The sequence below is a fragment of the Variovorax sp. P5_A3 genome, from assembly GCF_056400665.1.
In genome coordinates, this window is sequence record NZ_JBFUKW010000002.1 from 278,184 (window position 1) to 390,659 (window position 112,476).

Annotated in this window: 109 protein-coding genes and 1 pseudogene (2 of these 110 running past the window's edge); 79 read left to right on the top strand and 31 right to left on the bottom strand. The window is 65.8% G+C overall.

Going from position 1 to position 112,476, the window contains the following annotated elements; genetic code table 11:
- The 4 genes from AC1D3B_RS03455 to fae all read left to right on the top strand — a co-directional run.
- Positions 1-395, top strand: the 3' portion of a protein-coding gene (locus tag AC1D3B_RS03455) for a methenyltetrahydromethanopterin cyclohydrolase (RefSeq protein WP_478189256.1). Its footprint begins 352 nt before the window's first position; the window shows 395 of its 747 coding nt (coding positions 353-747); its start codon lies off the left edge, out of view; its stop codon occupies positions 393-395.
- A complete protein-coding gene (locus AC1D3B_RS03460; RefSeq protein ID WP_478189257.1) occupies positions 395-1,351 on the top strand; it encodes an ATP-grasp domain-containing protein in 957 nt (318 codons plus the stop codon). Before AC1D3B_RS03455 ends, AC1D3B_RS03460 begins: the two co-directional genes overlap by 1 nt.
- The gene (locus tag AC1D3B_RS03465) at positions 1,348-2,301 is read left to right on the top strand and encodes a triphosphoribosyl-dephospho-CoA synthase (protein WP_478189258.1); all 954 of its coding nucleotides are present in this window, start codon (positions 1,348-1,350) and stop codon (positions 2,299-2,301) included. The genes AC1D3B_RS03460 and AC1D3B_RS03465 overlap by 4 nt, the downstream gene beginning before the upstream one ends.
- A 66-nt stretch (positions 2,302-2,367) precedes the next feature.
- On the top strand, positions 2,368-2,880 hold the full coding sequence (fae, locus tag AC1D3B_RS03470) for a formaldehyde-activating enzyme (RefSeq protein ID WP_478189259.1): 513 nt from the start codon (positions 2,368-2,370) through the stop codon (positions 2,878-2,880).
- A gap of 130 nt (positions 2,881-3,010) precedes the next feature.
- Here fae and AC1D3B_RS03475 read toward each other — a convergent pair whose 3' ends face one another.
- Positions 3,011-3,505 (bottom strand): dihydroneopterin aldolase, encoded by a 495-nt coding sequence (locus AC1D3B_RS03475; protein WP_478189260.1) that lies wholly within the window; start codon positions 3,503-3,505, stop codon positions 3,011-3,013.
- Positions 3,506-3,649: 144 nt separating this feature from the next.
- On the opposite strand from AC1D3B_RS03475, the gene AC1D3B_RS03480 reads away from it, so the two are divergent.
- The 5 genes from AC1D3B_RS03480 to AC1D3B_RS03500 are packed head-to-tail and all read left to right on the top strand — an operon-like array spanning position 3,650 to position 9,077.
- The gene (locus AC1D3B_RS03480; protein ID WP_478189261.1) at positions 3,650-5,755 is read left to right on the top strand and encodes a sigma-54-dependent Fis family transcriptional regulator; all 2,106 of its coding nucleotides are present in this window, start codon (positions 3,650-3,652) and stop codon (positions 5,753-5,755) included.
- Entirely contained in the window at positions 5,679-6,380 is a 702-nt protein-coding gene (locus AC1D3B_RS03485; RefSeq protein ID WP_478189262.1) for a flavoprotein, read from the top strand. The genes AC1D3B_RS03480 and AC1D3B_RS03485 overlap by 77 nt, the downstream gene beginning before the upstream one ends.
- A complete protein-coding gene (locus AC1D3B_RS03490) occupies positions 6,359-7,765 on the top strand; it encodes a DUF6513 domain-containing protein (RefSeq protein ID WP_478189263.1) in 1,407 nt (468 codons plus the stop codon). Before AC1D3B_RS03485 ends, AC1D3B_RS03490 begins: the two co-directional genes overlap by 22 nt.
- Entirely contained in the window at positions 7,762-8,355 is a 594-nt protein-coding gene (locus tag AC1D3B_RS03495) for a DUF447 domain-containing protein (protein WP_478189264.1), read from the top strand. The genes AC1D3B_RS03490 and AC1D3B_RS03495 overlap by 4 nt, the downstream gene beginning before the upstream one ends.
- Positions 8,352-9,077: a (5-formylfuran-3-yl)methyl phosphate synthase gene (locus tag AC1D3B_RS03500; RefSeq protein WP_478189265.1), complete on the top strand. Its 726-nt coding sequence runs from the start codon at positions 8,352-8,354 to the stop codon at positions 9,075-9,077. Before AC1D3B_RS03495 ends, AC1D3B_RS03500 begins: the two co-directional genes overlap by 4 nt.
- Here AC1D3B_RS03500 and AC1D3B_RS03505 read toward each other — a convergent pair.
- The 3 genes from AC1D3B_RS03505 to AC1D3B_RS03515 are packed head-to-tail and all read right to left on the bottom strand — an operon-like array spanning position 9,053 to position 11,731.
- On the bottom strand, positions 9,053-9,652 hold the full coding sequence (locus tag AC1D3B_RS03505) for an amino acid kinase family protein (RefSeq protein ID WP_478189266.1): 600 nt from the start codon (positions 9,650-9,652) through the stop codon (positions 9,053-9,055). The two genes, AC1D3B_RS03500 and AC1D3B_RS03505, sit on opposite strands and share 25 nt — an antisense overlap.
- Positions 9,640-10,785, bottom strand: a complete 1,146-nt coding sequence (locus tag AC1D3B_RS03510; protein WP_478189267.1) for a hydantoinase/oxoprolinase family protein — start codon at positions 10,783-10,785, stop codon at positions 9,640-9,642. The genes AC1D3B_RS03505 and AC1D3B_RS03510 overlap by 13 nt, the downstream gene beginning before the upstream one ends.
- Positions 10,772-11,731, bottom strand: coding sequence for an ATP-grasp domain-containing protein (locus AC1D3B_RS03515; protein WP_478189268.1), 960 nt, complete (start codon positions 11,729-11,731; stop codon positions 10,772-10,774). Before AC1D3B_RS03515 ends, AC1D3B_RS03510 begins: the two co-directional genes overlap by 14 nt.
- Positions 11,732-11,734: 3 nt before the next feature.
- On the opposite strand from AC1D3B_RS03515, the gene AC1D3B_RS03520 reads away from it, so the two are divergent.
- From AC1D3B_RS03520 to AC1D3B_RS03550, 7 genes are all read left to right on the top strand, one after another.
- The gene (locus tag AC1D3B_RS03520; protein ID WP_478189269.1) at positions 11,735-12,436 is read left to right on the top strand and encodes a HisA/HisF-related TIM barrel protein; all 702 of its coding nucleotides are present in this window, start codon (positions 11,735-11,737) and stop codon (positions 12,434-12,436) included.
- A gap of 212 nt (positions 12,437-12,648) precedes the next feature.
- Entirely contained in the window at positions 12,649-13,950 is a 1,302-nt protein-coding gene (locus AC1D3B_RS03525) for a molybdopterin-binding domain-containing protein (RefSeq protein ID WP_478189270.1), read from the top strand.
- Positions 13,947-15,638 (top strand): formylmethanofuran dehydrogenase subunit A, encoded by a 1,692-nt coding sequence (locus tag AC1D3B_RS03530; RefSeq protein ID WP_478189271.1) that lies wholly within the window; start codon positions 13,947-13,949, stop codon positions 15,636-15,638. The genes AC1D3B_RS03525 and AC1D3B_RS03530 overlap by 4 nt, the downstream gene beginning before the upstream one ends.
- Complete coding sequence (fhcD, locus tag AC1D3B_RS03535) at positions 15,635-16,558, top strand: formylmethanofuran--tetrahydromethanopterin N-formyltransferase (RefSeq protein WP_478189272.1); 924 nt, start codon at positions 15,635-15,637, stop codon at positions 16,556-16,558. The genes AC1D3B_RS03530 and fhcD overlap by 4 nt, the downstream gene beginning before the upstream one ends.
- On the top strand, positions 16,555-17,373 hold the full coding sequence (locus AC1D3B_RS03540; RefSeq protein ID WP_478189273.1) for a formylmethanofuran dehydrogenase subunit C: 819 nt from the start codon (positions 16,555-16,557) through the stop codon (positions 17,371-17,373). Before fhcD ends, AC1D3B_RS03540 begins: the two co-directional genes overlap by 4 nt.
- Before the next feature lie 16 nt (positions 17,374-17,389).
- Positions 17,390-19,288, top strand: a complete 1,899-nt coding sequence (gene pabB / locus AC1D3B_RS03545; RefSeq protein WP_478189274.1) for an aminodeoxychorismate synthase component I — start codon at positions 17,390-17,392, stop codon at positions 19,286-19,288.
- Between the two features lies 1 nt (position 19,289).
- Positions 19,290-19,979, top strand: a complete 690-nt coding sequence (locus AC1D3B_RS03550; RefSeq protein WP_478189275.1) for an HAD family hydrolase — start codon at positions 19,290-19,292, stop codon at positions 19,977-19,979.
- A 131-nt stretch (positions 19,980-20,110) separates the two neighbouring features.
- Here AC1D3B_RS03550 and AC1D3B_RS03555 read toward each other — a convergent pair whose 3' ends face one another.
- Positions 20,111-20,740: a response regulator gene (locus AC1D3B_RS03555; protein ID WP_478189276.1), complete on the bottom strand. Its 630-nt coding sequence runs from the start codon at positions 20,738-20,740 to the stop codon at positions 20,111-20,113.
- Entirely contained in the window at positions 20,737-22,098 is a 1,362-nt protein-coding gene (locus AC1D3B_RS03560) for an ATP-binding protein (protein ID WP_478189277.1), read from the bottom strand. Before AC1D3B_RS03560 ends, AC1D3B_RS03555 begins: the two co-directional genes overlap by 4 nt.
- Positions 22,099-22,304: 206 nt before the next feature.
- Here AC1D3B_RS03560 and pqqA point away from each other — a divergent pair, with 206 nt between their 5' ends.
- The 5 genes from pqqA (at position 22,305) to pqqE (ending at position 25,522) form a co-directional block, all read left to right on the top strand.
- Positions 22,305-22,379, top strand: a complete 75-nt coding sequence (gene pqqA / locus AC1D3B_RS03565) for a pyrroloquinoline quinone precursor peptide PqqA (protein ID WP_478189629.1) — start codon at positions 22,305-22,307, stop codon at positions 22,377-22,379.
- Between the two features lie 86 nt (positions 22,380-22,465).
- Positions 22,466-23,386, top strand: a complete 921-nt coding sequence (gene pqqB, locus AC1D3B_RS03570) for a pyrroloquinoline quinone biosynthesis protein PqqB (protein WP_478189278.1) — start codon at positions 22,466-22,468, stop codon at positions 23,384-23,386.
- Positions 23,383-24,096, top strand: a complete 714-nt coding sequence (pqqC, locus tag AC1D3B_RS03575) for a pyrroloquinoline-quinone synthase PqqC (RefSeq protein ID WP_478189279.1) — start codon at positions 23,383-23,385, stop codon at positions 24,094-24,096. The genes pqqB and pqqC overlap by 4 nt, the downstream gene beginning before the upstream one ends.
- Positions 24,093-24,368: a pyrroloquinoline quinone biosynthesis peptide chaperone PqqD gene (pqqD, locus tag AC1D3B_RS03580; protein ID WP_478189280.1), complete on the top strand. Its 276-nt coding sequence runs from the start codon at positions 24,093-24,095 to the stop codon at positions 24,366-24,368. The genes pqqC and pqqD overlap by 4 nt, the downstream gene beginning before the upstream one ends.
- A complete protein-coding gene (pqqE, locus tag AC1D3B_RS03585; protein ID WP_478189281.1) occupies positions 24,359-25,522 on the top strand; it encodes a pyrroloquinoline quinone biosynthesis protein PqqE in 1,164 nt (387 codons plus the stop codon). The genes pqqD and pqqE overlap by 10 nt, the downstream gene beginning before the upstream one ends.
- Positions 25,523-25,603: 81 nt before the next feature.
- Here pqqE and AC1D3B_RS03590 read toward each other — a convergent pair whose 3' ends face one another.
- The 5 genes from AC1D3B_RS03590 to AC1D3B_RS03610 form a co-directional block, all read right to left on the bottom strand.
- Positions 25,604-25,972, bottom strand: a complete 369-nt coding sequence (locus AC1D3B_RS03590) for a hypothetical protein (protein WP_478189282.1) — start codon at positions 25,970-25,972, stop codon at positions 25,604-25,606.
- Positions 25,973-25,982: 10 nt separating this feature from the next.
- Complete coding sequence (locus tag AC1D3B_RS03595) at positions 25,983-26,660, bottom strand: hypothetical protein (protein WP_478189283.1); 678 nt, start codon at positions 26,658-26,660, stop codon at positions 25,983-25,985.
- 16 nt (positions 26,661-26,676) lie between these two features.
- Positions 26,677-27,546 (bottom strand): substrate-binding domain-containing protein, encoded by an 870-nt coding sequence (locus tag AC1D3B_RS03600; RefSeq protein ID WP_478189284.1) that lies wholly within the window; start codon positions 27,544-27,546, stop codon positions 26,677-26,679.
- Positions 27,543-27,941 (bottom strand): c-type cytochrome, encoded by a 399-nt coding sequence (locus AC1D3B_RS03605; protein WP_478189285.1) that lies wholly within the window; start codon positions 27,939-27,941, stop codon positions 27,543-27,545. Before AC1D3B_RS03605 ends, AC1D3B_RS03600 begins: the two co-directional genes overlap by 4 nt.
- Before the next feature lie 96 nt (positions 27,942-28,037).
- Positions 28,038-29,861 carry a methanol/ethanol family PQQ-dependent dehydrogenase gene (locus AC1D3B_RS03610; RefSeq protein WP_478189286.1) on the bottom strand — a complete coding sequence of 608 codons (1,824 nt, stop codon included), beginning with the start codon at positions 29,859-29,861 and terminating at the stop codon, positions 28,038-28,040.
- A gap of 481 nt (positions 29,862-30,342) precedes the next feature.
- Here AC1D3B_RS03610 and AC1D3B_RS03615 point away from each other — a divergent pair, with 481 nt between their 5' ends.
- From AC1D3B_RS03615 to AC1D3B_RS03665, 11 genes are read left to right on the top strand one after another with little or no spacing between them, the layout of a single operon-like run.
- Positions 30,343-31,056, top strand: coding sequence for an ATP-binding cassette domain-containing protein (locus AC1D3B_RS03615; RefSeq protein WP_478189630.1), 714 nt, complete (start codon positions 30,343-30,345; stop codon positions 31,054-31,056).
- 43 nt (positions 31,057-31,099) lie between these two features.
- Entirely contained in the window at positions 31,100-32,098 is a 999-nt protein-coding gene (locus tag AC1D3B_RS03620) for a PQQ-dependent catabolism-associated beta-propeller protein (RefSeq protein WP_478189287.1), read from the top strand.
- Positions 32,095-33,282, top strand: coding sequence for a type 1 periplasmic-binding domain-containing protein (locus tag AC1D3B_RS03625; protein WP_478189288.1), 1,188 nt, complete (start codon positions 32,095-32,097; stop codon positions 33,280-33,282). Before AC1D3B_RS03620 ends, AC1D3B_RS03625 begins: the two co-directional genes overlap by 4 nt.
- Positions 33,264-34,145 (top strand): ABC transporter permease, encoded by an 882-nt coding sequence (locus AC1D3B_RS03630; protein WP_478189289.1) that lies wholly within the window; start codon positions 33,264-33,266, stop codon positions 34,143-34,145. The genes AC1D3B_RS03625 and AC1D3B_RS03630 overlap by 19 nt, the downstream gene beginning before the upstream one ends.
- Positions 34,142-35,125, top strand: a complete 984-nt coding sequence (locus AC1D3B_RS03635; protein WP_478189290.1) for a Bug family tripartite tricarboxylate transporter substrate binding protein — start codon at positions 34,142-34,144, stop codon at positions 35,123-35,125. Before AC1D3B_RS03630 ends, AC1D3B_RS03635 begins: the two co-directional genes overlap by 4 nt.
- 15 nt (positions 35,126-35,140) lie before the next feature.
- Complete coding sequence (locus AC1D3B_RS03640) at positions 35,141-36,163, top strand: AAA family ATPase (protein ID WP_478189291.1); 1,023 nt, start codon at positions 35,141-35,143, stop codon at positions 36,161-36,163.
- An 18-nt stretch (positions 36,164-36,181) separates the two neighbouring features.
- Complete coding sequence (locus tag AC1D3B_RS03645; RefSeq protein ID WP_478189292.1) at positions 36,182-37,036, top strand: DUF58 domain-containing protein; 855 nt, start codon at positions 36,182-36,184, stop codon at positions 37,034-37,036.
- Positions 37,037-37,061: 25 nt separating this feature from the next.
- Positions 37,062-38,012: a hypothetical protein gene (locus AC1D3B_RS03650; protein ID WP_478189293.1), complete on the top strand. Its 951-nt coding sequence runs from the start codon at positions 37,062-37,064 to the stop codon at positions 38,010-38,012.
- Positions 38,009-39,043 carry a vWA domain-containing protein gene (locus AC1D3B_RS03655; RefSeq protein WP_478189294.1) on the top strand — a complete coding sequence of 345 codons (1,035 nt, stop codon included), beginning with the start codon at positions 38,009-38,011 and terminating at the stop codon, positions 39,041-39,043. The genes AC1D3B_RS03650 and AC1D3B_RS03655 overlap by 4 nt, the downstream gene beginning before the upstream one ends.
- A complete protein-coding gene (locus tag AC1D3B_RS03660) occupies positions 39,040-39,579 on the top strand; it encodes an MxaK protein (protein WP_478189295.1) in 540 nt (179 codons plus the stop codon). The genes AC1D3B_RS03655 and AC1D3B_RS03660 overlap by 4 nt, the downstream gene beginning before the upstream one ends.
- Entirely contained in the window at positions 39,576-40,571 is a 996-nt protein-coding gene (locus tag AC1D3B_RS03665) for a vWA domain-containing protein (RefSeq protein ID WP_478189296.1), read from the top strand. Before AC1D3B_RS03660 ends, AC1D3B_RS03665 begins: the two co-directional genes overlap by 4 nt.
- On the opposite strand, the gene AC1D3B_RS03670 is transcribed toward AC1D3B_RS03665, so the two are convergent.
- Both AC1D3B_RS03670 and AC1D3B_RS03675 read right to left on the bottom strand, forming a co-directional pair.
- Positions 40,526-42,499 carry a dipeptidyl-peptidase 5 gene (locus AC1D3B_RS03670; protein ID WP_478189297.1) on the bottom strand — a complete coding sequence of 658 codons (1,974 nt, stop codon included), beginning with the start codon at positions 42,497-42,499 and terminating at the stop codon, positions 40,526-40,528. The two genes, AC1D3B_RS03665 and AC1D3B_RS03670, sit on opposite strands and share 46 nt — an antisense overlap.
- Positions 42,496-43,398, bottom strand: coding sequence for a LysR family transcriptional regulator (locus AC1D3B_RS03675; protein ID WP_478189298.1), 903 nt, complete (start codon positions 43,396-43,398; stop codon positions 42,496-42,498). The genes AC1D3B_RS03670 and AC1D3B_RS03675 overlap by 4 nt, the downstream gene beginning before the upstream one ends.
- A gap of 101 nt (positions 43,399-43,499) precedes the next feature.
- Here AC1D3B_RS03675 and metE point away from each other — a divergent pair, with 101 nt between their 5' ends.
- From metE to AC1D3B_RS03720, 9 genes are all read left to right on the top strand, one after another.
- A complete protein-coding gene (gene metE / locus AC1D3B_RS03680; protein WP_478189299.1) occupies positions 43,500-45,791 on the top strand; it encodes a 5-methyltetrahydropteroyltriglutamate--homocysteine S-methyltransferase in 2,292 nt (763 codons plus the stop codon).
- Complete coding sequence (locus AC1D3B_RS03685; protein ID WP_478189300.1) at positions 45,791-45,943, top strand: hypothetical protein; 153 nt, start codon at positions 45,791-45,793, stop codon at positions 45,941-45,943. The genes metE and AC1D3B_RS03685 overlap by 1 nt, the downstream gene beginning before the upstream one ends.
- Positions 45,944-45,998: 55 nt before the next feature.
- Positions 45,999-46,550 carry a pseudouridine synthase gene (locus AC1D3B_RS03690; RefSeq protein WP_478189301.1) on the top strand — a complete coding sequence of 184 codons (552 nt, stop codon included), beginning with the start codon at positions 45,999-46,001 and terminating at the stop codon, positions 46,548-46,550.
- 384 nt (positions 46,551-46,934) lie between these two features.
- A complete protein-coding gene (locus tag AC1D3B_RS03695; protein ID WP_478189302.1) occupies positions 46,935-47,309 on the top strand; it encodes a response regulator transcription factor in 375 nt (124 codons plus the stop codon).
- 194 nt (positions 47,310-47,503) lie between these two features.
- Positions 47,504-49,768, top strand: coding sequence for a sensor histidine kinase (locus AC1D3B_RS03700; RefSeq protein WP_478189303.1), 2,265 nt, complete (start codon positions 47,504-47,506; stop codon positions 49,766-49,768).
- Positions 49,765-50,436, top strand: coding sequence for a response regulator transcription factor (locus tag AC1D3B_RS03705; protein WP_478189304.1), 672 nt, complete (start codon positions 49,765-49,767; stop codon positions 50,434-50,436). The genes AC1D3B_RS03700 and AC1D3B_RS03705 overlap by 4 nt, the downstream gene beginning before the upstream one ends.
- Positions 50,437-50,507: 71 nt before the next feature.
- The gene (locus AC1D3B_RS03710; protein ID WP_478189305.1) at positions 50,508-50,888 is read left to right on the top strand and encodes a response regulator transcription factor; all 381 of its coding nucleotides are present in this window, start codon (positions 50,508-50,510) and stop codon (positions 50,886-50,888) included.
- Positions 50,889-51,183: 295 nt separating this feature from the next.
- Entirely contained in the window at positions 51,184-52,857 is a 1,674-nt protein-coding gene (locus AC1D3B_RS03715; RefSeq protein WP_478189306.1) for an arylsulfatase, read from the top strand.
- A gap of 23 nt (positions 52,858-52,880) precedes the next feature.
- Positions 52,881-53,429, top strand: coding sequence for an OmpA/MotB family protein (locus AC1D3B_RS03720; RefSeq protein ID WP_478189307.1), 549 nt, complete (start codon positions 52,881-52,883; stop codon positions 53,427-53,429).
- A 38-nt stretch (positions 53,430-53,467) separates the two neighbouring features.
- Here AC1D3B_RS03720 and AC1D3B_RS03725 read toward each other — a convergent pair whose 3' ends face one another.
- Together AC1D3B_RS03725 and AC1D3B_RS03730 are read right to left on the bottom strand one after the other, a co-directional pair.
- The gene (locus AC1D3B_RS03725; RefSeq protein WP_478189308.1) at positions 53,468-53,695 is read right to left on the bottom strand and encodes a hypothetical protein; all 228 of its coding nucleotides are present in this window, start codon (positions 53,693-53,695) and stop codon (positions 53,468-53,470) included.
- A 38-nt stretch (positions 53,696-53,733) separates the two neighbouring features.
- Positions 53,734-54,072: a hypothetical protein gene (locus tag AC1D3B_RS03730; protein ID WP_478189309.1), complete on the bottom strand. Its 339-nt coding sequence runs from the start codon at positions 54,070-54,072 to the stop codon at positions 53,734-53,736.
- 377 nt (positions 54,073-54,449) lie between these two features.
- On the opposite strand from AC1D3B_RS03730, the gene AC1D3B_RS03735 reads away from it, so the two are divergent.
- The 5 genes and pseudogenes from AC1D3B_RS03735 to AC1D3B_RS03755 all read left to right on the top strand — a co-directional run bounded on the left by AC1D3B_RS03735 (position 54,450) and on the right by AC1D3B_RS03755 (position 57,965).
- Complete coding sequence (locus tag AC1D3B_RS03735) at positions 54,450-54,899, top strand: MarR family winged helix-turn-helix transcriptional regulator (protein ID WP_478189310.1); 450 nt, start codon at positions 54,450-54,452, stop codon at positions 54,897-54,899.
- A gap of 62 nt (positions 54,900-54,961) precedes the next feature.
- A pseudogene (locus AC1D3B_RS03740) lies at positions 54,962-55,129 on the top strand (isochorismatase family protein); the annotation flags it as partial.
- Entirely contained in the window at positions 55,126-56,394 is a 1,269-nt protein-coding gene (locus tag AC1D3B_RS03745) for an MFS transporter (protein ID WP_478189311.1), read from the top strand. The pseudogene AC1D3B_RS03740 and the gene AC1D3B_RS03745, both read left to right, overlap by 4 nt.
- A 268-nt stretch (positions 56,395-56,662) precedes the next feature.
- Positions 56,663-57,379, top strand: coding sequence for a Crp/Fnr family transcriptional regulator (locus tag AC1D3B_RS03750; RefSeq protein ID WP_478189631.1), 717 nt, complete (start codon positions 56,663-56,665; stop codon positions 57,377-57,379).
- 28 nt (positions 57,380-57,407) lie between these two features.
- On the top strand, positions 57,408-57,965 hold the full coding sequence (locus AC1D3B_RS03755) for a DUF1003 domain-containing protein (protein ID WP_478189312.1): 558 nt from the start codon (positions 57,408-57,410) through the stop codon (positions 57,963-57,965).
- A 46-nt stretch (positions 57,966-58,011) separates the two neighbouring features.
- On the opposite strand, the gene AC1D3B_RS03760 is transcribed toward AC1D3B_RS03755, so the two are convergent.
- Positions 58,012-59,049: a zinc-dependent alcohol dehydrogenase family protein gene (locus AC1D3B_RS03760; RefSeq protein WP_478189313.1), complete on the bottom strand. Its 1,038-nt coding sequence runs from the start codon at positions 59,047-59,049 to the stop codon at positions 58,012-58,014.
- A gap of 104 nt (positions 59,050-59,153) precedes the next feature.
- Between AC1D3B_RS03760 and AC1D3B_RS03765 the strand changes: the two genes are divergently transcribed.
- The 6 genes from AC1D3B_RS03765 to AC1D3B_RS03790 all read left to right on the top strand — a co-directional run bounded on the left by AC1D3B_RS03765 (position 59,154) and on the right by AC1D3B_RS03790 (position 63,123).
- The gene (locus AC1D3B_RS03765) at positions 59,154-59,843 is read left to right on the top strand and encodes a Crp/Fnr family transcriptional regulator (RefSeq protein ID WP_478189314.1); all 690 of its coding nucleotides are present in this window, start codon (positions 59,154-59,156) and stop codon (positions 59,841-59,843) included.
- 118 nt (positions 59,844-59,961) lie between these two features.
- Complete coding sequence (locus AC1D3B_RS03770) at positions 59,962-60,225, top strand: hypothetical protein (RefSeq protein ID WP_478189315.1); 264 nt, start codon at positions 59,962-59,964, stop codon at positions 60,223-60,225.
- On the top strand, positions 60,203-60,472 hold the full coding sequence (locus AC1D3B_RS03775) for a DUF1488 family protein (protein ID WP_478189316.1): 270 nt from the start codon (positions 60,203-60,205) through the stop codon (positions 60,470-60,472). The genes AC1D3B_RS03770 and AC1D3B_RS03775 overlap by 23 nt, the downstream gene beginning before the upstream one ends.
- A gap of 195 nt (positions 60,473-60,667) precedes the next feature.
- The gene (locus tag AC1D3B_RS03780; RefSeq protein ID WP_478189317.1) at positions 60,668-61,285 is read left to right on the top strand and encodes a lipid-binding SYLF domain-containing protein; all 618 of its coding nucleotides are present in this window, start codon (positions 60,668-60,670) and stop codon (positions 61,283-61,285) included.
- A gap of 42 nt (positions 61,286-61,327) precedes the next feature.
- On the top strand, positions 61,328-62,281 hold the full coding sequence (locus AC1D3B_RS03785) for an MlaD family protein (protein ID WP_478189318.1): 954 nt from the start codon (positions 61,328-61,330) through the stop codon (positions 62,279-62,281).
- Complete coding sequence (locus tag AC1D3B_RS03790) at positions 62,278-63,123, top strand: tetratricopeptide repeat protein (RefSeq protein WP_478189319.1); 846 nt, start codon at positions 62,278-62,280, stop codon at positions 63,121-63,123. The genes AC1D3B_RS03785 and AC1D3B_RS03790 overlap by 4 nt, the downstream gene beginning before the upstream one ends.
- Positions 63,124-63,609: 486 nt before the next feature.
- On the opposite strand, the gene AC1D3B_RS03795 is transcribed toward AC1D3B_RS03790, so the two are convergent.
- Complete coding sequence (locus AC1D3B_RS03795) at positions 63,610-64,056, bottom strand: SRPBCC family protein (RefSeq protein WP_478189320.1); 447 nt, start codon at positions 64,054-64,056, stop codon at positions 63,610-63,612.
- 149 nt (positions 64,057-64,205) lie between these two features.
- Here AC1D3B_RS03795 and AC1D3B_RS03800 point away from each other — a divergent pair, with 149 nt between their 5' ends.
- The 13 genes from AC1D3B_RS03800 to AC1D3B_RS03860 all read left to right on the top strand — a co-directional run bounded on the left by AC1D3B_RS03800 (position 64,206) and on the right by AC1D3B_RS03860 (position 80,654).
- On the top strand, positions 64,206-65,117 hold the full coding sequence (locus AC1D3B_RS03800; protein ID WP_478189321.1) for an ATP-binding protein: 912 nt from the start codon (positions 64,206-64,208) through the stop codon (positions 65,115-65,117).
- Positions 65,114-65,749: a response regulator gene (locus AC1D3B_RS03805; RefSeq protein WP_478189322.1), complete on the top strand. Its 636-nt coding sequence runs from the start codon at positions 65,114-65,116 to the stop codon at positions 65,747-65,749. The genes AC1D3B_RS03800 and AC1D3B_RS03805 overlap by 4 nt, the downstream gene beginning before the upstream one ends.
- 114 nt (positions 65,750-65,863) lie before the next feature.
- Positions 65,864-68,425 (top strand): TonB-dependent receptor, encoded by a 2,562-nt coding sequence (locus AC1D3B_RS03810; protein ID WP_478189323.1) that lies wholly within the window; start codon positions 65,864-65,866, stop codon positions 68,423-68,425.
- Positions 68,426-68,598: 173 nt separating this feature from the next.
- Positions 68,599-68,847 carry a hypothetical protein gene (locus tag AC1D3B_RS03815; protein ID WP_478189324.1) on the top strand — a complete coding sequence of 83 codons (249 nt, stop codon included), beginning with the start codon at positions 68,599-68,601 and terminating at the stop codon, positions 68,845-68,847.
- A gap of 195 nt (positions 68,848-69,042) precedes the next feature.
- Entirely contained in the window at positions 69,043-70,464 is a 1,422-nt protein-coding gene (locus tag AC1D3B_RS03820) for an undecaprenyl-phosphate glucose phosphotransferase (RefSeq protein WP_478189325.1), read from the top strand.
- 33 nt (positions 70,465-70,497) lie between these two features.
- A complete protein-coding gene (locus AC1D3B_RS03825; RefSeq protein ID WP_478189326.1) occupies positions 70,498-71,598 on the top strand; it encodes a glycosyltransferase in 1,101 nt (366 codons plus the stop codon).
- A 12-nt stretch (positions 71,599-71,610) separates the two neighbouring features.
- Complete coding sequence (locus AC1D3B_RS03830) at positions 71,611-73,092, top strand: hypothetical protein (protein ID WP_478189327.1); 1,482 nt, start codon at positions 71,611-71,613, stop codon at positions 73,090-73,092.
- Positions 73,079-74,641 carry an oligosaccharide flippase family protein gene (locus tag AC1D3B_RS03835; protein WP_478189328.1) on the top strand — a complete coding sequence of 521 codons (1,563 nt, stop codon included), beginning with the start codon at positions 73,079-73,081 and terminating at the stop codon, positions 74,639-74,641. Before AC1D3B_RS03830 ends, AC1D3B_RS03835 begins: the two co-directional genes overlap by 14 nt.
- The gene (locus tag AC1D3B_RS03840; RefSeq protein ID WP_478189329.1) at positions 74,622-76,790 is read left to right on the top strand and encodes a glycosyltransferase; all 2,169 of its coding nucleotides are present in this window, start codon (positions 74,622-74,624) and stop codon (positions 76,788-76,790) included. Before AC1D3B_RS03835 ends, AC1D3B_RS03840 begins: the two co-directional genes overlap by 20 nt.
- A gap of 19 nt (positions 76,791-76,809) precedes the next feature.
- Positions 76,810-77,997, top strand: a complete 1,188-nt coding sequence (locus AC1D3B_RS03845) for a glycosyltransferase family 4 protein (RefSeq protein ID WP_478189330.1) — start codon at positions 76,810-76,812, stop codon at positions 77,995-77,997.
- 2 nt (positions 77,998-77,999) lie between these two features.
- Positions 78,000-78,884, top strand: a complete 885-nt coding sequence (locus tag AC1D3B_RS03850) for a glycosyltransferase family 2 protein (protein ID WP_478189331.1) — start codon at positions 78,000-78,002, stop codon at positions 78,882-78,884.
- A gap of 13 nt (positions 78,885-78,897) precedes the next feature.
- A complete protein-coding gene (locus AC1D3B_RS03855) occupies positions 78,898-79,794 on the top strand; it encodes a glycosyltransferase family 2 protein (protein ID WP_478189332.1) in 897 nt (298 codons plus the stop codon).
- Positions 79,791-80,654, top strand: coding sequence for an FkbM family methyltransferase (locus AC1D3B_RS03860; RefSeq protein ID WP_478189333.1), 864 nt, complete (start codon positions 79,791-79,793; stop codon positions 80,652-80,654). Before AC1D3B_RS03855 ends, AC1D3B_RS03860 begins: the two co-directional genes overlap by 4 nt.
- On the opposite strand, the gene AC1D3B_RS03865 is transcribed toward AC1D3B_RS03860, so the two are convergent.
- Entirely contained in the window at positions 80,655-82,850 is a 2,196-nt protein-coding gene (locus tag AC1D3B_RS03865; RefSeq protein WP_478189334.1) for a polysaccharide biosynthesis tyrosine autokinase, read from the bottom strand.
- A 188-nt stretch (positions 82,851-83,038) separates the two neighbouring features.
- Between AC1D3B_RS03865 and AC1D3B_RS03870 the strand changes: the two genes are divergently transcribed.
- Positions 83,039-84,754 (top strand): hypothetical protein, encoded by a 1,716-nt coding sequence (locus AC1D3B_RS03870; protein ID WP_478189335.1) that lies wholly within the window; start codon positions 83,039-83,041, stop codon positions 84,752-84,754.
- Between the two features lie 41 nt (positions 84,755-84,795).
- Here the strand turns inward: AC1D3B_RS03870 and AC1D3B_RS03875 are convergent, their stop codons facing one another.
- The gene (locus tag AC1D3B_RS03875) at positions 84,796-84,987 is read right to left on the bottom strand and encodes a hypothetical protein (RefSeq protein ID WP_028253671.1); all 192 of its coding nucleotides are present in this window, start codon (positions 84,985-84,987) and stop codon (positions 84,796-84,798) included.
- Positions 84,988-85,038: 51 nt separating this feature from the next.
- A complete protein-coding gene (locus tag AC1D3B_RS03880; protein ID WP_478189336.1) occupies positions 85,039-86,604 on the bottom strand; it encodes an acyl-CoA synthetase in 1,566 nt (521 codons plus the stop codon).
- Positions 86,605-86,791: 187 nt separating this feature from the next.
- Here AC1D3B_RS03880 and AC1D3B_RS03885 point away from each other — a divergent pair, with 187 nt between their 5' ends.
- Positions 86,792-87,355, top strand: coding sequence for a GAF domain-containing protein (locus AC1D3B_RS03885; protein WP_478189337.1), 564 nt, complete (start codon positions 86,792-86,794; stop codon positions 87,353-87,355).
- On the opposite strand, the gene AC1D3B_RS03890 is transcribed toward AC1D3B_RS03885, so the two are convergent.
- Genes AC1D3B_RS03890 through AC1D3B_RS03915 form a run of 6 tightly spaced genes read right to left on the bottom strand, consistent with a single transcriptional unit; the run spans position 87,335 to position 94,240 of the window.
- A complete protein-coding gene (locus AC1D3B_RS03890) occupies positions 87,335-88,423 on the bottom strand; it encodes an ABC transporter ATP-binding protein (protein WP_478189338.1) in 1,089 nt (362 codons plus the stop codon). The genes AC1D3B_RS03885 and AC1D3B_RS03890 overlap by 21 nt on opposite strands.
- 24 nt (positions 88,424-88,447) lie before the next feature.
- On the bottom strand, positions 88,448-89,290 hold the full coding sequence (locus AC1D3B_RS03895; protein ID WP_478189339.1) for a carbohydrate ABC transporter permease: 843 nt from the start codon (positions 89,288-89,290) through the stop codon (positions 88,448-88,450).
- Positions 89,280-90,215, bottom strand: a complete 936-nt coding sequence (locus AC1D3B_RS03900) for a carbohydrate ABC transporter permease (protein WP_478189340.1) — start codon at positions 90,213-90,215, stop codon at positions 89,280-89,282. The genes AC1D3B_RS03895 and AC1D3B_RS03900 overlap by 11 nt, the downstream gene beginning before the upstream one ends.
- Positions 90,216-90,255: 40 nt before the next feature.
- Positions 90,256-91,524, bottom strand: coding sequence for an ABC transporter substrate-binding protein (locus tag AC1D3B_RS03905; RefSeq protein WP_478189341.1), 1,269 nt, complete (start codon positions 91,522-91,524; stop codon positions 90,256-90,258).
- 49 nt (positions 91,525-91,573) lie between these two features.
- On the bottom strand, positions 91,574-93,184 hold the full coding sequence (locus AC1D3B_RS03910) for an FAD-dependent oxidoreductase (RefSeq protein WP_478189342.1): 1,611 nt from the start codon (positions 93,182-93,184) through the stop codon (positions 91,574-91,576).
- A gap of 24 nt (positions 93,185-93,208) precedes the next feature.
- Entirely contained in the window at positions 93,209-94,240 is a 1,032-nt protein-coding gene (locus AC1D3B_RS03915) for a LacI family DNA-binding transcriptional regulator (RefSeq protein WP_478189343.1), read from the bottom strand.
- 222 nt (positions 94,241-94,462) lie between these two features.
- On the opposite strand from AC1D3B_RS03915, the gene AC1D3B_RS03920 reads away from it, so the two are divergent.
- Positions 94,463-95,500 (top strand): VWA domain-containing protein, encoded by a 1,038-nt coding sequence (locus tag AC1D3B_RS03920; protein ID WP_478189344.1) that lies wholly within the window; start codon positions 94,463-94,465, stop codon positions 95,498-95,500.
- A gap of 6 nt (positions 95,501-95,506) precedes the next feature.
- On the opposite strand, the gene AC1D3B_RS03925 is transcribed toward AC1D3B_RS03920, so the two are convergent.
- The 3 genes from AC1D3B_RS03925 to AC1D3B_RS03935 form a co-directional block, all read right to left on the bottom strand.
- Complete coding sequence (locus AC1D3B_RS03925) at positions 95,507-96,628, bottom strand: 3-deoxy-7-phosphoheptulonate synthase (protein WP_478189345.1); 1,122 nt, start codon at positions 96,626-96,628, stop codon at positions 95,507-95,509.
- 99 nt (positions 96,629-96,727) lie between these two features.
- Complete coding sequence (locus tag AC1D3B_RS03930) at positions 96,728-97,087, bottom strand: PRC-barrel domain-containing protein (RefSeq protein ID WP_478189346.1); 360 nt, start codon at positions 97,085-97,087, stop codon at positions 96,728-96,730.
- Positions 97,088-97,220: 133 nt separating this feature from the next.
- Positions 97,221-97,370 carry a hypothetical protein gene (locus tag AC1D3B_RS03935; protein ID WP_478189347.1) on the bottom strand — a complete coding sequence of 50 codons (150 nt, stop codon included), beginning with the start codon at positions 97,368-97,370 and terminating at the stop codon, positions 97,221-97,223.
- Between the two features lie 279 nt (positions 97,371-97,649).
- Here AC1D3B_RS03935 and AC1D3B_RS03940 point away from each other — a divergent pair, with 279 nt between their 5' ends.
- From AC1D3B_RS03940 to AC1D3B_RS03975, 8 genes are all read left to right on the top strand, one after another.
- Positions 97,650-98,069: a tripartite tricarboxylate transporter TctB family protein gene (locus AC1D3B_RS03940; RefSeq protein WP_478189348.1), complete on the top strand. Its 420-nt coding sequence runs from the start codon at positions 97,650-97,652 to the stop codon at positions 98,067-98,069.
- 1 nt (position 98,070) lies between these two features.
- Entirely contained in the window at positions 98,071-99,606 is a 1,536-nt protein-coding gene (locus AC1D3B_RS03945; RefSeq protein ID WP_478189349.1) for a tripartite tricarboxylate transporter permease, read from the top strand.
- A gap of 6 nt (positions 99,607-99,612) precedes the next feature.
- Positions 99,613-99,891, top strand: coding sequence for a hypothetical protein (locus tag AC1D3B_RS03950; protein WP_478189350.1), 279 nt, complete (start codon positions 99,613-99,615; stop codon positions 99,889-99,891).
- 283 nt (positions 99,892-100,174) lie between these two features.
- Entirely contained in the window at positions 100,175-103,057 is a 2,883-nt protein-coding gene (locus tag AC1D3B_RS03955; protein WP_478189351.1) for a 2-oxoglutarate dehydrogenase E1 component, read from the top strand.
- Between the two features lie 55 nt (positions 103,058-103,112).
- Complete coding sequence (gene odhB / locus AC1D3B_RS03960) at positions 103,113-104,387, top strand: 2-oxoglutarate dehydrogenase complex dihydrolipoyllysine-residue succinyltransferase (RefSeq protein ID WP_478189352.1); 1,275 nt, start codon at positions 103,113-103,115, stop codon at positions 104,385-104,387.
- A 148-nt stretch (positions 104,388-104,535) separates the two neighbouring features.
- Positions 104,536-105,963: a dihydrolipoyl dehydrogenase gene (lpdA, locus tag AC1D3B_RS03965; RefSeq protein WP_478189353.1), complete on the top strand. Its 1,428-nt coding sequence runs from the start codon at positions 104,536-104,538 to the stop codon at positions 105,961-105,963.
- Position 105,964: 1 nt separating this feature from the next.
- Positions 105,965-107,065 carry a cell division protein ZapE gene (gene zapE / locus AC1D3B_RS03970; protein ID WP_478189354.1) on the top strand — a complete coding sequence of 367 codons (1,101 nt, stop codon included), beginning with the start codon at positions 105,965-105,967 and terminating at the stop codon, positions 107,063-107,065.
- A complete protein-coding gene (locus AC1D3B_RS03975; protein ID WP_478189355.1) occupies positions 107,062-107,751 on the top strand; it encodes a hypothetical protein in 690 nt (229 codons plus the stop codon). Before zapE ends, AC1D3B_RS03975 begins: the two co-directional genes overlap by 4 nt.
- A 19-nt stretch (positions 107,752-107,770) precedes the next feature.
- Here AC1D3B_RS03975 and AC1D3B_RS03980 read toward each other — a convergent pair whose 3' ends face one another.
- Complete coding sequence (locus AC1D3B_RS03980; protein ID WP_478189356.1) at positions 107,771-108,538, bottom strand: PP2C family protein-serine/threonine phosphatase; 768 nt, start codon at positions 108,536-108,538, stop codon at positions 107,771-107,773.
- A gap of 124 nt (positions 108,539-108,662) precedes the next feature.
- On the opposite strand from AC1D3B_RS03980, the gene AC1D3B_RS03985 reads away from it, so the two are divergent.
- On the top strand, positions 108,663-108,866 hold the full coding sequence (locus tag AC1D3B_RS03985) for a DUF465 domain-containing protein (protein WP_478189632.1): 204 nt from the start codon (positions 108,663-108,665) through the stop codon (positions 108,864-108,866).
- Positions 108,866-110,887 carry an ATP-dependent DNA helicase gene (locus AC1D3B_RS03990; protein WP_478189357.1) on the top strand — a complete coding sequence of 674 codons (2,022 nt, stop codon included), beginning with the start codon at positions 108,866-108,868 and terminating at the stop codon, positions 110,885-110,887. Before AC1D3B_RS03985 ends, AC1D3B_RS03990 begins: the two co-directional genes overlap by 1 nt.
- A 40-nt stretch (positions 110,888-110,927) precedes the next feature.
- On the opposite strand, the gene AC1D3B_RS03995 is transcribed toward AC1D3B_RS03990, so the two are convergent.
- Complete coding sequence (locus AC1D3B_RS03995; RefSeq protein ID WP_478189358.1) at positions 110,928-111,737, bottom strand: outer membrane protein assembly factor BamD; 810 nt, start codon at positions 111,735-111,737, stop codon at positions 110,928-110,930.
- Positions 111,738-111,751: 14 nt separating this feature from the next.
- Between AC1D3B_RS03995 and AC1D3B_RS04000 the strand changes: the two genes are divergently transcribed.
- On the top strand, positions 111,752-112,476 hold the 5' portion of the coding sequence (locus AC1D3B_RS04000) for an RluA family pseudouridine synthase (protein WP_478189359.1). Its footprint extends 301 nt past the window's final position; the window shows 725 of its 1,026 coding nt (coding positions 1-725); its start codon is at positions 111,752-111,754; its stop codon lies beyond the right edge, outside the window.

Genomic DNA, 112,476 nt, shown 5'->3' on the forward strand with positions numbered 1-112,476 from the left:
TGGAGGTGGATCGGCCGCCGCCGCAGGTGATCATCGACAAGCTGCTGCGCGACTGCCACCTGAGCGCAGAGCGACTGACGCTCATCCTCACGCCGACGAGCAGCCTCGCCGGCACGACGCAGGTGGTGACGCGCGTTCTGGAGGTCGCGCTGCACAAGGCGCACCAGTTGGGCTTCGACCTCGGCAACATCGTCGGCGGCGCGGGCGCGGCGCCGTTGCCGGCCCCCAGCCCCGACGGCGTGGAGGCCATGGGGCGAACCAATGACGCGATCCTCTACGGCGGCCGCGCGCACCTCACGGTGCGCGGCGTCAGCAATCTGGACAGTGGCCACACCTGGCACGCCGGCGGCCTCGACATGGCCTTGCTGCTCGGCCTGTGGCGGCAGGAGGCGTGATGACCCGCCTCGCCGGCATCACAGTGGCCATCATGACGGACGAGACCGGCTGGCACACGCGCCGGCTCCAGGCAGCGCTGCGTGCGCGAGGCTGCGTCGGTCGCTGCGTCGATCTGGCGGATTGCAGGATCGACACGACCGCCGCCTGGCATGGCCTGGTCATCCCCGGCTTCGGCCGCGAGCTGCCTGACGCGGCGCTGGTGCGCGGCATCGCGAGCGGGACCTTCGAGCAAGTCACCAAGCGGCTCGGCGTCCTGCACGCATTGCGCGAACTCGGCGTGCCCGTCTACAACGACGCGCGGGCGATCGAACGCAGTGTCGACAAGTCGATGACCAGCCTGCTGCTCCACGCCGCACGCATCCCCGCGCCGCCGACCTGGGCCACCGAGTCGCTGGCGCATGCGCAGCGCATCGCGATCCGCGAAGGCGCGGGCGGCCATGCGCTGGTGCTCAAGCCACTGTTCGGCTCGCAGGGCAAGGGCCTGCAACTGGTAGGCCATGTGGACGGGGTCCATCATTCGCTGCCGGACATCGCCGCGGCCTATGGGTCGCTCGCGTACCTGCAGCGCTTCATTCCGGCGCTGACGACGCCCGGCTTCGACTGGCGGGTGCTGGTGGTCGGGGGCAGGGCGGTCACCGCGATGCGGCGGGTCAGCGGCCACTGGATCCACAACGTCGCGCAGGGCGCGCACTGCGAACCGGCGCAATTGACGTCCGAGCTCGCCGAACTGGCCGAAGGCGCGGCCCTGGCGCTGGGCATGGACTACGCCGGCGTGGACCTGATGCCGTCCAGGCGCGGCATCCAGGTGATCGAGGTCAACGGTGTCGCCGCCTGGCAGGGCCTGCAGCGCGTCACCGGCTTCGACATCGCCCATTGCATCGTCGACGACCTGCTCGATCGCAAGCTCGCTGGCGCCCCGGCCAGCGCACGGTCGGCGGTGCCGCGCCAGGCATGAACGCGACTGTCACGGAAGCGCGCCGGCGCGTGACGGACCGCGCGAGGGCATGCTTCCTGCGCGCCTGCGAACTCGATGTGGCGGTGCGCAAGCCCGGCAACGTGAGCCGCGCATCGGCCGGGCACGGCATGACGGCCGAGAGTTTCATCGCCAGCGCGCAGGCAGCGGCCGGGCCGCTGTTCGAGCCTGGAGCCTCGGTGGGCGCGCGCATCGAGGCTGCGGTGGACGCGACGTGGGCAGTCGCCGGCTGCAACACCAACCTGGGCATCCTGCTGCTGTGCGCGCCCATCGCGCGGGCGGTCGACCTGTGCCCCGAAGCCACGGCGCCGTCCCTTTTCCGAAAGGCCATCGAGAGCGTGCTGGGCGCGCTCGATCTGCCCGACGCACAGGCGGCCTTTCGTGCCATCGCCCGGGCCAGCCCGGGCGGCCTGGGCACGGCGCCCGAAGAGGACGTCAGGCGCGCGCCCAGTGTCGGCCTGCGAGAGGCCATGGCGCTCGCGGCCCACCGCGACAGCATCGCGCGCCAGTACCGCGACGGCTACGCCACCCTTTTCGATCTGGGCCTGCCGACGCTCGGCAGCGGGTTCTCGTTGATGGGGGCGTCGACGAGCGACGCGCCGGATGCCGCCACTGTCGCCGCGGTCCAGCGGCTCTATCTCGCGCTGCTCAGCGGCGTTGCAGATTCACACATTGTTCGAATTCATGGCGAGGCCGTGGCACACATTGTCATGACTGCGGCGCAGGGATGGCGGGTGCGTGCGCGCCGCGAAGGCGGGGTCGATGCCGATCCGGAATTCGCGGCCTGGGACGCCTCGCTCAAGGCGGACGGGATCAACCCGGGAACCACAGCGGATCTGACCGTGGCCGCGTTGCTGATCGCGGGCCTGACAAGCCCATCCCGACCCGACGCCATGGCGCGCGGAACGGGTGGCACGGAACGTGATATCTGATGGATTGCGCCGGCCGGCAGGCAGGCGTCCCTTTGGCCCGGAACGCAATCCAGGAGACTAACAACCATGGCAAAAATTGATCGCATGATGGTCGGCGAGTCACTCGTCGGTGAGGGCAATGAGGTTGCTCACATCGACCTGATCATCGGGCCGCGCGGCAGCCCGGCCGAGACAGCATTCGCGAGCGCCCTGACCAACCAGAAGGACGGCTTCACCTGTCTGCTGGCCGTCGTCGCGCCCAACCTGCTGACCAAGCCCGCAACCGTGCTCTTCAACAAGGTCACCATCAAGGGTGCCAAGCAGGCTGTGCAGATGTTCGGTCCCGCGCAGCGGGCCGTGGCGATGGCGGTCGCCGACTGCGTCGAGGACGGCACCATCCCGGCCGCCGAAGCCGACAACCTGTTCGTCTGCGTCGGCGTCTTCATCCACTGGCTCGCCGAGAACGACACGAAGATCCAGGACTACAACTACCAGGCCACCAAGGAAGCGATCCAGCGCGCAGTAGCCGGCTCGCCCACAGCCGCGGAAGTGGTCTCGAAGAAGGGCAGCGCCGCCCACCCCTTCGCAGCGCATACCTGACCCACCCCCAGGCTCGCGCACTGCGTGTCGCTCTCCACCCCCTTGCAGGGGGCAACACCTGCGGCCCGGCGAAGCCGGTTCCGCGGTGTTTCTGGAAAGTGGCTGGTACGGGCTCGTGCCTGTCCGCGATCTAGCCGGGGACCATGCCGGAGCCGATCAAGCGCAATACTGCGCCTCCGCGGGAGGGCTGGTCTTCCGTGGGCGGTGCCCTGCGTTCGATCTGGACGCCGACGGCAGCGACGTCGCTGAACTTCCTCGGCTTGACGACCTTGACGCGGACCCAGTTCGCGCCGAACTCGCCGATCACGATGTCGGCGATGGTTTCGGCGAGGGCTTCGAGCAATTGGAGCCGGTGCTCGGCCAGCAAGCGGCGCAGTCGTTCGCAGACAGCCGCGTAGTCGATGGTGTCGGCGATGCGATCCGTATCGCAGGCGCGTGAGCGGGCAAGCCCTGCATGCACGTCGATGACCAAGGGCTGCGGTCGATGCAATTCGGTCTCGTGGATGCCGATGACCGTCTCGCCCGTGAATCCTTCGATGAAGATCACGTCCATGGTGGCCAGATCAGCCATCGGCAAGGGCCAGTCCATGGGCCTCGAACTCATCGGCTGTTGCTCGGAGGTCAAGTCTGCTCCTTCGCGTGTGGGCTCACGATGTCGCAAAAAGTATCTTTGCGCACTGTGAACGCAAGCTGCAAAATGCGGGCCATACATGCAGTGCGTTCAAGGTACCGCGCACCCGGCGGGCAGATCGCACATGGAGACACATCGATGGCGTTGACGCTTCGCAAGGGCGCGCGACCGGCCGATCCGCATGCGGATCGTGTGCTGGGTATCGTGCGCGGTGGATTCCAGGACCAGACCACCGACGTGGTGATGCGCTCGTGGACCCGCTGTCTCGACGAATACCACCTGCGACCCGACAAGCCGCACGACCCGAACGTGATCGGGCGCACGCCGCTCGAGGAGCGCCGTGCGCGGCACGCCGGCGTGATCGAGTGCGCGCGCTACGAGATGACCACGCTCTACCAGCAGTTGGCCGACAGCGAGATCGCGGTGCTGTTGACCGACACCGACGGTGTGATCCTGCACCTGGTCGCGTCGCCCGAGTTCGCTGCCGAGGTCGGGCCGCTGGGCTTGCGTGCCGGTGGCGTCTGGAGCGAAACCGAGGCGGGCACCAACGGCATGGGAACTTGCCTGGCCGCGGCAGGCCCGGTGACCGTGTCCCGCGGCGATCACTTCTACACGCAGTTCACGCAACTCACCTGTTCGGCCGTCCCGGTCTTCGACCCCATGGGCAACATCGTCGCCGCGCTCGACGTCACGAGCCGTTCCAGCCTGATGCAGCAGCATCTGCTGGTGCTGTTGTCGATGACGGCACGGATGATCGAGAACCGCCTGATCGATCGCGAGTTCCGCAACGCGCATCCGCTGCACTTCCACAGCCGGCCCGAATTCGTCTACACGCTCCACGAAGGCAAGCTCGCGGTGGACGACGACGGGCGCATTCTTGCCGCCAATCGCAGCGCCATGTTCCAGCTCGGCCTGCAGTCGATGGACCAGATCCGCTCGCGACGCATCGAAGACCTGTTCCAGACTTCGCTCGCGGACATGCTGCAGCGAAGTGCGTCGTCATCCTTCCATCCGGTAGTGACCTACGGGACCGATGCGGCGCTGCGCTTCTTCGCGGTGGCGCGACGTCCGGCCTCGGTCGCCGATTCGGTGGTGACGCCGTCGCCGGCGTTGTCGTCTTCGTCATCGGGCGATTCGTCGCTTGCGACGATCACCCGCGCAAAGGCAAGGCCGACGCCCTTGCTGCGCTCCGCGATGACTGAGTGCACTTTCGAGGATCCCCGGCTTGCGGAACAACTGGCCATCGGCCGTCGGGTGATCGCCCGCGGCACGCCGGTCCTGGTGTGCGGCGAAACCGGCTCGGGCAAGGAGGTTTTCGCGCGCGCACTGCACGATGGCAGCCCGCGTGGGGCGGGGCCGTTCGTCGCGATCAATTGTGCGAGCCTGCCCGAGGCGCTGATCGAATCCGAACTCTTCGGCTATTGCGCAGGGGCGTTCACCGGCGCGCAGCGCTCCGGCCGCCGCGGCAAGGTCCTGCAGGCGGACGGCGGGACGCTGTTCCTCGACGAGATTGCCGACATGCCGCTCGAGCTGCAGTCGCGCCTCCTGCGCGTGCTCGACGAGCGGCGCGTCACGCCGCTGGGCACCGAGGACAGCCACGCGGTCGATTTCCAGCTGATCAGCGCCAGTCATCGCTACCTGCCGGCCATGGTGCGTGAAGGCCGATTCCGCGAAGACCTTTACTACCGGCTCGCAGGCGTCGAGGTGCAGTTGCCGGCATTGCGCGAGCGCAGCGACAAGCTCGAACTGATTCGCGCGCTGCTCGCGACCGAAGGCGGCCCTGACGCATCGCTGAGCCAGGAGGCCGAGCGGCTGCTCATGGCGCACAACTGGCCCGGCAACATCCGCCAGTTGAAGCATGTGCTGCGCACGGCGGCGGCACTGGCCGATGGAAGGCCGGTCACCCGCGTCCACCTGCCCGCGATGGCGGTCAATCTTCAATCGACACGTGACGGCGAACTGATGCTCGGGATGAATGCCGAGCGGGCCGACACCCCGGCGCACGCCGCGACAGCGGCCGCCGCGCCATCCTCGACGCACGACGGGCACGGCGAAAACGCGCCGGGCAGCGCCAAGCTCAACCTGATCCAGGCCAACGAGCGGCAATTGCTGCTGCAGATGCTCGAGCAGTACCGCTGGAATGTGAGCAACGTCGCCAAGGCACTGGATGTCAGCCGGAACACGCTCTACCGCAAGATCCACAAGCTCCAGATCGAGGTCTCCCATCCCGAGCCGGAATCCTGAAGCTGCTCCGCGCAGCACCGCCGCTGACGATGCGCCCGCCGACGCGGCGTCGGCCGAGGCCGGCGAGCCGCGTTCGCGCTTCGCGTGGTGCGTCACGGGATCGGGACACTTTCTCGACGAGGCCATGGCGCTGGCCGGGCGGCTTCCCAATGTCGACCTGTTCCTCTCGGCGGCCGGCGAAGAAGTCCTCGAGATCTACCGCCTGCACCTCGACGACCTGAAGTCGCGCTTTCGCATCTTTCGCGACAAGACGGCCAGCGGCGTACCCGTGGGCATGCTGTACGAAGACATCTACCACACCGTCGTCGTCGCCCCGGCCACCAGCAACACGGTGGCCAAGTGCGCATACGGCATCAGCGATTCGCTGCCGACCAACATGTTCGCGCAGGCGGGCAAGCGAGGCATACCGGGCATCGTGTTTGCATGCGACACCGAGCCGGTGGTCGTGACCCGCTCGCCGCACGATTGGGTCACGCTGCGGCCGCGGCGAATCGAACTGGACAACGTGGAGCGCCTGCGCGGGATCGATTTCTGCCGGGTCGTCGCCTCGCCGGCCGAACTCGAAGCCGCACTGGACGTCAGACTGAAGGAAATCTCTCGCGCATGGAACACATCCTCTTCCTGACCGGGCACCTCGCGCAGCCGAGTCTGGAGCGGGTGCTGGCCGGCATCGAGGCGGCCCCGTTCACGTGGGAGGTGCGAGACCTGGGCCTCCAGGTGGCCGGGCTGATGACGGCCGACATGATCCGCCGCCGGGTGACCCTGCCGGAGGGCTTCGACCGCATCGTGGTGCCGGGGCGCTGTCGCGGCGACATGGAGGCGCTGTCCGGGCACTTCGGCATCCCGGTGCAGCGCGGCCCCGAGGAGGTGAAGGACCTGCCGCGCTTCTTCGATCGTGCGGCAAAGGCCATCACGGTGGATGAATACGAGGTCGCGATCTTTGCGGAGATCGTCGATGCGCCGCGCCTGGGCGTGCCGGAAATCATCGCGCGCGCCGCGCGATTGCGCGCCGACGGTGCCAACGTCATCGACCTGGGCTGCCTGCCGGAGACCGCGTTCGATCACCTCGAGGAGGCCGTCCAGGCGCTGAGGAACGAGGGCTTCCGGGTCAGCGTCGATTCGGTCGACAGCGGCGAGCTGCTGCGCGGCGGCCGCGCGGGCGCCGACTATCTTCTCAGCCTGACGCTGGACACCTTGTGGGTGGCCGACGAAGTCGCCTCCACGCCGATCCTGATCCCTCGCGTCCCGAGCGACGAAGCTTCGCTGTACGAGTCGATCGAGGTCATGCAGCGGCGGGGCAGGGCGTTCCTGGCCGATTCGATCCTCGACCCGATCCCGTTCGGGATGACCCGATCGATCGTTCGCTACCACCGCCTGCGCGAGCGTTTTCCCGAGGTGCCGATCATGATGGGCGTGGGCAACCTGACCGAGCTGACGGAGGCGGACACCAGCGGCATCAACGCCTTGCTGTTCGGCATCTGCGCCGAGCTCGATGTGGCCGCCGTGTTGACCACGCAGGTCAGCAACCATGCCCGCCGGGCGGTCAAGGAAGCCGACTGGGCGCGGCGCATCATGTACGCCGCGCGTCACCACGGCATGCTGCCCAAGGGCCTGAGCGATGCGTTGATGACCGTGCATGCCAAGCGCCCGTTTCTCGACACGCCAGAGGAGATCGCGGCCACCGCCGCGCAAGTGCGCGATCCGAACTTCCGCGTGCAGGTATCCACGAACGGCCTGCATGTCTACAACCGGGACGGCGTGCGCCAGGGACTGGGCGCGTTCGAGCTGTGGCCGCAACTCGGCCTCGAGGACGATGCGGCGCATGCCTTCTACATGGGCGTGGAACTGGCGCATGCCGAGATCGCCCACAAGCTCGGCAAGCGCTATGTGCAGGACCAGCCGCTGGACTGGGGCTGCGCGGTCGATCGCCGCGATGAAGACCCCGAGGCATGGTGTGCGCCGGGCCCGACACGGGCCGTCCGCAAGACGACCGACGAGCCTTTCAAATGAACGACGTGATCTTCGAAACCGTCGTGACCACGGTCGCAGCCGACGGCAAGCCGCATGTCGCACCGATGGGCGTGCGCTACCGCGGCGAGCGGATCGTGCTGATGCCGTTCAGGCCGTCGACCACCTACGACAACATCTGCGCGACGGGTTGCGCCGTGCTCAACGTCGTGACCGACACCCGCGTCTTCGCCGGTTGCGTGACGGGCCGTCGCGACTGGCCGACGCGACCCGCCGAGAGGATCGAGGGCGTCCGTCTGGACGGCGCGCTGAGCCACGTGGAGCTGAGGCTGGCGGAGCAGACCGACGACGCGCAGCGTCCCGTGCTGCACATGACGCGGGTGCACGAGGTCGTCCATTCCGGCTTTGCGGGTTTCAACCGCGCGCAGGCGGCCGTGATCGAAGGGGCGGTGCTGGTGAGCCGCCTGCACATGCTGCCGCCGCAGAAGGTGGACAGCGAAATGGCCTACCTGCAGATCGCCATCGACAAGACGGCCGGCCCCGCGGAACATGAAGCCTGGGGCTGGCTGGTCGACGCAGTGAAGCGCCACAGGGCTGAAGCCGTCGACGCCACCCGGGGACCACCGCCATGAAACTACTCGTCAGCGTTCGGAGTGTCGACGAAGCCCTGTTGGCCGCCGAAGGGGGCGTCGACTTCATCGACCTCAAGGAACCGGGCCTCGGGGCGTTGGGCGGCCTGCCGGTCGACACGATTCGCGAGATCGTGGGCGCGCTGCGCTGGATTGGCAGCCGCCGGGCCATCAGCGCCACCATCGGAGATGTGGCGATGGACGAGGTGGACCACATTGCGGCGCGCGTCGATGCGGTCGGTGCGTGCGGGGTCGACTATGTGAAAGTCGGTATCGAGCGCGTGCCGGAAGCGCGTGCGGTGCTCGACACCCTGGCCGCCAGCGGCTGGCCCATCGTGCCGGTATTCATCGCCGACAAGGGACTGGAGCCGGCCGATGCGAGATACGCCTGCGCCCTGGGCTTTCCCGGCGTGATGGCCGACACCTTCGACAAGCGCGCCGGCAGTCTGTTCGACGCGGTGCCGATGGATGATCTGCGCCGCTTCATCGCCACTGTGCGCGCGACCGGGACGATGGTCGGGCTGGCAGGCGCGCTGCGTGCCGAGCACGGGCCCTTGCTGCGCGCGCTCGCGCCTGACTTCGCAGGCTTCCGGACGGCGGTGTGCGCCGGCGACCGAAGCGCGGCGCTCGATGCCGAACGCCTGCACACCCTGGTCACCCTGATGCGCCGCGAGGAAGGCGCCGAGGGCGGTGCACCCGATCATTCATCGTCGAACCTGAGATGACCCAGCAGCAACGCCCGGACACGCGCCACTTCGTCGCTGTGAACGACGTCGATCGGAAAGGCCGCGCCGTTCGACAGCGGACCGAAGGACCGGTCGACCACGCCGGCTTCGGCCAACTGGACCAGGCTCAACCGCGGGTCGATCTCGCATGACTTGATCAGCACCAGCCGCTCCGCATTCAGGCGATGGGCGAGATCGAGCGCGATGCTGTCTGACGTGAACTCCCAGTTCGTCTGGGCGGTCGTTCGATTGCGTTGCAGTTCGAGGGGCAGCCACAGCGCGGTCTGCCCCTTGTGGAGCACGCGGTGGATGTCCGATCGGGTCCGCGTGAGCTGCAAGGCGGGCTTCAGGCCGTGCAGCAGGTAGGCGGTCTGCGCCATCGCGAGGATCGCCATGTTGTGCGCGTTGAGGTCGTTGAAGCGCCACTGCGCCTGGGCGCGCCTCACTTCGTCGCCGAAAGCGCCGCCACCGCAGACGACGATGACGCGCCCCCCGCCGCATTCCGCCAGCAGGTCCAGCCACGCCGGCAGCATCGGACTCGCGTTCAGGCTTCCGCCGATCTTCACGATCCACATACGGTCGGGTCCATGTCGAACAGCGTGGCGACGGCGACGCACGGTGCGCACACCTGGGCCCAGTCCTGCACTGCGTCGCGGTCGTTGCCCGCGTTTTCACCCGCGCGTGCGACGTCGCGGCCGTACCGGAGGTGGCGAAGCATGCGCCCGGCATCCGGCGCTCCCGCCCTTGCGCTCGCCACCACATCGCGGACCAGGAAGTCGCCGCAACCGGCGCTGACGATCGCCGTGTCGCGCGGAAGCCCGTGCGCTTCCATCACGCGGCGCAGCTCGCTCCCCAGCACGCCGACCTGCAGTGCGCGCCAGGCCCGCGCAAAGTCCAGCCAGTCGTCCGTCGAGCCGTCGTGTCGGTCGAGGCCGATCATGCGGGCCAGGCGCTGCCGGGTGGCGTCCGGGTCCTTGGCGGCGTTGTCGGCGCTGGCGTGCAGGTCGTGGGCGGGGTTCAGTTCGCCGGTCAGGCGGTAGACGTCGGCGCTGGTCGCGAAGAATTCGTTCATCACGTTGTGCGGCGTCCCGCGCCAGTCGATGCGCTGCGCCACCGCGCAAAGCGGCGTGCGCACCACGCCGTGGTAGACCAGTTCACCGCTGGCCAGGCGTTGCGCGTCGGTGCGGTTGGCGGTGAGGATGCGCCCGCCCCTGAACGCGATCAGGTCGGTCGTCGTGCTGCCGATGTCCACCAGCAGGCCAGTGTCGATGCACAGCGCGGCGTGGCGTGCCGTCGCGAGCCAGTTGGCGGACGCGATCGCGTTCCAGAGATCCGGCACCTCGCCCTCCCGGCACCAGCCGGCGTCCCCGGCGAAGAAGTGCACGGAGCCCGGGCGGCCGCTCGCGCGCCCGGAGTCGCCCGCAGGCAGGGCACGCGTCAGTTCTGCCGCAATCCTGCGGACGCCGTCTTCACGGTCCGCGAACAGGTCGACCATCTCGCCCGTCATCGTCACGGCGTGCCGGGCGGCAGCAAGCCCGTCCCAGCGCTCGCGCGCGGCGTGCAGCACGGCATCGAGCCGGTCCATGCCCAGCCACAGCGGGCAGGACCATTGCGCCACGTCGAGCACTTCGCCGCCTCGCAGGAGGCAGGCCTTGGCGTGCGCCCCGCCGATGTCCCAGCCGATCACGGCGCGATCAGGCATGCGCATGCACCGCTCCTGAAGCCCGCGCGCCTTCGCTGGCGGCGATCACCTCGGCCGCCAGGTTGCGTCCCAGCGAACGCGAGAGGCCGACGTAGGCGCAGGTCACGCGCGGGTTGATCTCGATCACAACGGGACCTCGCCGTTCGTGCCACACGAGGTCGATGCCGACGAAGCCTCGCAGGCCGGGAACGGCCTCGTGCACCCGCCTGGCCAAGGCAGCGAGCGTCGCGGCGCGCGGATCGGTGAGCGGCATCACGTTCACTTCGACGGCACGAAACGACAGGAGGCCCTCCGTATCGATGTCCAGGTGCTGGCGGTTGATGCTCAGCAGTTCGCATCCCTTGGCCCCGCACAGCAGCGAGAGGCTGAGCGCCGTTCCTTCGACCCAAGGCTCGATCGCCATCGCGCGGCCGGCGCGCGAGCGGGTCGACCAGTCGTCCAGTGCCGGTTCCTGATCGCGGTGCAGACGGGTCTCGACGGCCCCGGCGCCGTCGTCCGGCTTGACCACCCAGCGCGTGGTCTCCGGCTCGCGCTCGAAGGCCAGCGGCGTCGCAATGCCGGCTTCGGCGAGCCTCGTCAATGTCATCCGCTTGCGCGTGGCGAGTTCGATCGCCGGGCCATCGCAGCCCAGCCAACGGTCCGGATCGACGCATTGCTGCAGGCGCGCCAGCAGCCCGTCCGTCTCCGGCGCGACGAGCCAGGTGAGGTCGTGCGCCTTGGCCTGGCGCTGGACGAAATCGAAGGCCGGTTCGCCATTGCGCGGCGTGACGGGCCGGGCGGGCTCCGGCACACGCGACGCCAGCGTGCAGGTGGCGACAGACACATCGAGGTATCCAAGGCGAAGCAAGTCGGCCATGATGGCATTGCGCATGGATTGACCCATCGCCAGAAGTTCGCCAGAGGCCAACTCCCCGCCGCCGCTCAGGTACTCGTAGACAAAGATCCGCTTCACGACATGAACCTCATTCCCGTCATCGATCTCATGCAAGGCCAGGTGGTGCGTGCCGTGCGCGGCGACCGTCACGCCTACCGCCCCATCGAATCGCCGCTGTGCAACAGCAGCGATCCGGTCACGGTGGCGAAGGTCCTGTGCGAGCACTGCGCCGCGCGCCAGTTGTACGTGGCCGACCTCGACGCCCTCCTGGGGCGGCAGGGCCAGTCTGCGGTGTTGCGCACGCTGCTGCAAGCCATGCCCGGGCTCGAACTGTGGGTCGATGGCGGCTTCGTCGACGCGCGCGCGGCCGATGCGCTCAGGCTGGAACTCGGCGCCGCCGGCGACCAGGTCGTTCCGGTCTTCGGCAGCGAATCTCTGGCCTCGCGCGAAGCGCTGGAGCGCTGCTTCGAGGGCGACGGGCAGGGCGTGCTGTCGCTGGACCGCCGCGACGGCAAGCACCTCGACATCGCAGGATGCTGGGATGCACCCGACCTGTGGCCGCGCCGCGTGATCGTGATGACACTCGAACGCGTGGGCGCAGGTGCGGGCCCCGACCTGGAGACGCTGGCCGACGTGCGTCGCAAATCGCCCACGACCTTCGTCGTCGGCGCCGGCGGCATCCGCAATCCGGATGACCTGCGGGCCGCCAGCGACGCCGGGGCCGGAGCCTGGCTGGTGGCGAGTGCGCTGCATGATGGCGGCCTGCCTCGCGTGCGCGGCTGATCCAGGCCGGAGTTGGTTCGCATCATGGGCATTGGCGCATCACGTTTCGTGCCAACGCGATAGCGTTGCAGCGCGGGTCAGCGACCGCGCTGTCGGGCCAGAACTGCAACAGGGCGCGCCACAGAGTGTTTCACTTCTGCAGGCTGCCTGTTCGAGCAGGTGCGAGCACCGGCGGGGCACGTAGTGGCACATCGTTTGCGTGAAGCAGCGCGATGAACGAATCTTTGCCGGCGACGGAAGGTGGGACAGTGCGCTGGACCTGTCCTTTTTGCCTGTTGCTTTGCGACAACCTGAGTGTCCGGGTCAGCGCAGCCGGGACGCTGGAACTGGCCGAAGGCGAGTGCGCCAGCGCGCGCCTGGGCCTCGCGCGATTTACCGGCACGCCTTCTGCCGCGACGCCGCTGGTCGACGGTCAGATCGTCGACCTGGCCGATGCAATCGCTGCCGCTTCCCGCATGTTGGCCGCGAGCCGGCAACCGCTGTTCGGCGGTCTGGGTACCGACGTGGCGGGCGCGCGCGCGGTCTACCGTCTGGCCTGCGAGACGGGCGCGATCTGCGATCCGGCCAACGGTGATGCGCTGATGCAGGCCTTGCGCTCGCTGCAGGATCGCGGCGGCTTCAGCACCACGCTGGCCGAGGTGCGCACCCGGGCCGACCTCATCGTTTGCATCGGCGAACTGCCCGGCGGCGACGCCGCGGAGTTCTTTGCGCGTTGTGGATTGGGGGAAGAAGGCCTGGTGCCGCAGCGGCATGTCGTGCTGCTGGGGGATGGGGCGACCGACGCCGCGAGCCTGGCGGCGCTGGGCAGGCACACAGGCGTCACGACCGAGGTGGTTCCCTTGCACGGCGACCTGTTCTCGACGGTCGCGTTGCTTTCGGCATTGCTGGCCGGACGCGCTGTGCGCGACAGACCTTCGATGCTTGCCGGATTGGCCCAGCGCTTGTGCGCCGCACGCTATGCCGTGATCGTCGGCACGACGAGCCGTTTGCCGGCGCAGGGCGCGTTGATCATCGAGCGCATCCATCAGATCGTCGCGACGCTGAACGCCACCACGCGCGCAGCCGCGATGTGGCTCGGCGGCGGCAACGGCGCAGGCACGGTCAACCAGGTGTTCACGTGGCTCTCGGGCTTGCCGCTGCGCTCGCGTGCCGGCCCGGCCGGTCTGGCGCACGAACCCCTGTGTTTCGACGCCAGCCGGCTGCTGGCCGACGCCGCCGTGGATTGCCTGCTGTGGATCTCCACCTTCGACCCCAACTGCGCGCCGCCCGCGACGCAGGTGCCGCTCGTCGTGCTGGGGCATCCTGACCTTGCTTCGTCGGCGGGGCGCATCGGAAGCGTCTTCATTCCGGTATCGACGCCAGGCATCGGATCGGCCGGCCATCTGTTCCGGACCGACGGCGGCGTGGTGCTGCCGCTGGTGCCGGTCTATCGCGACACCTTGCCGCTGCTGGCCGACGTGCTTGGCAGCATCACGCAAGGCGTGTCGGCGTTGCGCGCGGAGGCCGTCCCATGAGCAGCCTGCGCCTGCGCGGCGGTCGCGTCATCGATCCGACCCAGCCCAACGAGCCGGTGGGCGACCTGTGCGTGCGGGACGGCCGCATCGCATCGATGGACGCACGCGATCCGGTCGATGCCGAGATCGACGCAAGCGGCTGCGTCGTGATGGCGGGCGGCATCGACATGCACACGCACATCGGCGGCGGCAAGATCAACCTCGCGCGGTTGCTGATGCCCGAGGACCATCGCGCCAACGGCAATCCGATCGCGCTCCCCGGCAATCCGCTCGAACTGGCGTCCTGCGGCGGCTGTGCGCCCGGCACGCTGGCGACGGGCTACCGCTACGTCGAGATGGGCTATACCGCGGCCTTCGAGCCGGCCATGATCGCGAGCAACGCGCGCCAGGCGCACCTGGAAATGGGCGACACGCCGATCCTCGACCATGGCGCCTACGTGATGCTCGGCAACGACGAGTTGTTCCTCGAACTGCTTGCCAAGGGCGGCGAGGCCGGACACAACTTCGAGACCATCCGCGACTACATGGGCTGGACGATGCACGCCACCAAGGCGATGGGTGTCAAGGTGGTCAACCCCGCGGGCATCTCGGCCTTCAAGTTCAACCAGCGCAAGCTCGACGTCGACGAGCGCCATGTCCACTGGCAGGTCACGCCGCGCCAGGTGGTGCACACGCTGGCGCGCGCGCTGCGCGAACTCGGCGTGCCGCACCCGCTGCACATCCATGGCAGCAACCTGGGCGTGGCAGGCAACATCGAATCGACGCTTCAGACCATCGAGGCGCTGGAAGGCTTGCCCGCGCACCTGACGCATGTGCAGTTCCACGCCTATGGCACCGAAGGCCCGAAGAAGTTCTCGTCCGCTGCGCTGCAACTCGCCGAGGCCGTCAATGCCCATCCGAACGTCAGCATCGACGTGGGGCAGATCATGTTCGGCCAGACCGTCACGGCCTCTGCGGACTCGATGCGCCAGCATGCCCAATCCGGACTCGCCAGCCCGCGCAAGTGGGTCGGCAGCGACATCGAGTGCGAGGCCGGCTGTGGTGTCGTTCCGTTCAAGTACCGCGAGCAGAGCTATGTGAATGCCTTGCAGTGGGTCATCGGCCTGGAGATCTTCCTGCTCGTCACCGACCCGTGGCGCGTGGTGCTGACCACGGACCATCCCAACGGCGGACCGTTCACCAGCTATCCGCACCTGATCCGCCTGCTGATGGACCGCAGCTTCCGCGAGGAACAACTGGCGAAGCTCCACCCGGACGTGGCGGCGAATTGCGCGTTGCGTTCGATCACGCGCGAGCTGACGCTGCGCGAGGTCGCCATCATGACCCGGGCCGCGCCGGCGCGACTGCTGGGCCTGCGCGACCGTGGCCACCTGGGCGTGGGTGCAGCGGCGGACATCGCGGTGTACCGCGAGCAGGTCGACCGTGAAGCCATGTTCTCCACGCCCGAGTGCGTCTTCAAGGACGGGGCGCTGGTGGCCAGGGGAGGGCGCATCACGGCGGTGCCCGTCGGCGGCACCCACTTCGTCGAACCCGACTACGACCGCGGCATCGAGAAGACCTTGCGCAAGCACCTCGCGACGCACGGCTCGGTGAACTTCGACCACATCGCGATCGGCCATGACGAACTGTGCCGTTGCTGCAATGGCGGGCGCCTGCTCCCGGCGGCGTGCTTCAAGGGCGCTTCATGAGCGATGCCCTGGTCCGCAACGGCGTGCAGATCGACGACGGCTTCGCCGAAGCCTTCCCGATGAAGGCCACGCGCATCGTCATCACCGCGCACAACGCGACCTGGGCGCGCCATGCGGCGGTGTCGGCGACCGGTCTGGCCACGTCGGTGATTGCCTGCGGGTGCGAGGCCGGCATCGAGCGCGAGATGGGCCCCGACGAAACGCCTGACGGACGCCCCGGGCTCAGCGTGCTGATCTTTTCAATGTCGGGGAAGGAACTGGCCAGGCAGGTCGAGCGGCGGGTCGGCCAGTGCGTGCTGACCTGCCCGACGACCGCGGTCTACGCGGGCATCGCCGAAGGGGAAGCGATCGCGCTGGGGCAGAACCTTCGCTTCTTCGGCGATGGCTGGCAGGTTTCGAAAGTGATCGACGGCATCCGCTACTGGCGCGTGCCGGTGATGGATGGGGAGTTCGTCGCGCAGGAAAGCACTGCAGTGGTGAAGGGCGTGGGCGGCGGCAACCTGCTGCTGCTGTGCACCGACACCGAGAGCGCGCTGGCCGTGGCCGAGGCTGCGGTGCATGCCATGAAGGCGCTCCCCAATGTGATCATGCCCTTCCCCGGTGGCGTGGTGCGCTCCGGCTCGAAGGTGGGCAGCAAGTACGCGGCGCTGAACGCGTCGACCAACGACGCGTTCTGTCCCAGCCTCTACGGGCTGGTAGCCCACAGCGAGTTGACCCCGCAGACGCGTTGCGTGATGGAGATCGTGATCGATGGCCTGACCGAAGCCGATGTCGGGGCAGCGATGCGCGCGGGCATGCAGGCGGGCATCGCATTCGGTGCGGCAAGGGGACTGCTCCGGATTTCGGCCGGCAACTACGGCGGCAAGCTCGGACCGTTCCACTTCCACCTGCACAAGCTGCTGGGGGAGGAGGCGCCGTGAGTGGCTGGCGATTGACGCTCAAGGCTTCGCCCGCGCTGCGCGTCGACCTGCGCGGCGTGACGCCCATGGCGCTGGCGGGCCTGTCGGCGGCCGAGGTCGAGGGCCTGCATCTGGGCTATGGAAATGCAAGGCTCCCCCTCGCCGAGTTCTTTCGGGTCGCGCCGCACGATCGCGACGATTCGCTCGTCCTCGATGGCGACCTGTCGCGTTTCGATCATGTGGGCTGGCAGTTGGCGGGCGGTCGGATCCACGTCCATGGCAGCGTCGGCCACTATGCGGGCGGCTGCATGAGCGCGGGCGAACTCGTCGTCGACGGCCGCGCCGGCCTGCTGGCCGCATGCGAAATGGCGGGCGGCACCTTCATGGTCCAAGGCGACGTGGACGACTTCGCGGCCAGCACACTGCCGGGGAGCATGGACGGCATGCGCGGCGGCACCTTCGTCGTCAAGGGCCATGCCGGCGACCGATTCGGTGATCGCATGCGTCGCGGCAGTGCCATCGTCCACGGCAACGCCGGTGACTTCCTGGCCTCGCGCCTGGTGGCAGGCACCATTGCCATCGGTGGTCGCGCGGGCGCGCATGTGGGTTGGGGCATGCGTCGCGGCAGCGTGGTGTTTGCCGACCCGCCGGCGGCTCCGGACATTCCTGCGACCTTCGTTCCCGCGCTCGCTGCGGCGGACGTCTTCTGGCAACTGCTGGCGCGCGATCTCGCACGACAAGGCGGGCCCTTCGCAGGGCTGGCCGCAAGACGCATCGAAAGGCACCTGGGGGACTTGGCAGTGGACGGCAGGGGCGAGATCATTGTTGTCCGATAGCGGTAAGAATCGCACCGTGAAAACCTCGACCACCAACTGCTTCGCGCTGCTCGATGATCGGCAAGCCCCTCCGGGGCAACCGACGAGCCGGCTCTATCGCGGCTTCGTGCGCGAGCACCACTGCACCGATCCGGCGGGACTCGCCGCGATGTGGGCGCCCGTGGATGCCGACTTGCGCGCGGGGCTGCATGCGGTGCTGCTCATCGACTACGAATGGGGTGCCAAACTCCTGAAGGCGGGGCACGAGCGACTCGGCGATGACGATGCGTCAGCGCTGCGCGTGCTGATGTTCCGTGACCTGTCGCGACACTCGGCCGCCGAGGTGAACGACTGGCTCGCGGGCCTCGAGCCGGCGCCCGTGTCCCCGGCCGGCGTGATGGACCTGAGCCCGTCCGTGGACGAGCCGGCTTTCAAGCAGGCCATCGCGCGAATCCACGAGGCCATCGCGGCAGGCGAGACCTACCAGGTCAACTACACCTTCCGCCTGCAAGGGCAGGCCTTTGGATCGCCGGTGGCACTGTACCGCCGGCTGCGCGAGCGGCAGCCGGTGTCCTATGGCGCGCTGATCGCCTTGCCCGCGCGCTGCGGATCCGTCGATGCGGTCACGCATGTGTTGTCCTGTTCGCCCGAACTCTTCCTGCGCCACGAGAAGGGACTGCTCACCGCCCGGCCCATGAAGGGCACGGCCTCGCGCGCGCAAGCCGCGGAAGGCGACAGCGAGACTGCGCGCATGCTGTCGATCGACGCCAAGAACCGGGCGGAGAACGTGATGATCGTCGACCTGTTGCGCAACGACCTGGGCCGTCTCGCGCAAATCGGAAGCGTGACTGTGTCGAAGCTGTTCGCGATCGAGCCCTACAGCACGTTGTTCCAGATGACGTCCACCGTGCAGGCCCGACTGAAGCCGGAAGTCGGCTTTCCGGACGTGCTGCGTGCCGCGTTCCCGTGCGGCTCGATCACCGGTGCGCCCAAACACCACACGATGCAGTTGATCGCCGGGTTGGAGACCACGCCCCGGGGGCTGTATTGCGGCGCCATCGGCTGGATGGATGCGCCGCAGGGCGATGCGCGCGTCGGCGACTTCTGCCTGTCGGTGGCGATCCGGACGCTCACCCTGGGGCACGAAGCACGCGGTCTGCGGCCCGCCCGCCTGGGTATCGGTGCCGGCATCGTGGCCGACAGCCGGGCCGACGACGAGTTCGACGAGAGCCATCTGAAGGCACGCTTCCTGACCGGTCTGGACCCCGGCTTCGCATTGTTCGAGACGATGCTCGTGACGTCCGATGAGGGCGCCCGACCCGCGATTCACCACCTCGATCGCCACCTGGCGCGCATGGCGCACAGCGCCCGCACCCTGGGCTTCCGGTTCGACCGGGCCGAAGCACTGGACGCCGTGTCGCGGCTTGCCGGGACCCTGGCACCCGGCGGGCGCTGGCGCGTGCGGCTGGCCCTGTCCCACGACGGAAACCTGCAACTCCAGCACGCACCCCTTGCGCCCCTCGACCGCGCAACCGTCATGCTGGTCGTGGCCGATGAGCGCCTGCCCGACTTCAACCCGCTGGCCGCCCACAAGACCACGCTGCGGCAGGTCTACGACGAAGGCGTGCGCGCGGCCGAGCGTGCCGGCGCCTTCGACAGCCTGTTCTTCACAAGCGATGGCCGGCTTGTCGAAGGCGGCCGCACGTCCGTGTTCCTGAAGATCGATGGCCGATGGGCCACGCCGCCGCTGTCCGATGGCGCATTGCCCGGCGTGATGCGGGGCTTGCTGCTGGAAGACCCCGCGTGGGGCGCCGTCGAGCGCACGCTGAGGTGGGATGATCTTCAACGCGCCGATGGCATCGTTGTCTGCAATGCCCTGCGCGGCGCGTTGCCGGGGCGGATGCTGCGAGCCGTGGCCGCTTCGGCCAGCGCGTGACATGGCCTCCGGCAAGCTGGCGCTTTTCGATCTGGATCTCACGCTGATCCCCTTCGACAGCGGCATGGCCTGGACGCAATTCCTCATCCACCGGGGCATCCTGCCGACCGAGGCCGAAGCGCGCTACCTGGCCTACTGCCACGAATACATCGCCGGCACGCTCGACATCCATGCGATGCACCGCGCAAACATGCAACCGCTGCTGCAGGTCCCCCGCACGACGCTGGCGCAATGGCAACGGGAATTCGAAACCGAGATGGCACCACGCATGCCCGCATCGACCCTGGCGCTGGTGAAGCGACACCAGGACAACGGTGATCTCTGCGCCATCGTCACCGCGACCACGGAACTGATCTCGGGCCCCATCGCGCGCCTGTTCGGCATCGAGCAACTGGTGGCCACGCGTCCCGCGACAGTGGGCGGCGTGGAGGGTGCCCCGTTCACCGGCGAGATCGATGGAGAGCCCTGCTATCGCCAGCACAAGGTGACACGCGTCAACGACTGGCTGGCCGCGCGGCCACCAGGATCGCAGCGCAGCCTGGCCGAATTCGCGCAGTCGTGGTTCTACTCGGACGCCATCGGCGACCTGCCATTGCTCAGCGCCGTGTCGCACCCCGTCGCGGTCTGCCCGGACGAACGACTGCGCGCCCAGGCCCAGCAATCCGACTGGCCCATCATGGACTTGCCCTGACAGCTCACCCAGCCCAGCACCGCCCCAGATCCCAGAAAGCCCGCGGAACCGGCTCCGCCGGGCCGCCGGGCTTGCCCCCGGAAGGGGGTGGAGAGCGACACGAAGTGCGCGAGCCTGGGGGTGAGCCCGTTCTAGGCTTGGATCAGGCCCCAGCGGAGTGCTACCAGCGTCAGCTCCGACTGGTTGCTCGCGCCCAGCTTCTGCTTGACGTGGTACAGGTGCGTACCCACAGTGCTCGGCGACAGGTTCAGGGTCTCGGCGATCTGCGCCACGCTCTGGCCGCGGGCCAACTGGATGAAGACCGAGAACTCGCGCTCGCTCAGGGTGTCGGCCGGGCTGGTGTCGCCTTCGAGCTGCGTCAATGCCAGGGCCTGTGCGGTGCGGGCATCGACGTAGCGCTCACCGCGCGCCACCGCGGTGACTGCGGCGATCAACGCATCGGGAGCGCTGCGCTTGGTTAGGTAGCCGAGCGCCCCGGCGCGCAGCACCCGCCGCGGATGGGCGGTGTCCTCGTGGGCCGACAGGGCGAGGATGCGTGCCTTGGGGTCTTGCGCCAGCAGGCGCCGGACCGCTTCCAGCCCACCCATGCCGGGCATCGACAGGTCCATGACCACCACGTCCGGACTGACGCGCGGATAGTCGATGCAGGCCTGCTCGCCGCTTTCCGCCTCCGCCACCACCTCGACCTGCGCGTCGGCCAGCAGCATGCGGAAGCCCACCCGCACCAATGCGTGGTCGTCGACCAGCAGGACGCGAATCATTCGGCCTCCTTGCGGGCCGACAGGGGCAGACGCACCCGCAGCCGGACGCCGTGCGGCACGGCACTCTCGATCTGCAAGGTGCCCCCGAGTCCTTCCACACGCTCGGCAAGCCAGCGCAGTCCGTAGTGGCCGCGGCGCTGCAGGTCCTCGGCCGGCATGCCGCTGCCGTCGTCGACAAGTTCCAGCGTCACGTCAGGGTCGCGGTGTTGCAGGGTGAGCCGCAGTTGGCGGGCCTTGCCGTGGCGCAACGCATTGGTGATGCCTTCCTGCGCCGCCCGGTACAAGGCGAGCGACACGTCGGCACATGGCACCGCCTCGGCCAGCTCGACTTCCAGCGCGATCTGCACGTCGGCGTGGATGCGCTGCGTGCGCTCGACCAGATCGTTCAGGGCCTCGGCCAGGCCGAAGTTGTCCAGCACCAGCGGCGTCAGGCGCGGAATGATGCCGTGCATCGCGTCGTACAGGCGCGAGGACTCGTCGGCGATCAGGCGCGCCGCCTGTTCGGCCTGTGGGTCGAGCGCATGCACGCGCGTGGCGATCGACAGCGCCATGCTGCGCATCGCGGTCACCGACTGGCCGAGTTCGTCGTGCAGCTCGCGCGCGATCATGCGGCGCTCGGCTTCGATGTGCTTGTCGATCCATTGCGTGAGATCGCGGCTGTCGGAAAGCTGCAGTTCGGCCCGCACCGCACGGCGCTCGGTTTCGATGTGTCCTTGCAGCTCGCGGACCATGCGGTTGAAAGCCGCGCCGATGGCCGCGGCTTCGGTGCCCGCCAGCGGCGGCAACGCTGCATCGAACCGACCGGCCTGCAACTGGTTGAGCGCCTGGACGATCTGGCCGAAAGGCCGTACCGCCCGCCCGACCAGCCAGAACACCATGGCATTGACCACGACCAGGAACCCGAGCGCACCGGCCGCGAGCGTGACCACGTAGTCCCAGGCATCGACTTCGGCGCGCGTGGCGTTCGCACGCACCACCAGCTTGCCATCGGGGAACTCGATGGCCTGCACGGACGGCGGCGGCGCGATCAGTGCGCCGAACCAGTCGGGCGCGTCGCGGCCGGCCTTGTAGGTGGGTGGCGGCGAGCGGTAAAGCTCGTTGCCTTGCGCATCGAGCAGCGTGAGATCGTTGGAGCGAACCCGTCCGATGCTCTGGAGAAAGGCCAGCATCGCCGGCGTGCCCTGCGCCGCGTAGCGCATGGCGGTGCCCTGCAGCAGCAGCGCGGCAACGCGGTTGGCCGCCACGACTTCCTCGTTCACGGATTCGCGCATGCTGCGCAACTCCAGCGCGAGCACGGTCACTGCGAAGAGAACGGTCAGCGCAAGGACGATCAGGTTGATCTTCAGCCGTAGGCTCATGAGCAGGGGGGCCGGGTTGGCACGGACACGCGGCCCATGGTAGCGGCTCACCGGGCTCGGCGATGGCATCGATTCATGAAAATCATGAGCCCCGAATCATGATCCGGCCCCTGTCCCGGCCGGGCGCGAAGGGAGACCATGCATCACGGGATCGAAAGATCCCCGCGGCATCACATGGTGTCCGTGTCATTTCAAAGGAGACCTCTATGAGATGGGAAACCCCGACCGCGACGGACATTCGCCTCGGCTTCGAAATCACGATGTACGTGGCTGCCCGCTGACCGGGTGGTGGTCGGTCCGACGCTCCGGAGGCTTGCTTTCGGGGTGTCGGCCTGACCGCTCCCGGCTTGGCGTCGTCCACCCGCCGATGCGCATCACCGTCCTGGGTTCGGCTGCCGGCGGAGGCTTTCCGCAGTGGAACTGCAATTGCCGCAATTGCGCCGGCGTGCGTGCGGGCACCGTGAAGGCCAAGGCGCGCACGCAATCCTCGATCTTCGTCCAGCCCGATGACGGCGTGGACGGCGTTCTCTTCAACGCATCCCCCGACATCCTCGAACAGATCCGCAGCAAGCCGACGATGCAGCCGGCGCGCTCGCTGCGCGATACCGCCATTGCCGGCGTCGTGCTGATGGACGGGCAGATCGATCACGCGACGGGTCTCTTCATGCTTCGCGAACGCAACAATGCGCTGCCGCTGTGGTGCACCGATCCGGTCGAGGAGGACCTGAGGCAGGGTAATCCCGTGCTGCGCGTCCTGGGCCATTACTGCGGCGTCGAGCGGCATCGCATTGCGCTGGACGGCAGTCCGTTCGCAGTGACGGGCGTTGCGGACCTGAGCTTCCGGGCCTTGCCGCTCTCGAGCAAGGCCGCGCCTTACTCCCCGCACCGCGACAGCCCGGTCGAAGGGGACAACATCGGCATGCTGATCTCCGATGGCCGCAGCGGCAGGCAGGCTTTCTACGCGCCCGGGCTGGGGCACATCACGCCCGCGGTGTTCGATGCCATGGCCGGTGCCGATTGCGTGCTGGTCGACGGCACCTTCTGGACCGACGACGAGATGCCGCGCCTCGGCCTCGGCACCAAGACGGCCCGCGACATCGGCCACCTGCCGCAGTCGGGTCCGGGCGGCATGCTGGAGTGGATGGCCAGGCTGCCGCAGCGGACGCGGCGCATGCTCATCCATGTCAACAACACCAACCCGATCCTCGACGAGGACTCCGATGAGCGCGCGACGCTGACGCGCGCCGGCATCGAGGTCTGCGAGGACGCCATGCAGATCGACGTATGACTCCAACCCAGGCCTGGTCGCGCGACGAATTCGAGGCAAAGCTTCGCGAGCGCGGCCGTGCGTACCACATCCATCACCCCTTCAACCTCATGCTCAACAGTGGCCGCGCCACGCCGGAGCAGGTGCGAGGCTGGGTGGCCAACCGGTTCTACTACCAGATCGCGATACCCATCAAGGACGGGGCGGTGCTGTCCAACTGCCCTGACCGCGAAGTCCGGCGGGGGTGGGTGCAACGCATCCTCGACCATGACGGCTTCGAGTTGAACGGCGTGCGCGACGAAGGCGGCATCGAAGCCTGGCTGCGACTCGCCGTGGCGGTGGGCCTGACGCGCGAGGAAGTGCTCGACCTGCGGCACGTGGCGCCGGCGATGCGTTTCGCAGTCGATGCCTACGTCAACTTTGCGCGCCGCGCGCCGTGGCAGGAGGCCGTCTGCTCGTCGCTGACCGAACTCTTTGCGCCCGAGATCCACAAGCAACGGCTGGCGAACTGGCCGGAGCACTACCCCTGGATCGACCCCGAGGGCATGGCGTACTTCCGCGACCGGGTGAGTCGGGCGCGGCGCGACGTCGAGCAGGGTTTGGCGATCACGCTCGCGCATTTCACGACCCGGCCCCTGCAGGAACGGGCGCTGGAAGTGCTGCAACTCAAGCTCGACATCCTGTGGGCGATGAACGATGCGATGGCGCTGAAATACGGGGTGACGTCATGACACCGCCGGGCATCGACACCCGGCCGCGCGTCGGCACGGGCTTCCGGCTGCAGTGGGAGCCGGCGCAGAACAGCCACGTCCTGCTCTATCCTGAAGGCATGGTGAAGCTCAACCAGAGCGGCGGCGAGATCATGAAGCGCTGCGACGGCGCGCGCAGCGTGGCCGCCATCGTCAGCGAGCTGGAGCAGGCCTTCTCGACAGATGGGCTGGGCGACGACGTGCTGGCATTCGTCGAAATGGCCGGCAAGCAACGCTGGCTGGCATGGGACTGATGCAACAGGCACCCACGACCACCCCCGGGCCTCCCCTTTGGCTGTTGGCGGAGCTGACGTATCGCTGCCCGCTGCATTGCGTGTTCTGCTACAACCCGGTCGATTTCGCGCAGCAGGAGGAGGAACTCGGCACGGACGAATGGGTGCGCGTGTTGCGGCAGGGGCGCGAGCTGGGCGCCGTGCAACTCGGCCTGTCGGGTGGCGAACCGCTGGTGCGCGACGACCTCGAGACGATCGCGGCCGAAGCGCATCGACTGGGCTACTACACCAACCTGCTGACCTCCGGCGTCGGCCTCACCGCGGCGCGGGCCTCGGCGCTGAAGGCCGCGGGGCTCGATCACGTGCAGCTCTCCTTCCAGGATTCCACGAAGGAGATGAACGACTTTCTCTCGCACACCAAGACCTTCGACCTGAAGAGCCGGGTCGCGAAGATCATCAAGGACCAGGGCTGGCCGATGGTGATGAACGTGGTGATCCACCGCATGAACATCGACCACATCGACCGCATCATCGGCATGGCGGCCGAACTCGGGGCGGAGTACCTGGAACTCGCGAACACGCAGTACTACTCGTGGGCCTTCCTGAACCGCGACCACTTGCTGCCGACGCATGAGCAGCTGAAGCAGGCCGAGCGCACGACCGACGCCTGGCGGGCCAGGATGGGCGATCGCATGCGCATCTTCTTCGTCGCGCCCGACTACCACGAGGGCACGCCCAAGCGCTGCGTCAATGGCTGGGGGAGCACCTTCCTCAATGTCACGCCCGACGGCACGGCATTGCCCTGCCACACCGCCAAGATGCTGCCGGGCCTGAGCTTTCCGAACGTGCGCGAGCACAGCCTGCGCGAGATCTGGTTTGACTCCGAAGGGTTCAACCGCTACCGCGGCACCGGCTGGATGAAAGAGCCGTGTTCGAGCTGCGAATTCCGCGAGCAGGACCTGGGCGGTTGCCGCTGCCAGGCCTACATGCTGGCGAACGACCCGGCCGTCGCCGACCCGGCGTGCGTGAAGAGCCCGCACCACCATCTGGTGCAGGAAGCCGTCGAGCGCGCTGGCGGCGTCAACCCGGCGAAGACCGTGGAGCATCCTCTGGTGTTTCGCGATCCGGCCAACTCGCGCCGGCTCGGCCTTGCAGCATCCACCCCGGTTGAGTGAGACGAACGGGGCGGATGAGGTGAGGACGGCTTTCGCCGCGCTGGCCGGCCCCGCGATCCGCAAGGAGAAGCCTCTACGCGACTACTTGGGTGCAGGGTTGATGAAGCATGCTTTCTCGGCCTTGGCCTGGAGATCGCGCAAGCGCTTGATCTCGGGCTCGTACGACGGCACGTCGCGGATGGCGCCGCCACGCTCGCCGCCGATGGACAGGGCCTTGGTGATCGTGCTCATCGTCACGTAGTCCTTGTACTTCACGTTGGCGGCGAGCGCGTCGAGCGCGCACGAGCACTTGCTCGTCATCTCGAAGGTCGGGCCGGGGTGCGCACGGATGCATTCCTGCACGTAGAGCACCCGGTCCTGGGTCGGGAAGTCGTTCACATGGGCCGGGGTCGCGGCCATCAGCAGGACGCACAAGCCGAGCAGGGCGGGAGTCGTGATCGAACGTTGCATGGGAGTTCCGTCAAGGTTGGCGCCCGGCGCCTTCGAGCAGCATCTCCTCGACCATCAATGGGGCCGCACCATCGGCTTCGCCGTCGATCCGGGTGCGTATGCCGTAGAGGCCACCCGGCACGGCAGCGGACATGAGGAAGACGTAGGTCTTGTTGGCCAGCTTCTCGAAGCGCGCGCGATTCGGGTCGTCGACGTAGGGCGAGACGCTGATCTCGCGCACCGCGACCGGCTGGCCGCGATAGGGCAGGGTAATGTCGCGCACCGTGGCGCCCTGGTACACCGCCATGCGGATGCGCTTGCGAAAATAGGTGGATTGCCCCTTGGTCAGGCGCTGCATTTCGCGAATGTCGCGTTCGAGGAAGTAGAGGATGGCCGGGTTGCCCTTGGCGCTCTCGACTTCGGGCTGGCGAATCTCGCGCGTGCCGCTGAAGAATTCCGCGCGAGCGGCGCAGCAGGTGCCGTCCGGCTGCGCCGTCAGCACCAGGTTCACCTTGTCGTCGAAGGCTTCTTCCAGCGTGCCGGTCCTGTGAAAGACATAGTGCAGGGTCAGCGGCGGCTGCAGCTTGCCGAGATGGTCGTCCATGAAGATCGCCTGCTCAGCGACCGAATAGTCCGTCGCCGCGACGGTCAGCAGGGGTGCCCCCAGGGTCAACGCGAGCGCCAGTCTCAGGACGGGGATTGCGTTCATCGGGAAAAGCGGCGCGCTATTGTTTCGGCGCTGCGTACGACGCGTCGACGACCGGTACGCCGTACTCCTTCAGGATGGCCTGGATCTGCGGTCGATTGGATTCGATCAGGGCCTCGACCTGCTGCTTCCATTCACGCTCCCCGTAGCGCACGCCCATGGCGATCTCGTAGTCGAACTGGACGCCGGGTTCCGATTTGAGCGGCACCACCGCCAGCGCCGGCGTCTTGACGCGCTGCGCGAAGTAGCCGGCGATGGGGCCCCAGACGATGGCGACGTCGATCTTGCCGGCGGCGAGGTCCTTCTCGATGATTTCGCCGGGATACTGGTCCGGGTCGGCGTTCATGACCGGGTAGGGCACGCCCTGATCGACGAGATGGTGCTTGTTGAGCCAAGCCGACGCGGGCGAGACGTTGTAGATGCCGATGCGCAGCTTCGACAGCTTCGCCGGATCGAGCTTCAGGAAGTCCTCGCCGGACGTCACCTGGTCCATGCCCTTTCCCTTCGGAAAGACCAGCGCATAGGTCGAGCGGTAGTAGGGCTTGGTGGCCGACACCTGGTCATAGCCCGCAGGCACGCTGATCACGATGTCGCAAGGGTATTCCTGGCCCGGCAGCTTGAACTTCAACGTGTTGCGGATGAAAGCCAGCCGTTGCGGGAAGGAGTAGTAGATCACCGGAATGCCCATCGACTTGCCGAACAATTCCGCGATCTTGTTCTCGATGCCTTCGCCCTTGACGTTCGAGAAGGGGAGGTTGTTCGGATCCTGGCAGACGCGCAGTTCGGTCCGCTTGGCGGGCGCATCCTGTGCCATCGCGCCGGCCGTCAACACAGCCAGCGCGATGCCGATGGCCGCGCGCATGCATCGACGGGCGCCTGCTTGGTTCATTTGGGAATCTCTTCGACCTTTGCGCGCGTGATCGCGCCGTCGGATCTGCCTTTGAGATAGGCGTAGAGCTGGTTGATGTTGTCCATCACGATCGGGCTGTTGCCGAAGCTCTGCATGCCCTTGTCCAACCGGCCATTGGTCACGGTCTTGATGAAATCCGGCTTCGACAGCGTCTTCAGGCTGACCACGAGCGACGGCCCGACCAGTCCTTCCTGGTTCGCGCCGTGGCAGCGGTCGCAGGCTGCGGCGCGCCAGGCACGGAAGCCCTTCATCGTCTCGCTGTCCACCTTGTAGCCATCGACCACCTTGTACAGCGGTGGGTCGTCCGAATGAGCCGCGCCCGCCACCATGAACAGCAGAGCGCCTGCGATAAGCAAGGCCTTCCTTGAACTCATATTGCGAGATCCTTCTTTTCGTCGGAATGAGGAGATGGCGGCCTTTGGGGCTGCCATCTCCGGACCCGGCCCGGCGAGGGCCTCACGCTCACGCTGTCAGTTGCCGGGCAGCGCGAACACCGTCAGGGAACCGCCGAGTTCGGTGTACTGGTTGAGTTCCCTGTAGCCGCCCACGGCGCCCAGGCCATCCTGGTCCTTCTCGAGGCCCGCGGCCATGCCGATGCCGGCCCAGCCACCGATGCCCGAGAACACGCCGATGTACTGCTTGCCCTTGTGCTCGTAGGTGAACACGTTGCCGATGATGCCGGAGGGCGTCTTGAACTTGAAGAGTTCCTTGTTGATGTTCTTCTTGTCCACGCACTTCATGTAGCCCTCGAGCGTGCCGTAGCAGGAGATGCCGCCAGCCGTGTTGAGCGGGCCGCTCCAGACCGAGAACTTCTCGGGATGGGTCTGCACGATCTTGCCGGTGCCTGCGTTCCAGGTGATGAAGTTGCCCATGCCGCCATGGCTGTTTGGGGCCGGGTACATCGAGAGCGTGGCGCCGACGTACGGCTGCCCGGCGGTGTACTCGACCTTGAACGGCTCGTAGTCCATGCAGACGTGGTTGGTCGGCACGTAGAAGAGCTTGGTTTCCGGGTCGTAGGCCGCAGGCTGCTGGTCCTTGGAGCCGAGCGCTGCCGGGCAGATGCCCTTGCTGTTGACGTCGGGCCCGTTCTGCGCCGTGGAGTACTTGGACACCACTTGCGGACGACCGGTCTTCATGTCGACCTTCGTGGCCCAGTTCACGGCCGGGTCGTACTTCTCGGCAACCAGCAGCGCGCCGGTCGTGCGGTCGAGCGTGTAGCCGAAGCCGTTGCGGTCGAAGTGCACGAGCGCCTTCGTCGGCTTGCCCTTGACGTCGATGTCGGCCAGGATCATCTCGTTGACGCCGTCGAAGTCCCATTCGTCGAATGGGGTCATCTGGTAGGCCCACTTGGCCATGCCGGTGTCGACGTCACGCGCGAAGATGGTCATGGACCACTTGTTGTCGCCGGGGCGTTGCGAGGGGTTCCAGGTCGACGGATTGCCGGTGCCGTAGAACACGGTGTTCAGGGCCTTGTCGTAGCTGTACCAGCCCCAGGTCGTGCCGCCGCCGAGCTTCCACTGGTCGCCTTGCCAGGTCTTCAGCGAAGAGTCCTTGCCGACCGGCGCCATCTTCCCGTCGGTCCAGGTCATGGTCTTGTCCGGGTCCATGAGCATCTCGGCATCCGGCCCGGTGCTGTAGGCCTTCCAGACCTGCTTGCCCGAGTTGATGTCGTACGCCGCCAGGAAGCCCCGCACGCCCCACTCGCCGCCGCTGATGCCGGTGATGACCTTGTCCTTGAAGACGTGGGGCGCGTTCGTGTTGACGGCGCCGAGCTTCGGATCCCCGTTCTTCACGGTCCAGACGACCTTGCCGGTCTTGGCATCGAGCGCGACGAGATTGCTGTCGGCCTGCTGCAGGAAGATCTTGCCCTCGGCAAATGCGAGGCCGCGGTTCACCGTGTCGCAGCACATCTGCGGGATCACGGCCGGGTCCTGCTTGGGCTCGTACTTCCACACGATCTTCTGCGTATCGAGATCGATCGCGAAGACCTTGTTGGGGAAGGGCGAGTGCAGGAACATGATGTTGTCGATCACCAGCGGCGAGCCTTCATGCCCGCGCAGCACGCCGGTGGAGAAGGTCCACGCGACCTGCATCTTGCCGACGTTGCCGGTGTTGATCTGCTTGAGCTTGCTGTAGCGCTGGTTGTACATGTCCCCAGCCTGCATCGCCCAATTCTTCGAGTTGCCGATGTTTTTCTCGACATCGGCATTCGCGAATGCCAATGCTGGCATTGCGAGTAGCGCCACAGCCAAACAACGCCAAAGGCGTTCGTGGAAATGCCCGGAAATTCGCATCGAAGTCTCCTTGTTCTGATTCACCAGAGTCCGCCCGAACGGAACCTCCGACAGGGCGACCGCCGAGCGACGCAACGAAGCCGGCGACGACACTAAATGCAAGATGCGCGCCCGCTCGAACACCCCCAGATTCGCGGGTTCGGCGGGGTGCCGCCGACTCAATTCAGAGTGCTCCGGATGGGCCATTGCGTTAGGGGGAAACCCTAGAGATCGCGCCCATTGAAGGAGTGAGTTCCGAGGTTGCCAAAGGGTGATTGCAACGGTGTCCCGATTCCGCTTTCGGAGCAACGAGAACTGAAGTATTCCGACGGGCGGTGCTGCGCCGAAATTGTGTCAACCACTTTCGACACAGAGTGTTTCACCGGCAGACCGCGCGTCATCGGGCCGCGCATTCACAGGTCGGGCAATTGTGCTTGCGCCAATGGGCGTGCGTATTGCATGCTCGAAGGTATTCATGCCACAGACGCTCCTATCGACGACCATGCTTCGAACCACCGGCCTGACCAAGCGCTACGGCGCGCGGACGGCGTTGAAGGGCCTTTCACTCAGCTTGTCGTCAGGGCAGTTCGTGGCCTTGCTGGGGCCCAATGGCGCAGGCAAGTCGACACTGTTCCAGGTGCTCACGGGGCTGTTCGCCGCCGACGAAGGCGAGGTCGAAGTCGCCGGTCACTCGCTCGGCCGCTCCGCGACGGCGGCGCTGCGCCACATCGGCGTCGTGTTCCAGCAGATGTCGCTCGACCTCGATCTCAGCGTGCGCCGCAACCTGCTGTTCCAGGCCGACCTGCACGGCCTGCCGCGGCGGCTGGCGGCGTCCCGCATCGACGCCGGCTGTGCCCAGCTCGGCATCGACAAGGATCTCGATCGCAAGGTGCGCGAACTCTCCGGCGGCAATCGACGCAAGGTGGAACTTGTGCGTGCGTTGCTGCATCGACCCTCCGTGCTGCTGATGGACGAGGCCACGGTGGGCCTCGACCCGAAGTCGCGCCAGGACCTGATGCGCGCGCTCCATGCGAACGTGCAGGAGCGTGGCGTCTGCGTGCTGTGGGCCACGCATCGGGTGGAGGAGGCCGAAGGCGCCGACCGCGTCGTGGTGCTGCACAAGGGAGAACTGCTGGCCGACGGAACCCCGGCCGAGGTGACACAGGTGCTGGGACAGTCGACGCTGGAAGCGGGCTTCATTGCGCGCACGAGTTGAACGCAATGCCCGATCAGATAAGCAGACAAGGAGACATGCAGGCATGAGTGAAATGAATGAAGTCGGCCAGGTCCTGAAGCGGGCGGCCCGTTCGGTCGCGGTCCTGTCGGGCGTGTGTCTCGGCACGGCCGCGCTGGCGCAAGGCACCGCCTATGTCACGAGCGAAAAGGACAAGGTGGTCACGCTGATCGACCTCGCGACGCTCAGCGTCAAGGGCACCATACCGACTTGCAATCGCGGGCGGCACATCCAGCTCACGCCGGATCGGATGATCATGCTGGCCTGCAGCGAGTCCAACGCGGCCGACGTGATCGACCCTGCAACGGGCAAGTCGCTGCGCCGCATTCCGCTGGGCGACGAGCCGGAGGCCTTCGACCTGTCCCCGGACGGCAAGACCATCTATGTGTCGAACGAGGACGAGGGCGCGGTCAGCTTCGTCGATGCGACGACCGGCAAGGTGCTCAAGTCGATCAAGGTCGGCAAGGAACCCGAGGGCGTGAAGATCAGTGCGGACGGCAAGACGCTGTACGTGACTTCCGAAGTCGCGAGCCTCGTGCACGTGATCGACGTCGCCAGCGCGGCCATCGTCAAGAACGTGAAAGTCGGCAAGCGGCCACGTCGCATGGCCTTCACGCCCGACGGCAAGGAACTGTGGGTCACCAACGAACTCGACGCCAGCGTCAGCATCATCGACACGGCCACCCGCAACGTGGTCGGCAACCTGAAATTCGAGGTCAAGGGCGCGCGCAGCGAGGACATCACGCCGGTGGGCATCCAGATATCGCGCGACGGCAAGCGCGCCTTCGTGGCACTGGGCCGGGCCAACCACGTCGCGTTCGTCGATGTGCCGCAGCGCAAGGTCACGAATCTCGTGCTGGTCGGCAAGCGCGCATGGAACGTCACGCTCGACAAGTCCGAAGCCCGCCTGTATGTCGTCAACGGCTTGAGCGACGACGTCACGGTGGTCGACGTCGCGGCGGCCAAGCCGATCAAGAGCATCCCGGTCGGCCGGGTGCCTTACGGCCTGGTGGTAGTCGAATGAGGTGGATCGCCTGCCCTGTCGGCCTGTCGCTGCTGCTGCTGCTGCTGGCGGCGCCGGCGTCGTTCGCGCAGGCAGCGGGTGCCGTCACCCCGTTGAAGGCGACGCTGATCTCGCCGGATCCGGACGCGCGGCTCGACCGCTCGCGCGTCGAAAGGCACTTCCTCGGCCATCCGGACGGGCCGGCGAGCGACGGCCTGCAGGTCGCGCTGGACGAAGGCGAGTTCGAGCTCCAGGCGGTCGATGCGGGCGTCACGCTGTCGAAACAGACTGCAGGCTCGCTGGAGGCTGCACGCACCGCCGCGCAGGCGGCCGAAAAGGCCGGTGCCGCCGTACTCGTGACGGATCTTCCCGCGGACTGGACGCTGGCCATCGTCGATGCGGTGAAGGTGCCGGTCATCAACGTCGGCGAAGCCGCCGACCGGCTGCGCGAACAGGACTGCCGGGCGCGGCTGTTCCACATCCTCCCGAGCGAACGCATGCGCGCCGACGCCCTCGCGCAAACGCTCGTGTCGCGCAAATGGAGCAAGGTGCTGCTGCTCGTCGGGCCGAGCGAGCAAGACCAGCTGCGGTCCGCCGTCGCGCAGGCTTCGATCAAGCGCTACGGCTTGCAGGTGGTCGCGATCAAGCCTTTCAAGCTCTCCGGCGATCCGCGGGAGCGCGACCTTGCCAACCCGCTGCTCTTGACCGCCGGTACCACCTACGACGCCGTCTGGGTGGTCGACAGCGACGGCGAATTCGCACGCGGCCTGCCCTACCGCATCGTGCTGCCTCGGCCGGTGGTGGGCGATGCAGGTCTGGTGGCGCTTGCGTGGCATGCGCAGTTCGAGCGCTACGGCGCGCCGCAGGTGTCGCGCCGTTTTGCCAAGGCGGTCGGCCGGCCCATGACCGACAGCGACTGGTCGGCGTGGATGGCGGGCAAGGCGCTCGTCGCGGCCGCCATCGCGGCACCCAAGGGCCCCGCGACCGCCTGGGCGCAGGCGCTCGCCAAGACGCCGGTCGATGGTTCCAAGGGCACGAACCTGAGCTTCCGTCCGTGGGATGGGCAGTTGCGCCAGACCATGCTGCTCACTGATGGGCAGGGCGTGATCTCGCAGGCGCCGGTCGATGGCCTGCTGCACCCCACCAACGTGCTGGACACACTGGGCGCGGATGCCCCGGAGAAGCGATGCAAGACGACGCACTGATTCCTGCCGAGACGGGCGAGGCGGAGCTTGCGCCGCGTCGCGGGGTCGCGCATGCGCTGCAGGCCATGCAGGCGATCGTCATGCGCGAGCTGTTCAAGTTCTCGCAGCAGACCGGCCGGCTGGTCTCTGCGCTGGTCCGCCCGCTCCTGTGGCTGGCGGTATTCGCGGCGGGCTTCCGCAACGTGTTCGGCGTCGCGATCGTCGAGCCCTACGACACCTACATCCCCTACGACGTCTACATCGCGCCGGGCCTGGTGGGCATGGTGCTGCTGTTCAACGGCATGCAGTCGTCACTGGCGATGGTCTATGACCGCGAGATGGGCCTGATGCGCCTGCTGCTTACCGCACCCCTGCCACGCGCGTGGCTGCTGTTCTGCAAGCTCTGCGCGACGGGCCTGCTGTCGGTGTTGCAGGCGCTGGCCTTCATCGTTGTCGCGATCCTGGTCGGCACGGACCTGCCGCTCCTGACGCTGGGGGGGCTGCATGCCTTGCTGGCACTGGTTTGCGGCGCGCTGATGCTGGGCGCGCTCGGCCTGCTGCTGTCGGTGCACATCAAGCAACTCGAGAACTTTGCCGGCACGATGAACTTCGTGATCTTTCCGATGTACTTCATGTCGACCGCGCTTTATCCGCTGTGGAAGCTGAGGGAATCGGGCGCCGAGTGGGTCTACCAACTGGCGCGCTTCAACCCGTTCACGCATGCCGTCGAATGGATCCGCTTCGCGCTCTATGGCAAGGACCCGGGCGAGGCACCGTGGATCGTGCTGGGATGCCTGGTGGTGTTCTTCGTGCTCGCCTGCTGGGGCTACGACCCGCAGCGCGGCTTCGGCGGACTCACGAAGCGCGGGGGAGGACCGCCGTGAACCCGGACCGCCGGCGCTGGCTGGGGCACGCCGCCGCACTCGCGCTCTCGGCGACGCCTGTTTCGCACGCGCTGGCGGCAGACGCCTTTCCCACCCGGCCGATCACGATGTGGGTGCCCTGGGCGGCGGGTGGCGCGACCGACCTGTCGCTGCGCCTGCTGGCCGAACTCGCCGCGCCGGCGCTCGGCCAGCCGGTGGTCGTCGCGAATCGCCCCGGTGCCGGCGGCACGATGGCAATGCCCATCCTTCTGCAGGCCGAGCCCAACGGCTACACCATCGCGCAGATGCCGCAGCCGGTCTTTCGCGCGCCTTTCATGCAGAAGGTGCTGTGGGATCCGATCCGGGACGTCACGCCCATCATCCAGATATCGGGCGTGACCTTCGGCGTGCTGGTCCGTGCGGCCAGCCCGATGCGTTCGCTCGAGCAGCTGTTCGACTTCGCACGCGCGCGGCCGGGCGAGCTGAGCATCGCCACCAATGGGATCGGCACCACGCCGCACCTCGTGCTCGAAGCGCTGTTCACCGAGCGCGGCCTGCGCTACATCCACGTGCCCTACAAGGGCACCTCCGAGCTGACCCTGGCCGTGGAGTCGGGCCAGGTGATGGCCGGTGTCAATTCATCCGGCTTCGCGCCGGAAGTCGATGCGGGCCGACTGCGTCTGCTCGCGACCTTCGGGGCGCAGCGCTCGCCGCGCTGGCCGAAGGTGCCGACCTTGCGCGAACTGGGCTTCGACATCGTGGCGATGTCGCCCTATGGGCTGGCCGGCCCGCGCGGATTGCCGCCCGACGTGCTGGCCGTGCTGCACGACGGCTTCAAGAAGGCCCTGTTCGACCCGCGCTTCGCCGACGACCTGGCGCGGTACGACCAGGAGATCGCCTACCTGGGGCCGGAGGACTACGCGAGATCCTGCCGCGAGGAATACGCCAAGGAGCGTGCGGCCGCCGAGCGAATGAAGAGCCCGCGCGGCACGGGCGGCTGACAACGGAGGTTCCGGATGGACCGAGACGATGGGGTGATGAGCGACTGGCGCCAGCGCGCGCTCCTGCTCGAAGCCGAGGTCGCCAAGGCGGTCATCGGCCAGGCGCGGACCATCCGCCTCATCAACACGGCCGTCTTCGCGCGCGGCCACGTCCTGCTGCAGGGCGATGTCGGTGTCGGCAAGACGACGCTGCTGCGGGCATTCGCGCAGGTGCTGGGCGGCAATTTCGCGCGCGTCGAAGGGACGATCGACCTGATGCCCAACGACCTGATCTACTACACCTACATCAGCGCCGAGGGCCGGCCGGCGGTCGAGCACGGCCCGTTGATCGCGCACGGCGAAAGCCTCGCGATCTTCTTCTTCAACGAGATCAACCGGGCGCGACCGCAGGTGCATTCGCTGCTGCTGCGCGTGATGGCCGAGCGCAGCGTGGCGGCCTTCAATCGCGAGTTCCGGTTTCCGCATCTCCTGGTGTTCGCCGACCGCAACCGGGTCGAGCGCGAGGAGACTTTCGAGATATCGGCCGCGGCGCGCGATCGCTTCATGCTGGAAGTGACCGTCGATGCGCCCGCGACCGATGATGAACGGCGCCAGCTGATGAGCGATCCGCGCTTCCACGACACGGATCGGCTCGTCGGCGGTCTGGCTGGCGGGTTGGTCGCGTACCAGGAGCTGAACCAGGTATCGGAGTTGATCCAGCGTTGCGTGCAGGCCTCCGAAGCATTGCAGGCGTATGCATTGGACCTTTGGCGCGCGACGGCGGGGCCTGCCGACTACGGCGTGCGGCTGTCGGACCTGGACACGGCGCACCTGATGCTCGCCGGCGCCAGCCCGCGCGGCATGAGCCTTCTGCTGCGCGCCGCGCGCGTGGCGGCCTGGCTCGACGGACGCGAGTACGTCACGCCGAAGGACGTGCAGGCGGTGTTCGTCGAGACCATCGCGCACCGGCTGTGCTACCAGCCGGTGTATGAGATGCGACGTCAGGAAATATCGGGCCGGCTGATGAGCGGCATCCTCTCAAGCGTCGCCTCGCCGTGAATGACATGGGGCAGTGTGATGACCCAGCCGCCAACAGTGCAGGAACTTCACTACCGGGTCGGAGCGCCGACACTCGGCCATTTCCCCGGTCATCACCGAAGCGCGCGGGGTGACAGCGGCTTCGAGTTTCGCGGCCATGCGGCGTTGCTCGATGCGCCCGATCCGCGTCGTCTCGACCTGCATGCGAGCCTGCGCGATCCCTTCGGCAACTGGATCGTGCGGGTCTACAGCCAGCGCAAGGCGATTTCCGTCGTGGTGGTGGCGGACCTGTCGGCGTCCATGGCTTTCGTCGGCGCGCACCGCAAGGTCGACGTGCTGGCCGACTTCGTCGACAGCCTGTCCTGGTCGGCCTGGCGCACCGGCGACAGCTTCGGCTTCGTCGGTTGCGACAGCGCGGTGCGCGAGGACGTGCTGTTGCCGCCGACGCGCGCGCGCGGCATGGGTGGCGCGCTGGCCACGACGCTTCGCACGCTGCGGCTCCAGGGCCGTTCGGCACAGGGCTTGTCGGTGGCGCATCGCTACCTGGGGCGGCAGCGCTCGCTGGTGTTTCTCGTCTCGGACTATCACTTGCCTCTGCCTGAGGTCGAAGCCGTGATGGCCTCGATGGCGCATCACGATCTTGTGCCGGTGGTGCTGTGGGACCCGAGGGAGTTCGGCTTGACCTCGCGACGCGGCCTGGCGCAGGTGATCGATGCGGAATCCGGTGTCACGCGGCTGCTGTGGTGGCGTCCGGCCCTGCGCGAGAAATGGCTGGCAGCACAGCTGCAGCGCCGCGATGCGCTGCTGCAGATCTTCCGGGCGCACCGGCTCAAGCCGCTGTTCATCGAAGGCGGCTTCGACGCCGACGCGGTCACGCGGCACTTCCATTCATGAATGCCCCACTCCTGAGCAACGCACGATGACCATCTGGCGCATGCAACCGGCCCCACGCGGACTTTGCGTCGCGCTGCTGGGTTGCGTCGCATCGGCGGCTTGCGCCATGGTGCTTCCGGGACAGGTCGACGCCACCGCGAGCGAGCCGCGTGCCTTCGGCTACCAGATCGGCGACATGGTGTCGCGTACCGTCACGGTCGAGGCGTCGGACGGACTGGTGCTCGACGAGTCCAGCGTGCCGCAGCCGGGTGCCCGCGGCAATGCCCTCGAGTTGCGCAGCGTCGAGCGGCACAGCCACGCCGAGCCCGGTGGGCGGCGCCACGAGCTGATGCTCGTCTACCAGGTGTTCCTTTCGCCCCCGCAACCGCGCACCCTCGAGATGCCGGCCTTCTCCTTGCGCTTCCAGGGCCAGCCGCGCGCGCAGGAGGTCCGCGTCGACGCCTGGCCGGTCAGCGTTTCGCCGCTGGTGCCAGTCGAGGTCTCGCCCCGGCGCGGACTGGGCGAATTGCAGCCCGACGCGCCGCCGCCGCTGATCGACACCCGCCTGGCGCAATGGCGTCTCGTCGTCTATGGCGTCGTCTCGCTGGTGCTGCTGGCCTACCTCGCCCATGTGTACATCGGCCTGCCGTGGTGGGCGCGCGCGCACCGCCCGTTCACGCTGGCATGGCGCGCGATGCATGGCCTGACGCCGGCGACCCCGCAACCGCAATGGCGCGAGGCGTTCAGGCAGCTTCATGAGGCCTTGAACCGGACGATGGGGGAGGTGGTCTTCGAGGAAGGCATCGATCGCTTCGTCGATGCGCATCCGCGCTTCGCGCATCTTCGCGACGACCTCGCCAGGTTCTTCCGGCAGTCGCGGGCCGAGTTCTTCGGCAACGAGGTCGAGGAGGGGCGTGAACTGCGATCGCAGGCGGATCGAAGCTGGCTGATCGCGTTCTGCCGGCGTTGCCGCGATGCCGAGCGGGGGTCTCCATGAGCTTCGATCATCCCTGGCTCCTGTGGCTGTTGCCGCTGTCCGCGCTCCCCTTGCTGGCGCGGTCGGGCGGCGCGCTCGACAACACCTGGGCGACCCTGGTGCCCCGGGACCGGGCCTCCGAACTGCTGGGCTGGGCGCTGCGCATCGTCGGCGCGCTCGCGGTGGCCGCGCTCGCCATCGGCATGGCCGGCCCCTACACGCCGGAGTACGACGTCGAGCGCGTCGGCAAGGGGGCCGAGATCGTCCTGCTGCTCGATCGTAGCCGCAGCATGGATCAGGGCTTCGGCGGCGCGCGGCCGCCGCCGGGCATGAAGGGCACCGGCCCCGAGGCACTCAACTACTACATGACCCAGACCCGCACGGGCGAGTCCAAGGGCAAGGTCGCGCGGCAATTGCTGTCCGAGTTCATCGCGAAGCGGCAGGAAGACCGCTTCGGCATGATCGTCTTCAGCACCCTGCCGATCCGGGTGCTGGATTTCACGCAGAAGAACGAGGCGATCCAGGCCGCCATCGTGGCCGGCGACGTGGGCCGCGGCCTCTCGGAGACCAACATCGGCCTCGCGATGCAGTCGGCGCTCTCGTCTTTCGACGATCGGCCCTACACCGGCTCGCGCATCGTGATGCTGGTGTCCGACGGCGGCGACCGGCTCGACCCCGCTGCCCGGGAGCGCATCGCCTACCTGGTGCGCAAGCATCGCGTCTCGATCTACTGGATCTATCTTCGCTCCGCCAACAGTCCGGGGCTGGTCCTGGAGAAAGGCGAGGCGGCCGAGAACGTCGACGCCGTGCCGGAGTACGCATTGCATCGCTTCTTCGAATCCCTCGGAACGTCGTACCGTGCCTATGAGGCCGCCGATCCCGAAGCGCTGAAGAAGGCGATCGAGGCGGTGAATCACCTGGAGAACCTGCCGATCACCTATCTCGACACGGTGCCCCGGCGCGATCTGTCGGCACTGGTTCTCGGGATCGCGTTCGGCTGCGTCCTGCTGCTGCTCGCGGCCAACCTGGCGGAGGTCCGGCGATGGGCATGAACCCGCAGCGACGCACTCGCGCGGTGCTGGGCCTGCTCGCGGCGATCGCCGTCGTGGCGGCGATCGACGGTGCGCATGCCTGGCGCCAGCACCAGTGGAACGAATCGATCGTGTCGGGCTCGTTGCCGGCCGAGGGCAAGGAAGTCCCGCGGCAGGTGCAGTTCGCGCGGGCCTATGCGCAGGCCGCAGGCGGCGAAGACGAAGCGGCCCTGCATCTCTATCGCAGCCTCGAAGACGATTCGCCGCTCGGCCGGGCGGCACGCTACAACAGCGCCAACCTGCTGATGCGGCAGGCGGTGCTCGTGCAAGCGGGCGCCGAACCCGGCAAGGCGATCGCGCTGATCGAACTGGCCAAGGAGATCTACCGCGACGTGTTGCGCGTCGAGCCGCAGCACTGGGACGCGCGCTACAACCTGGAGCGCGCCCAGCGGCTGCTCCCCGATCCCGACGAGATGGAAACCGCACCGCCGGAGAACCGGCGCGACGCCGAACGCGCGGCCACCACGATGCGCGGCCATTCGCCCGGACTGCCATGACGCCCTGGCACCGTCTGCGCGCCTCGTGGCGGCACGGCACCGACCGCTGGCTGCTTGGGATGGCCGCCCTGTTGCTGGCTGCGAGCCTGCTCGATCCGGGCGTGGTGATGGAGCGCTCGCAGTTCGATCACGTGGTCGTGCTCGACGTGACCCAGAGCATGAACGTCACGGACGCGGACATCGACGGCCGGCCGGCTTCGCGGCTGGAATTCGCCAAATACGCCTTGCGTCGATCGCTGTTGCAACTGCCGTGCGGCTCGAAGGTGGGCTGGGCGATCTTCACCGAGTACCGCGCCTTGCTGCTGATCGCACCGATCGAGGTGTGCGCCAACCTGAGCGAGCTGCGTTCGACGCTGGCGCAGATCGACTCGCGCATGGCCTGGTCGGGCAACAGCGAGATCGCCAAGGGTCTGCACAGTGCGATCGGCATGGTCAAACAGCTGCCGGACAAGCCGTCGCTGGTGTTCGTCACCGACGGGCAGGAAGCGCCGCCGCTGAACCCGCGATACCGCCCATCCTTCGACGACAAGCCGGGCGAGGTTCCCGGGCTGATCGTGGGCGTCGGTGACCTGCTTCCGTCGCCGATCCCGAAGACCGACCCGGAAGGACAGCCGCTCGGCTTCTGGCGCGCCGACGAGGTGGCGCAGACCGATCTGCGCAGCCAGGGACGCGGCGCCAGCGTGCGCGGCGAAGAGCTGGTGGACGAGCAGGCAGGACCGGCCGCGCCGATGCTGGGCGCCACGCCGGGATTCGAGCACCTGTCGTCTTTGCGGGAAGGCTATCTGCGCCTGCTCGCTGGCGAACAGGGCATGGCGTTCCTTCGCCTGCAATCGCGCGAACGGCTGGCCGAAGCGTTGATGTCGCCCGCGCTGGCGCGGCCCGCGCCCGTGCGCACCGGCGGGCGCATCCTCCTGGCAGGACTGGCGTTCGGCCTGCTGCTGTTGCGCTACGTGGGCCCCTGGCTGCGAAAGACCAGGGTGTCGAAGAAATAGAACTCGGCGTCCAGTGCCCACCGGATGTTCGATGACTGGCGAAAGCCGTGCTGCTCGCCCGCGAAGAGCAGGTATTGCGCGGTGATTCCCTTCTCACGCAGCGCCGTGACCATCAGCTCGGTCTGGCTGGGCGGCACGATCCTGTCCTCGGCGCCCTGGAAGAACGCGACCGGCGCCGACAGCCTGTCGGCATTGCGGAAGGGAGAGCGCTCGCGGTAGATCTCGCGACCACTGTCGGCGTCCGCATAGGGCGCAATCAGCCAGTCGAGGTAGCGCGACTCGAACTTGTGCGTGTCCCGGGCCAGGGCCTCCGGATCGCTGACGCCGTAGTGGCTCCCGCCCGCCCGGAACATCTCGCGAACGGCCGGGTCTTCGCAGGTCAGGGCGCTGAGCACCGTGTAGCCACCGGCGCTGCTGCCGCTGATGACGATGCGGCGTGCATCGACCCATCCCTTGTCGACGAGGTGGCGTGCGGCGGCGGCGCAGTCCTCGACATCCACCACGCCCCACATGCGGTGCAGCCGCTCGCGGAACGCGCGGCCATAGCCGGTGCTTCCGCCGTAGTCGACATCGACCACCGCGATGCCCCGGCTCGTCCAGAACTGGGTGCGCAGGTCGAGCGCGGTCGATGCCGACGAGGTCGGTCCGCCGTGGCATCGGACGAGGAGCGGCGGCAACTCGCCATTTGGGGCGAGATGGTCGGCGTTCCTCGGTGGATAGAAAAGGCCGAATGCCGTCTGGCCGCGCTGGGTTGGAAACTCGATGGGCTGAGGGGCGGAGAAGTGCCGGTTGATCGCGGGGTCGTCGGCGAGCGTGCTGGCCTTCTGGATCACGCTGGCTTCGCCGCTGTGCACATCGAAAATCACCACTGCGCTCGCCAGCGTCGGCGCGCTGGCCTTGAAGACCACCTTTCCGCCTTGCGCACGCACCGAGGAAAAGTCGCTGAAGGGGAGGTCGATCGGCGTCAGGCGGCCGCTGTCGAGGTCCAGCAGCGCCAGCCTGCCGAGGCCCCCCTCGATGTACGAACACACCGCCTGCTTCGCCGACAGGAAGGCATAGGTCGACATACCCAGGTTCCATTGCGGCCGACCGAACTCCGCCGCCATCGGACAGATGTTCACCGCGCTTCCGTCCGCGCCGGATCGATACAGGTTCCACCATCCGGACCGGTCTGACACGAAATGCAGGACGCCATCGGGCGACCATTCCGGCTGGAACACGGATTCGCCGAGACCACCGGCGATCCGGGTCGGGTTCTCGACCGCAACACCGTTGAACGCCGCGACCCAGAGCTCGGTGCCTACCCACGGCATCTGCGGATGGTTCCACGCGAGCCAGGCGAGACTGCGGCCGTCCGGGCTGAGGCGTGGCGAGGCGTAGAAGTCATTGCCCTCGACCAGGACGGTTCCGGCGGTTTCCGATGTCACGTGCAGCGCGACGATCGCATTGACGGGCTCCTTGTCCCGTTGCCGGTGGTCCTCGCGCACGCCGATCCAGAGCTGGCGGGTCCTGTCGATCCGGCCGTCGGCGTAGCGAAGTCCTGCATCGGCAAGCGGAGTGAGAGGCACGGGGGCGCCTCCTTCCTCGATGCGATAGAGCCGCTGGTCCTTGAAGTCGCTGAAGTAGCTGACACCGTCCGCGACGAGCGCCGCGGCGCCGCCGTATTCGTGCACCCGCGTGCGTGCGGAATGAGGCGAGGGCGTGACGTCGACCTTCTTCCCGTCGTCGTCGTGCCGGACCATCACGTACCGCCCGGCCTCCTGGGGCCGCCCTTCGATCCAGTACACGTCACTGCCGTCCAGCAGCACATCGACGAGATTGATCGCTGCGCCCGCCACCAGCTCGGAAGTGATGGGTGATGACCACGCGCCAAAAGGCGCCACGGTTGTGCCGGGCGTGGAGGCATCTGGTTCAAACGGCTGGGTCATGATGATTTCGCCTGCGCGGGCGCCTGTCGTGCCAGTTCGATGAAGGACTTGAGGTAATCCACGTCCATGTCATTCTCGCGGGCGCCGAGGAAGATCTGCTTGGCCAGTCCATGGCGGCCGAGCCGGACCGGGACGATCTCCAGCTTGTCCGCGTACTCCTGCACCAGCCAACGCGGAAGTGCTGCGACGCCCCTGCCGCTGGCGACCATCTGCAGCATGATGTCCGTCGTCTCGATGGTCTTGTGGCGCTTGGGCGTGATGCCCGCGGGCATCAGGAACTGGTTGTAGATGTCGAGCCGCTCGGCGGTCACCGGGTAGGTGATCAAGACTTCCGACGTCAATTGCTGCGGCTTGACATAGGCGGCCGCCGCCAGCGGATGCCCGGCCCCGACCACGAGCACTTGCTCGTAGTCGAACACCGGCTCGAATCGCAGCCCTGGCTTGAACAGCGGATCGGGCGTCACGAGCAGGTCGATCTCGAAGCCGAACAACGCGCCGATGCCGCCGAACTGGAATTTCTGCTTGACGTCCACATCCACGTCGGGCCATTCGGCCAGATAGGGCGCGACGACCTTGAGCAGCCACTGATAGCACGGGTGGCATTCCATGCCGATGCGCAGCGTGCCACGCTCGCCCTGGGCAAACTGCCGCATGCGCTCCTCGGCCATGTCCAGTTGCGGCAACACACGGTTGGCGACCGCAAGCAGGTATTGGCCCGCCTGGGTGAGTCGCAGGTTGCGGCCCTCGCGCAGCCAGACGTCGGTGCCGAGGTGCGTTTCCAGCTTTTTCATCGCGTGGCTCAGCGCCGATTGCGTGAGGCACAGCACACCGGCTGCCGCGGTGAGCGAACCCTGCTTCTCGACCTCGCGGACGATGGAAAGATGCGAGCGCTCCAACATGGTCAATGAATCCTGCTCATGGATCGTTGAAATAAGACAATTTTACTTCATGGATGGCCTTGCCTACGATTCGCGCCATTCACAGGAAGCATTTCGCAGACATGACCATCACGCACAACCTCGGATTTCCTCGCATCGGCGCCAGGCGAGAACTCAAGTTCGCACTGGAGGCCTACTGGAAGGGCGAGTCCAGCCGGGACGAACTGAAAGCGCTCGGCGCCCAACTGCGTCGCCGGCACTGGGACCAGCAAGCGGCGCTCGATCTGGCGCCCGTGGGCGACTTCGCCTTCTACGACCAGGTCCTGGACATGAGCTTCACGCTGGGCAACCTTCCCGAGCGCGTTCATGGCTTCCATGGCGATGCCCTGGACAACTACTTTCGCGTCGCACGCGGCCGGTCGGCCCAGGGCGCGGAAGAACATGCCGGCTGCTGCGGCGGCGTCGCTGCCGGCGAGATGACCAAGTGGTTCGACACCAACTACCACTACATCGTCCCCGAATTCACTGCGGCGACCGAGTTCAAGCTCGACGCCTCCCGCCTGCTCGAACAACTCGCCGAAGCCAGGGCGCAGGGCGTCAAGGCCAAGCCCGTGATCGTAGGGCCGGTGACCTACCTGGCGATCGGCAAGGCCAAGGACGATTCCGACAAGCTCGCGCTGCTGCCGCGCCTGCTGCCCGTGTATGCCGAACTGCTGGCGACGCTGGCCGCGCAAGGCGTGCAATGGGTGCAGATCGACGAGCCGATCCTCGTGACCGAACTCTCCGCCGATTGGCAGCAGGCCTTGCGCACGGCCTATGCCGCGATCGATACGGGCAAGGTCAAGCTGCTGCTCGCCACGTACTTCGGCCAGTTGCAGGAGAGCCTCGCGCTGGCATGCGAACTGCCAGTGCAGGGCATTCACCTGGACGCCATCAACGCCCGCGACGAAGTCGAGGCGCTTCTGGCCGGGCTGCCGGCGGATCGCGTGCTGTCGCTGGGCGTGATCAACGGCCGCAACATCTGGAAGACCGACCTGAATGCCGTGCTCGACTGGCTGGAGCCGGTGGCAAAGCGGCTGGGCGACCGCCTGTGGATCGCGCCGTCGTGCTCTCTGCTGCACGTGCCTGTCGAACTGGCCAGCGAACAGAAGCTGGACCCCGAGGTCAAGTCGTGGCTGGCGTATGCGCTGCAGAAGCTCGATGAGCTGAATCTGCTGGCCTCCGCCCTGGACAAGGGGCGAGACAGCGTGAAAGGCGCGCTGGCCGCCAACAAGGCCGCCGTCGATGCGCGCCGCAATTCGCCGCGCGTGAACAACCCTGCCGTGAAGGCCGCCATCGCCAGCCTGAACGCGGCATCGGGCCAGCGCAAGCATCCTTATGCGGAGCGCGCGCCCAAGCAGGCCGCACTGCTGAAGCTGCCCGCCTTCCCGACGACGACCATCGGCTCCTTCCCGCAGACCGCGGAGATCCGCCACGCGCGCAGCCAATTCAAGGCCGGCCAGCTCGACGAGACCGGCTACAGGGCCGCCATGCAGGGCGAAATCGCCCGCAGCGTGCGCGAACAGGAGGCCCTGGGCCTGGACGTGCTGGTCCACGGCGAAGCCGAGCGCAATGACATGGTCGAGTACTTCGGCGAACAGCTCGACGGCTACGCCTTCAGCCAGTTCGGTTGGGTGCAGTCGTATGGCTCGCGCTGCGTGAAGCCGCCGATCCTCTTCGGCGACATCAGCCGGCCCAAGGCCATGACCGTGGCGTGGATCAAGTACGCGCAATCGCTCACGAGCAAGCCCATGAAGGGCATGCTGACCGGCCCGGTCACCATCCTCAACTGGTCTTTCGTGCGTGACGACCAGCCCCGCTCGGCGTCGTGCCACCAGCTCGCGCTTGCGATCCGCGAGGAAGTGCTGGACCTGGAGAAGGCCGGCGTGCGCGTGATCCAGATCGACGAGGCGGCGCTGCGCGAAGGCCTGCCGCTGCGCAAGTCGCAATGGAAGGCGTACCTGGACTGGGCAGTGGAGTCGTTCCGCATCACCGCCAACGGCGTGGAAGACGAAACGCAGATCCACACCCACATGTGCTATTCGGAGTTCAACGACATCATCGCGTCGATCGCCGACATGGATGCCGACGTGATCACCATCGAGACTTCGCGCTCGGACATGGAGCTGCTCGACGCTTTCGACAACTTCAAATACCCGAACGAGATCGGCCCGGGTGTCTACGACATCCACTCGCCGAACATCCCGACGCAGGCGCACATCGTGCAACTGATGAAGAAAGCCGCCGAGCGCATTCCGGCCGGGCGGCTGTGGGTCAACCCGGACTGCGGGCTGAAGACGCGCCAGTGGGCAGAAGTGGTTCCCGCATTGACCAACATGGTGGCAGCCGCCAGGACACTGCGCGCCTCGGCCTGATGACCACGCGTACCCACATCCTCGGCTTCCCCTGCGTGGGCGCCAACCGTGAGCTCGAATTCGCCCTCGAAAGGCATTGGCGTGGCGAACTCGACCTCAAGGCGCTGCAACGATTTGCACAGGACTTTCTTGCATCCACACAATCTGCCTGATGCCACACGTTCCACAGATCAAGATTCCCGCCACCTACATGCGTGGCGGCACCAGATGACTCCGTCGCGCCTGATTCGCTTCAACAAACCGTATGGCGTCCTCAGCCAGTTCGGCGCGGAGGGGCGCTGGCGGGGGCTGAAGGACTTCATCGACCTGCCTGGCGTCTATGCGGCGGGGCGTCTCGACGCCGACAGCGAAGGTCTGCTGCTGCTGACGAACGATGGCCGGTTGCAGGCCCGCATTGCGGACCCGCGCTTCAAGATGGACAAGACCTATTGGGTGCAAGTCGAAGGCGAGCCGGACGAAGCGGCCCTGGCGGGCTGGCGCAGCGGCGTTCGGCTGAAGGATGGGCTCACGCTGCCGGCGCGGGCGAACCTGATGGCGGAGCCTCCGGCCTTGTGGCAGCGCGACCCGCCGGTGCGCGTGCGCCAGGCCATTCCGACGGCCTGGCTCGAACTCGTGATTCGCGAAGGCCGCAACCGCCAGGTGCGGCGCATGACCGCAGCGCTGGGCTTTCCGACGCTGCGATTGATTCGCGCGGCGATCGGGCCTTACGCATTGGACGGTTTGCAGCCGGGCGTCTGGGCGGATTCGTCCATTCAATAACCGTCAGCACCTGCAGGCCAATCTTGCGAGAGCTTCGCTCCAAAGGCGTCATCTCGAAATCGCCGAGTTGAAACGTCTTGCGATGCCAGCCGAGCGACGACTCGATCTTCATATGCGTCACATGCCCGGTAAGCTGTCAACGCCGCTCCGCAGGCCGTGTCTTTCTTCAGCCCTCCGAAACAAGGACAAGTTGCGAAGTGAGGTTCCAAACATCGGAAGCCGAAAGTGAGTCCCGCCATGCCGATGGAAAGGTCCAAAACGAACAGGCCGTACGTTGCACCAAAGGGCTATATCCAAGACCCCAAATCGAGGCTAGGGTCAGAGCCTTTGAGGACCCCGGGCCCGATGTGAGGCACATGCTTCAATCGAGCCGGCTTCAGCGACGTGAGCGAACCTACGGTATTCATCATCGATGATGACGAGGCTTGTTGCGATTCGATTCGCGAGGTGGTCCTTTCCGTCGGGCTCACAGCCAGAGTCTTCAACTCGGCGTTTCAGTTCCTCGATGCCTTGGACCCGACTTGGCGGGGCTGTCTGATATTGGACCTGCACATGCCTGGGATGGATGGACTCTCGCTGCAGAAGCGCCTTCAGGAAAAGAGGGCAAGCCTGCCGATTGTGTTCGTGAGCGGCAGCGTCGACATACCAACGGCCTTTCGGGCAATCAAATTCGGCGCGGTGGATTTCCTGCAGAAGCCCTACACGCAGGAGCTTCTGCTGGAAGCCATCGAACGGGCGCTCAAGGCAAATGCGGCCTAGGTCGCGTTGCAGCAGGCGGGAAAATTTGGGACCCCTGTTCCAGATGTCCGCCTCGGCCCTCCGAAGATGCCTCGCCGCCTCGAGCCCTTCGCATACGGCCGTGTCTTGAAATGCTGGCATTTGAGTTTCCACAGAGACAGCCGTGTCGCCGGCACAAGCGTTTAACTTCGCCCCAAAATACCTCGAATTCGAACATGGGACTGGCGTTCGCGAACGTGCCGTTCAGATCACCGATCTGCCAACGGATGTCGCGTGCGGTCATGTTGATCGTACTAGGCTGCGCCCTATTTTTGGCGAGTGCAAGCAACGCAGCGGTTCCTCGCAATGTGCTGGTCCTCTTCTCCAATGGTCGATTGTTGCCGGCAAACATCGAAATTGACCGTGGCATCTCGGCAGTGCTCGATACGAATAGGCGCTTGCGAGCAGACGTCTCGGTCGAATTTCTGGATACACCGCGATTCAGCGGAGATGCCTATGGCAAGACTGTCGCTTCCTATCTGCGCGAGAAATACTCCACGAGACCGCCGGAGGTCATCATCGTAGGCGGCGAAGAGGCGCTGACGTTCGTCTTGAGTAATCGCGCCAATATGTTCCCGAAGGCGCCCATCGTCTACCTTTCAGTCAATACGGATTTCCTGAAATCGATCGCTCCAATGCAGCCGGACGTGATCGGCATTCCCGTCAGGTACGATTTTCTTGGCACTGCACTGCAGGCTCTGCGATGGCATCCCTCCGCGCGAAACATTGTCGTCGTCACCGGCACAAGCGACTGGGATGTTGACTGGGAGCAGCGTATTCGCCAAGAAGCGCTCGAGTTGACAGACAAGGTGTCGCTCGAGTTCCTGACCGGACTGACCGACAACGCGCTGCTCAAGCGGCTTGCGGACTTGGGAAGCGAGTCTGTCATTTTCACGCCAGGGTATTTTCGTGATGGCGACGGCAGGTTGTTCACGCCACGCGAGGCTGCCCTGCACATCGCGGCATCCACGAATGTGCCAGTCTACGGCCCGTTTCCAACCTTTATCGGCACGGGTGTGGTGGGCGGAAGAATGGCGAGCTACAACACCATGGGACGCCTGGCCGCAACGACGACGATCGACCTCCTCGAAGGAGCGGCACCCGCCGCAATCTCATTGCCGAAGGCACTACCCACGCAACTGCACATCGATTGGCGCCAGGTACGTCGTTGGGGCATCCGCCCCGAGACCATCCCGGTCGACGCGATCGTGGACTTCAAGGCGCCTACGTTCTGGGAAGCCTATTGGCAATACATCTTCACCGCCTGTGCGGTGATCCTGATTCAAACGGGTCTGATTGCGGCCCTCCTTCTTGAGCGCCGTCGGCGGCGGACCGCTGCGTCAGCGCTCGCGCTAAGCGAGCAGCGCATGAACCTGGCGGCGCAAGCCGCGAAGCTCACGACGTGGATCTGGGACCTTGGCCGAAGGGAAAGCTGGGTTCGAAGGCCTTCCCGGGGCGGCCAGGAGGAAGCTGGTGGACCGTTCATGGACCTTGCCGACGTCTTGGCCGGGATCTATCCCCCCGATCGTGCCGCAGTCGAGCAGGCTGCGCGGCAAGCGGTGGTAACCGGCGAAGTTCTGGAGGTCGAGTACAGGATCCAGGCAAGCGAGGGCGATCTTCGTTGGATGGCGGCGAGAGGGCGCGTCGACCATCCATCCGGCCAACGCGTAATGGGCGTGGCGCTGGACATCACCCCACGCAAGCGCGCCGAAGCGCAAGCTGAGCAGGATCGCGCGGCGCTGCAGCACATGGCCCGAGTGTCATTGCTCGGGCAACTATCCGCCTCGATCGCACACCAGCTCAACCAACCGCTGGCCTCGATATTGAGCAACGCCGAAGCGGCTCAAGGAATGCTCGAGAGCGGCTCTGTGGATGTGCCTGAACTGCGCGAGATCTGCAAAGACATCGTGGAGGAGGATCATCGCGCGGCCGAGGTGATCAAGCGGCTCGGCGCGCTGTTCAGACGTGATGAGCCGAGGCTGATGCCACTCGATCTCAACGATCTCGTGGGAGACACCCTCGAGTTGCTGCGCACCAACCTTCTGACCCGCCAAGTGGGGACGACCATAAACCTGGAAGGCGGCCTTCCTTCTGTCGATGGTGACCGAGTGCAACTACAGCAACTCCTGCTGAACCTGATTATCAATGCGGCAGACGCGATGATTTCGACGCCGGAGGCGCAGCGCACATTGACCGTGCGAACCGCGTTAATGGGTCAGCATGTTGAACTGTGCGTGGCGGACAATGGCCCCGGCATCGAAACGGCTGTGCGGGACAAGGTGTTCAATCCGTTCTGGACCACCAAATCCCAAGGCATGGGAATTGGGTTGGCTATCTGCCGCACGATCGCGATGGTGCACCATGGCAGCCTCGACTTGGCAGACTCGGGTGGCCGAGGTGCAACCTTCCGTCTGCTGCTGCCTATCGGAGGAAGGCCATGAGCGAAGCTGTTCCAACGGTGTTCATCGTGGAGGACAACGAGCCGCTGCTACGAGCGCTGTCTCGCGTTTTGCATCAAAAGGGATTCCGGACCGAGACCTATACGTCGGCCGAAGACTTCCTCACCCATCGCGATGTCACAGTTCCGGGCTGTCTCCTGCTCGATGTCAATCTACCGGGCCTTGACGGGCTCGCATTGCAGCGCCGGCTGGCCGATTTTGGGCCTCCGTTGCCGATCGTGTTCATGAGCGGCCACGGCGACATCCCGATGACGGTGCAGGTGATCAAGGCAGGCGCGATCGACTTTCTGACCAAGCCGGTATCGGCCGTCGCGCTGCTTGCAGCAGTTCAAGCGGGGATTGCACAGGATCTCCTTGCGCGCCAGTCCATGGCCAAAGGCGAAGCGCTCCGAATCCGGTTCGCCACGTTGACCCCTCGCGAGCGCGAAGTCCTCGCCGGCATCATCGCCGGCAGGCTGAACAAACAGATCGCCGGCGACCTCGGCGTCGTGGAGCGCACCATCAAGTTCCATCGCGCACAGATCATGGACCGCCTGCAGGTGCGAACCGTCGCCGAGTTGATGCACTTGACCGTTGCCTTGAATCTCTCGGCCGGCCCGCCGATCGACGATGCCGGTCCTGAAAGACCCGGCGAACCGCCTCCCAATTGAGGCGTTTGAATCGGTACTGTTCTAAAAGACAGTTCCGGCGCTCATGCTGAAGCGCTAACTTGGCACTCCAGATGATTCCAATCCGCGTGGCTGTGGTGGACGACGAAGCGCCGGTGCGCGTGGCACTTCGGCGCCTGTTGCGCTTGGAACGCTACGAGGTCGTGCTCTTTGCCTCTGGCGAGGACTTTCTTGACTCGCTCGACTCGCGCTGCGTGGACTGTGCGTTGGTCGACCTGCATATGCTCGGGCTGACCGGATTGCAGGTTCGCGCGAAGCTGACGGACGCTGGTCAAACCTTTCCGGTCATCTTCATCACTGCCAGTGACGACATCAACGACCTACGCAGTGGCTTCGAGGCGAGCGGCTTCGAGGTCCTGCGAAAGCCCTTCGGTAAGGCAGAACTCCTGGCATCCCTCAAGACGGCACTCGACAGATCACCACGCCGGGACTGACTCTCGGGTCGACGCTCTCGCTTGCATAGCCCGGCAGCCCTCGCTCGAGGATCGCATCCTTGCAACTCCGACTCGCTCCCAATCGCATGTGCTGCCTCGGGTGCTCGGCGCCTGCGTCAAACGGCTGACGCTGGCCGACGCCTGTCCTTTGGTACAGGACTGCACCCAGGGACAGTGCCAATCCTGTTTCGAACTCTCTAATGTTGAACCCAAGTCATCGCACAGGGCGGAAAAATTAGAAGCGACAGCCTGCAACCCCGTCCTTCTGGCGAGGTGCATCACCAAAGGAGAAAACATGAACTTGCGAAATCACGTGGCGTGCGCCATCGCCGTATCGGCGGTTGCGCTGGGCGCGGGGCAACCGGCGCTGGCACAAAAGAGACCCAACGTGGTCGTTCTGATGACTGATGACACAGGGTGGAACGACTTCGGGGCCTATCTCGGGGGCTCAGCCTTGGGGCACCCCACGCCCAACATTGATCGCGTCGCCAAAGAGGGCGCCATATTCACCTGCTGGTATGGACAGGCGAGTTGCACCGCGGGCCGTGCCTCGTTCATGACCGGGCGCATCCCAATCCGCTCGGCGCTGTCGGTGGTCGTCGTGCCCGGCGACCCGAACGGCCTTCGGAAAGAGACGCCCACTATTGCCGAGTTCTACAAAAAGAACGGCTATTCCACCTATTTCTCGGGCAAGTGGCATCTCGGCGACAAGCCCGAGTTCTATCCGATCGAGCACGGCTTCGACGAGATGAAGCAGTTTGCTGCTTACTATCCAGGGGTCTACGGCTACAGCGACACTTCTGCCAACGCTCATCCTTGGTTCCCGAAAGGAAACGCCGAGTACTGGAAGATGTATCAGAGCGTGGTCAACCTCTACGAATGGGAGGGGGTAGCCGGCAAGCCCGCGGTCAAGGGCGACAACGGCGCGGTCATCACGCTGACCAACCTCGCCGACTTCGATATGCGACAGACGGATTCGGCGATCGAATACATCAAGAAGAACGCGAAGTCCGACAAACCATTCTTCATGGATGTGAACTTCATGAAGATGCATCAGCCCACCAGTCCGAACAAGATGTTCGCGGGTAAATCCCATTTGGGGAACTACTCTGATTCAATGATGGAGCTCGATTACAACATCGGCCGGATCATGGACACCATTCGTGCCGAAGCACCTGACACGATCGTCGTCATCTCGGCGGACAACGGCGCGTGGCAGGATGCATGGCCCGACGCCGGCACGCATCCGTTCCGTGGAGAAAAGGGTTCACCATTCGAAGCCGGCTGGCGCGTACCCGGCATCATGTGGGCGCCGGGCAAGATTCCGGCGGGCCAGGTTCTTCACGAAATGATGTCGCACATGGACGTGTGGCCTACGACCGCCACGATGGTCGGCCTCAAGGCGCCCGCCAAGGGCGAGATGAAAGACAACGCCGGCAAGCCAATCTACTTCGACGGTATCGACAACACGGCCTACGTTACTGGCAAAGACAAACATTCGGCGCGCAACGAGTGGATCTACATCGACGGCGAGAATTTCGCGGGCGCTCGGGCCGATGTCGCTCTCATCCCCGAAGCGCCGGATGTGAAGATGGCTTGGAAGCTTCTGTATAGCTCGAAGGACACCTGGATGGGCCCAACCTTGAGCATGGGTGCGGTGCCCTCGCTCTACAACCTCACGATGGACCCCTACGAGAAATACGACATGATGTTCAATGGCGCAGTTGCGACGCGCAATCCAACCTCGTCGCCAGGGCGCTACTCCGGCATGGACAACGGGTGGGCCATTTCGCTGGTCGACATACCCCTCATGGAGTTCAACAAGTCGATCGTCAAATACCCGAACATCGAGCGTTTCCCGGGCGGGGCGTCAAACGACATGATTCCCAACTTGCAGAACCCCAAGAATCCATTGCCCTACGACCCGATCAAGCTGCCGAAGACGGTCGGCTCTGTCGGTGGCGGTTGAACGCGAACATTTAGGAGACAGTCATGAAGTCGAAACTCTTTCTTTCACTGTGCGCCGTAGCGCTGGCCGCGGGTTGCGTCACAAAGCAGACCTACAACACGGAGGTGCAGAAGGCCAACACCTACGCGGCACTGGACAAACAGCTTTCGAGTGAAGTGAGCAGCGATCAGGCAAAGATCACCCAGCTGCAAGATCAACTCAAGGTGACGATGGTCAACGACATCCTTTTTCCGGAGGGAGGATGGAGACTCAGTCCTAGCGGCGAGCAAACCTTGGGAAAGATTGCGCCGACGCTCTCCAATCTGCCAGGTCAACAGATCATCGTTCAAGGGTTCACCGACAACGTGCCCATCGGTCCTGAACTGAGATCGCGGTTCCCTTCCAATGTTGAGCTCTCGTCAGGACGTGCGGACGAAGTCGTGCGCTTCCTCACATCGAAGGGAGTGCCGCAGAACTCGATCTCAGCGCAAGGCTTCGGAGAGGCGCGTCCGGTGGCCAGTAACGACTCGCCGCAAGGCAGGTCGAAGAACCGACGCGTCGAGATCGTCATCGCAGCTGCCAGCCGTCCTTAAGCGCGGGAATGACCATGTCCGAGGACGGGCCATCAGGTCTAGGGCGATCGATGCAGGCGCGGTGCGGAGAGCGCATCGAAACTGTTCTCGATCGCTTCGTTGACGTCGCGCCATCGCGTCGACAGGTTGGCGGCCTCCAGCGCAGACTGCAGCGCACGCACGTCCTTCGCGCTCGGCGCCACCTTGATCTGCGCAATCGCCGCCGTGGTGTTGCCGGCCTTCAGCAGCGCCATGACCTTGTTTACCCACTCGTTCGTTCGTGCCATGAATTGCGTCGGTTGTGCATCGGGCGACCAATGTACATCTACAACGGCGGTGACGCCGGATTCGAAGGCGTTCGTTCGGCTTGCATCAAGTCGATGCTTGCCCAGGCGATCTGCACGCGGCGCTCGAACTCGGCGTTGACCAGTTCAGCAAGGACTTCGACCTCGCTGCGTGGTACTCGGCACTCGCGAGGGCGCGACATTTGCAATTCCACCAGACCGCGCACGCATGCGACGGCGCGATAGGCCTCTCTCACTGCATCGAGGTCGGCGGTGGCCTTCGCGCCGAGCGAGACGAGATCGCCGATGGCCTTGAGCGAGTTGTCGCCGGTGGGGGGAACGGTAGGGGGGCGCGCGGGCGCGCAAGTAGGGTGAGTCAAGAATGACCTCCAGCGGGTTCGGTTTGCAAAAACCACCGCGCTCCAACGTCAATTGGAGGCGGCGGCTCGAACGAGTTGACGTACCGGGAACCCGCTTGCGCGAACCGGCGAGCCTTGCGGCTCCACGCCCGAGCCGCCAAAAAATGGGAGGCACGAACAAGGAAGCCGCAGACACTTTGCGGAATGGCTGCGGCTTGCATCGCAGCGAGTTACTCGAGACGTCAATCCCGATCACGCCTTTTTTTGACGTGACGAGGAAAGTATATCGACGGCCGCCTGCACTGCGACTGCGCCCGTTGACCGCGTGCCGAACAGGGTCGAGATAGGAAGCTAAACTTCGTAGTCATCCTGTCCAATTCCTGTCGAAGTCACAGCGCATGTCCACCCAACTCGACGAACCCGCCACCGAAGCCGCCCATGCACTGGCGGTCGATCTGCGCATGCTGGCCTCGCAGTTGCGCCGCCGGCTGCGGCAGGAGGCTTCCGTTGCCGACTGGACCGAATCCCAGCGCGCCGTCCTGTTGAGACTGGAGCGCCAGGAGGTCGCCACGGTGACCGACCTGGCGCTGGCCGAAGGCGTGCGTTCCCAGTCGATGGGGGCCACCGTGGCATCGCTGATCGAGGGCGGCTACGTCAAGGGCGCGCCGGACCCCGCGGACGGACGGCGCACGCTGCTCTCGCTCACCCCGCAGACGCGCAAGGTGTTCCGGCAGGTCCGCACCGCGCGCGAGGACTGGTTGCAGCGCGCCATCTCGGCGCGCTACTCGCCGGCCGAACAGAAGCAGTTGACTGCCGCCGTGCAACTGCTGCAGCGCCTGCTCGATTGAAACCGACCCTCACGACAACGAAAGCCTCCCATGCCCCTGTCCAAGCTTGACCCCGATACCGTTCGACGGCCCGGCAAGCGCAGGAGCTCGGCTTCAACGTCGCCCTGGTGGTCGACGCGATGACCGACCTCAACGAGCAGGCGCACGCGAACAGCCTGGCGCGCATCTTCCCGCGCCTGGGCGAGACCTGCCACACCAGGGACGTCCTGGCGCTGCTGGAGGGCCTTTGAGCGAAACCTTCCGTTCACTGCACATTCGCAACTACCGGTTGTGGGCCGCCGGCGCGCTGGTTTCCAACATCGGCACCTGGATGCAGCGCACGGCGCAGGACTGGCTCGTCCTGACGCACCTGACAAACCACAACGCCACTGCCGTGGGCATCGTGATGGCGTTGCAGTTCGGCCCGCAGTTGGTGCTGTTGCCTTTCACCGGACTCGCGGCCGACCGGCTGAACCGGCGCAAGCTGCTGATGACCACGCAGGCGACGATGGGGGCGCTCGCGCTCGGCCTGGGCCTGCTCACCGTCAGCGGCATGGCGCAGCTATGGCATGTCTACGTGTTCGCGCTGCTGCTGGGTTGCGTGGCGGCGTTCGACGCGCCGGCGCGCCAGACCTTCGTGGCCGAACTGGTGTCGGATGCCGAACTCTCGAACGCGGTGGCGCTCAATTCCACTTCCTTCAATGCCGCGCGCATGGTGGGTCCGGCCGTGGCCGGCGTGGTGATCGCTGCCACCGGTCCGGGCGAGGCCTTCCTGCTCAACGCGCTGTCTTTCGTGGCCGTGCTCGCTTCGCTGGCTTGCCTGCGGAAGAGCGAGTTCTTCACGCGGCAGGGCGCGGCGGAGCGCAGGAATGCAAGTCTGATGGAGGGCTTCCGCTACGTCTGGAACCGGCCCGATCTGCGCGCGGTGCTGTCGATGCTCTTCCTGGTGGCCACCTTCGGCCTGAACTTCCCGATCTTCATCTCCACCATGTCGGTCGGCGCCTTCCACGGCGGACCCGGGCAGTACGGGCTCCTGTCTTCGACGATGGCGATCGGCTCGGTCACGGGCGCACTGCTCGCGGCACGCCGGGCGCGGCCCCGTTTCGGCCTTCTCGTGCTCGGCTCGGCGGTGTTCGGCTTTGGCTGCCTCTCTGCTGCGCTGATGCCGCATGTCGTCGCGTTCGGCGTGGCCCTGGTCATTACCGGTGTTGCTGCACAGACGCTCACCACTTCCACCAACAGCCTGGTGCAGCTCTCGACCGACCCCGCGTTGCGCGGCCGTGTCATCGCGATCCTGCTGGCGACGCTGCTGGGCAGCACGCCCATCGGCGCGCCGGTGGTGGGCTGGGTCGCCGACACATTCGGCCCACGCTGGGCGATGGGCGTGGCCGCCGCCGCGGGGCTGGCGTCCGCGGCCATCGGGCTGCGTTACCTGGTCCGCTACCACGGACTGCGGCTGCGAGTGGAAAGGCGCCGGCTGCGCTGGACTATGCGGAGTTCCTACAGCAGGGAGTAGGAAGGCGCCGCGCGTCGCGGCTTGGGAAGGGGACAGTCCCGGCATCGAGGAACCGCCCGTGAAGGGAGGGCGCCGAAGCAACCTCTACCAGCGCCGGATGACTGTCGGTTTGCAGCATGAAGCGATGAATGCTTTCTGTCTGTGCGCCGCCGCACAGTGCGTTTGTGCGATAGCGAACGTCGTTTTCGGGCTCGTGCCTATACTGAACAGGACCGTGCACACGCGCACGCCCGAGGTCATCCCCGAAACGCATATCCCGGAGGAAGTGGTGGCCCTTCAGCCCGAATCGAAGAAGAACCGCCTGCTTGGCGCACTGCCCGATGCAGAATGGCAGCGCTGGCTGCCGCAGCTCGAAGCGGTCGAGATGCCGCTCGGGCAGGTACTGTACGAGTCGGGCACCACGCTGAGCCACGTCTACTTTCCGACAACGGCCATCGTCTCCCTGCTCTACGTCATGGAGAACGGCGCTTCCGCGGAGATCGCCGTGGTGGGCAACGAAGGCATCGTCGGCATCTCGCTGTTCATGGGCGGGGAGTCCACCCCCAGCCGTGCCGTCGTGCAAAGCGCAGGGCAGGGCTTCCGGCTCAGGGCACAGGTGATCAAGGACGAGTTCAACCGGGCACCTGTCCTTCACCTGCTCCTGCGCTACACCCAGGCGCTGATCACGCAGATGGCGCAAACGGCGGTCTGCAACCGGCATCACTCGCTGGATCAGCAACTGTGCCGCTGGCTCCTGCTGAGCCTGGACCGATTGCAGGGCAATGAACTCGTGATGACGCAGGAACTCATCGCCAACATGCTCGGCGTGCGCCGCGAAGGCGTCACCGAAGGCGCGCTCAAGCTGCAGAGGGCCGGGTTGATCAGCTATGCGCGCGGTCGAATCACGGTGCTGGACCGGGAAGGGCTGGAACGGCGCTCCTGCGAGTGCTATGCGGTGGTCAAGAAGGAGTACGACAGGCTTCTCCCGGACAGGATCGCTGTCTAGACGGAGCTGACAGACAGGAGGCGGAAGAATGCATCGACTCGACGACATCGCAACCAGGCTGCTGGGTTCGCGCTACGACACTCTCGACGAGCGAACAAAGCGTATCGCACGCCACATCGCCGAGCGCACGCCAGTTTCCCGGAATGTCGAGGCGGACGCCGACGTCCGGCAGTCATTCGGCCAGCGCGCGGCAGACGCGGTCGCATCCTTTGGCGGATCCTGGACCTTCGTCGGGCTATTCGGCGCGACCATGCTGCTGTGGGTCGCGCTCAACTTCCTGCTCCTGGCGGCCCGCGGCACGACTTTCGACCCCTATCCGTTCATCCTGCTCAACCTGTTTCTTTCCATGCTGGCGGCCGTCCAGGCGCCGATCATCCTGATGTCGCAGAACCGGCAATCAGTGAAGGACCGGATCCATGCGGAGCACGACTACGAGGTCAACCTCAAGGCCGAACTGGAAATCATGCTGCTTCACGACAAGATCGACCAGTTGCGCGAGCGGCAATGGGAAGAGTTGCTGGAGATCCAGAAGCAGCAGCTCGCGCTGTTGACGGGGCTGATCGAGAAGAAGACGCTGTCGCCATGAAGTGCGACAAACCTTGGTTGGATGCTGGCCTTGCGCCGGGCGAGGGTCACGCCTCGATGATCACTTTGAGCGCCTTCGTGTCCGCGGCCCGGCCGAAGGTGTCATAGGCATCCAGGATCCGGTCCAGCTTGAAGCGATGCGTGATCAGGCGGCTGGCGTCGATACGCCCGGACTGGACGGTCTTGAGCAGCATCGGGATCGACACGGTGTCGACCAGGCGCGTCGTGATGGTCAGGTTGTGCGACCACAAGCGCTCGAGGTGCAGGTCGACCTTCTTGCCGTGCACGCCGACGTTGGCGATGGTGCCGCCCGCCGCGACGATGTCCTCGCACAGTTCGAACGTCGCGGGGATTCCCACGGCCTCGACGGCCGTGTCCACGCCGCGTCCGCCGGTGAGCTTCATCACCTGCTGCGCCGCATCGCCGCCGGTGTTGTTCACGGTGGCCGTCGCGCCGAAGCGTTGTCCGACGGCCAACCGGTTGTCGTCCAGGTCGATCATGATGATCTCTGCCGGTGCATAGAACTGGGCCGTCAACAACGCCGCAAGCCCGATCGGCCCCGATCCGACGATGGCGACGCTGGAGCCGGGCTGCACCCGTCCATTCAGCACGCCGCACTCGAAACCGGTCGGCAGGATGTCGCTCAGCATCACGAGTGCTTCTTCGTCGGCGCCTTGGGGAATCGGGTACAGGCTGGTGTCGGCGTGGGGAATCCTGACGAACTCGGCCTGTGTGCCATCGATGCGGTTGCCCAGGATCCAGCCCCCGGTCGTGCAATGCGAGTACATCCCTTTCCGGCAAGGCTCGCAGCGGCCGCAGGCGCTGATGCATGAAATCAGGACCCTGTCCCCCCGATTGAAGGTGCTCACGCCGGGCCCCACTGAATCGATGACGCCCACACCCTCATGGCCGAGCACGGTCCCGGGTTGGCAGGTGGCGACGTCGCCCTGGAGGATGTGCAGGTCGGTGCCGCAGATCGTCGTCCGGGTGATCCGGACGATCGCGTCGCCGGGGTTCTGGATCGTTGGCTTGGGCCGGTCTTCCAGTCGTTTCTGACCGGGACCGTTGTAGACGAGTGCTTGCATGGCGCCATTCCATCGCGAGGACGTCGCCCGGTCTGTGCGGTGGCAGACAGTCGCACCGGTGATTTGCGCGCAGAGTGGCGCGTCCCCACTCACACGGAGCGCCCTTGGCTGCGATCGAGAACCACCTCATCGAATTGCTTCCACGCAAGGAGCGTCGGCGCCTGCTTGAGGTCTGCGAACCGATCCAGTTGGTTCTGGCCGAAGTGATCCACGAGGCGGGCACGGCGACCCGGCACGTCTACTTTCCCGTCGACGGCTTCATTTCACTGGTGGCGCGCATCGACGGGCATCCCGGACTGGAAGTCGGTATGGTGGGGCGCGAAGGGATGCTGGGTGCCAACCTGGTGCTCGGCGTGGAGAACGCGCCCCTGCGTGCGCTGGTGCAAGGCGCCGGCGCGGCCTGGCGTATCGCCGCTGCCGACTTTCGTCGCGAACTCGCACGCAACGCGGCACTGCGGCGGGTGCTCGACCGCTACATCCACGTTTCGATGTCGCAACTGGCCGCATCGGCCGCCTGCCTGCGTTTTCACCAGATCGGACCGCGCCTCGCGCGATGGCTCCTGATGAGCCAGGACCGCGCCCATGCCGACAGCTTCCACGTCACGCACGAGTTTCTCGCCTACATGCTGGGCGTGCGCCGCGTCGGCATCACCCTGGCCGCCGGCGTCCTGCAGCGCGGTGGGTTGATCGAGTACAACCGCGGCACCCTCAAGGTGCTCGATCGTCCAGGCCTCGAGGCGACGGCCTGCGCCTGCTATGCCGCGGACGGAAAAAGCTACGCGGGATTGCTTTGATCCGTTTGCGCGGCATCCGGCCTTCATGTCGTGTGTCTGTACGCTGGCGAACCGACAAAGCGTCGGCGCGCGCTGTACAAGGGAACATTGGGCTCAGCCCCTGTTCAAGCAAGGCACCATGGACTACGACCGCGACTCGACGCGCCTCCCTTACCGCGGCTGGGAGATACGCAGCCACCTCACGCACATTTCCTTCGATGGGACTGTGGCAGCCKGGGCGATGATCTACTTCGAGGAGGCGTGCAAATGCCACCTCGTGTCGTGCAAGCAGTTTGTCGACGGCTTCGATGCCATCCATGCCATCGAAGCCAAAGCGTCGCTGTGGGTCGACGACCGCGAACTCAACCCCCGGAGCGAACATGTCGAACCCCTACTTTCATGAAGCGTCGGGTTCCGTCCATTTCTGGGTGCCCATCGATGGCGTGCTCGTCGGCGCGAGCATCGGCAAGGAAACGCTGCACTACTGCTATCGGTCGACCGCCATTGACGACCAGCCGCTGGAGACCTACCAGCTTCACGCCAAAGAGATCGATGCGGCCGTGCGCAGGCGCGTTTCGGGCGGTTCCGTCGAGCCGGTGATGCTCCGCGACTACGACCTGCACGAGCCAGCGGGCAAGGGCATCGAATAGACCCCTCTTCGCCCCCTGGCTGCGCGCCGGACAGGCGCCCGAGTCCGGCGCACACGGAGCTGTAGGACCGCCAGGGCCTCGCCGGGCGACGCATTGACGCGTTGACGCACAATGGCACCGGCCCGAGCGGGCGGCGCCGGACGGTCCGGTCATCGCCTCCGCCAGTCGGCCTCGTGCGTCACAAAGGAACCCGGCATGAAACGTCTGTCCCGCTTCGCGATCCTGTTGTTGCCCATTCTGCTTTCGGCATGCGCCTCGGGATCCGGGCAGAGCGATGTTCCAACGCAGCCCGCGCTGGCACCGGCCGAAGTTCCGAAGGTCAAGGCCGGCATTCTGACCATGCGCGACAAGACGCTGGACGAACTGTTTGCGCAAAAGCCGGAGACCCGCGACGAACTGAAGAAGGCTGTCGGCTACGCCGTGTTCGACTCCTCGCAGATCAACGTCATTCTCTTCGTCGGGGCGCGTGGCACCGGGGTGCTGGTGGACAACGCGACGCAGGCGAACACCTTCATGCTTGCGACGCGCGCCGGCACGGGCCCGGGCGTCGGCTACAAGGATTTCCGCCAGGTCATGATCTTCAAGAACAAGGAAGTGTTCGACCAGTTTCGCAAGCTTGGCGCCGACGTCACGGCATCGGCGGACGTCACGATGAAGCTGCGTACGACGGAGGGAGCGGGAACGTCAGCGGACATGTCGGCTTCCTTCAATCCCTACATCTCCACCTACCAGTTCACGGACAAGGGCCTCTTGCTGCAGGCCAACTGGGGCGGTGCTGCCTTCGTTCCCTACGCGCAACTGAATCAGCCCTGACCGATCCACCCCTGTCGCCCTGTTGTCTGCCGGAGGATGTCGATGTTCAAGCCCGGTTCGAGGCGCTACGCTGTCGCCGTTGTCGCCCTCGTCGTGATGGTCGCCGCACTGCTGGCCTACATCGCCTACCAGCAGCGGTCGTCGTTCAGTCCCCAGGAGCAGCTCTACGTCGAGGCGCCCGACGCGGCCGGAATCGCAGAGGGCATGCAGGTCACGACCCGTGGGGTCGTCATCGGCAGCGTTCGCAAGATCGAACTGCCAACGGCCCAGTCCGCTGACCAGGGCGCCCGGATCGAACTGGGCATCGGCCGCGGCTACATGGCGGGCCTTTCGAAGGGAACGCGGGCGCGACTGGTGCAGGACAGCACCCTCGGCCAGCCGGTCGTCGACCTCGTGCCCCCGCGCGGCGGTACACAAGCGCTGACTCCCGGCGAGGTGTTGGCATTCGAACGCAGCAGGGACGGCAGCCAGCTCTTGCAGGAGATGCAGGCGGCATGGATGCCCGTGATCGCCGATGCGCGCAAGTTGACCGAGAGCCTGACGGATCCGAACGGGTCCTTCCAGCAGACCCTGAAGGCGGGCCAGGACGTCGTCTCCAAGATGCCCGCCATCGTGGAGAAGACCGGCGAGGTCGTCGATCAGACGAAGCAGGCCGTGAAGACCATCGAGAACGGGGCGACGGCGACCCTGCAGAAGGCCAGCCGCACCATCGAGGTCGTGGAGCAGGCAGCGCCGGCGGTGATCGAAAAGGTGCAGCAGGCCGCGGCGACCACGCAGAAGGCCAGCGCCGACGTGCAGGCCATGGCGGCACAGGCTTCCGAAAGACTCCCCGCCGTGCTCGACCAGGTTCAGGCCGCGGCGACGCAAACCAACCAGATGGTGAGCAACGCACGCCAGACCTGGCCGATCAGCATGCTGACCGGCACGCCCACGACGCCGCAGTCGCTGCCGATCGACAGCATCGGCGGCCTGCCGCTGCCTGGAGAAGCGCCATGAACCGCGCTTGCCGGTTGATTGCCTGCGGCCTGTGCGCAGCGGGAGCGGCCCTGCTGGGGGCGTGCTCGTCGCCGCCCGTGCGCTCGGCTGCCGAGATCCAGGCCCAGGGCTTCAGCACGCAGGGCATGGATCGCGTCAAGGCAGGCGACCTGCCGCGCGCCCTGGTGTTTTTCCAGCAGGCCCTCGTGGTCGGGCAGTCGATCGAGGACGACGACGCGATCGCCGCCGCGCGGCTGAACCTGTCGATGGTCTATGTCGGCATGGGTCGCCAGGACGAGGCGCTGAAGCAGCTGGATGCGGTCCTGGACGAGCGCCGCCTGGCGTTCAGCGCGGACCGGCGCGCCGAAGCCGCATTGAGGCGGGCGATGGCCCTGCAGGGGAGCGATCGAGCGAGCGCGGAGCAATCACTCGACCGGGCGGGAACGATCTGCGGCAGCGGTTGCAGCGTGAAGGGAAAGATCCTCAACCTGAAGGCCTACATCGCCCTGAGCGCCGGTCGAGCCGAGGAGGGCCTGAAACTGGCGCAGCAGGCTCAGAGTGCCCTTGCCAAGGACGATGCACTGGAAAAGGCGAACGCGCTGCGCCTGCAGTCGAGCGCCTACATCGCCATGAAGACACCGGCCGCCGCGGTCCCGCTGCTTCAGGAAGCCTTGAGGATGGACAAGACCGCGGGAGCGAGCGAGAAGATCTATCAGGATCTGCTGCTCCTGGGGCAAGCGTCCGCGGACAAGCCGGAACTGGCCAGGGACTACTGGGCCAGGGCTCATGACGTGGCGGTCGCGGCCAGCAACGAGGCCGGTTCCGAGCGCACAGCGAGATTGCTGGCCGGCCCGGCGCCGTAACGGCGGTAATCGACTTCCGACCTTGGGGCGCGGTCTTGGCCTTCACGCGATGTAGCTACCAGGCGACTGGGAGCGGTCCGGCGCGTGAAGATACTTTGATCACGATTTCGGTCACGCCCCATCGGGTACCCCGAGACCGCGGGAGCCCTTCGACCAGGGAAACCTGGCGGGGGGCCTTCTGTGCTCGCATCAGACGTAAAAAGGCCCCGGGCATTGCTGCACGGGGCCTGAATCCGTCTTTGGGTCGACGGTGGAGGAGACAACTGGGTGGAGCCTGAATCGTCAGTTCGGTTCGTCCGTAATCTTCGATGTCTTTACGCCGTGAAAAACCAGGGCGGCGGCTGCGCCGAGAACCATCAACAGGGTCAGCATGAAAGTGCTTCGTTGGTCATGATGGATCGATTCTGGGGTAAACCCTAGGTTTCTGCAGAGGCCCTCCGCATAACCACAACGACGGTAGGCGAGGGCCTCCGGACCGAAGGTCGCTCACCCCGGAATATTCGGCTCGACCAGCTGTGCCAGGGCGACGAGCGACTCCTGCCAGCCCAGGTAGCACATCTCGGGCGGAATCACGTCGGGGATGCCTTCCTGCACGATGGACATGTCCGTCCCGCAGGACACAGCAGTGAGTGTCACTGTGGTCTTCATGGTGCCCGGCAGGTTGGCGTCGTCGAAGGTCGCGTCGTAGGCAATGCGCTGGCCCGGGACCAGTTCCAGGTACTTCCCACCGAAGGAATGGCTGTGGCCGGTGCCAAAGTTGGTGAAGGACATGCGCCAGGTGCCCCCGACCACGGGCTCCATGCTGTGGACCTTGCCGACGAACCCGAAGGGTGGCAGCCAGCGCTCGAAAGCGCCGGGCTCGACGAATGAACGGTAGACCCGGTCGGGTGGAGTGCGCAGGACGCGGTGCAGACGGACGGTGTTGGTGGTCACGGTTGTGTTCTCCGGTGAAGTGCGAGGACGACCCTCACTGATACGTCGAGCGAGCCTGCGGGAAATCGACATTCCGCAAGATGAGGGAAAACCCAGGTTGATCCGAGGTTACATGGGGCGCAGGGTGCGGGCTCGAACCGGAGGGTGCAATGAGAGCTGTATTGCGGCTGTCGCGATCGCGTGCCTGGCGCCCAGGGCGATTCGATCTCGCCTGGGTGATGCTGGGGACCGTGCTGACGTTCGTGCTGTCGAGCACGTTGGAGCTGCACGAACGCCTGGCTGTGGCCTTTGCACATGCCGAGGCATGGCAGGCTGACGAAGTCCCACTCACGTTGGTCGCGCTCTCGCTTGGACTGGCGTGGTATGCGCGGCGCCGTCGCCAGGAAGCTGCGCGCCTGCTGGCCCAGAACCGGGAGCTCGCACAGAAACTGATCGCGCTGCAGGACAGCGAGCGCCTGGAACTGGCGCGTGAGCTCCACGACGAGTTCGGCCAGCATTGCACCGCCATCCGCATCGAGGCCACCTACATCCAGCGCTCTTCCTCGCTCGAGCAGATCGGGGAGTCCGCACGGCGCGCTGCCGCTTCGGCCGAATTGCTGCAGGTGGGTGTGCGGCGCCTCGTGCGACGGTTGCGGCCGGCGGAGCTCGACCAGCTTGGCCTCGTCGCCGCGATGCAATCGCTGTGCGAAGCGTGGTCGACGCGCAGCGGCGTGCGCTGCCAGTTCCAGTCTCGCGGCGACCTGCGCCAACTCGGCGAGGCGATCGATACGACCATCTATCGCGTGACCCAGGAGACGCTGGCGAATGTCGTGCGTCATGCACATGCGACGCATGTGCGGATCGAGCTCTCGGCGACGCCGCAGGTGTTGACGTTGAGCGTGGAAGACGATGGTCGCGGCTTCTCCGCCGCGACGCCGGAGCGCGGTTTCGGGCTGCTCGGCGCGACGGAGCGCGCCGCGGCACTCGGCGGCAGCTTCGAGGCCGACAGCGCGCCGGGCGCCGGCACGCGGATTCGCATGGAACTTCCTTTGGTGCCGGAACTTCGGGTGGGGGTGTCGTGATCCGGCTCCTGCTGGTCGATGACCATCCCGTGGTGCGCGAGGGCTACCGGCACCTGCTGGAACAGGACGGCGACATGGCCGTCGTTGCGCAGGCCGCTTGCGTCGACGAGGCCTGCTCGCAATTCGCCGCCCACGAACCCGACATCACGGTCACCGACCTGGGGATGCCCGGCAGCAGCGGCCTCGAACTGATTCGCCGCCTGCGCGAACGCGACGCTCAGGCGCGCACGCTCGTCTTCAGCATGCACGACACCGACATGCTGGTGCACCGCGCGCTCGAACTCGGCGCACTGGGCTTCGTCTCCAAGACCAGTCCGCCCGAATGCCTGATCGATGCGGTCCGTTGTGTGCGCGAAGGGCGCCGCTACCTGAGCCCGGCGCTGGCGCAACGCCTGCTCGACGGCGCCGATGCGTCGCTGGCCTTCGATTCGCTGACCCAGCGCGAATTCGAGGTCTTCCGTTTGCTGTCGCGCGGCGAGTCCGTGGCCGCGTGTGCCAACACCTTGCATCTGAGCCAGAAGACGGTTTCCAACCTCCAGAGCCTGATCAAGGACAAGCTGGGCATCCACACCACGGCCGAGATGGCGCATCTGGCCCTTCGGCACGGCATCATCGCCGCCGGAGAAGCCTGAGCCGGCCAGCACACGTCGGGAAATCTTCCCTGTCGCATTCAAACGTCATGCGATAGCTTGGGAAGAGGGCGCGCAGTTGTGCGCGATAACAAGTTCAAACACCGAGGAGACAGCATGTCCGGTGACGCGCGCGCGGTCGTTTTCTCGTCGGCGCCTGTGGCCGCAGCCGTTCTGCTGCTGTGCCATGGCCTGACGGCCCACGCACAGGTCGAGCCCGCAGAGGAGCCTGCCGCGGCAGCCCGGGCGGTGCCCGATCTGCCCACCATCAACGTCATCGCCGTCACTCCGTTGCCTGGGATGGACGTGCCGATCGACCAGATACCGTCGAACGTGCAGACCGCGACCGGCGCCGAGATGGAGCGATATCACTCGCTCGACCTGTCGAACTTCCTTGCTCGCGCGATCGGCGGCGTGTCCGTCAACGAGACGCAGGGCAATCCCTTCCAGCCCAACATCAACTACCGCGGCTTCACCGCGTCTCCCCTGCTCGGCACGCCACAAGGGCTCTCGGTGTTCCTCGACGGCGTGCGACTGAATCAGCCCTTCGGCGACGTCGTGAGCTGGGACCTGTTCTCGCGCACGGCCATCGCCTCGATCGCGCTGATGCCGGGCAGCAACCCGCTGTTCGGCCTCAATACGCTCGGTGGCGCGCTGTCGATCCAGACCAAGGACGGCATCCACTATCCGGGCACGTCGGTGCAGGTGCTGGGCGGCTCGTATGGCCGTGCGGCCGCGGAGTTCGAGACGGGCGGCTACAACGTCGACAACGGCATGCACTGGTACGTCAACGGCAATGCCTTCCATGAAGACGGCTGGCGCACCGCGTCGCCGTCCGACCTGCGGCAGTTGTTCGCGAAGGTAGGCCGCAAGACACGCGATGGCGACACGTCGCTGACGATCGCCCTGGCCGACAACGACCTGACCGGCAACGGCGTGCAGGAGGAGGGCGCGTTGCAACGCGACTGGGCCAGCGTCCGGACCATTCCGGACAACACCAAGAACCGTTCGGTGTTCCTCAACCTTGCCACCGTGCAGGCCCTGAGCGACACGATGACCTTGTCCGGCAACGTCTACTACCGCAACATCTTGGCCAACACCCTCAACGGCGACATCAACGACGATTCCCTCGACCAGGCGCTCTACCAGCCCAGCGCCGCCGAGCGGAGGGCACTGGCGGCCGCCGGCTATACGGGATTCCCGACCAGCGGGGAGAACGCGACGAACACGCCCTTCCCCAAGTGGCGCTGCATCGCGAACGCGCTGCTGAACGACGAGCCGAACGAGAAGTGCAACGGCCTGATCAACCAGACGGAGGCTCGCCAGACCAACTATGGCCTCGCAGGCCAGTTGTCGATGCAGGCGACGACGGGCAGCATCGGGCACCAGTTCGTCGTCGGCGGCGCCTACGACGCGAGTCGCGTGAGCTTCACGCAAGGCGCACAGTTCGGCTACCTCAACCCGGACCGCACGATCACGCCGGTGTTCGGTCCCGGTGCTTTCGCCGATGGCACCCAATCGTCCGAAGACGCGTTCGATGCGCGGGTCGACCTGTCGAGCCGTTCGCACACGGGGAGCATCTATGCGACCGACACCATGGCGCTCAACACACAGACGCACCTGACGCTGTCCGGGCGCTACAACTACACCTCACTGACGAATACCGACAACCTCACGCCCGGTGGCGGACCGGGTTCGCTGGACGGCGACTACACATTCAGCCGCTTCAACCCGGCGGTCGGATTGACCTTTGCGGCGAACGAGGCCGTCACTTTCTACGTCGGCGCGAACCAGGGCAGCCGGGCACCCACCGCCATCGAACTGGGCTGCGCGGATCCGGAGAGCCCGTGCAAGCTGCCGAACTCCTTCGCCGGGGATCCGCCGCTCAAGCAGGTCGTGACCACCACCTTCGAAACCGGCATTCGCGGCGTGGCAGCCGGCCAGGTGGCCTGGAACTTCGGCGTGTTCCGCTCCGACAACCGCGATGACATCCTCTTCGTTGCGGACAATGCGAGCGGCTTCGGCTACTTCAAGAACTTCGGCAAGACGCGTCGCCAGGGCATCGAGATGGGCTTGCAGGCCAAGCCCGCCAGCGCCTGGACGGTGGGCGGCAACCTGAGCCTGCTCGACGCAACCTATCGCAGCACGGAGACGGTCGGCGGCGCCGGCAACAGCAGCAACGATGCCGCCGTGGCCGGATTCCCCGGCACGGACGGCACCATCGTGATCAACCCCGGCGATCGCATACCGCAGTTGCCGCGCCAGATCCTGAAGCTCTTCGCGGACTGGGAGCCGAATGCGCACTGGCGCGTCGGCGCAGACATGAACGCGGTGAGCGCCACGAACGTGAGCGGCAACGAGAACGGCCTGCACACGCCCGACGGCCTCTACTACGCCGGCCCAGGGCACAGTGGAGGCTACGCGGTGTTCAACCTCGGCGTGGACTACAAGCCCAAGCCCGGGATGAAGTTCTTCCTGCAGATCACCAACCTGTTCGATCGCAAGTACACGACCGGAGGCGTTCTCGGCGCCAATGGCTTCACTGTGAACGGCAACTTCGTCGCGCGGCCGTTGCCGGCGAATGCGAACGGCGACTTCCCGGTCCCTCGCGCGACCTTCTACTCGCCCGGTGCACCCCGCACCGCATGGGTCGGCCTGCGCTACGCCTTCGGCGCCTGAGCCGCGCATCCCCCCGTCGGGGGAGGCGCGCACCTGTCACCTGGATGGACAGTCGATCGAGTTCGCTCGCCCGGGGTCAGACACATCCGTACGAGCGTTGGTCGAACTTCTTACACCGGTCGTCCTGCCCGCACGCAAGAGTGTTGGCTTCGGCATGTCGTGCAAAGCAACAAATGCGAACCGATGTATTCCGTGCATTCGGGACAGACGGGAAGATGCATATGGTCTTCCGCCGCACCCAGACATTCGTCGTGAGAGACGCGTATGGCGTCGTCGAAAAACAGCGCGAGCCGCGGTTCTATCTTGATAACGGCGATCCGCTGGAATGTGCCGAACGCTATGACACATTCAAAACGCTCAGCGGTGATATGGTCCTTCGTGTGATCACGTCCACGCCGAAGAAGCGGCGGGACCATTTGTAGAAAGAAAGCATTCGTTGCTGAGAAATAGCGTCCTCACGCGACTTGTAGGACGTGTTCGATAGTGCTGTAGGCGCAGAGGCCGCAGCCTGTTTCTGGCACCGATATTGCACTTTCGCACGCATAAAAGCAGCAGGAGACATCCCATCCGACTACGGTCGGTTTCATCGAGTTCGACCTGGACCCGGAGAAGGACTGATGCTGTCTTCCTATGCAACTGGCTTGCGTGAAACACCGTTGTCTGCGTTGGGGAAATTCAATCCCTTTCTTGGCCTGATCCTGCGCGTGGGCGACATCGCGATTCTCGAAGTGAGCGGGTTGCTCGCCTTCTGGACGCGCTTCGGCGCACTGGAAATGGGCGCCGACTATGTGCATGCGCTCAGTCGGGGCGTGCTGTTCGCAGTCATCGTCCTCAACGGCAGTTCACTGTATCGACGCTGGCGCGGTCGCGCGATCACGGACGAGTTCATCAAGCTCGGGACCTTGTGGCTGCTGATGTTCTGCGTCATGGCGGTGTATGCGCTGGCCGTGAGAGACGGTCACGAGACTTCGCGATTGTGGTGGGGCGGTTGGCTGCTGTTCAGCATCACCGGTGCCATGCTGCTGCGCGTGGCCCTGCGTGCGATTGCACGCTGGATGGGGACTCAGGGCGTCGATCCGCGCGTCTCGGTCGTGGTCGGCGCCAATCCGGACGCGCAACGCCTGGTCGATGCCATCCACCGCGACGAATCGTGCGGCATCGAAGTGCGAGGCTGGTTCTCCACGCATGCGGATCGCAGCGAGTTGACGGGCGCCCCGATGCTGGGGCGGCTCGACAACCTCGGTGGCTATGTGGAGTCCCGCGGTGTCGATCTGGTCTGGCTGGCATTGCCCATGTGGGACCAGAAGAAGATCTCCTATGCGCTCAGCGAACTGAAGAACTCGACCGCAGACATCAAGCTCGTGCCGGACCTGTTCGGCCTGCACTTGCTGAACCATTCGGTCGAGGAGATTGCGGGCCTGCCGGTGCTCACGCTGCAGCAGACGCCATTGCAGGGTGCTGCGCGCGTGATCAAGTCCATCGAGGACAAGGTGCTGGCGGCATTGATCCTGGTCCTGATCTCGCCGTTGATGCTCGCGATTTCCATCGCGGTCAAGCTGAGTTCGCCGGGGCCGGTGTTCTACCGTCAGGAGCGCGTCAGCTGGAACAACAAGAAGTTCAACATGTACAAGTTCAGGTCGATGCCAGTGGATGCGGAACAGAAGACCGGCGCCGTCTGGGCGAAGGCCGGCGAATCGCGATCCACGCCGGTCGGCGCCTTCCTGCGCAAGACGAGCCTCGATGAACTCCCGCAGTTCGTCAACGTCCTGCTGGGTGACATGTCCATCGTCGGGCCACGGCCCGAGCGGCCTGTCTTCGTGGAGCAGTTCAAGAACGAGATCCCCGACTACATGAAGAAGCACATGGTCAAGGCCGGCATCACCGGATGGGCACAGGTCAACGGCTGGAGAGGCTCCACCGACCTGGCCAAGCGCGTCGAGTGTGACATCTATTACATCGAGAACTGGTCGCTGAAGTTCGATCTGCAGATCATTGCCTTGACCGTGGTCAAGGGCTTCGTCAACAAGAATGCCTACTGATATCGCCATGCCACAACCAAGGAAGGTTCACACGTGAAGGTTGCACTTGTCCACTACTGGCTGGTCGGCATGCGCGGCGGTGAAAAGGTGCTCGAGGTTCTCTGCGACCTGTATCCGGACGCGGACATCTTCACGCTGGTGTGCGACCCGGATGCCATTTCGGAGAAGCTTCGGCGTCACCGCATCATCACTTCGTTCCTGCAGAAGATCGGCGGCGTGCGGCACTACAAGAAGATGCTGCCGTTGATGCCCTACGCGCTGGAGTCTTTCGACATGACGGGCTACGACCTGATCATCTCCGTCGAATCCGGCCCCGCGAAGGGCATCATTCCCGGCCCGAATGCAACGCACATCTGCTATTGCGCTTCGCCGATGCGCTACATCTGGGATCTGTATCCCCAGTACCGCGCGACGGCCGGCCCGGTTGCGCGCGCCATGATGTCGCTGACGGCGCCATCGCTGCGCCAATGGGACGTGAGCACTTCGCATCGCGTCGATCACTTCATTGCCGTTTCATCGTATGTGGCCCGGCGCATCGAACGGTATTACCGCCGCACTGCGCATGTCGTGTACCCGCCGGTGAACCTGCCTCGGTTCACTCCTGCCGCGGAGGCGGGCGACTATTACCTCTGCGCGGGTCAGATCACGCCCTACAAGAAAGTCGAGATCGCCGTGGAGGCCTGCACCCGCATGAGCAAGCGGCTTGTCGTCATCGGCAAGGGGGCCGGCCCGGCGTTGCGGCGCCTGGCGGGCCCGACCGTCGAGTTCCTCGGCGCGGTCGACGACGTGACCATGGCGCACCACTTTGCCCATTGCAAGGCATTGCTGTTCCCCGGCGTCGAGGACTTCGGCATTGTTCCGCTGGAGGTGATGGCGAGTGGAAGGCCGGTCATCGCGTTCGCCATGGGCGGCGCGCTGGAGACTGTCGTCGATCAGAGCACCGGCCTGCTGTTCGATGATCAGACCGCGGACGGCGTGGTCGATGCGATCCGGCGCTTCGAGGCCACCGCGGACACTTTTCGTCCGGACGTGATGCAGGCGCACGCACGCACCTTCGATACCGCCGTGTTCAGGACGCGGCTGGCCGACCATATCGAATCCTTGCTTGCGGGCGAGGCGCGGACCGCAAGCTGACCGGGGAGGCCCATGGAAGCCATTCCCATCGCAGTGTTCTGGACCATCGCGGTCTGGACCTTGTTCCGGCAGAAGCAGGCGCTGATGTACCTGTTCTTCGCGTCGATTCCGCTCGGTTCGTTCGCGGCGGTTCCGACCGCAATTACAGGCGGCCTCACCCTCACGCCGGCGCCGATCGTCGCCATCCTCCTGATCGCGCGCCAGTTGGGCAGCACGCGCGGGCTTGCGCAGGCGTTCGACGCTGCAATGAAGCGATCCGAGTTGCTCCTGCTGTTTCTTTTCTGGCTCGTGGCCGGCGTCACGACCGTGTTCATGCCGAGGTTCTTTGGCGGAACGGTCGAGATCGTGCCGGTTCGCGCCGGCGAGTTGGCGGATACCGCGACGCTCGTGCCGACCACCCAGAACATCTCCCAGTTCGTGTACGTGAGCATCTCGGTGCTGACCGTATTCAGCTTCGCGCGCATGCTCCGTACGGAGTCCATGCGTCGGCACGCGCTGGCCGCGCTGTGCCTGGGTGCGGCGATGACGGTCTTCACCGGTTGCCTTGACCTCGGTTCGCAGTTCCTGCCGCTCACGCCGGTCCTCGAGCTCTTTCGCACCGCCAGCTATGCCTTGCTCACGGAAACGGAAATCCTGTCCAGCACGCGCCTGATCGGGCTCATGCCGGAGGCTTCGTCCTTCGGTAGCCTGGCGCTGGTCTTCCTGGCGTCGCTGTACTTCTTCCGGCGTGCGATGCCGTCGGGTTTCCTGCGCAATCGCGTGGTTCCCGTCCTGATGGGCATGTTGCTTCTCCTGGTGTGGTTGTCGACCTCGTCCGCGGCTTACCTGGGTCTGGGTATCTTCGGCGCGGCGGCGGGTGCGGAGTGGTTCTGGCGCCTCGCCGCCGTCCGCAATCCGCTCCTTCAGCGCGGCCTCGCGAGCGAGTTCTGGCTGGGCGGCGGGGCGATCTGCGCGGTGGCCCTCATCGTCATCGCGGTTCCCCATCTGCTGAACCCGATGCGCGACATGTTCGCAATGATGGTGCTGGAGAAGTCCACCACCAGTTCCTTCGAGGAACGCAACATGTGGACGCATGTGTCCTTGCAGGCGTTGCTGGCGACCCACGGACTGGGCGTCGGCCTGGGCGGCACTCGCGCCTCCAACTTCGCCGTGGCACTCGCGAGCAATGCGGGGTTGCTCGGCGCGCTGTTCTACTTCCTCTTCGTGCTGCAGACCCTGTTCGCGAGAAGGGCGCCCCCGGGCGACGCACAAGGGCATGCCATGTTGTCGGCCGTGCGCTGGGCCTACCTGCCTGCGTTCTTCACCAGCCTGATGATCGGCACCACGCCGGATTTCGGCTTGCTGAACGCCTTCCTCTACGGGATCGCCGCGGCGATCGGGCACAGGGGATCGCAGGTCGCGGCGCGGCCCTCGCTGGCACAGCGCGTCGACGAGGCAATGCGGCGCAGGCCCCTGCGCCTGGTCAACGAGCGGAGCGCGCGTGTCGGCCGCTGAACACACGAGCATGGCCAGCCGCGCGATCGGGGCCGGCGCGTGGACCGTGGGTACACGGTTGGCCGCCAAGCTGATCGACCTCGTCATGCTGCTCTGCCTGGCGCGCTTCCTGGGCCCGGCCGAGTTCGGGCTGGTGGCCATGGCGATGGCGGCGGTGTTCGTGGTCGAAGCCCTGTTCGACCTGCCCATGGGGGCGGCATTGATTCGCGTGCCTGTGCTGACGCCCGACATGCTTCACACTGCGTTCACGCTCAGCCTGTTGCGTGGCGTCGTCGTCGGACTGCTCCTGCTCGCGCTGTCCTGGCCGCTGGCTGCCTTCAACAACGAGCCACGGCTGACGGCCTTGCTCGCGGTGCTGGCGCTGGCGCCGACGATGCGTGGCCTGGTCAATCCGCGGATGGTGGAGTTCGCACGTGCCCTGAACTTCCGTCCCGACGCGGTGCTCGAGTTGTCCGGCAAGGTCGTCGCGCTCATCGTGTCGGTCGTCATCGCCGTCACCACGCGCAGCTACTGGGCGATTGCAGCCGCATCGGTGTGCGCGCCGCTGGTGGCCACGCTCCTGTCCTACTGCATCGCGCCGCTGCGGCCTCGTCTGACCTTCGTCCTCTGGACGCATTTCTCGAGCCTGATCGGATGGAACTTCGTGTCGCAGTTGGGGATGGCGCTCAACTGGCAGATCGATCGATTGCTCCTGCCGCGGCTCACGACCACCTCGGCGTTCGGCCAGTACGCCCTGGGCAAGCAGATGGCGGAGATCCCGGCGCAAGCGCTCATCCAGCCGCTGGGCCGCCCCGTCATGCAGGCGCTGGCGTCGGCCGGCGATGCGCGTGGGTCACGCTATCTGCAGTTGTCTCGCGCCATCGCGCTGTTGATGGCCCCCGTCATGGGTCTGCCTCTGCTGTGGCCGGAAGTGCTCGTTCGCGTGGCGCTGGGCCCCGCCTGGGCTCCGGCCGCGGAATGGTTGCGCTGGATCAGCGCGGTCACCTTGCTCGGGCTTCCGGCCATCCTGATGGGGCCGCTGGCCATGACGCTGGATCGCACGCGTTGGGTGGCAGTCCGGACCCTGATCGAATTGCTGGTGAGGCTGCCGCTGGTCTGGCTGGGCGCCGTGGCGTTCGGCATTCCGGGGGCCATCGTGGGCAGTGCGATCGCCACCGCATGCGGCACGATCACTGCACTTTTCATCGTGCGCCGCCTGATCGCTGCCGGCCTGGCGTCCCAACTCGTCACCCTGTGGATACCGCTGGTGGCGATGCTGCCCGCAGGCGCACTTCTGTGGCTGGCGGAGCCCGTGGTGATGGCTGCCCCCGGGCTGGCTGAACTGTTGGTGAGGGCGATCCCGCTCGGCCTGCTGTATCTGCTGGTCTATGCGGTGCTGGTCTTGCTGGCGTGGCAACTGGCGGGCCGGCCGGCCGGCCTCGAACAACATTTGCTCCATACCATCCGTGCCCGGTTCACTCGGGCACACACTCGCCGCGCTCAAGCGGCGGCCCGCACGCGAACGAAGCCGAACGACGCAATGGAGGCCCATGTCAAGCAACCCCATTGATCCGATGCCGCGTGTGCAGGGCACGACGATGCCCGGCCTGGTCATCAACGGCAAGTTCCTGCAGCCTTCGACGAGCCGATCGGGCGTCTATCGTGTGGCCCGCGAAATGCTGGTGGCGCTGGACACCGTGCTCTCCGACAACCCGGCACTCGCCACGGCGATGGCTTGCCGCGTCATCGTGCCGGGCGGACAGGATACCGACCTGCGCCTTTCGCGCATTCGCGTGGAAAGCGATCGCTGGGGAAGTTCGGGGCCCTTGCCCGATCGGCTGAACGGCCTGCTGTGGGAGCAACTCGTGCTGCCGCGCCGCGCCAGGAGCGAGACGCTGATCAGCCTCTGCAACATCGGACCCGTCGTGTATCGCGATGCGTTCACCATGGTTCACGACGCGCAGGTCTACAGCGCGCCGGACTCCTATTCCCGTGCCTTCCGGACCTGGTACCGGCTGGTGCTGCCGCGACTCGGCAAGCGCAACAAGGCCTTGCTGACGGTGTCCCGCTATTCGCGCAAGCAACTGGCGCATTTCGGCGTGGCCGATGCGGAGCGCATCCGCGTGATCCACAACGGCTGCGACCACGTCCTGCGGCTGGTGCCCGATCCGGCAAAGGTCGAGGCGGCGGGGTTGGCGGGCAAGCGCTTCATCCTCGCGCTCGCCAACAGACAGCCGCACAAGAACATCGCGGTGCTCTTCCAGGCCTTCTATTCACCGGCGCTGCGCGATGTCACGCTGGCGCTCTTCGGACCCGCGAAACGCGAGGACTTCGAGAGGCAAGGCCACGCGGTTCCCCCGAACGTCAAGTTCCTGGGGTTCATCAGCGACGAGCAGCTGGCGGGCCTTCTGCAAGAGGCCGTGGCGCTGGCCTTTCCATCCATCACGGAGGGATTCGGTCTTCCGCCGCTGGAGGCGATGTTGCTCGGCTGTCCTGCAATCGCCGCACCCTGCGGCGCGCTGCCCGAAGTCTGCGGCGACGCGGTGCTTTGGGCCGATCCGAACGACGCGGGTCAATGGGCCCGGCAGATTGCCCGGATGTGCGACGAGGACGGACTGCGCGAAGACATGCGGAGTCGCGGACGGGCGCACGCGGCGCATTTCACCTGGGACAGGGCTGCACGTCGCCTGCTCGAAACCGTGCTCGGTCAGCCGTTGGACGACACCGGCCTGATGCAGGCGGTGCCTGTGCCAAAGGCCGACTCCCGTGAATCTTCGGTCGGCGAGGAAGCCTGTGTCCTGATGCAGCCGCTTTCCCCGCCGCGAATCGGGTCGGAGCGCCTCAAGATCGCGATTGCCATTGCCACGGCGGGGCGGAAGGGCGTGGTGGCTGAAACGATCGGCTTGCTCGCCAACCAGTCCCGGATGGCGGACGAGTTGCTGGTCTGTCCTGCGAGGGAAGAGGACTTCGATCCCGCGTGCCTGCGGGGCTATGCGGGCGAGGTGCGCGTTGTCCGTGGTCCGGTCGGTCTGCCACTCCAGCGCAACGTGCTGCTCGACGCGACCGACGCCGATGTCGTGATCTTCTTCGACGACGACTTCCTGCCTTCGTCCGATTACGTCGCCGAGGTCGAGACGCTGTTCAGCATTTCGCCGGAGGTGGTCGTCGCGACCGGCAAGTTGCTCGCCGACGGGATCCTCGGCCCCGGCATCGTGTACGAGGAGGGCGTACGAATCCTCGAACGAGCCGGGCCCAACGTCGGACTTCATTCGCTGAGAGCAACCTACAACGGCTACGGATGCAACATGGCCATTCGAATGCAGGCCGTGCGAGACCATGGCATCCGCTTCGATGAGCGATTGCCACTCTACGCATGGTTGGAAGACGTGGACTTTTCGCGGCAGCTGGCGTTGCACGGCAGGGTGGTCCAGGTGCCACGGCTGCGCGGTGTTCACCTGGGTACCAAGGGAACGGGCCGGAGCCCGGGGCGACGCCTCGGCTACTCGCAGGTGGCCAATCCGCTGTACCTCGCGCGCAAGGGGACGATGCGCTGGTCCCTGGCGCTCAAGCACATGGCGAAGAACCTGCTGGCGAATTCGATGCGCAGCCTGTCGCCGGAGCCCTGGGTCGACCGGCGCGGCAGGCTCGCGGGAAACTGCCTGGCCATGTGGGATTGCGTCCGCGGCCAGGTCGATCCCCAGCGGATTCTTCGCTTCTGAACGCATGCACAGGAATCCGATGAAGATCGTCTTTGTCTCACCATTCCCGCTCTACCCTGCAACCGGCGGCAACAGGGTCAGGACCTTGCACATGGTCAAGACGTTCAAGGAGCGCGGCCACGAGGTGCACTTCGCCTTCTTGCCATCGCGGCAGATGGGGGACTTCGATCCCGAAGCGCACCTCGCGCTACTCGGCCCGGAGAACTTCCATTGCCTCGACCGTGGCCAGGTTGCCGACGCGGCCTACTACGTCGGCAGGGCGATCTGGAAGATCCGGCGGAAGCTCACCCGAAGTCGATTCCTGCAAAGCGATATCGACGAGACCTATTTTTCCGGATTCACGTCGCAGCTCAGGAAGCTCGACCGCCAGCATGGCTTCGATACCGTCATTGCGCAGTACGTGACGTTCACCCGCGCTTTCGACGCCTTCGGGCCGCATGTGTTTCGTGTCGTCGACACGCAGGACAGCTTTGCCGGCGGCATTCCGATGGCCCAGGAGCGGCGAGGGCTCATGCGGGCGCACAGGGTGCTGGCCATCCAGGATCGGGAAGCGGAGTACTTCCGGCGCCTGCTGCCGCCATCGACGAACACGGTTTCGGTGGTCAGCCACATCATCGACATCGATGAACCTTTCGATCTGTCGGCGTGTGCAGGTGCGGCCTTCATCGGGTCTGATTTCCTGCAGAACAACCAGTCGCTGGCGTGGTTCGTCGACAGCGTGCTGCCGCTCGTTCGGCAGCATGAGCCGGACTTCAAGCTGTTCGTTGCGGGCTCGATCTGTCGCAAGTGCGCGGATGCGCCTGGCGTCGTGAAGTACGGTGTCGTGCCCCGCTTTCGCGATGCATTCCGCGAGGGCCCGATCCTGGTGAACAGCATCACGCAGGGCACGGGCATCAAGATCAAGCTGCTCGAGGCTTTCGGGCACGGCATTCCGGCAGTCAGCACGAAATTCGGTGTCGAAGGCATCAGGCCTTCGGATCTCCAAGGCGTGCGGGTCACGCCGGACGGTGACGCATCGGCCTTTGCCGAAGCCGTGCTGCACCTCTACAGGAACCGGCAGGAGCGCATCGAGCGGGGGCGAGCCGCTTTCCGGACGGCGCAGTCATGGAACGACCGCGAGTTGGCTGCACTGACTGACAGCCTGATGCCACCGGCACGCGAACCGATGCCGCGCGTCGTCGGCACCGACAAGCTCCCGGCGTATTGACCATGGCCCTGAAGATCGCTGTCGCCATCGCCACTGCCGGCCGGCGGGATGTGCTGGCCGACGCCATCCGCTTCCTGGCACGGCAGTCGCGCCGGCCGGATGATCTGCTCGTCTGCCCGGCCCGGCCTGAGGACGTGGACCCCGCTTGCCTGGACGGCTTTCCTTGCCCCGTCCGGGTCGTGTCCGGCTCAATCGGAAGCTCGGCACAGCGCAATGCGCTCATCGACGCTTCCGATGCGGATGTGATGGTCTTCTTCGACGATGACTACCTGCCGGCCGAAGACTTCGTGCTCGAGACCGAACGTCTGTTTGCGGCCCACCCAGGCGTCGTCCTGGCGACCGGCAAGGTGCTCGCGGACGGCATCATGGGGCCAGGCTTCACCTACGAGGAAGGGGTGCGCCTGCTGGCGAATCCGGGCCTCGATTCGAATGCACCGTCGGTCTTGCCTGCCTTCAACGCCTACGGCTGCAACATGGCGGTCCGCCTTGCGCCGGTGCGAGTGCACGGCATCCGCTTCGACGAGCGACTGCCGCTGTACGGCTGGCTGGAGGATGTGGACTTTTCAAGGCAGATGGCCCCCCACGGCGCGATCGTGCAAGCGACCAGCCTGAAAGGCGTGCACCTGGGGACGAAGAGGTCGGGCCGCAGCCCGGGCAAGCGCCTCGGCTACTCGCAGGTGGCCAACCGCATCTACATTTCGCGCAAAGGCCACATGACGCCCCTCCAGGCACTCAACGGAAACCTGAAGAACATCGGCGCCAACCTGTTGCGCAGCCTGAGGCCGGAGCCTTGGGTCGACAGGCGCGGCCGATTGGCGGGAAACGCGCTGGCCGTTTGGGACTGGGTTCGAGGGCGCGTCGACCCCGAGCGCATTCTTCGCTTCTGAGGACGACACCCCGATGAAAGTGTCTCTGGTCATGTCCACCCTCGGCAGGATCGACGAAGTCATTCAGTTCATTCATTCGTTGAAGCAACTGGACCACAACGACTTCGAGTTGATCATCGTCGATCAGAACGTCGATGCGCGCTTGGAGGTGGCGTGCAGCGCTGTCGACGTCGATTTTCCGGTTCACTACCTTCGAAGCCCGCATGCCAAGGGCGTCAGCCTCGGCAGGAACCTGGGTGTTGCGAAGGCGAGCGGCGAAATCCTTTGCTTCCCTGATGACGACTGCCTGTATCCGCCTTCGCTGATCAGGAAGGTCCTGGGACGATTCGATGAAACGGGTGCGGACATTGTGTGCGGGCGGGCCGCAGCCCCTGACGGACGCTCCATCAACGGCCGGTTCGAGACGAGTGCGCAGCGGGTGGATCTCCGCAACGTGTTCACCACCCAGATCGAATGGGTCGTGTTCTTCAGGCGCCAGGTGTTCGAGAGACTCGAGGGCTTCGACGAGGACATCGGCGTCGGCGCGTCGACGCCTTGGCAGTCGTGCGAGGGCCCGGACATCACCATCCGGGCCATCCAGGCCGGGTTCAAGGTCGTCTACGACCCGGCGCTGTACGCCCACCATCCGGAGCTCGACACCAGTGATCCGGATGACGCCATGCGGGCAAAGGGGCGTCGCTATGCCAGGGGAATGGGGCACGTCATCCGAAAGCACAGCTACGGCATCCTGTATCTGACGAACTACCTGATTCGACCCATCGGGGGTGCGTGCCTGTCCCTGCTGAAGGGGAACATCAACCGCGGGATCTACTACTTGAATGTGGCCGTCGGCAGGGCTGAAGGCTATGCGGGCGTCTGCCTCGACGGCAGCGGGCTCAAGAAGCAGATCAACCTCGGATCCCAGGAATGACGACCATGGAGGACGTAGCGATGTTGGTACCCATGTCGAATTCGAAGCGCATCAAGGAACTCGCGCGGTGGGCCTATGGCCTGTCGTATTTCTGCGCGAGTCCGCTGCTGAAGAAGAAGGCCAGGTTCGTGAAGTTGACGCCGGGCGTCTTCGCGGACCAGTTGATCTACGACCGGTCCCGCGGGTCGTTCTTCACCGTCAAGTCAAGGGACGACATCGACGTGGCTGTGGTGCGGCAGATATTCGTCAATGAAGACTACGCCCTCGGCAGTCCCGATCACGCGGATACCCTCTGGCAGTGCTACGCCAGGATCATCGATTCGGGAAAGAAGCCGCTGATCATCGATTGCGGGGGCAACAGCGGCCTGGCCACCCGGTATTTCTCGGAGACCTACAAGGACTCGGTTGTCGTCTGCATCGAACCGGAAGAGCAGAACATGGCAATGGCCCGATTGAACAATCACGACCCCAATATCCGCTTCCTCCTGGCCGGCATCGGAAACTCGGACGCGAGAGCCGACATCGTGGACCCCGGCGCGGGCAACTGGGGCTACCGCACCGAGACCAGCGCCGAAGGAAAGACGAAGATCATCAGCGTCAATTCGATCGTCCGTGATCCCGCCTACAACGATTGCACCCCCTTCATCATCAAGATCGACATCGAGGGTTTCGAGCAGAACCTGTTCGAGAAGAACGTCGAATGGCTGGACGCGTTCCCCTTGCTGATCATCGAGTTGCACGACTGGATGCTGCCCAGGCAAGCCACTTCGAACAACTTCCTGCGCGCCATCTCCGAGAGAAACAGGGACTTCATCTACCGCAACGAGAACGTGTTCAGCATCTCGAACACGCTGGCGTAGCTACGCCTGCTTGTATTCCTCGTGCCGGTAGCTGCCGTGCCGGTACCCGTGGCTGCCGTTGTAGCGGCGGCTGAAGTCCATCCCGTTGAACAGCACGCCGCTGATCGGTGCGCCGGCCTGGACCAGCCGTCGAATGCTCTCGTTCAGTTCGCCGAGTTGGCTCTTGCCGGCTCGCGTCACGAGCAGCACGACGCCGCACGCCGATGCCACTGCCGCCGCATCGGCCGCCACCAGCACCGGGGCGACATCGACGATTACGAGGTCGTAGGACGTCGAGAGGGTGTCGAGCGCCTCGATGAATGCCTCCGACTCCAGCATGTCGGCGGGCATCTCGGGCAGCTTGCCGGTCGTCAGGACATCCAGGTTGGGTCGCACCTGCGCGCGGATGACCTGCTGCGCTTCGAGTTCGCCGGCGACCAGCTCCGACAGCCCGCCGTTCCGCGGGAGATCGAATGCCCCGCTGAGATCGCCCTTGCGAAGGTCGGCATCGATCAGGAGCACCCGCCTGCCCGACTGCGCCAGCAGCGTCGCAAAGTTGCTGGCGATGAAGCTCTTGCCGACGCCGGGCGTGGCACCGGTGACGAGGATGCGGTTGTTGGGTGCCTCCGCCATGGTGAGCTTGAGGCCGACGCGCAAGGTGCGCAAAGCCTCGATGGAGGCGCTGTGCGGATGGGCATCCGCCAGCAGGGACCCGGACTCGGTCCTGCCGGTGTGCCGCCGTTCGAGGAGCGTCTGCTCGGGACTGTGGGGCACGACCGCATGGACGTCCAGGCCCGTGTGATCCTCGATCTCGCCGGGATTGTGAATGCCCGGCTTCAGACGCGTGCGCACTATCGCAAGCGCCGGGCCCACCAGTGCGCCCAGCACCAGCGCGAAGGCGAGGACGAGCGTCTTCTGCGGCTTGACAGGGAACTTGGACACGGCGGCCTTGTCCAGCAGCCGCACGTTGCCGGTCTTTCCTTCCTTGACCAGTTGCATCTGCAGGATGTTGTTCTGCATGGACTGGTACAGCGTGCTGTTGACGCGCACATCGCGCTCCAGTCTCAGGGCGTCTCGCTGGACATTCGGCATGCCGGAGACACGCGAGTTGAGCGCGTTGAGCTCGCCTTGAACCGCCGCGATCTGCTGGTTCAGCAGTTGCATGCGAGGGCTCTGGTCGGTGAAGTTGAATTGCGCGTCCCGACGGCGTTGTTGCAGGTCCAGCAGGCTGGCCTGCAGGTCGGAAGTCTTTTTCAGCCAGACCCTGGCCTCCTCGTCGAAATCGACGGTGCCGTTCTTGTTGCGAAAGCGCGCAAAGGCATCCTCCGCGCCCTGAAGCTGGCTTTGGAAGACCGGTAACTGCGATTTGAGGAAGGCGAGGGTTCGTTCGGCTTCGGCCGATTTGCGATCCATGTTCTGTCGGACGTACTGCTCGCCAACGGCGTTGAGGACGCGCGCCAGGCGAACGCGATCGGTGTCTTCGAGGGTGACGCCGATGACATTCGACTGTCGCCCCTGCTCACTCATTTGCAGACGCTCCTGCAGGCGCTCGATGGCGCGAAGCCGCGATGCCACCGAGACGGTGAATTCGGCGCCGGGCTTGCCGGCCAGTTCGCCGATGCGGATCTCCAGGACGCCGTCGGGCAGCGTCTTGCGCAGTGGTTGCCCGATAACGCCATCCAGCGGTGCATCGAGCAACTCGTGGCGCACCGTGAATCGCCCGTCGCCCCGGGCGGTGATGACGAAAGGCTCCGTGTCCTCGAGCGAAGGTGGTACATCAAAGCGGGTGACCTTGATGCGCTCGGCCCCCGTCACGTAGCCGCCCAGGCCCAGGACGCCAGGGTCGGACAGCCCGGCGGAGTGGCGGGAAAGCCACTGTCCGATCCACGGCAGGTAGCGCGGCTGTGCGCTGATCTGCAGGTCCGTCTCTTCCGCCGCCGCGTTCAGGACCATGCGCGATGCGAGCACCTGGATCTCGCCGGTGGCCGGCGTCTTGACCTCGAACACGCCCGAAGTTTCGGTTACAAAATTCTTGCTGTCGGGCGTGGAATCCTCGATCTGCAGCAGGAGGTTGGCGCGATAGACCGGCGTGGCCAGCGTCACATAGGCCAGCCCGATGAGCAGGGCGAGCGCGATGGTGCCGATGATCAGCCACTTGTGGTCGATCAGGATGTCCCTGTACTCCGAGAGGCGCGGCTCGTCTTCCGTGTCGATCATCGGGATGCCTTGACCAGAACCTGCGAGTGCGCGCTGCTGAGCACCGGGCGTCGGGATAGTGAGGGATTGGCGCATGCAGAGATAACAGCAGAAATCGTGCCGTTTGTCTGGGGAAGTAAGCGTTCTCGCGCGGTGTCTTACGACTTCTAACGTCTATGTAAACCGTGCGTGTCGAACTTCCCTCTAACATGGTCTCCACACCTATGGACCTCGACCTCCAGGCGTCGCGCCGCCATCTCGCCGCCGCGGCGCTTCTCGGGGTCATCGGCCCGGTTGTCGCATGGGCAGGCGAGGAAGCGGCGTTCGCCCCTCACCGTGAGAGCCCTTGGGGCGTGGCGCCATCGGCGGCGCTGTCCTACAACCCCGATGCGTGGCTGCCTGCGATGGCCGATGCCGGCATTACGACCGTGCGCGGCTTCCACTCCGCGCCCAATGCTGACGGATTGACGCCGATCACCGCGGCCGGCATGTCGGTCGTTGGTTTCCTGCAATGGAGTTCAGGCCCCGTCTACGCACTGCCGGCGAACGACCTGCGCGGGTGGCACCGTTACGTCACGGCGCAGGTCAGGCGCTACAAGGGCCGGGTCAAGTACTGGGAGGTCTGGAACGAACCGCCCAACTTCACTGCCGACCAGTCACCCTTGTCCTACGCCAAGGTGGTCGCTGTCGCCTTCGATGCGGCAAAGGCGGTCGACCCGAACGTGCAGATAGGACTCGCCGCCAAGAGCAACCACGTCAACTGGCTCGCCGAAAGCATTGCTGCCGGTGCCGCGGGCAAGTACGACTTCGTCACGCTGCATCCCTACGAAGTCGCGTCCCTGCTTCCCCAGGGCTGGGAAGGGCAGTTCATGGCGATCGCGCCCCGCGTGCGCGCGATGCTGCGAGACAAGGATCCCGACAAGGCCGCCGTGCCGGTGTGGTTCACGGAGATCGGCTTCAACGCCGCGACGCCCGCCGCGGATGGCGTCGGTCCACAACGACAAGGCGACGCGCTCGCAAAGATCTACACGATGGCCTTGGCGCAGCACGTGGCACGCACCTACTGGTTCGACCCGAGCGACAGCGAAGGCCTGACGATGGGTCTGACGACGGCCGACGGTACGAGGCGGCCTGCCTGGCATGCGCTGCGCAGCCTGAACACCCACCTGGGGGCGCGACCCCGATACGTCGGCTGGACGCAACCCGGCAATGCCTACTACGGCTTCGTCTTCCGCGGGCCGCAAGGCGTGGCGCTGTCGGCGTGGACGCGGGCCGGTCAACCGGCGGTGCTCACGCTGGCATCCGACGTCACGGTGGTCGATCCGCGCACCGGCACAACCACCACGTCCCGAACACCGACGCTGACCGACGCGCCTGCGATCCTGGTCGCTCCGGCTGGCTCGGCACAAGCCCGGCAATGGCTGAGCGAAGCTGCCGCCAGCAGCGGCAAGCCGTTTCCATGGAACGGGGACCACAGCGCTTCGGCGTCGGTGCAATTGACGGCCGGCGCCATGCCGAAGGGCGTCTTCATGAAAGACGCACCCGTCGCGACCGTGGTGAACAACACGCCCGAGTTCAACCTCGAAGGCCGCAATGGCCCCTGCTTTGCCGTGGACCCGGCCTTCCTGCCGCTGTATGCCGCCACGCCAATTCGCATCACCGTCGTGCTGCGCGGACATGGGAACGGCGACCCCGGCTTCAATCTCCGGTACGAGTCGGACGCGTTGATTGCCTCGGCCGACGGAAATGGCCTTGTGCCATCCGGCGAGGGCTGGTTCCGCGTTGTCGGAACCAGTTTTCACGAGAAGACGTGGAGCGTGCCCAACGCCCGCTTCGTCGGCATGTACGGCTACAACTTCTGCCTCGACTCCGACGGTCCGGCCCATTCCCAGTTCAGTATCCGGCAGGTGACAGTGAGCCGGTGAAGTCGATCAGGTCGTCGGCTGCGTGCGCGCTCGGGCGGCGGCTATCCGCACTTGGGTGCGCAGACGAGGTGGTTCTTGCCGAGGAAACGCCGCGAAGTCATCGCGGTCCGAAGCGTGAACTTGCCGCACTTGAAGCACGACATCATCGATTCGGCGCGAGGGGTGGTGATGATGGAGCCCGGCGCCTTCTTGACGTAGCGCAGGCCATCTTTGGTAAGTTGGGTATCCGACATAGAGGGGCGAGATTTTACCCGGGAACAAAGCGATACATGTCGGGGCCGACCTCAATCGCTAGAGAACGCCGCGACATGGCTGTTGCGCAGTTCGCGCTTGAGGAGCTTGCCGCTGGGGTTCTTCGGCAACGCATCGACGAAGACCACGCGCTTGGGTGACTTGAAACTCGCGAGGTGCTGCGCGCAATGGTTCATGACCTGCTGCTCGTCCAGCGAGTGTCCCGGCTTCGCCACCACGACCGCCAGCACGCCCTCCACCCAGCGCGGATGCGGCACGCCGATCACCGCGACCTCGCTGATGCCGGCCAGGCGATAGATGGCTTCCTCGACCTCGCGGCTGGCGACGTTTTCGCCGCCGGTCTTGATCATGTCCTTCTTGCGATCGACAACGCTCAGGTAGCCTTCGTCGTCGAGCACGCCAAGGTCGCCCGAGTGGAACCAGCCGCCCTCGAACGCGGCGGCGGTGCGCGCCTCGTCGCGGTAGTAGCCGAGCATCAGGTGCGGCGACCGGTGGACGATCTCGCCCACCTCGCCGACGGCGACATCGCGCATCAGGTCGTCGACGACACGCGTCTCCACGTTCAGCACGGGCCGGCCTGCGGAGCCTGCCTTGCGCAACTGGTCATCGGGGCCGAGCATGGTTGCGAGCGGGGCGATCTCGGTCTGTCCGTAGAGGTTCCAGAGCCGCACGGCGGGCAGCCGCGTGGCCAGTTCGCGCAGCACCTCGACCGGCATGATCGACGCGCCGTAGTAGCCCTTCTTGAGCGACTGGAGGTCGACCTGCTCGAACAGCGGCGAACGCAGCAGGCCGATCCAGACGGTTGGCGGCGCGAAGAAGGACTGGATGCCGTGCCGCGCCAGCATCGGGAGCAGGTTCTCCGGCGTCGGCTTGGCGGTGATGACGTTGGTCGCGCCCACGTAGATGCACGGCCCGAGAAACACGTCGAGCTGCGCGCAGTGATAGAGCGGTAGCGCGTGGAGCATCAGGTCGCCGGTCGCGATCTCGGCGTCGACCACGCAGCTCACGTACTCGGCGATCACGGCGTCATGCGTGAGCATCGCGCCCTTGGGGGCGGATTCGGTGCCGCTCGTGTAGACGATCTGAGCCAGCTCGTCGCCCTTCAGGTCCACTTCGGGCGCCTCGGCCTGCATGCCGATGAGCATGTCGAATCGGGTCATGCCTTCGGGCGCATCGGTCGGGTCCTCGGAGGGCAGCCAGACGAACTCGCCCACGGCGGTGTCGAGGGCCGCCGCGTCGCGTGCCAATGCCGCGAGTCCGCTGTCGGTCGCGAGCATGCGCGCACCGGCGTGCCGGAGGATGTAGGCGACTTCCTCCGCCTTGAGCATGAAGTTGATCGGCACGAGCACGGCGCCCAGTCGCGCAAGCGCAAATCGCAGCGCGACGAAGGCGTGGGAGTTGCGCGCGAGGACGGCGACACGATCGCCCGCCACGATGCCGCGCGCGGCAAGCGCCCCGGCCAGGCGGTTGACGATGGTGTCCAACTCGGCGTAGGTCCAACGGGTGTCCCCGCATGCGATGGCCAGTTTCGAAGGAAAGCGGCGCGCACTGCGCCGTACGAGGTCGGCCAGTGTCTGGCGACGTGCGATCGAATTCATGGGCGTCTCCTTGTTTATGGTGCTTGATAAAGCATAAGTGCGGTCACTGAAGAAAAACGAATCCTATAGAGCTAATTCCCTTCTTCCATCAGCCTTTGGTCGAGTGAATATGGGTCGAATTCACGCCGTTTTGCACACATTGATGACTGCGGCTGACATACGATGTCGCGACGGAGACTGGTTATCAATGGAAGCGGAAATTCAATCCCAAGACGGCGACCTGGCAGGTTGGGCCGGACAACTCTCGATGGTCACGGCCGACGCCGACATGCGCGGCTGCGCGCATCTGGAGCGATCGATCGGGACGCTGCTTCGCGTCGTGCGCGAACAACTCAAGCTCGAAGTGGTCTTCGTCGGTGAATTCGTCGGGGGCGCGCGTGTGTTCCGCCACGTGTCGGCGAGGGCGAAGGATCCCGTCGTCAAGGCCGGGCAGTCGCACCCGCTGGACATGACCATCTGCCAGCGCATCGTCGACGGGCGGATGCCGCGCTTGATGAAGAGCATCGCCCAGGAGCGAACACGCTATCAGCTGCCCGAGTACTACGAGGTGCTGGGCGGTCATATCGGCGTGCCTGTGCAGTTCGCGGACGGCAATCTGTACGGCGTGCTCTGCGGCTTCAGTTTCACGGAATGCGCTCACCTCGATGAGCGCGATGTGCGGCGTCTGGAGATGGCGGCGGGCGCCGCGGCGCGCCTGCTGGCCCAGGCCGAGGGTCACGATGTCGACCGGTCACTCGACCCGGGGAACTGAGGCAGCTGCGTCCAGTCTCAGGCCGCTTGCCGCATCGAACAGATGCACCGCGCCCCTCTTCGGCCGCACGTGCAGCACATCGCCGGGCGCCAAGGCCAGGCGCTCGTGGAACAGGGCGATCACCTGCGTCTCGCCCAGGCGCAAGCCGAGTTGCGTCTCGGAACCCAGCGGTTCGACCAACTGCACCTGCGCTGCGACACCTTCATCGGCCCTGCAGATCTCGAAGTGCTCGGGCCGGATACCGCAGATCGCATCGCGTCCCCCCAACGGGAGGGTGGCCATCGGAGGCAGTGGCAAGAGCGTGCCTGCGGCTGCAAAACCCTCTGAGGTGCAGCGTCCGTGGATGAAGTTCATCGCCGGCGAGCCAATGAAGCCGGCCACGAACTGGTTGGCGGGGCGGTCGAAGAGTTCGAGCGGCGATCCGACCTGCTCGACCCGGCCCGCGTTGAGCACCACGATGCGGTCGGCCATCGTCATCGCCTCGACCTGGTCGTGCGTGACATAGACCGTGGTGGTCTTGAGCCGTTGGTGCAAGCCCTTGATCTCTCCACGCATGACGATGCGCAACTTCGCATCGAGATTGGACAAGGGTTCATCGAACAGGAACACCTGCGGGTCGCGCACGATGGCACGCCCCATGGCGACACGCTGTCGCTGGCCGCCGGAGAGCTGGCGCGGATAGCGCTCGAGCAATTGCGCGAGCCCCAGGATGTCGGCCGCCCAGCGCACGCGCTCGCCAATCTCCGACTTCGGCCGGCCGCGGTGTTCCAGCGAGAAACCCATGTTGGCCGCGACCGTCATGTGCGGATAGAGGGCGTAGTTCTGGAACACCATCGCGATGTCGCGGTCCTTCGGGTCAAGGTCGGTCACGTCGCGTCCGCCGATGTGGATGCGGCCATGCGTGACCGCCTCCAGCCCGGCGATCATGCGCAGCAAGGTCGATTTTCCGCAGCCCGAGGGCCCTACGAGCGCCACGAACTCGCCGTCATGGATGTGCAGGTCCAGCCCGTGGATGACCTGTACGGCGCCGAAGCGTTTCTGGAGGTGGGAGAGAAGGACTTCTGCCATGAATGGGAGCCTGGATGAGGACGCTCAGCCCTTGAGCCCCGAGTGGGCCAGGCCTTCGACGAACTGCTTCTGCGCCAGCACGAAGACGATCAGCACCGGCAGCGCCGTGAGCGTGGCCGCGGCAAGCTGGATGTTCCACATCGGCCCTCCATAGGCATCGGTGTACTGCGTGAGCGCCTGCGGCAGCGTGAACATGGATGGCGTCGACAGGAACACGATCGGCTCCAGGTACAGGTTCCAGCTGTGGAGGAAGGTGAAGATCGCCACCGACGCCAGGGCCGGCCGTGCCAGCGGCAGCGCGATGGTGCGGAAGATCTTGAAGCGCCCGAGGCCATCCACCCGCGCGGCTTCTTCCAGTTCCTGCGGCAGCGCGATGAAGAACTGGCGCATCACGAAGGTGGCGAACACGCTGGGCGCGCCGAACACCGGGATCAACACCAGCGGCCAGTGTGTGTTGACCCAGCCGAGCTTCAGGAACATGCGAAACAGCGGCACGATGGTCACTTCGGAGGGGATCAGCAGGCCGGTGAGCACGACGATGAACAAGGCATTGGCGCCCGGAAAGCGAATGCGTGCAAAGGCATAGCCGGCCATCGACGAGATGGCGAGCGTGGCGGTCGTCACCACCGCCGCGATCCAGGCCGAGTTCCAGTATTGCTGCGCGAAGGGCTGGACCGTGAACACCTGCTTGTAGGTGCTCCAGTCCGGATGCGTCGGGAAGAGCTGCGGCGGAAACACGAAGATGTCGCTGATCGGCTTCAGCGACGAAGTCACCATCCACCAGGTCGGGAACACGAAGGGGATCAACAGCAGGCACAGCAGCCCGTACACCGCGACCTTCATGCGCGCGGAGATCTCACTGTTCATGGAAGACGAACTTCTTGCGCATCTGCCACTGGGCCAGCGTCAGCAGCGCGACGATCGCGAACAGCACGATCGCCAGCGTCGAGCCATAGCCGAAGCGATGGAACTGGAAGGTCTGCTGGTACAGGTAGTACACCAGCACCGTGGTCGACACCCCCGGACCGCCTTGCGTGAGCACCGCGATCTGCGCGAACACCTGCAGCGAGCCGACGACCGTGATGATCGAGGTCAGCATGATGGTCGGGCTGATGAGCGGCAGCGTGATGCGGCGGAACTGCTTGAAGCGCGGCGCGCCGTCGATGCGCGCGGCTTCATAGAGCTCGCGCGGCACGCCCTGCAGCGCGGCAAGGAACAGCACCATGTTGAGCCCCACGTTCTTGAACACCTGCACCACGATCACCGAGAACATCGCGGTGGTCGGCGTACGCAGCCAGTTCGGCCCTTCGATGCCCATCAGCCTGAGCACGCCGTTGATGCCGCCGTTGTGCTGCAGCAGGAAGCCCCAGACGATGGTCCAGGCCACCAGCGAGACCACCACCGGCGAGAAGAACAGCGTGCGGAACACCGTGATGCCTGCCAGCTTCTGGTTCAGCAACACGGCCAGCAACAGGGCGAGGCTCATGTTCAGGACCACCAGCCCGGCCGAGAACAGCGCCGAGGCCAGCAGCACGCCGGGCAGGTTGGGGTCGCTCAGCAACTGCTCGTAGTTCCGGGCGCCGGTGTAGTTGAAGGTGTTGGCCAGCACGTTCCATTCGTGCAGCGAATACCAGAACACCAGGACCAGCGGCACGAGCACGAACACGAACGTGCCCGCCAGTTGTGGGGCAGCGAACAGCAGGCCCGCCACGCTGTCGCGCCGCGCGATCGTCCAGAACGGCCGCGGCGTGGCCGGCGGCAGCGCGGATGCGGGGTCGGACGTACTGCCCATGACGCGGCTTTGCTGGTTGTCGAGCGCTTGCGGCGGTGGCTTACTGCGCGAGCAGTGGGCCGATCTGGGCGCAGATCGCGCGCGTCGCCGCCGGGATGTCGGCCTTGGGTTGCCACACCGCGTCGAGGCCGGAGCGCACCGTCTGCTGCAGGCGGGCGAAGTCCGTGTGTGCCGGCATGACCTTGCCGGTCGCGATGCCCGAAATCACGACCTTGTCGAGTTGCGCCGGTGAGAGGAGGGCATTGGTCTTGCCCAGTACGTCGGCATTGAGCAATGACTTGCGCGCCGAGGGGAAGAACTGGGCCAGCTTGGCCGAGTTTTCCGGGTTGGTCATGTAGCCGACGAACGCGGTCGCCATCGCCGGGTCCTTGCCCGCCTTCAGCACGCCGATGCCGGCCTGGCCGACGATCGCGTAGTCGCCCGCCGGGCCCTTGGGCAGCGGCACCAGGTCCCAGTCGAAGCGCTTGTCCTTGGGCAGCAGTGAGGCACGGCTGATCTGCGTGATCGTCATGGCCGCGTCGCCCGCGAAGAAGTCGACGTTCTGGCCCGGCCCGGGGATCGCCTTCTTCACGAAGATCGCGTCGTGGATGAAGCCGAGCGCATCGACCATGGGCTTGTCGGCGAAGGTGCAGCGCTTGCCGTCGGCACTCCAGGGTGCCGCGCCCCAGGCGTTCCAGACCGAGGACAGGTACTGCCAGGCCTGGTAGTTGAAGTCGCGCACCACCAGGCCGCCCTTGCCGCCCTGGGCCACGGCCTGCGCCGTCGCGATCGCATTGGGCCATGTCCATTGCCCGGCGGCGATGAGCTCCGCCGGCGTCTTGGCGCCGGCCTTGCGGATGAGGTCGTTGTTGACGAACACCGCGAAGGGCGAGGTCGAGAAGGGATAGGCGTAGAGCACGCCGTCCCTGGACCAGCGCTCGGCGGCGGACGGACTGATCTCGCCCATGTCGTAGCCCGGCGTGGCGGCGAGCGGTTTGGAGAGCGGCACGAGTGCGCCCGAGTTGACGAAGTCGTAGGCGCTGGTCTCGAAGATCCAGGCCATGTCGGGGGCGTTGCCTCCGGCGATCTGCGTGGTCAGCGCGGTGGTGTAGTTCTCGAAGGGCAGCGACTCGAAGCTGACCGTGACGTCGGGGTGGTCCTTCCTGAAGCCTTCGGCGATGCCGTTGAAAAGCTTCAGGTGGGCTTCATTGGCGCTCCAGATGGTCATGCGCAGTTTGGTCTCGGCCATTGCGCCGGCTGCGAGGGCCAGTGACAGGCCAAGGCCGGTCGCGATGGCGCGGAGGGTGACGGGCTTCTTGCGTTGGAACATGGTGGTCTCCTCGGTCTTGTCTGCAATGCGGGTCGATGGGTCCGATGTCTCAGTAGGCGCGCACGTCGGGCCAGCGCGTCTCCACGCCGGCGCGCGCCAGCAGCGCCTGGAAGGCGGCGAGCCGCGCGTCGTCGGCCTGCACCTGATGCGGCGTGGCGTCGTGGTCGAGGCAATGGGCCGCCAGCATCCCGGCCACTTCGCCTACGTTCCATTCCACCGGGTGCAGCCGATAGCAGCCGTTGGTGATGTGCGTGGTGGCGATGTTCTTTCCGCCGGCGAGCAGGTTCGTCATGCGGTGCGGCAATAGGGCGCCGAGCGGAATTTCGAAGGGACAGGAAGGCACGTCGATGTAGTTGTCGCCGCCCGTGGAAGGATGCAGGTCGATTCGGTACATGCCCACGCCGACGCTGTCGCGGTAGTGCACGGCGCCCTGGTCGCCGCGCACGGCATGCGACAGGTGCTGCTCGACGATGCGGGTGACACCCTGGATGCGGCGACCCTCGCGGATGTAGGGCGCCATCGCCAGCCCGTGCGTCGTGCCGGTGACGTCGCCGCGCAGCCGCAGTCCCGGGAAGCCGGCTCCGCCATCGGCACGTGGCGCCTCGGTCTGCAGCCAGTAGAAGACCGAGTGCGACAACTCGGCGGCGGACTGCAGATGCCGCGCCTTCTCGGCGTCGGACACATCGAGGATCGAGGCCTCCATGTAGTCGATCATGGGCCAGTTGACCAGGCAGATGTCCGAGGCATAGGCGCCCTGCACGAAGTTGCGCCGCGCCGCGATGCGCCTGAAGGTCCACAGGTTCTGGTCGCCGCCGCTCTTGCGCTGGTCGGCATCGACGAGCAACGGATCGTCATCCGGGTTGGGCGTGAACGAGCGCTCGGTGATCTCCAGCGTGCGTGGGTTCGGCGCCTTGAAGCCCAGCAGCGGCCCGCCCCAGAAGTGCGGCTGGTAGGCGCGCCAGAAGTCGTAGTTGCGCGGCTTGTCGATGGTGTGGTCGCCATCGACGTGGTCGATCGCGAAGCAGATCGACACGGCCTGCACGTTGTGCGGCTGGGCCGCGGCCGGCGCGCTCGGCTCGCCCGTGTCGGCCTGGCTTTCGAAGCCGATGGTGTACTCGCAGCCGGCGAGCGGCAGCAGGTCGCCCAGTTCGGTTGCATCGATCACGAAGGCGGCCTCGACCGCGATCTCGTCGCCGGTGTCGCGATGGCGCAGCGTCACGGCGCGCACCTTGTCGCCCTGCGTGTCGGCTGCGACGGGGCGGTAGGGTTGCAGCACCGTCAGCCGGCCGGCGCCGCGATGGGGCGCCAGCATGGCCTCGAGCACCGCCAGGCCGACGCGAGGCTCGGCGCAGATGCGACTGACCCAGCCCGCACCCGGATTGAGTTCGTCCCATGCGCGGCTGGCCGCGGTCAGCGGGTAGTGGTCGCGGTAGTAGCGTCGAATGCCGTCGCGCAGCGCGCGATAGCGGCGCGTGACGCCGAAGCGCTCCACCCAGCTGTGCTCGTCCGGGGGCACCGCCTGGCTGGTGAGCTGCCCACCGATCCAGTCGTACTCTTCGCTCATCACCACCGTCCGGCCGGCCTCCAGTGCGCCCAGCGCGGCGGCCACGCCGCCGAGGCCGCCGCCGACCACGAGGATGTCCGTCTTCATTTCTCGCATGCTGTGTCGTTCCATGGGGTGAGTTCAGTCCGGTTTCGCGGGGCCGAGGGTTTCGCCGCGGATCGGCTCGCAAGGCAGCAGCACCTGCTGCACGGCTTGGGACATGCCGCCTTCGACCCTGCGCACGAGCATCGCGGTGGCTTGGCGGCCCATTTCCTCGCGCGGCACGGCAAAGGATGCGAAGAGGGTGCCGCTGCCTTCCGTGCGGACGTGCGAGCCCAGCGCCACGACCGAGAAATCGGCCGGCAGGCCCAGCCCGCGCGCCTTGGCCGCGCGCTCGAGGCGCACGGCGTCGGCCAGTTCCACGCAGAAGGCCACGGTCGCGCCGCTGGCCAGCAGCGTGTCGAGCAGTTCGCCATCCTCGGCGGGCGTGTCCGGCAATTGCAGGGCCAGTTCCAGATCTGCGCCGAGTGCGGCGGCAAAGCCCGTCCAGCGGTCCAGCGGCGATTCGGCCGGGCCGATCGATCCGAGATAGGCCAGCCGCCGATGTCCCAGTTCGCGTGCCTGCCGCACCAGCGCGCCGGTGGCCGTCGCATAGTCGCCGCCGACGTAGGGCACGGCGCCGCCCGCGTCCTCGCGCCGGCCGATCGCGACGAAGGGATAGTCGCCCGCCACGAGGCGCGCGAGTTCGGTCCGGTCGAAGGTCTTGCCCAGCACGATGCATCCGTCGGCGATGCGCAGCCGGCCTTCCTCGGCAAATATCTTGCGCTGGGCGCCTTCGCCGGCACCGGTCAGGAGCAGGAGGTCATAGCCGCGCGCCTGCGCTTCCTCTTCGATGCCGAACAGGAAGGGGAGGAAGAAGTCGGCGTGTGCGTTCGGAAAAGCCGGCTCGTAGGTGAACACGCCCAGGATACGGTTCGAACCCCTGGCCATGCGGCGCGCGATCGGGTCTGGCACGTAGCCTGTGTCGCGAATGATCTTCTGCACCCGCTCGCGCGTTTCCGGCGGAATTCGCGCCAGCGCGTTGCCGGCGCCGTTGAGCACCAGGGACACCGTCGCCTGGCTCACGCCGGCGAGCTTGGCGATGTCTTGCTGGGTCAGGCGGCGGGCGACCATTTTGCTTTGCTGATGCGTATTACTTGATTGGTAATGCGCATTATCAGCAAGGTTTCAGAAAATTCGAGGCCGTAAAGGGGAGGGATTTCCCGAGGGATCGCGGGTGCCGAAAGAAAGCCCGTTGGAGCAGGTAGGGCGGCGGGCCGGCGGTTGCGAATCGGACGCTTCGCAGGCACGATGTTGTCGCACCGAGAGTGCCCCTGCCTGCTGGAGCGCCCGTCCATGTTCTTCCTCTGGCCCGATCTGCTCTGGCTCCTGCTTGGGCTGCCCTTGCTTCCGGCAGCGTATGTCTGGGTGTTGCGCCGTCGGAGAAGGACAGCCCTGCGCTACAGCAGCCTGGGCGTGGTTCGCGCGGCTTCCGCTGGTCGCGCCTGGCGGCAGCACCTGCCTCCCGCGCTGTTCCTGCTTGCCTGCCTGGGATTGCTGCTTGCAGCGGCTCGCCCCGTGGCGCGCGTGCCGCTCCCATGGGCACGGTCATCGATCATGCTGGCCATCGATGTCTCGCTCAGCATGCGCGTCGCGGACGTCAAGCCGAGCCGCATCGTGGCGGCGCAGGAGGCGGCGAAGTCATTCCTGCGCGAACTGCCGAAGAACATCGAAGTCGGTCTCGTCACGTTCGCCGGCAGCAGCCAGGTCGCGCAGCGCGCGACGCTGGACCGCGAGTCGCTGGTGGCGAGCATCGACGCCTTTCAGATGCAGATGGGCACTGCGGTCGGCAACGCGATCGTGCAGTGCCTGGCGGAACTGTTTCCGGAGCAGGGCATAGAACTCGCCGACCTGCCATACGGCAACAAGGCACGCGGGCGGAGCCTGGACGAGAAAGGGAAGCCGCCGCCGATGCAGATCACGCCGGTGGCGCCCGGCTCGTACGACTCGGCTGCGATCATCCTGCTGAGCGATGGCCGCCGCACCACCGGGGTCGATACGCTGGAAGCAGCGAAGATGGCGGCCGATCGCGGCGTGCGGATCTATGTGGTGGGGCTGGGGACGGTGGATGGCGACGCCGCCATGCCGGACGGCATGGCCATCTACATGCAACTCGACGAACCGACGCTGCGCGAAGTGGCGCGCATGACCGGCGGCGAGTACCACCATGCAGGCACCGCGGAGATGCTGCGCAGCGTCTACGAAAAGCTGGGATCGCGCTTGCAGGTGCAGACGCGGGACACCGAACTCACCGGCCCGCTGACGTTGATTTCTGCGCTCATTGCGGCAACGGCGGCGCTCCTGTCGCTGATCTGGTTCGCGCGCCTCAATTGAGCGCTTTCACGCGCGCTTCGTCCGTCGGCGGCGCACGGCACTGGCCAGATCATCCAGCACCGGGACCGTCTGCGCGAAGCCGATGCAGGCGTCCGTGATGGAGACGCCGTGCCTGAGCGGCACGCCGGGGATGAGGTCTTGCCGGCCTTCCTCCAGGTGACTTTCGATCATGACGCCGGTGATGCGCGAGTCGCCCGCGGCGATCTGCTCCGCCACGTCGTGCGCCACCGGGATCTGTCGCTGGTGCTGCTTGCTGCTGTTGCCATGCGAGACGTCGATCATGACCTGCTCCGTCAGGCCATTGGCACGCAGGGCATCGCAACTCGCAGCCACGTCGGCGGCGGAATAGTTCGGCGACTTTCCGCCGCGCAGGATCACGTGGCAGTCGTCGTTGCCGCGGGTCTCGAAGATCGCCGCCATCCCCATCTTGGTCATGCCCATGAACGCGTGCGGCGCCCTCGCGGCAAGGATGGCGTCGGCAGCCACCTTGATACTTCCGTCCGTCCCGTTCTTGAAGCCCACCGGGCAGCTGAGTCCGGAGGCGAGCTGGCGATGGCTCTGGCTCTCGGTGGTACGGGCCCCGATGGCGCCCCATGCGATCAGGTCGGCGATGAACTGGGGACTCAGCAGGTCGAGGAATTCCGTGCCCGTCGGCAGGCCCAAGAGCGTCAGCTCCCGAAGCAGGCGCCGCGCGCGTTCGAGGCCTTCGTTGATCGCGAAGCTGCCGTCCAGGTGCGGATCGTTGATGTAGCCTTTCCAGCCCACCGTTGTGCGCGGCTTCTCGAAATAGGTGCGCATCACGACCAGAAGATCGTCTCCGAGATCGTCTGCCACCTTTTTCAGGCGGTGGGCATATTCGATGGCCTGGTCGTGGTCGTGGATCGAGCAGGGGCCGACCACCACGATCAGCCGGTCGTCGCGTCCGTGCAGGACGTTGGCGATCGCCACGCGGCTCTGCTCGACGAGCGCGAGGGTGTCGTCGAGCACCGGAACCCTTTCCTGCAACAGCGCCGGCGTCATGAGCGGCCGGACCGCGCCGATGCGGACATCGTCGATGCGGGTGGTGTCGATCGTGCTGTCGCGCGAACCGATCTCGGCGTCGTGCAGGGGGTCGTCGAGCTTCGGCATGTCGTGCTCCTGATGTGGAGCCTGGGATTCTCCTTCAGCGGGAGAAGCTGCGACAGCAGCGACCGCGTCGCGGGGCGCGGCCGCCTTGCCGGCGCACGGTTACCAGTTCACGCCGTAGTAGTCATTGACGCGACGGTTGTAGTCGGCGGTGTAATCCGGGACTTCCTCCGCCGTGTAGCGAGGCGCGCCTTCCAGCGTGTTCTTGTCCAACGGCACGACATAGCCGTCCATCGAGGTGTCGTACTTCAGCATGTTCCAGGGAAGCGGATAGCGGTCCGTGCCGATACCGAGGAAGCCGCCGAATTCGAGGACGGCATAGCGTACCTGCCCCGACAGCTTGTCGATCATGAGATCGTCGATCGACCCGAGCTTGTCGCCGGCCTGGTTATAGACCGACGTGCCTTCGACGCGTTCGGACGAGATGACGTTGCTGGTAGATGCGAAAGTTTCGGTGGTCATTGAAGACTCCTTTGTGGATGGGACAGCTCAGGTATCTCGCCGCCGGACGCGCGCCGCGATCGGGATCGACGCCCTCGGGATGTAGGCCTGTGCTGGCCCGGCGCGATCTGCGGGCCGGCACTTCCCGGGCGACTCAATGGCGCTTGAAGTACTGCACTTCACGCTCGTGCTGGCGTGCCTGCTCCAGCGTGTCAAAGGTGCCGAGATTGCGGCGCTTGCCGGTCTTCGCGTCGGTCTTCCGGGAGTAGAGGCGGTATTGGCCCGAAGCCAGTTTGCGGATCATGGGGAACTCCTGTCGGGTTGCGCGTGATTGCGTCGAGCGAAGGCTGATCGCCCGGTGGCCCGGCGCCTGTGGGACGTATCCGATCCGCGTGCCGGTTTGCTTCGGACGCGACCGAAGCTGCATACGTAATTCCCCTCAAGGTCGAGTCAGAGTCCGATCAGGCTCGCGGCAAGAACATCGACTTGCCCCCCGCATTCCCCGTTTCGACAGAGGGAGTCGGGGTGCCCGGCATCACAAAAGTGGGGGTCCCCACCACCGGAGACAAACCCGTCATTTGCCATGAACAGAAATCTTCTCAGAGGGCTATTCCTCATCGCGATCGCGCTGGCCTTCGGCCTTGCTGCGCTTCACTATCCGGTCGGAGACTTCAGCCGCGCGGGGCCCGGCCTGTTTCCCGTCGTGGTCAGTTCGCTATTGCTGCTGGTCGGCGTCATCACCGTGATCCGATCGTTCTTCGTCGAGCCCGTGAAGATGAACCTGAACTTCAGGAACATCGCCATCATCATGGCCAGCCTGTGCGGACTGGCGCTCATCTCCACGTACGTGAACATGATCGCCGGCATCATCTTCCTGGTGTTCTGTTCCACCTTGGCCGGCAGTTCCTACTCGTGGATCCGCAACGTCAAGATCTCGGCGGGGCTGCTCACGATGGCCTTCGTGCTCCAGAAATTCCTCGGCCTGAACCTGCCCCTTTACTGACATGGACGCCCTCAACAACCTGGCGTTCGGCTTCTCGCACGCCCTGACCATCCACAACCTTCTCTACTGCGCCATCGGCTGCGTCGTCGGCACGCTCGTCGGCCTGCTGCCCGGCCTGGGTCCGCTGGCCACCATCAGCCTGCTGCTGCCGCTGACCTATTCGATCCCGACGACGGGCGCGCTGATCATGCTGGCCGGCATCTACTACGGCGCGCAGTACGGGGACAGCGTGAGCGCCATCACGATGAAGATCCCGCATGCGAGCAGCATCGTGGCCTGCATAGACGGCTACCAGATGACGCTGAAGGGGAAAACCGGCCTCGCGCTGTTCACCGCGGGCGTCTCCAGTTTCATCGGGGGCAGCATCGCCATCCTGGTGCTGACCTTCCTGGCGCCCACGCTGGGCGAGGTGGCTTTCCTCTTCGGACCGGCGGACTACTGCGCCATGATGCTGGTGGGCTTCATGTGCGTGAGCTTCGTCACCACCGGCAGCCTGCTCAACGGGCTGGCCATGTCCATGGTGGGCGTGCTCCTCGGCCAGATCGGCACCGACGTGAACAGCGGCATGGCGCGCTTCACGATGGACCTGCCGTTCCTGGTGGACGGCGTGGGTGTCGTGAGCATCGCGCTCGGCTGCTTCGGCATTGCCGAAGTCACGAAGAACCTGGACTCCCGGGAGGAGCGCTCGCCCTTCAACGGCAAGATCAAGCTCATGCCGACGTGGCCGGAATTCAAGCGCATCATCCCCAGCGCCCTGCGTGGCAGCGTGGTCGGGTCCTTCCTGGGCATCCTGCCCGGCGGCGGCCCCACCATCGCGCAGTTCGCCGCCTACGCGATCGACAAGAAGCTCAGCAAGTACAAGCACGAGATCGGCACCGGCTGCATCGAGGGCGTGGCCGGACAGGCGGCGGCCGACGAAGCGGCAGCACGCACCAGCTTCATCCCGCTGATGAGCATCGGCATCCCCGAGAACGCCGTGATGGCGCTGATGCTGGCCGCCTTCATCATCAAGGGCATCCAGCCCGGGCCGAACATGATTGCCGCCCACCCCGAGCTGTTCTGGGGCCTGGTGGCCAGCATGTGGGTGGGCAACGTCTTCCTGCTCGTGCTGAACGTGCCGCTGGTGCGCTACTGGCTGTCGGTGTTCAAGATCCCGTACAGCGTGCTGTTCCCGTCGATCCTGTTCTTCTGCTGCATCGGCACCTACAGCGTGAACAACAGCATGGAGGACGTCTACATCACGGCCGCGTTCGGCTTCATGGGCTACATGTTCATGCGTTTGGAACTGGACCCGTCCCCGTTGATGCTGGGCTTCATCCTCGGCCCGATGCTGGAAGAGAACTTCCGCCGCGCGCTGCTCTTGAGCCGGGGGAGCTTCACCACCTTCTTCAACCGCCCGATCGCCGGCAGCCTGATGGCCCTGATCGGCGTCTTCGTCACCTGGCAACTGGTTGCGTTCGTGCTCCAGGTGCGAAAGAAGAATGCGCTCCGCCGGCAAGGTGACGCCCAGCCCCTCGAGGAAGCGCCGGCTTCCTGACCGCCGATGTTCGAAGTCACCGACGAAGTCCGGACCCTCGCCAAGGTCGAATTCGGGCGGGGTCCGCCGTCGGTGGCATTGCGCCGCCTCGCAGAGCGCCTCGACGTTCAAAGGCCTGACCTCGCGTGGGTGGCCTCGGAAGTCTTCGACAACATGCGCGTCCAGGACCTGCAGGTTATCTGGCAGTGGGATCTGGCCCGAGAGGGGGAGGGTCACTCCGACGCGGAACTTGATGACATGCTGTCGCACCTGTGCATACGCAAGCGTCCCGCAATCCCTTCCTGACCCTCTCTCCGAGAAGACCCGTCGACCCCAGCGAAGCTGAGGGTCGCCTTCGGGAGATACCGCGGAACCGGCTCTGCCGGTCCGCAGGTATCGCCCCCTTGGAAAGGGGGTGGGCGGCCACACGTAGTGGGCAAGCCTGGGGGTTTTCGATAACAGTGGCACAATGCCCCGGTACTCAGGCCCTTCCCCAGCCACAGTCGCATCCGCCAATCGGTTCAGCCGTGTCGCGGAAGGTTTCTTAACCAGCTAGTGCTTCCCAAAGGGAAGCGAAGGTCAGCGGAATATGAGCGATTCCTCGTCGACGTCTTCGTCCGTCTACAGCGCCTATCAAGGCAATACCTACCTCTTCGGCGGCAATGCGCCCTATGTCGAAGAGATGTACGAAAACTACCTCTCCAATCCGGGCAGCGTGCCCGACAACTGGCGCTCGTACTTCGACGCGCTCCAGAACGTCCCCGCGACGGACGGAACCAACACCAAGGACGTGCCGCACCTGCCGGTCGTCAACGCCTTCGCCGAACGCGCCAAGCAGGGCACCACCAAGGTGGTCGTGGCCAGCGGCGCCGATTCCGAACTCGGCCGCAAGCGCACCGCCGTCCAGCAGCTGATCGCCGCCTACCGCAACGTCGGCGCCCGCTGGGCCGACCTCGATCCGCTCAAGCGCACCGAGCGTCCCGCGATCCCCGAACTCGAATCCTCGTTCTACGGCTTTGCCGATGCCGACCTCGAAACGGTGTTCAACACGAGCAACACCTTCTTCGGCAAGGAGACGATGTCGCTGCGCGACCTGCTCAATGCGTTGCGCGAAACCTACTGCGGCACCATCGGCGCCGAGTACATGTACATGACCGACCAGGGCCAGAAGCGCTGGTGGCAGCAGAAGCTCGAAAGCGCCCGGACCAATCCGCAGTTCAACGCCGACCAGAAGAAGCGCGTCCTCGAGCGCCTGACGGCTGCCGAAGGCCTCGAGCGCTTCCTGCACACCAAGTACGTCGGCCAGAAGCGCTTCTCGCTCGAAGGCGGCGAGAGCTTCATCGTCGCGATGGACGAACTGATCAGGCAGGCCGGCATCAAGGGCGTGCAGGAAATCGTGATCGGCATGGCGCACCGCGGTCGCCTGAACGTGCTGGTCAATTCGCTCGGCAAGATGCCGGCCGACCTCTTCGCCGAGTTCGATCACACGGCACCCGAAGACCTGCCCAGCGGTGACGTCAAGTACCACCAGGGCTTCAGCTCGGACGTGTCGACGCCCGGCGGCCCGGTGCACCTGAGCCTCGCCTTCAACCCCTCGCACCTCGAGATCGTGAACCCGGTGGTCGAAGGCTCGGTGCGCGCGCGCATGGACCGCCGCGCCGACCCGCTCGGCAAGCAGGTGCTGCCGGTCATCGTGCACGGCGACGCCGCCTTCGCAGGACAGGGCGTCGTGATGGAAACGCTGGCGCTGGCCGAAACGCGCGGCTACTCCACCGGCGGCACGGTGCACATCGTGATCAACAACCAGATCGGCTTCACCACCAGCGACCCGCGTGACAGCCGCTCGACGCTGTACTGCACCGACATCGTCAAGATGATCGAGGCACCGGTGCTGCACGTGAACGGCGACGACCCCGAAGCCGTGGTGCTCGCGACCCAGCTCGCCCTCGAATTCCGCATGGAATTCCAGAAGGATGTCGTCGTCGACATCATCTGCTTCCGCAAGCTCGGCCACAACGAGCAGGACACCCCGGCGCTCACGCAGCCGCTGATGTACAAGAAGATCGCGCAGCACCCCGGCACGCGCAAGCTGTATGCCGACAAGCTCGCCGCGCAGGGCCTCGGCGCCACGCTCGGCGACGACATGGTCAAGGCGCAGCGCGCGGCCTTCGATGCCGGCAAGAACACCTCGGACCCGGTCCTGACCAACTTCAAGAGCAAGTACGCGGTCGACTGGAACCCCTTCCTGAACAAGAAGTGGACCGACGCCGGCGACACCGCGATCCCCACAGCCGAATGGAAGCGGCTGGCCGAGCGCATCACCAAGGCACCGGACAACTTCACCGTGCATCCGCTGGTCAAGAAGGTGCTGGACGACCGCGCCGCCATGGGCCGCGGCGACGTCAATGTCGACTGGGGCATGGGCGAGCACATGGCCTTCGCCTCGCTCGTGGCGAGCGGCTATCCGGTGCGCCTGTCGGGCGAGGACAGCGGCCGCGGAACCTTCACGCACCGCCACGCCGTGCTGCACGACCAGAACCGCGAGAAGTTCGACGAAGGCACCTACGTGCCGCTGCAGAACGTCGCCGACAACCAGGCGCCTTTCGTCGTGATCGACTCGATCCTGTCGGAAGAAGCCGTGCTCGCCTTCGAATACGGCTACGCCTCCAACGATCCGAACACGCTCGTGATCTGGGAAGCGCAATTCGGCGACTTCGTCAATGGCGCGCAGGTCGTGATCGACCAGTTCATCGCATCGGGCGAAGTCAAGTGGGGCCGCGTCAACGGCATCACGCTGATGCTGCCGCACGGCTACGAAGGCCAGGGCCCCGAACACAGCTCGGCGCGCCTCGAGCGCTTCATGCAGTTGTCGGCCGACACCAACATCCAGGTGGTGCAGCCGACCACGGCCAGCCAGATCTTCCACGTGCTGCGCCGGCAGATGGTGCGCAACCTGCGCAAGCCGCTGGTGATCATGACCCCGAAGTCGCTGCTGCGTAACAAGGACGCGACCTCGCCGTTGTCCGAGTTCACCAAGGGCAGCTTCCAGACCGTCATCCCGGACCACAAGGACCTGAAGGCCGAGAAGGTCAAGCGCGTCATCGCCTGCTCCGGCAAGGTCTACTACGACCTGGCGAAGAAGCGCGAGGAGAAGGGTGCCGACGACGTGGCGATCATCCGCGTCGAGCAGCTCTACCCGTTCCCGCACAAGGCCTTCGGCGCCGAACTGAAGAAGTACCCGAATCTGGTCGACGTGGTGTGGTCCCAGGACGAACCGCAGAACCAGGGCGCCTGGTTCTTCGTGCAGCACTACATCCACGAGAACATGCAGGAAGGCCAGAAGCTCGGCTACTCCGGCCGTGCCGCTTCGGCATCGCCGGCGGTCGGCTACTCGCACCTGCACCAGGAACAGCAGAAGGCGCTGGTCGACGGCGCGTTCGGCAAGCTCAAAGGCTTCGTGCTGACCAAGTAACAAAACAAGAACTCGATTCACCTGCATAAGAAACACGAAGCGGAGCACATAAGAAATGTCCATCGTTGAAGTCAAAGTCCCCCAGTTGTCCGAGTCCGTGGCCGAAGCCACCATGCTCCAGTGGAAGAAGAAGGCCGGCGAAGCCGTCACGGTCGATGAAATCCTGATCGAGATCGAAACCGACAAGGTCGTGCTCGAAGTGCCGGCGCCCTCGTCCGGCGTGCTGGTGGAGATCGTCGCCGGCGACGGCGCCACCGTAGTGGCCGACCAACTGATCGCGAAGATCGACACCGAAGGCAAGGCCGGCGCAGCCGCGCCCGCCGCGGCACCGGCGGCAGCGCCTGTCGCGGCACCGGCGGCGGCCCCGGCTGCTGCTGCCGCGGCCACCGGCGGCTCGAAGTCCGACGTGGCGATGCCCGCCGCGGCCAAGCTGCTCGCGGACAACAAGCTGAGCACGGGCGATGTCGCCGGCACCGGCAAGGACGGCCGCGTCACCAAGGGCGACGTGCTCGGCGCCATTGCGTCAGGCACGACCGCCAAGGTTGCTGCACCCGTGCCCGTTCCGACTGGCGCGCCGAAAGCGGCATTGCCGCAAGTCGCGTCGCCGGCCGGTTCGCCCGACCTCGGCGACCGTCCGGAAGAACGCGTCCCGATGAGCCGCCTCCGTGCACGCATCGCCGAGCGCCTGCTGCAATCGCAATCCACCAATGCGATCCTGACCACTTTCAACGAGGTGAACATGGCGCCCGTGATGGAAATGCGCAAGCGCTTCCAGGAGAAGTTCGAGAAGGAGCACGGCGTGAAGATCGGCTTCATGAGCTTCTTCGTGAAGGCGGCGGTGCATGCCCTGAAGAAGTACCCGGTGCTCAACGCCTCGGTGGACGGCAACGACATCGTCTACCACGGCTACTTCGACATCGGCATCGCGGTCGGTTCGCCGCGTGGCCTGGTAGTGCCGATCCTGCGCAATGCCGACCAGATGAGCTTCGCGGACATCGAGAAGAAGATCGCCGAGTACGGTGCCAAGGCGCGCGACGGCAAGCTGGGCATCGAGGAAATGACCGGCGGCACCTTCTCCATCTCCAATGGCGGTGTGTTCGGCTCGATGCTGTCGACGCCGATCATCAACCCGCCGCAGTCGGCCATCCTGGGCGTGCACGCGACCAAGGACCGCGCGGTGGTGGAGAACGGCCAGATCGTCGTTCGCCCGATGAACTACCTCGCGATGAGCTACGACCACCGCATCATCGACGGCCGCGAAGCCGTGCTGGGCCTGGTCGCCATGAAGGAAGCCCTGGAAGACCCAGCGCGCCTCTTGTTTGATATCTAGGCTCGCCCCCAGGCTGCGCGCACTTCGTGTCTCTTCGCCCACCCCCTGACCGGGGGCAACACCGGCGGCCCGGCAAAGCCGGTTTCGCGGTGTTTTGCGAACCAGACTCGCAGTTCGTGCGGCCTGCCTAACTGAAACGGAACAATCAATGAGCAAACAATTCGACGTCATCGTCATTGGTGGCGGCCCTGGCGGCTACGTCGCCGCCATCCGTGCGGCACAACTGGGCTTCAACGTGGCCTGCATCGACGAGTGGAAGAACGCCAAGGGCGGCCCGGCCCTGGGCGGCACTTGCACCAACATCGGCTGCATTCCATCGAAGGCACTGCTGCAGTCTTCCGAGCACTACGAGCACGCGGGGCACAGCTTTGCCGACCATGGCATCAAGGTCGAGGGCCTCGGACTCGATCTCGCGAAGATGCTGGCGCGCAAGGACAACGTCGTGAAGCAGAACAACGACGGCATCGTCTACCTGTTCAAGAAGAACAAGGTCGCCTTCTTCCACGGCCGCGGCTCGTTCGTGAAGGCCGCGGACGGCGGCTACGAGATCAAGGTCGTGGGTGCCTCGGAAGAGAGCATCGGCGGCAAGCACATCATCGTTGCCACCGGCTCGAATGCGCGTCCGTTGCCGGGCGCACCGTTCGATGAGGAGAACATCCTCTCGAACGACGGCGCACTGCGCATCGGCGGCGTGCCCAAGAAGCTCGCACTGATCGGCTCCGGCGTGATCGGCCTCGAGATGGGCTCGGTGTGGCGCCGCCTCGGTGCCGAGGTGACCGTGCTCGAAGCACTGCCGACCTTCCTCGGCGCAGTGGACGAGCAGATCGCCAAGGAAGCGAAGAAGGCCTTCGACAAGCAGGGGCTGAAGATCGAACTCGGCGTCGAGGTCGGCGAAGTCAAGTCGGGCAAGAAGGGCGTGAGCATCGCCTACACAGATTCCAAGGGCGGCGCGCAGTCGCTCGAAGTCGACAAGTTGATCGTCTCGATCGGTCGCGTGCCCAACACCATCGGCCTCAACGCCGAAGCGGTGGGCCTGCAGCTCGACGAGCGTGGCGCGATCGTGGTCGACGATGACTGCAAGACCAGCCTGCCGAACGTGTGGGCAATCGGCGACGTGGTGCGAGGCCCGATGCTTGCGCACAAGGCGGAAGAAGAGGGCGTGGCAGTGGCCGAGCGCATCGCGGGCCAGCACGGTCACGTCAACTTCAACACCATTCCGTGGGTGATCTACACCTCGCCCGAGATCGCATGGGTCGGCCAGACCGAACAGCAGCTCAAGGCGAGTGGCCGTGCCTACAAGGCAGGCACCTTCCCGTTCCTCGCTAACGGCCGGGCACGCGCTTTGGGCGACACGACCGGCATGGTCAAGTTCGTGGCGGATGCCGCCACGGACGAGATCCTCGGCGTGCACATGGTCGGACCGATGGTCAGCGAATTGATCTCCGAAGCCGTCGTGGCCATGGAGTTCAAGGCCAGCGCGGAAGACATCGCGCGCATCTGCCACGCGCATCCGTCGCTGTCGGAGGCGACGAAAGAAGCAGCCCTGGCCGTCGACAAGCGTACGCTGAACTTCTGACGTGGGCGTTGTCAGGCAGGCCTATGAAGCGGAGCTGATTGCGCGGGGGTTCCACAGCGACCCCGCGCAGTTGCGCGCCGTGGAGGCGCTCGACCGCTGCGCGAGCGAATGGGCGGACTTCAAGGCCCAGCGCTCCAATGCCTTCAAGAAGCTGATCAACCGGCCGGAGATCCCACGCGGGGTCTACATGTACGGCGGCGTCGGGCGAGGCAAGAGCTTCCTGATGGACTGCTTCTACAACGTAGTCCCGCTCAGGCGCAAGACGCGGCTGCACTTCCACGAGTTCATGCGCGAGGTGCACCGCGAACTGGCCGACCTTCAGGGCACGGTCAATCCGCTGGATGAACTCGGGCGGCGCATGTCCAAGCGATACCGGCTGATCTGCTTCGACGAATTCCACGTCGCGGACATCACCGACGCGATGATCCTGCACCGGCTGCTAATGGCGCTGTTCGAGAACGGCGTCGGCTTCGTCACGACGTCGAACTTCAAGCCGGACGACCTCTATCCGGGCGGACTGCACCGCGACCGCATCCTTCCGGCGATCGCATTGCTCAACGAACGGCTCGAAGTCATCAGCGTCGACAACGGCACCGACTACCGCCGCCGGACGCTGGAGCAGGTCCGCCTCTACCTCACGCCCAACGGCGCGACCGCCGACAAGGAAATGCGCGAGGCCTTCGAGCGTCTGGCCGAAAGCGCGGACGAGAACCCCGTCCTGCACATCGAGGCGCGCGAGATCCACGCCCGGCGAAAGGCGGGGGGGGTGGTCTGGTTCGATTTCAAGACCCTGTGCGGCGGTCCGCGCTCGCAGAACGACTACCTGGAAATTGCGACGCAGTTCCATACGGTGCTGCTGTCCGACGTGCCGTACATGCCGGTGCGGATGGCATCGGAAGCGCGGCGTTTCACCTGGCTCGTCGACGTGTTCTACGATCGGCGAGTGAAGTTGATCATGTCCGCCGAAGTGCCTCCCGAGGCGTTGTACACCGAGGGCCCGCTGGCGCACGAGTTCCCGCGGACCGTGTCCCGACTCAACGAGATGCAGTCGGCCGAGTTCCTTGCGCTCGAACGCCGTGTTGTCGATACGCGCCTCACATGAAGAACATCGCCCTTGGATTGCTGATCGGCCTGGCTGTGTCGCCCCTGTGGGCGCAGTCGGAGGCCACGAGCGGAGCCACGAACTTCGAAGCCGAGCGTGCCCGCCTGACGCAGGAACGCAAGGACGTCGATGCCCGCTACGCGACCGAGCAGGCGGCCTGCTACAAGAAGTTCGCGGTCGAGGACTGCCTGCAGGAGAGCCGTCGCCGGCGCCGCGCGGATACGGACAACATCAAGCGCCAGGAAGCGGTGATGAACGACTTCGAGCGCAAGCGCCGCGCCGCTGCGGAACTCGACAAGCTGGAGCAGCAGAAGGCCGACCAGCGCGCGCAGGAGTCCGAAGCGAAGCGCCAGGAGGCACTGAAGTCGCAACAGGACCGTGAGGAGCGTGCCGCCGACCATGCGGCGAGCCGTGCGCAGACGGCGTCGCAGACGACCGAGCGCCAAAAGGAGTTCGACAACAAGCAGCGCAATCATGCCGAAGAACAGACCAAGGCAGCCCAGCGGCGCGCCGAGGCACCGGCAGCGCAAGCGGACTACGAGGCAAAACTGAAAAAGGCGCAAGAGCATCGCGCGGAGCTCGACAGGCGCAACGCGGCGAAGACCAAGCCTCGCTCGGCGCCCCTGCCGACGCCCGGGGAACCCGCTGCGACGTCCGCCAGCCCGTCGAAGCCGGCAACGCCCTGACGGGATCGCGGCCGGCGTTTCAGTCGGCGGGCAGCGGTTCGAGCTTCACTACGACGATCGAGATGTTGTCGCCGGTTCCGTGCGCGCGCCGCCGCGCTTCGGCGACCAGCAACTCGACGGCGGCGCGTGGCGGCTGGTCCGCCAGCAAGGCGCCCATCTCCTCCGGCGTGAAGTAGTGCCACAGCCCGTCGCTGCAGGCCATCAACACATCGCCCGTTTGCAGGCAAGGAACGAGGTGAATGTCCACCGGTGGCGGCGTCGAGTTCATGCCGAGGCATCCGAGCAGGATGTTGCTCTGGGGATGCATGTTGGCTTCGTCGTCGTTGATTTCGCCGCGGTCGACCAGCACCTGCACGTAGGAGTGGTCCTTGGTACGCTTGACGAGGGTTCCCTTGTGGAAGTGATAGATGCGCGAGTCGCCGGCGTGAATCCAGGTGCAGTCGCCCTCGGGATTCATGAGGAAGGCAGCGAGGGTGCTGTGCGGTTCCTGCTCACTGGAGACTGCGGTGAGCTTGATCACCGTGTGGGCGTCTTCCAGCAGATGCCGCAGCAGGCCCGAAGCTTCGTCGCGCCCGGGCTTGTAGCGCGAGAAGAGCTGGCGCGCCGTCATCAGGACCTGATCGGAGGCCTTGCGCCCGCCACTGCGACCGCCCATGCCGTCGGCGATGACGCCCAGCACGCACCCCGGCGTGCGGGGGTGGGACATGACCAGGACCTGGTCCTGCTGGTAGGGGCGATCCCCCTTGTGGAGACCGGTTGCGGCGGCAAGTCGAAAGCCTCGTGTCATGGGGGCGCGGATGCGCCGATGGCGCGGTCTTTCATGTTGTCTTGCAGGTTGGATGAAGACGTATTATCGAGTGAACACAAGCCGCGGCCGAAGCGCGCCGTTGCAAGATTTCACACTGCCCGCGTTGGACTCCAATCTTCACTCAATTTCACGACAGCTGATCGAACTCAGGATCGAGCATGCAGACCTCGATGCCACGATCGATCGGCTGAGCGAGGTCGTTCCGCTGGATGAACTGCTGCTGCGGCGGCTCAAGAAGCGGCGACTCGGACTGCGCGACGAAATCGCACGCCTCGAACGGCTGCTCGATCCGCAAGAGCCCGCCTGATGTCGATCGAACAAGAGGTGCGCGAGGCCTTCGCTCAGGACGGCGTCCTTTCCCATGCCGCAGAACAGTTCCGCGAGCGCGAGGGCCAGACTCAGATGGCGGTGGCCGTGGCGCGCACCATCGACCAGGGGGGCGTGCTCGTCGTCGAGGCCGGCACGGGTGTCGGCAAGACCTTTTCGTACCTCGTTCCGGCATTGCTGAGCGGGGAGCGCGTGCTGCTGTCGACAGCCACCAAGACACTGCAGGACCAGCTCTTCGGGCGCGACCTGCCGCGGCTCGTGACGGCGCTGGGATTGCCCGTACGGACCGCGTTGCTCAAGGGGCGCGCCAGTTATGTGTGCCTGCACCGACTCGATCTTGCGCGCCATGACGCTTCGCTGCCGGAACGAGGCTCGTTGCGGACCCTCGCGAAGATCGAGCAATGGTCCAAGGCCACGCGCACGGGCGACCTGGCCGAGCTCCCGGGCCTGGACGAGCGTTCGCCACTGATTCCCCTGGTGACCTCCACGCGCGACAACTGCCTCGGTGCGCAGTGCCCCCAGTTCAAGCCGTGTCACGTCAATCTCGCACGACGCGAGGCGATGGCAGCGGACGTTGTGGTCATCAATCACCACCTGTTCTTTGCCGATCTTGCCGTGCGCGAGTCGGGCATGGCGGAGTTGTTGCCGACGGTGCGGGTCGTGGTCTTCGACGAAGCACATCAGCTCAACGAAACCGGGGTGCAATTCCTGGGCGTCCAGCTCGGCAGCGGCCAGGCGCTGGACTTTGCGCGCGACCTGCTTGCGGCGGGGCTTCAGCACGCGCGGGGCCTAGTCGATTGGCAGCAGCTCGTGTCAGGCGTCGAGCGTGGTGCGCGTGAACTGCGGCTGGCGGCGGGCAAGCAGTACCCCGGCGCGAAGTTGCGCTGGGCTGGCGCGTCGCCTGAGGGCGTGCCCGCGGAAGCGTGGCAGGAAGCACTCGATGCCTTGCAGGGGGCTTTCGCGGAAGCCGCTCGGGGCCTCGACACAGTGAGCGAGCTGTCACCCGATTTCGTTCGTCTTCATGACCGGGCGCAGCAGCTGTCGGAGCGGGCAAAGCGATTTGCCGAGGACTGTCCCGCTGGATCGGTGCGCTGGGTCGATGTGGGAACGCAGCTGAGACTCATCGAGTCGCCGCTGGACATCGCGGAGGCGGTGCGAACACGCGTTCTCAAGTCCGATGCCGAGGGCGCGGAAGAGGGCGGGCGTGCCTGGGTGTTCACGTCCGCGACGCTCGGTGACGATCCGAAGCTGCGCTGGTTCACCGAGCCCTGCGGGCTCGACGATGCCGAGGTACTGCGCGTACAAAGTCCGTTCGACTATGCGCGTCAGGCCGCGCTCTACGTGCCGCGTGTGTTTCCCAAGCCGAACGATCCTGCGCACAGCCAGCGGGTCGCGGAACTCGCTGCCCGTGGCGCCGCCGTCCTCGGCGGCCGCACGCTCGTTCTCACGACGACCCTGCGCGCCTTGAGGACGATAGGTGACGCGATGCGGCAGCAATTGGAGCGCCTGGAGCCCGTGCGCCGGCCCGAAGTGCTGGTGCAGGGCGAGTTGCCGAAACGCGTCCTGATGGATCGTTTCCGGGAAGGGGCTGTCGACGGACGCCCGGGCTGCGTGCTGGTGGCATCGGCCTCTTTCTGGGAGGGCTTCGACGCACCCGGCGATGCCTTGCAACTGGTCGTGATCGACAAGTTGCCCTTTCCGCCTCCCAACGACCCGCTGGTCGAGGCGCGCTCGCAGCGCCTCGAATCGCAGGGACGAAGCGCTTTCAGCGAGTATTCCCTGCCCGAGGCCGCGGTCGCGCTCAAGCAGGGTGCCGGCCGATTGATCCGGCGAGAAACCGACATGGGCGTACTCGTGATCTGCGACACACGCCTCGTCGCCATGGGTTACGGCCGCCGCCTGATCGCCGCGCTCCCGCCGATGCGCAGGATCGAGACCGAGACTGACTTCGATGCAGCCGTGGCTGCGCTGAGAGAGTCCGCGCCGTCAGACGCCAACTAGATGCGGCCGCGCGCGGCGAAGCGAAGCGAAAAGCCGGGGGCTACCACACCTTCCACCAGGGATCGTCCTTGGTCCGGAAGCCGCGCGAGAGGTATTCGCTCTGCGGATAGTTGGTCGTCAGCACGCGCTGGGTGTCGTCACGCAGATCGTTCATGCCGAGCTTGTCGTACGACATGTACATGATGTAGAGGGCCTCTTCGAGCGCCGGAACTTCGCGGTAGTCGGCCAGCGCCAGTTGCGCACGGTTGATGGCCGCCAGGTAGGCCCCCCGGTTGTAGTAATAGCGGGCCACGTGAACTTCATACTGCGCCAGCGAATTGACGATGTAGTTCATCCGCTGGCGCGCGTCCGGCGTGTAACGTGAATCGGGGAAGCGCGTCACCAGTTCCTTGAAGGATTCGAAGGATTCCTTTGCGGCCTTCTGGTCGCGTTCCGACAGGTCCTGGCGCGTCATGAACGCGAACATGCCCAGATCGTCGTTGAAGTTGATCACGCCCTTGAGGTAGAGCGCGTAGTCGATCGCCGGACTGGCCGGGTGCAGTTTGATGAAGCGATCGAGCGTCGCGACGGCCTGCACCTTGTCGCCCGCCTTGAACTGGGCATACGCCTTGTCGAGCTGCGCCTGTTGCGCCAGCGGCGTGCCGGCGGCGCGGCCTTCGAGCTTCTCGTACAACGGGACGGCCTTATCGAAGGCGCCAGAGTCCACTTCGTCCTTGGCTTCCGAGTAGATCCGGTTGGGGCTCCAGTTCGCGGTCTTGTCGGCCGGGCTCGACGAACACCCGGCCGCCAGCCAGGCAGCCGCACAGAGGGCCAGCCAGCCTGGGACAACCGATAATTTGGAGCGAAACATCAGATAAGGCCTTCGTGAAACAGTTGCCCTCAATTATATCGGCCGCCCCCCTGGGCCATGCCCCGGAGGGCGCTGACCATGACGAGGGTGCGGAGCTGTCGGATGCCAGCGAAATTCGCACCTTTCTGATCGGCGAGGCGCAGCACGGCCAGCGGCTGGATCGCGCGCTGGCCGCGCTGGGTCCCGAGTTTTCGCGAAGCTACCTCCAGCAACTGATCGATGCCGGCATGGTCGAGCTTCAGGGGCGGGTGGTGACAAAGACCTCGGCCACGGTGCACGCCGGTGAGGCCGGACGCATCGAGCTTCGCCCCACGCCCCAGAGCCAGGCGTTCCGTCCGGAGGCGATGTCGCTCAACGTGCTCCACGAAGACGATCACCTGCGCATCATCGACAAGCCGGTGGGGCTCGTTGTGCATCCCGCGCCGGGCAACTGGAGCGGAACCCTGCTGAACGGGCTGCTTGCGCTCGATCCGCGGGCGGCGCTCCTGCCGCGCGCCGGCATCGTGCACCGGCTGGACCGGGACACCAGCGGGCTGATGGTCGTCGCGCGCAGCCGTGCCGCGATGGATGCGCTCGTGGCGTTGATCGCGGCGCGCGAGGTCAAGCGCCAGTATCTCGCGCTCGCGCACCGTACCTGGCAAGGCGCCGGCGCGAGGCATGTCGACACTGCCATCGGCCGCGATCCGCGCAATCGGTTGCGCATGGCCGTGGTCGACCTGGAGCGCCATGCCGGCAAGCC

Bases quoted from the DNA above. Each gene is read 5' to 3' on its own strand.
- AC1D3B_RS03460 (WP_478189257.1), top strand. From the start codon at position 395: ATGACCCGCCTCGCCGGCATCACAGTGGCCATCATGACGGACGAGACC.
- AC1D3B_RS03465 (WP_478189258.1), top strand. From the start codon at position 1,348: ATGAACGCGACTGTCACGGAAGCGCGCCGGCGCGTGACGGACCGCGCG.
- fae (WP_478189259.1), top strand. From the start codon at position 2,368: ATGGCAAAAATTGATCGCATGATGGTCGGCGAGTCACTCGTCGGTGAG.
- AC1D3B_RS03480 (WP_478189261.1), top strand. From the start codon at position 3,650: ATGGCGTTGACGCTTCGCAAGGGCGCGCGACCGGCCGATCCGCATGCG.
- AC1D3B_RS03485 (WP_478189262.1), top strand. From the start codon at position 5,679: ATGTCAGCCGGAACACGCTCTACCGCAAGATCCACAAGCTCCAGATCG.
- AC1D3B_RS03490 (WP_478189263.1), top strand. From the start codon at position 6,359: ATGGAACACATCCTCTTCCTGACCGGGCACCTCGCGCAGCCGAGTCTG.
- AC1D3B_RS03495 (WP_478189264.1), top strand. From the start codon at position 7,762: ATGAACGACGTGATCTTCGAAACCGTCGTGACCACGGTCGCAGCCGAC.
- AC1D3B_RS03500 (WP_478189265.1), top strand. From the start codon at position 8,352: ATGAAACTACTCGTCAGCGTTCGGAGTGTCGACGAAGCCCTGTTGGCC.
- AC1D3B_RS03505 (WP_478189266.1), bottom strand. From the start codon at position 9,652: ATGTGGATCGTGAAGATCGGCGGAAGCCTGAACGCGAGTCCGATGCTG.
- AC1D3B_RS03510 (WP_478189267.1), bottom strand. From the start codon at position 10,785: ATGCGCATGCCTGATCGCGCCGTGATCGGCTGGGACATCGGCGGGGCG.
- AC1D3B_RS03520 (WP_478189269.1), top strand. From the start codon at position 11,735: ATGAACCTCATTCCCGTCATCGATCTCATGCAAGGCCAGGTGGTGCGT.
- AC1D3B_RS03525 (WP_478189270.1), top strand. From the start codon at position 12,649: ATGAACGAATCTTTGCCGGCGACGGAAGGTGGGACAGTGCGCTGGACC.
- AC1D3B_RS03530 (WP_478189271.1), top strand. From the start codon at position 13,947: ATGAGCAGCCTGCGCCTGCGCGGCGGTCGCGTCATCGATCCGACCCAG.
- fhcD (WP_478189272.1), top strand. From the start codon at position 15,635: ATGAGCGATGCCCTGGTCCGCAACGGCGTGCAGATCGACGACGGCTTC.
- AC1D3B_RS03550 (WP_478189275.1), top strand. From the start codon at position 19,290: ATGGCCTCCGGCAAGCTGGCGCTTTTCGATCTGGATCTCACGCTGATC.
- AC1D3B_RS03555 (WP_478189276.1), bottom strand. From the start codon at position 20,740: ATGATTCGCGTCCTGCTGGTCGACGACCACGCATTGGTGCGGGTGGGC.
- AC1D3B_RS03560 (WP_478189277.1), bottom strand. From the start codon at position 22,098: ATGAGCCTACGGCTGAAGATCAACCTGATCGTCCTTGCGCTGACCGTT.
- pqqB (WP_478189278.1), top strand. From the start codon at position 22,466: ATGCGCATCACCGTCCTGGGTTCGGCTGCCGGCGGAGGCTTTCCGCAG.
- pqqC (WP_478189279.1), top strand. From the start codon at position 23,383: ATGACTCCAACCCAGGCCTGGTCGCGCGACGAATTCGAGGCAAAGCTT.
- pqqD (WP_478189280.1), top strand. From the start codon at position 24,093: ATGACACCGCCGGGCATCGACACCCGGCCGCGCGTCGGCACGGGCTTC.
- pqqE (WP_478189281.1), top strand. From the start codon at position 24,359: ATGGGACTGATGCAACAGGCACCCACGACCACCCCCGGGCCTCCCCTT.
- AC1D3B_RS03590 (WP_478189282.1), bottom strand. From the start codon at position 25,972: ATGCAACGTTCGATCACGACTCCCGCCCTGCTCGGCTTGTGCGTCCTG.
- AC1D3B_RS03595 (WP_478189283.1), bottom strand. From the start codon at position 26,660: ATGAACGCAATCCCCGTCCTGAGACTGGCGCTCGCGTTGACCCTGGGG.
- AC1D3B_RS03600 (WP_478189284.1), bottom strand. From the start codon at position 27,546: ATGAACCAAGCAGGCGCCCGTCGATGCATGCGCGCGGCCATCGGCATC.
- AC1D3B_RS03605 (WP_478189285.1), bottom strand. From the start codon at position 27,941: ATGAGTTCAAGGAAGGCCTTGCTTATCGCAGGCGCTCTGCTGTTCATG.
- AC1D3B_RS03610 (WP_478189286.1), bottom strand. From the start codon at position 29,861: ATGCGAATTTCCGGGCATTTCCACGAACGCCTTTGGCGTTGTTTGGCT.
- AC1D3B_RS03615 (WP_478189630.1), top strand. From the start codon at position 30,343: ATGCTTCGAACCACCGGCCTGACCAAGCGCTACGGCGCGCGGACGGCG.
- AC1D3B_RS03620 (WP_478189287.1), top strand. From the start codon at position 31,100: ATGAGTGAAATGAATGAAGTCGGCCAGGTCCTGAAGCGGGCGGCCCGT.
- AC1D3B_RS03625 (WP_478189288.1), top strand. From the start codon at position 32,095: ATGAGGTGGATCGCCTGCCCTGTCGGCCTGTCGCTGCTGCTGCTGCTG.
- AC1D3B_RS03630 (WP_478189289.1), top strand. From the start codon at position 33,264: ATGCAAGACGACGCACTGATTCCTGCCGAGACGGGCGAGGCGGAGCTT.
- AC1D3B_RS03640 (WP_478189291.1), top strand. From the start codon at position 35,141: ATGGACCGAGACGATGGGGTGATGAGCGACTGGCGCCAGCGCGCGCTC.
- AC1D3B_RS03645 (WP_478189292.1), top strand. From the start codon at position 36,182: ATGACCCAGCCGCCAACAGTGCAGGAACTTCACTACCGGGTCGGAGCG.
- AC1D3B_RS03650 (WP_478189293.1), top strand. From the start codon at position 37,062: ATGACCATCTGGCGCATGCAACCGGCCCCACGCGGACTTTGCGTCGCG.
- AC1D3B_RS03655 (WP_478189294.1), top strand. From the start codon at position 38,009: ATGAGCTTCGATCATCCCTGGCTCCTGTGGCTGTTGCCGCTGTCCGCG.
- AC1D3B_RS03660 (WP_478189295.1), top strand. From the start codon at position 39,040: ATGAACCCGCAGCGACGCACTCGCGCGGTGCTGGGCCTGCTCGCGGCG.
- AC1D3B_RS03665 (WP_478189296.1), top strand. From the start codon at position 39,576: ATGACGCCCTGGCACCGTCTGCGCGCCTCGTGGCGGCACGGCACCGAC.
- AC1D3B_RS03670 (WP_478189297.1), bottom strand. From the start codon at position 42,499: ATGACCCAGCCGTTTGAACCAGATGCCTCCACGCCCGGCACAACCGTG.
- AC1D3B_RS03675 (WP_478189298.1), bottom strand. From the start codon at position 43,398: ATGTTGGAGCGCTCGCATCTTTCCATCGTCCGCGAGGTCGAGAAGCAG.
- metE (WP_478189299.1), top strand. From the start codon at position 43,500: ATGACCATCACGCACAACCTCGGATTTCCTCGCATCGGCGCCAGGCGA.
- AC1D3B_RS03685 (WP_478189300.1), top strand. From the start codon at position 45,791: ATGACCACGCGTACCCACATCCTCGGCTTCCCCTGCGTGGGCGCCAAC.
- AC1D3B_RS03690 (WP_478189301.1), top strand. From the start codon at position 45,999: ATGACTCCGTCGCGCCTGATTCGCTTCAACAAACCGTATGGCGTCCTC.
- AC1D3B_RS03700 (WP_478189303.1), top strand. From the start codon at position 47,504: ATGGGACTGGCGTTCGCGAACGTGCCGTTCAGATCACCGATCTGCCAA.
- AC1D3B_RS03705 (WP_478189304.1), top strand. From the start codon at position 49,765: ATGAGCGAAGCTGTTCCAACGGTGTTCATCGTGGAGGACAACGAGCCG.
- AC1D3B_RS03710 (WP_478189305.1), top strand. From the start codon at position 50,508: ATGATTCCAATCCGCGTGGCTGTGGTGGACGACGAAGCGCCGGTGCGC.
- AC1D3B_RS03715 (WP_478189306.1), top strand. From the start codon at position 51,184: ATGAACTTGCGAAATCACGTGGCGTGCGCCATCGCCGTATCGGCGGTT.
- AC1D3B_RS03720 (WP_478189307.1), top strand. From the start codon at position 52,881: ATGAAGTCGAAACTCTTTCTTTCACTGTGCGCCGTAGCGCTGGCCGCG.
- AC1D3B_RS03725 (WP_478189308.1), bottom strand. From the start codon at position 53,695: ATGGCACGAACGAACGAGTGGGTAAACAAGGTCATGGCGCTGCTGAAG.
- AC1D3B_RS03735 (WP_478189310.1), top strand. From the start codon at position 54,450: ATGTCCACCCAACTCGACGAACCCGCCACCGAAGCCGCCCATGCACTG.
- AC1D3B_RS03755 (WP_478189312.1), top strand. From the start codon at position 57,408: ATGCATCGACTCGACGACATCGCAACCAGGCTGCTGGGTTCGCGCTAC.
- AC1D3B_RS03760 (WP_478189313.1), bottom strand. From the start codon at position 59,049: ATGCAAGCACTCGTCTACAACGGTCCCGGTCAGAAACGACTGGAAGAC.
- AC1D3B_RS03775 (WP_478189316.1), top strand. From the start codon at position 60,203: ATGTCGAACCCCTACTTTCATGAAGCGTCGGGTTCCGTCCATTTCTGG.
- AC1D3B_RS03780 (WP_478189317.1), top strand. From the start codon at position 60,668: ATGAAACGTCTGTCCCGCTTCGCGATCCTGTTGTTGCCCATTCTGCTT.
- AC1D3B_RS03785 (WP_478189318.1), top strand. From the start codon at position 61,328: ATGTTCAAGCCCGGTTCGAGGCGCTACGCTGTCGCCGTTGTCGCCCTC.
- AC1D3B_RS03790 (WP_478189319.1), top strand. From the start codon at position 62,278: ATGAACCGCGCTTGCCGGTTGATTGCCTGCGGCCTGTGCGCAGCGGGA.
- AC1D3B_RS03800 (WP_478189321.1), top strand. From the start codon at position 64,206: ATGAGAGCTGTATTGCGGCTGTCGCGATCGCGTGCCTGGCGCCCAGGG.
- AC1D3B_RS03810 (WP_478189323.1), top strand. From the start codon at position 65,864: ATGTCCGGTGACGCGCGCGCGGTCGTTTTCTCGTCGGCGCCTGTGGCC.
- AC1D3B_RS03815 (WP_478189324.1), top strand. From the start codon at position 68,599: ATGCGAACCGATGTATTCCGTGCATTCGGGACAGACGGGAAGATGCAT.
- AC1D3B_RS03820 (WP_478189325.1), top strand. From the start codon at position 69,043: ATGCTGTCTTCCTATGCAACTGGCTTGCGTGAAACACCGTTGTCTGCG.
- AC1D3B_RS03830 (WP_478189327.1), top strand. From the start codon at position 71,611: ATGGAAGCCATTCCCATCGCAGTGTTCTGGACCATCGCGGTCTGGACC.
- AC1D3B_RS03840 (WP_478189329.1), top strand. From the start codon at position 74,622: ATGTCAAGCAACCCCATTGATCCGATGCCGCGTGTGCAGGGCACGACG.
- AC1D3B_RS03845 (WP_478189330.1), top strand. From the start codon at position 76,810: ATGAAGATCGTCTTTGTCTCACCATTCCCGCTCTACCCTGCAACCGGC.
- AC1D3B_RS03850 (WP_478189331.1), top strand. From the start codon at position 78,000: ATGGCCCTGAAGATCGCTGTCGCCATCGCCACTGCCGGCCGGCGGGAT.
- AC1D3B_RS03855 (WP_478189332.1), top strand. From the start codon at position 78,898: ATGAAAGTGTCTCTGGTCATGTCCACCCTCGGCAGGATCGACGAAGTC.
- AC1D3B_RS03860 (WP_478189333.1), top strand. From the start codon at position 79,791: ATGACGACCATGGAGGACGTAGCGATGTTGGTACCCATGTCGAATTCG.
- AC1D3B_RS03865 (WP_478189334.1), bottom strand. From the start codon at position 82,850: ATGATCGACACGGAAGACGAGCCGCGCCTCTCGGAGTACAGGGACATC.
- AC1D3B_RS03870 (WP_478189335.1), top strand. From the start codon at position 83,039: ATGGTCTCCACACCTATGGACCTCGACCTCCAGGCGTCGCGCCGCCAT.
- AC1D3B_RS03875 (WP_028253671.1), bottom strand. From the start codon at position 84,987: ATGTCGGATACCCAACTTACCAAAGATGGCCTGCGCTACGTCAAGAAG.
- AC1D3B_RS03880 (WP_478189336.1), bottom strand. From the start codon at position 86,604: ATGAATTCGATCGCACGTCGCCAGACACTGGCCGACCTCGTACGGCGC.
- AC1D3B_RS03885 (WP_478189337.1), top strand. From the start codon at position 86,792: ATGGAAGCGGAAATTCAATCCCAAGACGGCGACCTGGCAGGTTGGGCC.
- AC1D3B_RS03890 (WP_478189338.1), bottom strand. From the start codon at position 88,423: ATGGCAGAAGTCCTTCTCTCCCACCTCCAGAAACGCTTCGGCGCCGTA.
- AC1D3B_RS03895 (WP_478189339.1), bottom strand. From the start codon at position 89,290: ATGAACAGTGAGATCTCCGCGCGCATGAAGGTCGCGGTGTACGGGCTG.
- AC1D3B_RS03900 (WP_478189340.1), bottom strand. From the start codon at position 90,215: ATGGGCAGTACGTCCGACCCCGCATCCGCGCTGCCGCCGGCCACGCCG.
- AC1D3B_RS03905 (WP_478189341.1), bottom strand. From the start codon at position 91,524: ATGTTCCAACGCAAGAAGCCCGTCACCCTCCGCGCCATCGCGACCGGC.
- AC1D3B_RS03910 (WP_478189342.1), bottom strand. From the start codon at position 93,184: ATGCGAGAAATGAAGACGGACATCCTCGTGGTCGGCGGCGGCCTCGGC.
- AC1D3B_RS03915 (WP_478189343.1), bottom strand. From the start codon at position 94,240: ATGGTCGCCCGCCGCCTGACCCAGCAAGACATCGCCAAGCTCGCCGGC.
- AC1D3B_RS03920 (WP_478189344.1), top strand. From the start codon at position 94,463: ATGTTCTTCCTCTGGCCCGATCTGCTCTGGCTCCTGCTTGGGCTGCCC.
- AC1D3B_RS03925 (WP_478189345.1), bottom strand. From the start codon at position 96,628: ATGCCGAAGCTCGACGACCCCCTGCACGACGCCGAGATCGGTTCGCGC.
- AC1D3B_RS03930 (WP_478189346.1), bottom strand. From the start codon at position 97,087: ATGACCACCGAAACTTTCGCATCTACCAGCAACGTCATCTCGTCCGAA.
- AC1D3B_RS03935 (WP_478189347.1), bottom strand. From the start codon at position 97,370: ATGATCCGCAAACTGGCTTCGGGCCAATACCGCCTCTACTCCCGGAAG.
- AC1D3B_RS03940 (WP_478189348.1), top strand. From the start codon at position 97,650: ATGAACAGAAATCTTCTCAGAGGGCTATTCCTCATCGCGATCGCGCTG.
- AC1D3B_RS03945 (WP_478189349.1), top strand. From the start codon at position 98,071: ATGGACGCCCTCAACAACCTGGCGTTCGGCTTCTCGCACGCCCTGACC.
- AC1D3B_RS03950 (WP_478189350.1), top strand. From the start codon at position 99,613: ATGTTCGAAGTCACCGACGAAGTCCGGACCCTCGCCAAGGTCGAATTC.
- AC1D3B_RS03955 (WP_478189351.1), top strand. From the start codon at position 100,175: ATGAGCGATTCCTCGTCGACGTCTTCGTCCGTCTACAGCGCCTATCAA.
- odhB (WP_478189352.1), top strand. From the start codon at position 103,113: ATGTCCATCGTTGAAGTCAAAGTCCCCCAGTTGTCCGAGTCCGTGGCC.
- lpdA (WP_478189353.1), top strand. From the start codon at position 104,536: ATGAGCAAACAATTCGACGTCATCGTCATTGGTGGCGGCCCTGGCGGC.
- AC1D3B_RS03975 (WP_478189355.1), top strand. From the start codon at position 107,062: ATGAAGAACATCGCCCTTGGATTGCTGATCGGCCTGGCTGTGTCGCCC.
- AC1D3B_RS03980 (WP_478189356.1), bottom strand. From the start codon at position 108,538: ATGACACGAGGCTTTCGACTTGCCGCCGCAACCGGTCTCCACAAGGGG.
- AC1D3B_RS03990 (WP_478189357.1), top strand. From the start codon at position 108,866: ATGTCGATCGAACAAGAGGTGCGCGAGGCCTTCGCTCAGGACGGCGTC.
- AC1D3B_RS03995 (WP_478189358.1), bottom strand. From the start codon at position 111,737: ATGTTTCGCTCCAAATTATCGGTTGTCCCAGGCTGGCTGGCCCTCTGT.